Source organism: Rhodococcus sp. C3V (genome assembly GCF_029269915.1).
Lineage (GTDB): Bacteria > Actinomycetota > Actinomycetes > Mycobacteriales > Mycobacteriaceae > Rhodococcus_F > Rhodococcus_F qingshengii.
On the sequence record NZ_JARJBE010000009.1, the window covers coordinates 57040 to 170897 of the forward strand.

Annotated in this window: 108 protein-coding genes and 1 tRNA gene (2 of these 109 only partly in view); 62 read left to right on the top strand and 47 right to left on the bottom strand. The window is 61.7% G+C overall.

Annotated elements, in window-relative coordinates:
- Positions 1–1115 carry the 5' portion of a wax ester/triacylglycerol synthase domain-containing protein gene (locus P3G66_RS22300; RefSeq protein ID WP_054187574.1) on the bottom strand. It extends 139 nt beyond the left edge of the window, so only the first 1115 of its 1254 coding nucleotides appear in the window; the start codon lies at positions 1113–1115; its stop codon lies off the left edge, out of view.
- Between the two features lie 46 nt (positions 1116–1161).
- Positions 1162–2826 carry a hypothetical protein gene (locus P3G66_RS22305; RefSeq protein ID WP_230793318.1) on the bottom strand — a complete coding sequence of 555 codons (1665 nt, stop codon included), beginning with the start codon at positions 2824–2826 and terminating at the stop codon, positions 1162–1164.
- Positions 2827–3008: 182 nt separating this feature from the next.
- Here P3G66_RS22305 and P3G66_RS22310 point away from each other — a divergent pair, with 182 nt between their 5' ends.
- Together P3G66_RS22310 and P3G66_RS22315 are read left to right on the top strand one after the other, a co-directional pair.
- On the top strand, positions 3009–3626 hold the full coding sequence (locus P3G66_RS22310) for a hypothetical protein (RefSeq protein ID WP_007726510.1): 618 nt from the start codon (positions 3009–3011) through the stop codon (positions 3624–3626).
- A 200-nt stretch (positions 3627–3826) separates the two neighbouring features.
- Positions 3827–4318, top strand: a complete 492-nt coding sequence (locus tag P3G66_RS22315) for an FBP domain-containing protein (RefSeq protein WP_007726512.1) — start codon at positions 3827–3829, stop codon at positions 4316–4318.
- Between the two features lie 149 nt (positions 4319–4467).
- Here the strand turns inward: P3G66_RS22315 and P3G66_RS22320 are convergent, their stop codons facing one another.
- The 4 genes from P3G66_RS22320 to P3G66_RS22335 form a co-directional block, all read right to left on the bottom strand.
- On the bottom strand, positions 4468–5208 hold the full coding sequence (locus P3G66_RS22320) for a hypothetical protein (RefSeq protein ID WP_054187573.1): 741 nt from the start codon (positions 5206–5208) through the stop codon (positions 4468–4470).
- Positions 5205–6140, bottom strand: a complete 936-nt coding sequence (locus P3G66_RS22325; protein ID WP_054187572.1) for an ABC transporter ATP-binding protein — start codon at positions 6138–6140, stop codon at positions 5205–5207. Before P3G66_RS22325 ends, P3G66_RS22320 begins: the two co-directional genes overlap by 4 nt.
- The gene (locus tag P3G66_RS22330) at positions 6137–6499 is read right to left on the bottom strand and encodes a GntR family transcriptional regulator (RefSeq protein ID WP_276117116.1); all 363 of its coding nucleotides are present in this window, start codon (positions 6497–6499) and stop codon (positions 6137–6139) included. Before P3G66_RS22330 ends, P3G66_RS22325 begins: the two co-directional genes overlap by 4 nt.
- Positions 6500–9053: 2554 nt before the next feature.
- Positions 9054–9127 (bottom strand) — tRNA-Gly (locus P3G66_RS22335).
- 305 nt (positions 9128–9432) lie between these two features.
- On the opposite strand from P3G66_RS22335, the gene dcd reads away from it, so the two are divergent.
- The 4 genes from dcd to P3G66_RS22355 all read left to right on the top strand — a co-directional run bounded on the left by dcd (position 9433) and on the right by P3G66_RS22355 (position 12164).
- On the top strand, positions 9433–10002 hold the full coding sequence (dcd, locus tag P3G66_RS22340; protein ID WP_003943702.1) for a dCTP deaminase: 570 nt from the start codon (positions 9433–9435) through the stop codon (positions 10000–10002).
- A gap of 25 nt (positions 10003–10027) precedes the next feature.
- A complete protein-coding gene (locus tag P3G66_RS22345; RefSeq protein ID WP_003943682.1) occupies positions 10028–10312 on the top strand; it encodes a hypothetical protein in 285 nt (94 codons plus the stop codon).
- A gap of 91 nt (positions 10313–10403) precedes the next feature.
- The gene (locus P3G66_RS22350) at positions 10404–10610 is read left to right on the top strand and encodes a hypothetical protein (RefSeq protein ID WP_007726530.1); all 207 of its coding nucleotides are present in this window, start codon (positions 10404–10406) and stop codon (positions 10608–10610) included.
- 30 nt (positions 10611–10640) lie between these two features.
- Positions 10641–12164, top strand: coding sequence for a hypothetical protein (locus tag P3G66_RS22355; RefSeq protein WP_064114320.1), 1524 nt, complete (start codon positions 10641–10643; stop codon positions 12162–12164).
- A 3-nt stretch (positions 12165–12167) separates the two neighbouring features.
- On the opposite strand, the gene P3G66_RS22360 is transcribed toward P3G66_RS22355, so the two are convergent.
- Together P3G66_RS22360 and P3G66_RS22365 are read right to left on the bottom strand one after the other, a co-directional pair.
- Entirely contained in the window at positions 12168–12920 is a 753-nt protein-coding gene (locus P3G66_RS22360; RefSeq protein WP_003943724.1) for an IclR family transcriptional regulator C-terminal domain-containing protein, read from the bottom strand.
- The gene (locus P3G66_RS22365) at positions 12920–14431 is read right to left on the bottom strand and encodes an APC family permease (RefSeq protein WP_276117117.1); all 1512 of its coding nucleotides are present in this window, start codon (positions 14429–14431) and stop codon (positions 12920–12922) included. Before P3G66_RS22365 ends, P3G66_RS22360 begins: the two co-directional genes overlap by 1 nt.
- A 238-nt stretch (positions 14432–14669) precedes the next feature.
- Here P3G66_RS22365 and P3G66_RS22370 point away from each other — a divergent pair, with 238 nt between their 5' ends.
- Genes P3G66_RS22370 through tatA form a run of 3 tightly spaced genes read left to right on the top strand, consistent with a single transcriptional unit; the run spans position 14670 to position 17137 of the window.
- Positions 14670–16250, top strand: a complete 1581-nt coding sequence (locus P3G66_RS22370; protein WP_007726538.1) for an FAD-dependent oxidoreductase — start codon at positions 14670–14672, stop codon at positions 16248–16250.
- Between the two features lie 39 nt (positions 16251–16289).
- A complete protein-coding gene (locus P3G66_RS22375) occupies positions 16290–16961 on the top strand; it encodes a Rid family hydrolase (RefSeq protein WP_047269035.1) in 672 nt (223 codons plus the stop codon).
- Positions 16961–17137, top strand: a complete 177-nt coding sequence (gene tatA / locus P3G66_RS22380) for a Sec-independent protein translocase subunit TatA (RefSeq protein ID WP_003943732.1) — start codon at positions 16961–16963, stop codon at positions 17135–17137. The genes P3G66_RS22375 and tatA overlap by 1 nt, the downstream gene beginning before the upstream one ends.
- 52 nt (positions 17138–17189) lie before the next feature.
- Here the strand turns inward: tatA and P3G66_RS22385 are convergent, their stop codons facing one another.
- From P3G66_RS22385 to P3G66_RS22405, 5 genes are all read right to left on the bottom strand, one after another.
- Positions 17190–17804, bottom strand: a complete 615-nt coding sequence (locus P3G66_RS22385; protein ID WP_042926398.1) for an SAM-dependent methyltransferase — start codon at positions 17802–17804, stop codon at positions 17190–17192.
- Positions 17801–18559 carry a PIG-L deacetylase family protein gene (locus P3G66_RS22390; protein ID WP_003943643.1) on the bottom strand — a complete coding sequence of 253 codons (759 nt, stop codon included), beginning with the start codon at positions 18557–18559 and terminating at the stop codon, positions 17801–17803. Before P3G66_RS22390 ends, P3G66_RS22385 begins: the two co-directional genes overlap by 4 nt.
- Complete coding sequence (locus P3G66_RS22395) at positions 18553–19491, bottom strand: acyl-CoA dehydrogenase (RefSeq protein WP_047269036.1); 939 nt, start codon at positions 19489–19491, stop codon at positions 18553–18555. Before P3G66_RS22395 ends, P3G66_RS22390 begins: the two co-directional genes overlap by 7 nt.
- A complete protein-coding gene (locus P3G66_RS22400; protein ID WP_042452319.1) occupies positions 19488–20192 on the bottom strand; it encodes a glycosyltransferase in 705 nt (234 codons plus the stop codon). The genes P3G66_RS22395 and P3G66_RS22400 overlap by 4 nt, the downstream gene beginning before the upstream one ends.
- Before the next feature lie 233 nt (positions 20193–20425).
- Positions 20426–21193, bottom strand: coding sequence for a GAF and ANTAR domain-containing protein (locus P3G66_RS22405; RefSeq protein WP_003943624.1), 768 nt, complete (start codon positions 21191–21193; stop codon positions 20426–20428).
- A gap of 109 nt (positions 21194–21302) precedes the next feature.
- Here P3G66_RS22405 and P3G66_RS22410 point away from each other — a divergent pair, with 109 nt between their 5' ends.
- Positions 21303–22001, top strand: coding sequence for a HemK2/MTQ2 family protein methyltransferase (locus P3G66_RS22410; protein ID WP_042452318.1), 699 nt, complete (start codon positions 21303–21305; stop codon positions 21999–22001).
- On the opposite strand, the gene P3G66_RS22415 is transcribed toward P3G66_RS22410, so the two are convergent.
- Positions 21958–23007, bottom strand: a complete 1050-nt coding sequence (locus tag P3G66_RS22415) for an iron-containing redox enzyme family protein (RefSeq protein WP_042452317.1) — start codon at positions 23005–23007, stop codon at positions 21958–21960. The two genes, P3G66_RS22410 and P3G66_RS22415, sit on opposite strands and share 44 nt — an antisense overlap.
- Here P3G66_RS22415 and P3G66_RS22420 point away from each other — a divergent pair, their 5' ends adjacent.
- Positions 23008–23247, top strand: coding sequence for a CDGSH iron-sulfur domain-containing protein (locus tag P3G66_RS22420; RefSeq protein ID WP_003943717.1), 240 nt, complete (start codon positions 23008–23010; stop codon positions 23245–23247). It begins immediately after the preceding gene.
- A gap of 128 nt (positions 23248–23375) precedes the next feature.
- Here the strand turns inward: P3G66_RS22420 and P3G66_RS22425 are convergent, their stop codons facing one another.
- The 3 genes from P3G66_RS22425 to P3G66_RS22435 all read right to left on the bottom strand — a co-directional run bounded on the left by P3G66_RS22425 (position 23376) and on the right by P3G66_RS22435 (position 25397).
- Positions 23376–23579, bottom strand: a complete 204-nt coding sequence (locus P3G66_RS22425) for a cold-shock protein (protein WP_003943666.1) — start codon at positions 23577–23579, stop codon at positions 23376–23378.
- A 316-nt stretch (positions 23580–23895) separates the two neighbouring features.
- The gene (locus P3G66_RS22430) at positions 23896–24873 is read right to left on the bottom strand and encodes a YhjD/YihY/BrkB family envelope integrity protein (protein WP_003943713.1); all 978 of its coding nucleotides are present in this window, start codon (positions 24871–24873) and stop codon (positions 23896–23898) included.
- An 86-nt stretch (positions 24874–24959) separates the two neighbouring features.
- The gene (locus tag P3G66_RS22435; protein WP_042452313.1) at positions 24960–25397 is read right to left on the bottom strand and encodes an STAS domain-containing protein; all 438 of its coding nucleotides are present in this window, start codon (positions 25395–25397) and stop codon (positions 24960–24962) included.
- Between the two features lie 330 nt (positions 25398–25727).
- Here P3G66_RS22435 and P3G66_RS22440 point away from each other — a divergent pair, with 330 nt between their 5' ends.
- On the top strand, positions 25728–25976 hold the full coding sequence (locus tag P3G66_RS22440; protein ID WP_003943680.1) for a hypothetical protein: 249 nt from the start codon (positions 25728–25730) through the stop codon (positions 25974–25976).
- A 16-nt stretch (positions 25977–25992) separates the two neighbouring features.
- Here P3G66_RS22440 and P3G66_RS22445 read toward each other — a convergent pair whose 3' ends face one another.
- Together P3G66_RS22445 and P3G66_RS22450 are read right to left on the bottom strand one after the other, a co-directional pair.
- A complete protein-coding gene (locus tag P3G66_RS22445; protein WP_276117163.1) occupies positions 25993–26712 on the bottom strand; it encodes a SigB/SigF/SigG family RNA polymerase sigma factor in 720 nt (239 codons plus the stop codon).
- A gap of 59 nt (positions 26713–26771) precedes the next feature.
- Positions 26772–27206 (bottom strand): anti-sigma factor, encoded by a 435-nt coding sequence (locus P3G66_RS22450; protein ID WP_003943620.1) that lies wholly within the window; start codon positions 27204–27206, stop codon positions 26772–26774.
- A 237-nt stretch (positions 27207–27443) separates the two neighbouring features.
- On the opposite strand from P3G66_RS22450, the gene P3G66_RS22455 reads away from it, so the two are divergent.
- The gene (locus tag P3G66_RS22455) at positions 27444–27881 is read left to right on the top strand and encodes a hypothetical protein (protein ID WP_039972685.1); all 438 of its coding nucleotides are present in this window, start codon (positions 27444–27446) and stop codon (positions 27879–27881) included.
- A 9-nt stretch (positions 27882–27890) separates the two neighbouring features.
- Here the strand turns inward: P3G66_RS22455 and P3G66_RS22460 are convergent, their stop codons facing one another.
- The 5 genes from P3G66_RS22460 to P3G66_RS22480 all read right to left on the bottom strand — a co-directional run bounded on the left by P3G66_RS22460 (position 27891) and on the right by P3G66_RS22480 (position 30110).
- The gene (locus P3G66_RS22460; protein ID WP_003943622.1) at positions 27891–28208 is read right to left on the bottom strand and encodes a WhiB family transcriptional regulator; all 318 of its coding nucleotides are present in this window, start codon (positions 28206–28208) and stop codon (positions 27891–27893) included.
- A 185-nt stretch (positions 28209–28393) separates the two neighbouring features.
- Positions 28394–29065: an ANTAR domain-containing protein gene (locus P3G66_RS22465; protein WP_042925720.1), complete on the bottom strand. Its 672-nt coding sequence runs from the start codon at positions 29063–29065 to the stop codon at positions 28394–28396.
- A 48-nt stretch (positions 29066–29113) separates the two neighbouring features.
- Positions 29114–29248: a hypothetical protein gene (locus P3G66_RS22470; RefSeq protein ID WP_256082897.1), complete on the bottom strand. Its 135-nt coding sequence runs from the start codon at positions 29246–29248 to the stop codon at positions 29114–29116.
- A 73-nt stretch (positions 29249–29321) separates the two neighbouring features.
- Positions 29322–29867 (bottom strand): DNA starvation/stationary phase protection protein, encoded by a 546-nt coding sequence (locus P3G66_RS22475; RefSeq protein ID WP_003943731.1) that lies wholly within the window; start codon positions 29865–29867, stop codon positions 29322–29324.
- Between the two features lie 84 nt (positions 29868–29951).
- A complete protein-coding gene (locus P3G66_RS22480) occupies positions 29952–30110 on the bottom strand; it encodes a hypothetical protein (RefSeq protein ID WP_003943664.1) in 159 nt (52 codons plus the stop codon).
- 358 nt (positions 30111–30468) lie between these two features.
- On the opposite strand from P3G66_RS22480, the gene P3G66_RS22485 reads away from it, so the two are divergent.
- Positions 30469–30771, top strand: a complete 303-nt coding sequence (locus tag P3G66_RS22485) for a MerR family transcriptional regulator (RefSeq protein WP_003943719.1) — start codon at positions 30469–30471, stop codon at positions 30769–30771.
- A gap of 24 nt (positions 30772–30795) precedes the next feature.
- Here P3G66_RS22485 and P3G66_RS22490 read toward each other — a convergent pair whose 3' ends face one another.
- From P3G66_RS22490 to P3G66_RS22505, 4 genes are all read right to left on the bottom strand, one after another.
- Positions 30796–31173 (bottom strand): hypothetical protein, encoded by a 378-nt coding sequence (locus P3G66_RS22490; RefSeq protein WP_007726560.1) that lies wholly within the window; start codon positions 31171–31173, stop codon positions 30796–30798.
- 136 nt (positions 31174–31309) lie between these two features.
- The gene (locus tag P3G66_RS22495; protein ID WP_003943632.1) at positions 31310–32797 is read right to left on the bottom strand and encodes a trehalose-6-phosphate synthase; all 1488 of its coding nucleotides are present in this window, start codon (positions 32795–32797) and stop codon (positions 31310–31312) included.
- Positions 32794–33213 (bottom strand): STAS domain-containing protein, encoded by a 420-nt coding sequence (locus P3G66_RS22500; protein WP_007726563.1) that lies wholly within the window; start codon positions 33211–33213, stop codon positions 32794–32796. Before P3G66_RS22500 ends, P3G66_RS22495 begins: the two co-directional genes overlap by 4 nt.
- Before the next feature lie 259 nt (positions 33214–33472).
- Positions 33473–33661, bottom strand: coding sequence for a PI-type proteinase (locus tag P3G66_RS22505; RefSeq protein WP_136472457.1), 189 nt, complete (start codon positions 33659–33661; stop codon positions 33473–33475).
- A 167-nt stretch (positions 33662–33828) separates the two neighbouring features.
- Here P3G66_RS22505 and P3G66_RS22510 point away from each other — a divergent pair, with 167 nt between their 5' ends.
- Positions 33829–34077 (top strand): hypothetical protein, encoded by a 249-nt coding sequence (locus P3G66_RS22510; protein ID WP_007726566.1) that lies wholly within the window; start codon positions 33829–33831, stop codon positions 34075–34077.
- A gap of 220 nt (positions 34078–34297) precedes the next feature.
- On the opposite strand, the gene P3G66_RS22515 is transcribed toward P3G66_RS22510, so the two are convergent.
- Together P3G66_RS22515 and P3G66_RS22520 are read right to left on the bottom strand one after the other, a co-directional pair.
- The gene (locus P3G66_RS22515) at positions 34298–34789 is read right to left on the bottom strand and encodes a hypothetical protein (RefSeq protein ID WP_218960345.1); all 492 of its coding nucleotides are present in this window, start codon (positions 34787–34789) and stop codon (positions 34298–34300) included.
- Positions 34786–35364 (bottom strand): RNA polymerase sigma factor, encoded by a 579-nt coding sequence (locus P3G66_RS22520; RefSeq protein ID WP_003943626.1) that lies wholly within the window; start codon positions 35362–35364, stop codon positions 34786–34788. Before P3G66_RS22520 ends, P3G66_RS22515 begins: the two co-directional genes overlap by 4 nt.
- Before the next feature lie 186 nt (positions 35365–35550).
- On the opposite strand from P3G66_RS22520, the gene P3G66_RS22525 reads away from it, so the two are divergent.
- From P3G66_RS22525 to P3G66_RS22565, 9 genes are all read left to right on the top strand, one after another.
- A complete protein-coding gene (locus P3G66_RS22525; RefSeq protein ID WP_003943699.1) occupies positions 35551–36015 on the top strand; it encodes an Asp23/Gls24 family envelope stress response protein in 465 nt (154 codons plus the stop codon).
- On the top strand, positions 36012–36296 hold the full coding sequence (locus P3G66_RS22530; protein ID WP_037131005.1) for a hypothetical protein: 285 nt from the start codon (positions 36012–36014) through the stop codon (positions 36294–36296). The genes P3G66_RS22525 and P3G66_RS22530 overlap by 4 nt, the downstream gene beginning before the upstream one ends.
- 70 nt (positions 36297–36366) lie before the next feature.
- On the top strand, positions 36367–36555 hold the full coding sequence (locus P3G66_RS22535; RefSeq protein ID WP_007726577.1) for a hypothetical protein: 189 nt from the start codon (positions 36367–36369) through the stop codon (positions 36553–36555).
- A 38-nt stretch (positions 36556–36593) separates the two neighbouring features.
- Positions 36594–36773: a hypothetical protein gene (locus P3G66_RS22540; RefSeq protein WP_003943629.1), complete on the top strand. Its 180-nt coding sequence runs from the start codon at positions 36594–36596 to the stop codon at positions 36771–36773.
- Positions 36766–37158: an Asp23/Gls24 family envelope stress response protein gene (locus tag P3G66_RS22545; protein ID WP_019747452.1), complete on the top strand. Its 393-nt coding sequence runs from the start codon at positions 36766–36768 to the stop codon at positions 37156–37158. The genes P3G66_RS22540 and P3G66_RS22545 overlap by 8 nt, the downstream gene beginning before the upstream one ends.
- The gene (locus P3G66_RS22550; RefSeq protein ID WP_019747451.1) at positions 37155–37724 is read left to right on the top strand and encodes a DUF6286 domain-containing protein; all 570 of its coding nucleotides are present in this window, start codon (positions 37155–37157) and stop codon (positions 37722–37724) included. The genes P3G66_RS22545 and P3G66_RS22550 overlap by 4 nt, the downstream gene beginning before the upstream one ends.
- The gene (locus P3G66_RS22555) at positions 37721–38305 is read left to right on the top strand and encodes a hypothetical protein (RefSeq protein ID WP_046378100.1); all 585 of its coding nucleotides are present in this window, start codon (positions 37721–37723) and stop codon (positions 38303–38305) included. Before P3G66_RS22550 ends, P3G66_RS22555 begins: the two co-directional genes overlap by 4 nt.
- A gap of 409 nt (positions 38306–38714) precedes the next feature.
- Positions 38715–38978 (top strand): GlsB/YeaQ/YmgE family stress response membrane protein, encoded by a 264-nt coding sequence (locus tag P3G66_RS22560; protein WP_003943661.1) that lies wholly within the window; start codon positions 38715–38717, stop codon positions 38976–38978.
- A gap of 90 nt (positions 38979–39068) precedes the next feature.
- Positions 39069–39266 carry a CsbD family protein gene (locus P3G66_RS22565; RefSeq protein WP_276117118.1) on the top strand — a complete coding sequence of 66 codons (198 nt, stop codon included), beginning with the start codon at positions 39069–39071 and terminating at the stop codon, positions 39264–39266.
- A 33-nt stretch (positions 39267–39299) separates the two neighbouring features.
- Here P3G66_RS22565 and P3G66_RS22570 read toward each other — a convergent pair whose 3' ends face one another.
- A complete protein-coding gene (locus P3G66_RS22570) occupies positions 39300–40022 on the bottom strand; it encodes a hypothetical protein (protein WP_021333851.1) in 723 nt (240 codons plus the stop codon).
- A gap of 306 nt (positions 40023–40328) precedes the next feature.
- On the opposite strand from P3G66_RS22570, the gene P3G66_RS22575 reads away from it, so the two are divergent.
- The 4 genes from P3G66_RS22575 to P3G66_RS22590 all read left to right on the top strand — a co-directional run bounded on the left by P3G66_RS22575 (position 40329) and on the right by P3G66_RS22590 (position 46711).
- Positions 40329–42290: a hypothetical protein gene (locus tag P3G66_RS22575; protein WP_065352047.1), complete on the top strand. Its 1962-nt coding sequence runs from the start codon at positions 40329–40331 to the stop codon at positions 42288–42290.
- Entirely contained in the window at positions 42287–44020 is a 1734-nt protein-coding gene (locus tag P3G66_RS22580; RefSeq protein ID WP_276117119.1) for an ABC transporter, read from the top strand. The genes P3G66_RS22575 and P3G66_RS22580 overlap by 4 nt, the downstream gene beginning before the upstream one ends.
- 46 nt (positions 44021–44066) lie before the next feature.
- The gene (locus P3G66_RS22585) at positions 44067–45215 is read left to right on the top strand and encodes a cellulase family glycosylhydrolase (RefSeq protein WP_276117120.1); all 1149 of its coding nucleotides are present in this window, start codon (positions 44067–44069) and stop codon (positions 45213–45215) included.
- Positions 45216–45787: 572 nt separating this feature from the next.
- Positions 45788–46711: a UTP--glucose-1-phosphate uridylyltransferase gene (locus P3G66_RS22590; RefSeq protein ID WP_007726597.1), complete on the top strand. Its 924-nt coding sequence runs from the start codon at positions 45788–45790 to the stop codon at positions 46709–46711.
- A gap of 99 nt (positions 46712–46810) precedes the next feature.
- Here P3G66_RS22590 and P3G66_RS22595 read toward each other — a convergent pair whose 3' ends face one another.
- Positions 46811–47134 (bottom strand): helix-turn-helix transcriptional regulator, encoded by a 324-nt coding sequence (locus tag P3G66_RS22595; protein ID WP_223304618.1) that lies wholly within the window; start codon positions 47132–47134, stop codon positions 46811–46813.
- A 348-nt stretch (positions 47135–47482) separates the two neighbouring features.
- On the opposite strand from P3G66_RS22595, the gene P3G66_RS22600 reads away from it, so the two are divergent.
- Entirely contained in the window at positions 47483–48646 is a 1164-nt protein-coding gene (locus P3G66_RS22600; RefSeq protein ID WP_276117121.1) for an O-antigen ligase family protein, read from the top strand.
- A gap of 13 nt (positions 48647–48659) precedes the next feature.
- Here the strand turns inward: P3G66_RS22600 and P3G66_RS22605 are convergent, their stop codons facing one another.
- On the bottom strand, positions 48660–50111 hold the full coding sequence (locus P3G66_RS22605) for a glycosyltransferase (RefSeq protein ID WP_058038950.1): 1452 nt from the start codon (positions 50109–50111) through the stop codon (positions 48660–48662).
- The gene (locus tag P3G66_RS22610) at positions 50105–51571 is read right to left on the bottom strand and encodes a hypothetical protein (RefSeq protein WP_223304619.1); all 1467 of its coding nucleotides are present in this window, start codon (positions 51569–51571) and stop codon (positions 50105–50107) included. The genes P3G66_RS22605 and P3G66_RS22610 overlap by 7 nt, the downstream gene beginning before the upstream one ends.
- A gap of 890 nt (positions 51572–52461) precedes the next feature.
- Here P3G66_RS22610 and P3G66_RS22615 point away from each other — a divergent pair.
- The 12 genes from P3G66_RS22615 to P3G66_RS22670 all read left to right on the top strand — a co-directional run bounded on the left by P3G66_RS22615 (position 52462) and on the right by P3G66_RS22670 (position 67460).
- A complete protein-coding gene (locus tag P3G66_RS22615) occupies positions 52462–53958 on the top strand; it encodes a sugar transferase (protein WP_231917461.1) in 1497 nt (498 codons plus the stop codon).
- Between the two features lie 100 nt (positions 53959–54058).
- Positions 54059–55234 (top strand): glycosyltransferase, encoded by a 1176-nt coding sequence (locus P3G66_RS22620; RefSeq protein ID WP_276117122.1) that lies wholly within the window; start codon positions 54059–54061, stop codon positions 55232–55234.
- Between the two features lie 215 nt (positions 55235–55449).
- A complete protein-coding gene (locus P3G66_RS22625) occupies positions 55450–55788 on the top strand; it encodes a DapH/DapD/GlmU-related protein (protein WP_024487404.1) in 339 nt (112 codons plus the stop codon).
- A gap of 26 nt (positions 55789–55814) precedes the next feature.
- The gene (locus P3G66_RS22630; protein WP_276117164.1) at positions 55815–57095 is read left to right on the top strand and encodes a glycosyltransferase; all 1281 of its coding nucleotides are present in this window, start codon (positions 55815–55817) and stop codon (positions 57093–57095) included.
- Positions 57092–57631 carry a DapH/DapD/GlmU-related protein gene (locus tag P3G66_RS22635; RefSeq protein WP_064443236.1) on the top strand — a complete coding sequence of 180 codons (540 nt, stop codon included), beginning with the start codon at positions 57092–57094 and terminating at the stop codon, positions 57629–57631. The genes P3G66_RS22630 and P3G66_RS22635 overlap by 4 nt, the downstream gene beginning before the upstream one ends.
- A 70-nt stretch (positions 57632–57701) precedes the next feature.
- Positions 57702–58913, top strand: a complete 1212-nt coding sequence (locus tag P3G66_RS22640) for an oligosaccharide flippase family protein (protein WP_158170310.1) — start codon at positions 57702–57704, stop codon at positions 58911–58913.
- The gene (locus P3G66_RS22645; RefSeq protein ID WP_118602908.1) at positions 58906–59970 is read left to right on the top strand and encodes a polysaccharide pyruvyl transferase family protein; all 1065 of its coding nucleotides are present in this window, start codon (positions 58906–58908) and stop codon (positions 59968–59970) included. The genes P3G66_RS22640 and P3G66_RS22645 overlap by 8 nt, the downstream gene beginning before the upstream one ends.
- 100 nt (positions 59971–60070) lie before the next feature.
- Positions 60071–61102, top strand: coding sequence for a GDP-mannose 4,6-dehydratase (gene gmd / locus P3G66_RS22650; RefSeq protein ID WP_181991934.1), 1032 nt, complete (start codon positions 60071–60073; stop codon positions 61100–61102).
- The gene (locus P3G66_RS22655; RefSeq protein ID WP_070162072.1) at positions 61099–62067 is read left to right on the top strand and encodes a GDP-L-fucose synthase; all 969 of its coding nucleotides are present in this window, start codon (positions 61099–61101) and stop codon (positions 62065–62067) included. The genes gmd and P3G66_RS22655 overlap by 4 nt, the downstream gene beginning before the upstream one ends.
- Positions 62068–62119: 52 nt before the next feature.
- Entirely contained in the window at positions 62120–63445 is a 1326-nt protein-coding gene (locus P3G66_RS22660; RefSeq protein ID WP_007726621.1) for a UDP-glucose/GDP-mannose dehydrogenase family protein, read from the top strand.
- A gap of 639 nt (positions 63446–64084) precedes the next feature.
- Positions 64085–65530 carry a polysaccharide biosynthesis tyrosine autokinase gene (locus P3G66_RS22665; RefSeq protein ID WP_007726623.1) on the top strand — a complete coding sequence of 482 codons (1446 nt, stop codon included), beginning with the start codon at positions 64085–64087 and terminating at the stop codon, positions 65528–65530.
- Between the two features lie 538 nt (positions 65531–66068).
- The gene (locus P3G66_RS22670) at positions 66069–67460 is read left to right on the top strand and encodes a polysaccharide biosynthesis tyrosine autokinase (RefSeq protein WP_276117123.1); all 1392 of its coding nucleotides are present in this window, start codon (positions 66069–66071) and stop codon (positions 67458–67460) included.
- Here the strand turns inward: P3G66_RS22670 and P3G66_RS22675 are convergent.
- Entirely contained in the window at positions 67432–67956 is a 525-nt protein-coding gene (locus P3G66_RS22675; RefSeq protein WP_276117124.1) for a low molecular weight phosphatase family protein, read from the bottom strand. The genes P3G66_RS22670 and P3G66_RS22675 overlap by 29 nt on opposite strands.
- 108 nt (positions 67957–68064) lie before the next feature.
- On the opposite strand from P3G66_RS22675, the gene P3G66_RS22680 reads away from it, so the two are divergent.
- Both P3G66_RS22680 and P3G66_RS22685 read left to right on the top strand, forming a co-directional pair.
- Complete coding sequence (locus P3G66_RS22680; protein WP_276117125.1) at positions 68065–69384, top strand: UDP-glucose/GDP-mannose dehydrogenase family protein; 1320 nt, start codon at positions 68065–68067, stop codon at positions 69382–69384.
- A 149-nt stretch (positions 69385–69533) separates the two neighbouring features.
- A complete protein-coding gene (locus tag P3G66_RS22685) occupies positions 69534–71210 on the top strand; it encodes an Hsp70 family protein (protein ID WP_276117126.1) in 1677 nt (558 codons plus the stop codon).
- A 9-nt stretch (positions 71211–71219) separates the two neighbouring features.
- Here P3G66_RS22685 and P3G66_RS22690 read toward each other — a convergent pair whose 3' ends face one another.
- Both P3G66_RS22690 and P3G66_RS22695 read right to left on the bottom strand, forming a co-directional pair.
- Positions 71220–72482, bottom strand: a complete 1263-nt coding sequence (locus P3G66_RS22690; protein WP_064689383.1) for a YibE/F family protein — start codon at positions 72480–72482, stop codon at positions 71220–71222.
- Between the two features lie 508 nt (positions 72483–72990).
- Entirely contained in the window at positions 72991–74244 is a 1254-nt protein-coding gene (locus P3G66_RS22695) for a pyridoxal phosphate-dependent aminotransferase (RefSeq protein WP_003943683.1), read from the bottom strand.
- A 76-nt stretch (positions 74245–74320) separates the two neighbouring features.
- Between P3G66_RS22695 and P3G66_RS22700 the strand changes: the two genes are divergently transcribed.
- On the top strand, positions 74321–76261 hold the full coding sequence (locus P3G66_RS22700; RefSeq protein ID WP_276117127.1) for a prolyl oligopeptidase family serine peptidase: 1941 nt from the start codon (positions 74321–74323) through the stop codon (positions 76259–76261).
- Here the strand turns inward: P3G66_RS22700 and P3G66_RS22705 are convergent.
- Positions 76251–76619 (bottom strand): hypothetical protein, encoded by a 369-nt coding sequence (locus P3G66_RS22705; RefSeq protein ID WP_276117128.1) that lies wholly within the window; start codon positions 76617–76619, stop codon positions 76251–76253. The genes P3G66_RS22700 and P3G66_RS22705 overlap by 11 nt on opposite strands.
- Before the next feature lie 808 nt (positions 76620–77427).
- Here P3G66_RS22705 and P3G66_RS22710 point away from each other — a divergent pair.
- Both P3G66_RS22710 and P3G66_RS22715 read left to right on the top strand, forming a co-directional pair.
- Positions 77428–78606 (top strand): DUF6745 domain-containing protein, encoded by a 1179-nt coding sequence (locus P3G66_RS22710; RefSeq protein WP_125050428.1) that lies wholly within the window; start codon positions 77428–77430, stop codon positions 78604–78606.
- A gap of 45 nt (positions 78607–78651) precedes the next feature.
- The gene (locus P3G66_RS22715; RefSeq protein WP_003943690.1) at positions 78652–79107 is read left to right on the top strand and encodes a hypothetical protein; all 456 of its coding nucleotides are present in this window, start codon (positions 78652–78654) and stop codon (positions 79105–79107) included.
- Positions 79108–79280: 173 nt separating this feature from the next.
- Here the strand turns inward: P3G66_RS22715 and P3G66_RS22720 are convergent, their stop codons facing one another.
- Positions 79281–82436 (bottom strand): (Fe-S)-binding protein, encoded by a 3156-nt coding sequence (locus P3G66_RS22720; RefSeq protein WP_058227558.1) that lies wholly within the window; start codon positions 82434–82436, stop codon positions 79281–79283.
- Between the two features lie 359 nt (positions 82437–82795).
- On the opposite strand from P3G66_RS22720, the gene P3G66_RS22725 reads away from it, so the two are divergent.
- Positions 82796–83446, top strand: a complete 651-nt coding sequence (locus P3G66_RS22725) for a glycine zipper family protein (protein WP_003943407.1) — start codon at positions 82796–82798, stop codon at positions 83444–83446.
- 79 nt (positions 83447–83525) lie between these two features.
- Here P3G66_RS22725 and P3G66_RS22730 read toward each other — a convergent pair whose 3' ends face one another.
- The 5 genes from P3G66_RS22730 to P3G66_RS22750 all read right to left on the bottom strand — a co-directional run bounded on the left by P3G66_RS22730 (position 83526) and on the right by P3G66_RS22750 (position 92051).
- Complete coding sequence (locus tag P3G66_RS22730; protein ID WP_007726683.1) at positions 83526–84836, bottom strand: S1 family peptidase; 1311 nt, start codon at positions 84834–84836, stop codon at positions 83526–83528.
- Positions 84837–85061: 225 nt separating this feature from the next.
- On the bottom strand, positions 85062–86402 hold the full coding sequence (locus P3G66_RS22735) for a S1 family peptidase (RefSeq protein ID WP_042452237.1): 1341 nt from the start codon (positions 86400–86402) through the stop codon (positions 85062–85064).
- Between the two features lie 109 nt (positions 86403–86511).
- Positions 86512–87762: a hypothetical protein gene (locus P3G66_RS22740; protein WP_276117129.1), complete on the bottom strand. Its 1251-nt coding sequence runs from the start codon at positions 87760–87762 to the stop codon at positions 86512–86514.
- 111 nt (positions 87763–87873) lie between these two features.
- Positions 87874–90309: a LuxR C-terminal-related transcriptional regulator gene (locus P3G66_RS22745; RefSeq protein ID WP_276117130.1), complete on the bottom strand. Its 2436-nt coding sequence runs from the start codon at positions 90307–90309 to the stop codon at positions 87874–87876.
- A 14-nt stretch (positions 90310–90323) separates the two neighbouring features.
- Positions 90324–92051 carry an Hsp70 family protein gene (locus P3G66_RS22750; RefSeq protein WP_276117131.1) on the bottom strand — a complete coding sequence of 576 codons (1728 nt, stop codon included), beginning with the start codon at positions 92049–92051 and terminating at the stop codon, positions 90324–90326.
- Between the two features lie 335 nt (positions 92052–92386).
- Here P3G66_RS22750 and P3G66_RS22755 point away from each other — a divergent pair, with 335 nt between their 5' ends.
- The 5 genes from P3G66_RS22755 to P3G66_RS22775 all read left to right on the top strand — a co-directional run bounded on the left by P3G66_RS22755 (position 92387) and on the right by P3G66_RS22775 (position 100501).
- Positions 92387–94672, top strand: a complete 2286-nt coding sequence (locus P3G66_RS22755) for an IniB N-terminal domain-containing protein (RefSeq protein WP_276117132.1) — start codon at positions 92387–92389, stop codon at positions 94670–94672.
- 123 nt (positions 94673–94795) lie between these two features.
- A complete protein-coding gene (locus tag P3G66_RS22760; RefSeq protein ID WP_276117133.1) occupies positions 94796–96664 on the top strand; it encodes a dynamin family protein in 1869 nt (622 codons plus the stop codon).
- Positions 96661–98145, top strand: coding sequence for a dynamin family protein (locus P3G66_RS22765; RefSeq protein WP_042452229.1), 1485 nt, complete (start codon positions 96661–96663; stop codon positions 98143–98145). Before P3G66_RS22760 ends, P3G66_RS22765 begins: the two co-directional genes overlap by 4 nt.
- A gap of 104 nt (positions 98146–98249) precedes the next feature.
- On the top strand, positions 98250–99833 hold the full coding sequence (locus tag P3G66_RS22770) for an MFS transporter (RefSeq protein ID WP_276117134.1): 1584 nt from the start codon (positions 98250–98252) through the stop codon (positions 99831–99833).
- A 23-nt stretch (positions 99834–99856) separates the two neighbouring features.
- The gene (locus P3G66_RS22775; RefSeq protein ID WP_276117135.1) at positions 99857–100501 is read left to right on the top strand and encodes an NAD(P)H-dependent oxidoreductase; all 645 of its coding nucleotides are present in this window, start codon (positions 99857–99859) and stop codon (positions 100499–100501) included.
- 19 nt (positions 100502–100520) lie between these two features.
- On the opposite strand, the gene P3G66_RS22780 is transcribed toward P3G66_RS22775, so the two are convergent.
- Positions 100521–101525, bottom strand: coding sequence for a TIGR03617 family F420-dependent LLM class oxidoreductase (locus P3G66_RS22780; protein WP_042926298.1), 1005 nt, complete (start codon positions 101523–101525; stop codon positions 100521–100523).
- A complete protein-coding gene (locus P3G66_RS22785; protein ID WP_276117136.1) occupies positions 101522–102097 on the bottom strand; it encodes a hypothetical protein in 576 nt (191 codons plus the stop codon). The genes P3G66_RS22780 and P3G66_RS22785 overlap by 4 nt, the downstream gene beginning before the upstream one ends.
- A 262-nt stretch (positions 102098–102359) precedes the next feature.
- Here P3G66_RS22785 and dnaK point away from each other — a divergent pair, with 262 nt between their 5' ends.
- From dnaK to P3G66_RS22830, 9 genes are all read left to right on the top strand, one after another.
- A complete protein-coding gene (gene dnaK / locus P3G66_RS22790) occupies positions 102360–104213 on the top strand; it encodes a molecular chaperone DnaK (RefSeq protein ID WP_003944365.1) in 1854 nt (617 codons plus the stop codon).
- Positions 104210–104806 carry a nucleotide exchange factor GrpE gene (gene grpE, locus P3G66_RS22795; RefSeq protein WP_003944430.1) on the top strand — a complete coding sequence of 199 codons (597 nt, stop codon included), beginning with the start codon at positions 104210–104212 and terminating at the stop codon, positions 104804–104806. Before dnaK ends, grpE begins: the two co-directional genes overlap by 4 nt.
- A 22-nt stretch (positions 104807–104828) precedes the next feature.
- On the top strand, positions 104829–106001 hold the full coding sequence (dnaJ, locus tag P3G66_RS22800) for a molecular chaperone DnaJ (protein WP_054831743.1): 1173 nt from the start codon (positions 104829–104831) through the stop codon (positions 105999–106001).
- The gene (locus tag P3G66_RS22805; RefSeq protein ID WP_020906601.1) at positions 106001–106408 is read left to right on the top strand and encodes a helix-turn-helix domain-containing protein; all 408 of its coding nucleotides are present in this window, start codon (positions 106001–106003) and stop codon (positions 106406–106408) included. Before dnaJ ends, P3G66_RS22805 begins: the two co-directional genes overlap by 1 nt.
- 332 nt (positions 106409–106740) lie before the next feature.
- Entirely contained in the window at positions 106741–107955 is a 1215-nt protein-coding gene (locus tag P3G66_RS22810) for an ABC transporter substrate-binding protein (protein WP_276117137.1), read from the top strand.
- A complete protein-coding gene (locus P3G66_RS22815; RefSeq protein WP_007726703.1) occupies positions 107952–108809 on the top strand; it encodes a branched-chain amino acid ABC transporter permease in 858 nt (285 codons plus the stop codon). The genes P3G66_RS22810 and P3G66_RS22815 overlap by 4 nt, the downstream gene beginning before the upstream one ends.
- Position 108810: 1 nt before the next feature.
- Positions 108811–110661, top strand: a complete 1851-nt coding sequence (locus P3G66_RS22820) for a branched-chain amino acid ABC transporter ATP-binding protein/permease (RefSeq protein ID WP_003944379.1) — start codon at positions 108811–108813, stop codon at positions 110659–110661.
- Positions 110661–111380 (top strand): ABC transporter ATP-binding protein, encoded by a 720-nt coding sequence (locus tag P3G66_RS22825; protein WP_276117138.1) that lies wholly within the window; start codon positions 110661–110663, stop codon positions 111378–111380. Before P3G66_RS22820 ends, P3G66_RS22825 begins: the two co-directional genes overlap by 1 nt.
- A 132-nt stretch (positions 111381–111512) precedes the next feature.
- Positions 111513–112688, top strand: a complete 1176-nt coding sequence (locus P3G66_RS22830) for an NADH:flavin oxidoreductase (RefSeq protein WP_064074636.1) — start codon at positions 111513–111515, stop codon at positions 112686–112688.
- Positions 112689–112779: 91 nt separating this feature from the next.
- Here the strand turns inward: P3G66_RS22830 and P3G66_RS22835 are convergent, their stop codons facing one another.
- A complete protein-coding gene (locus P3G66_RS22835; protein WP_007726708.1) occupies positions 112780–113241 on the bottom strand; it encodes a hypothetical protein in 462 nt (153 codons plus the stop codon).
- Between the two features lie 176 nt (positions 113242–113417).
- On the opposite strand from P3G66_RS22835, the gene P3G66_RS22840 reads away from it, so the two are divergent.
- Positions 113418–113858 carry the 5' portion of a response regulator transcription factor gene (locus P3G66_RS22840; RefSeq protein ID WP_003944425.1) on the top strand. The gene runs 219 nt beyond the window's last position, so only the first 441 of its 660 coding nucleotides appear in the window; it begins with the start codon at positions 113418–113420; its stop codon lies off the right edge, out of view.

Consider the following 113858-nt stretch of genomic DNA (forward strand, 5'->3'; position numbering starts at 1 on the left):
CGGACATTGCCCGCCAACGGGCCCAGAGGCCAGAGTTCGACTAGCGCTGCCCCGTCGAGCGTGAGCGGGCCGCGCGGTCCATGGACGTTGGACACGACTGCACCGATCATGTGCTGCCGCTTTGCGAGCTTGTCGAAAATGCCGGCGATACGCGGTGACCGAAAGGTTGTTCCCGCAGCGCGTGCGGAAGGTTTGGCCGCAGCGGTTTGCTTCGCGACGATCGCGACTGTGCGTTGTGGGTCGGTTTCACGAAGTGGAAGGTCGATGATCATGAACCCGACGGCATTGCGTGCGCTACCGATCGCTGTGACTGCGACGGGTACCGATACCGCAATCGACTTGGGGATGGGCTCGCCGCATTCTTGGAGGATGAATCGTAGTCCGCCGCCCACCGCAACGAGATAGGCATCGTTCAAAGTGCCTCCCGCTTGCTGCGCGGCATGCTCGATCAGCGAGGTGCGGACGTTGACGGACGAGATCGATCTCGTGGGACCAATGGCGCCCAGTAACACCCGTGATCGGATTGGCCGGTGCAGGAAAGTACCGATTCGAAATCGGAGGAGGTCGAGGGAACCGGCGGCCTTCGGAGGGATGTTCGGCACGGGAGCGCCCGGGTCGGTACTTTTCGAATCAGGTGAGGCGAACAAGCGCTCGAAAAGGTCGCTGGCTCTGGCGCCGTCGAGAACCGCGTGATGCACTCGGATCACAATGCCGCACAGACCCGGTCGAGCTGCAGGAACGAAGGCGATGTGCCACAACGGTCGGGTGGTGTCGAGGGGTTGCATCACGAGTCGACCACAGACGGATTCGAAGTCGGGTTCTGTAGGCCCGCGTTCGTCAAGCGAGAGATGGAGGTCGAAGTCGATGTCGTTTTCCGTCCACCACCATGACCCGTTCCGCATGATCGGTCGCTGCCGCAGTAACGGCTCCTGCGCGATGTGAGCGGCGAGGGTGCGGTGAAGTCGCATTAGATCAGGTCGACCGTCTCGATCGACGAAGCCACCAGGAGCGAGCAGTCCGGCAATAGTGACCAGGTAGGGCTGGACGTGCACACCGAGCTGGAAGCTCGCAGCGTCGACGGGTGATATCGGCACGTCGGGTGTGGTGTCGACCATCTGCTGAGCCTAATCGAGGCGACACGGTGGACGGCGATGGTTTCGGCTAGCGGATCACCAAGTCGTGGTCGGTGGCGCTGAGCGTGATCGCGGCAATGGGGTTTCCGCGCATCCAGTCCTGCACGAACGCGTCCAGAGCGGGGTTCGATGCCCGATCCGCGTACGCGTCCGACGGGATCTCGATTGCCCCGACGAGGTGGCGCGGATCGGCATCGAGGCCGGATGCGCGGGGAGCCATCCGTAGTCCGTCGGCGGTGTGCAGGACGACCGGAAGAACCGTGCCATCCGGTGCAGTCACGGTCGCGGTCCGCGTGGTGGCGACCGGGTCGAAATGGTCCACGTCCAGTCGGTATCCGGACGGTTGTGCGTGCTGGCCGATCGCGTCGAGCAGACGCGGATCCACCACAGAGTACGGAAACCCGATGTCGATCAGAGCCTGACCGTCGATGGCACCGTCGCGGGCGGGCAGGGTCGTGGACAAGTGCCAGGGGGCAGCGGGGGACAGGGTATCCGTCGACCGGTCTGTCGGCGCGTTTTCGATCAGTGTGCCGAGGAGGGACGCGCCGGTCGGCGTGAACTCCCAGGCATCCCCGACGAGATCCTTGTGCCAGAAGCCGGATTCGGCGCCGCGGAGACCCTCGACGCGCAACTCCCGCCGGTTCGGGCCGGGACCGAGTGAGTGCACACTGATCGCGGATGTGACTTCACCGGGAATTTTGGGCTGGTGCACCCAGTCTGGGGCCGGAAGTCGGATCGCGGCGGTGCTGCGGTCGAGTGTTTCGGCCACGAGGTTGGGTGCCGACGGCTTGTCCGACTGATCTTCCCAGCTGTAGCGGAAGAAGATCGAGTCCGATCCCGAAGAATCGAAATCAAATGTGCGGGTGTATATGTCGCCGTACTTGTTCATCACGAAAGTGGTTGATCCGGCCGCCGACAGCGAGTCCGCCTGGAATCGCCCGCCGAGCGGGCCGCCGATCTCGTAGCTGTCGTCGTTGGGCAGCCACGGGTCCGCGTAGGTTATCCGGCTGCCGTCCCCGGTCAACGTGGGGATCATCGTCATCTTGGCGAGTCCGACGAAGTGAATCCGTCCTGCGACGTCGGTGAAAGTTTGGTTGTCCCAAGGCGACGAGACGCTCAGTGCCCACCCGTTCGGGTGGTCTCCGGGGAGTTGTCGGCCGGGACCGCTCCACAGCGGTGCGCCCCATGCCGAGGTCCAATTCCACACCAGCGGATCCTGGGATGCGTTGTCCATCGTGTAGATCCAGCCGTTGTCGTCGACCGCGACGAGTTCGTCGTCGTCCAGTGATATCCCGACCAGTCGTCCACGCAGGCACTCGGGCATCGGCACGAAACGCCACGGTTGAGCCGTTGATGCGCCTGTCTCTCGCGGCCGAGCGAGTAAGTCGTGGTCGACTAGCGCGAAGTCCCAGAAACGATTGAATTGCGTAGTTGGCGTGCGGATCTGGACCGAGCTGGGGGCGGTTGAACCGGTGAATGTCGGTAGGTTTGCCAACCCGACTCGACCTCCACCGGAGGGCGCACCTGGTGGCAGTTGGGCGGTTCCGAATGATATGCAACTGGCCGGCCCAGGTTCGGTGGGCGCGGCAGCGGCGAGGGGAGTGGACCACAGGAGGGCGGCGGAGAGTAGGACGCCGACGCTCAGCAGTCGCGGTCGGTGCGGGTGCGAAACTCCACTCGCGGTCTCGTTCACCGTCCGATTGTCGCATGATCGGCACGTTGAATCTGCGAATTGTGAGGTTTGTCCATCTGTGTCGGTTGCGGCGAGAGTGCCGATCGCTGCGTTGGTTGTTGTGAGTGGAACGAGAGTGCGTGTACTGCAAAGGTATTCGCCGTGTAGCTGAGTTTGCCATGACCTGCAGATACGGTGGGGTGATGAGAAGGCCGAAGTCGCTGGGTGAATGGTTGGTAGCTGACCCTCCGGAGTCGTCCAAGCCACCGGGGCCGATTCTTTTGGCATTCACCGTTGTTCCGCTCATTGCGTTGGTCTGCCGGCATTACGGTTGGTGGCCTTCGCCGTTCGGGGAGTACAGATGGTTGGATCCCTTCCTCGTCAGCGCCGCGGCTCTGCTCATCTTGATCGTGGTCGGTCTGGTGTGGGCGATCCGCACCCTCTATGCCCTTGGCCAGGACCGGCGGTGGTCGTGGTGGATTCTGTCCTCCCCGATCGCCGTCATCGCTGCAGTAGCTCTGGTGTTGTTGATGCCGCCGGCAACTTTCCTCGACAAGAGCGGAGAGTTCGAGACCATCGCGATTGGTCTTTTGGAGCAGCCTGAATCGACCGTGGAAGAGCTCGAGATCGGCCAGTTCGATATCAGTAGTGCCCATGTCGTGCGGCCGGATGAGGTCTACTTCATCGACAACGACAGCATGTTCATCACCTCGAGTGGGTGGGTGTACTCGCCCAGCGGCCCACCATCGGGGTTCGATGATTTCTCCGCAACTCACCTCGGCGGACCTTGGTACGAGTTCACGGCGGTATGGCGTGACTGATAAATCGAGTGGCCTGTAACGCAGGCCTGTAGCTACCATCGCGGTGTGGATACGTACACGGTGACGCCCCATGGGCGTGAGGGGGTTGTCGGCGTCGTCTTCGCCGGCGACAGATAGCGCATTTCGGACCCGACAGCACTTGGTGCTGATCGGGCCATGAGCTGTACCCACCTTCACCGAGCCACGATTGGTATACACCCATGATCATTTTGACCGATACATCTATTCGTTCCAGCCTCGTCAACGCGAGTCGTAAGGAGAAGTCCGATCTCACCCTGCCGGACGGCTTCGGCACCATCGACTTCGACGCTCTCGACTACCTGGGCTGGCGAGATCCGAAAATGGGCCGACGCGCCTACGCGATCGTCCCGACACTCGACGGGGAGACCATCGGAGTCTTGCTCGTTCAAGCCGAGGCCACTCCGCGATCGCGCGCCCAGTGCTCCTGGTGCCGCGACACGCGACTCCCCAACGAGGTCGTCTTCTACGGCGCCAAGTTGGCCGGGCCCGCCGGTCGACGTGGCAGCACGGTCGGAACACTGATCTGCCGAGACTTCCAGTGCTCGTCCAATGTTCGTAACGACCCCCCGCTCCCGTATGCCGGCTACGATGCCGCCGCTGCGCGCCAGAACCGGAAAGATGAACTGGTGCTGCGGGCTTCGAGTTTTGTCGAGCGGGTGGCTCGGCAGTAGAGCGGACCAAATCGGGGACGAGATAGCACCCTGTTGCGACGTTCGTCCCCCTTTCCTGACTCAGGGAGGGGGACGAGCTGTCTAGACGGGTTTGATCCGACGAGCACTTCGAGACGACGCGACATGTGGCGTCGCACATGATTGCGCGGTCACGGCGTTGCTCGACGCAACGTCGCCCAGGCTCCGGCGATGCACGCGATGGCAAGGGCCAGAGGGAGTAGTGCCATCGGTACCACTCGGGGAGTATCGACAAACCACGAACCGATCGCCGGCCACCACTCAGCCCAGGTGATCGCGATCGCTGACAAGCCGAGCAAGCCGAAAAGCCCGGTGAGGGAGGCGAGTAGACCGGTGATCCTCCACCGCTGGTAGATAGCACCTGCCAGCATTGCGATCGAACTGGTCAGCAGCAGCGTCGCGAACAGTGCGAGCAACTGTACGGCGGTGTTGTCGGTGAAATAGCGTGCGATGCCGAACATGCGCATGTGCACACCCCAGCCGTTGGTGGCGGACTCCAGCACGGACAGCAGTTGCAGCGCGATTGCGAAGACTGCGGACTGTGCCAGCGCCATAACCGTGGTGGCAGTGAAGAACTCGCGGCGAGTCACGCTCAGTCCGAGCGCGAATGGGAACGTCTGCGTCATCGACTGGAGGTAGAACGCCAGCACGAAACCGTAGACCGAGAACACACTGCCGGTGAATCCTTCACCCTCCTCGTTCCCGACGATCGCGTAGATAGTGAAGCTGATCAGGAACGAGATCAACAGGATGCCCACCGGCCAGGCGATCAGCAACGGCCACGCGACCGTGTGCAGTTGTAGGACGGCACCGATCCTGGACCGAGCGGGCGTCTTCGGGACCGTCCGTGGCTCTGTCGTTGCGATACTCATACGGTGATCTCCTTGCGCTGCGTCGAAGTCGCGATGACAAGTTCCTGCAAAGATGCCGGTTCCACTTGGACTCCTGCCTCCCGCAGTCGGTTTCGCTCGGTCTCTGTCACATCGGCCTGCAACATGATTCGGCTGTGGGCGCCCAGTGTCTCCCGGCGCAGGACCCCGCCGGACGCAGCAACGGCATCCACCGCATCAATGGGACCGGATACCAGCACGGCGCGACCTCGCAGTGCGTCCGCGTCCTCGTCGACGACAATCCGGCCGCTGTCTACGACAATCACGTGCTCGAGCAGATTGGCTACCTCGTCGATCAGGTGAGTCGAAAGCACCACAGTGCGAGGATGTTCGGCGTAGTCCGCAAGCAGGCGATCGTAGAACAGTTGGCGTGCAACGGCATCGAGACCGAGATACGGCTCGTCGAAAAGCGTCAGGGGCGCGCGGGAGGCGAGTCCGATGATCACCCCCAATGCCGACCGCATGCCGCGTGAAAGCTTCTTCACCTTGCGACAGAGGGGAAGTTGGAAGTCGTCGAGCAGTGTCTCGGCGAACGCGTGGTCCCAATTCGGGAGTAGATGGCCGGCGGCGACGAGTACGTGCTTGACCTTGAGGTCTTCGGGGTACGTCTGGCTTTCCTTGACGAAGCACACGTTTGCCAGGACGTCGGCATTCTCGAAAGGGGCGGCCCCGAAAACTTCGACGTCGCCGCTGGTGTGCAGGTCCTGCCCGGTCAGTATCTGCATGATCGTCGTCTTGCCTGCGCCGTTACGGCCGAGTAGGCCGTAGATCTTGTTGCGGCTGATCTCGAACGAGACGTCCGCGAGCGCGTCGACATCCCCGTACTTTCTGTCCACGGAGCGCATCGAGGCGACAAGTTCAGTTTCGTCGAAACGCCTGACTCGGGGCTCGGTCGTTGTCGTGCTTGCGTTCATCGGTCCGCCTTCCTGTCGTCCAGCATGGATTTGAGTTCGCCGAGGGAAATCTGGAGCCGGTCGGCCTCCGCGACCAGCGGCTCGATGTACTGGCGCGCGAACGCTTCTCGGCGTCTGAACCCGAGTGCGTCGCGGGCACCGACCGTGACGAACATTCCGATTCCCCGTTTCTTGTAGAGGATCCCCTCGCCTACGAGCTGATTGAGGCCCTTGGCTGCCGTCGCCGGATTGATTCGGTGGAACGCCGCCAGTTCGTTGGTTGAGGGCACCTGCCCGTCTTCCGGCAGGGAGCCGTCGATGATCGAGCCTTCGATCTGCTCGGCGATCTGCTGGAACAGTGGTCGTCCGTCGTCGATCACGATGATCGATGGCCGATGTTCACTGGTTCATTACTCATGTAATGAACCATAGAACGTCGTGGGGCATGTTGGCAATGAGATCGCGGAATCTGGCACCGATGACTTGGGTCTCCGAGCGCTGCCTATCGGGACATTCATCGCAGAGGCTGATGGAACAGCTTGGATGCAGACCAGCTACGACTTCCAGATCCCGGGGCGTTGCGCACAGGCATTGAGCTTCTGCGGAACCATGGAACCGCCGATCTAGGTGGTCGACCACGGGACGGGGCACCTTCGGGTGGCCGGTAGTTATTGCCTCAATGAATTCGGCCACCTCATCGAAGACGGCAACTATGTCGCGGGGGTCATTCTGCATGGACGTTGTAGATGGGAGTTCGCTATGCGTTGACGCAAACACCAGTCAGCATCGGCAGTTCGCCACCCAACGTGAAGCCGGCGAAACCAGAAGCCGCGGCTTCGGGGCGTAACCCGCAGTCGTAGAACAGAAGCCGGACCGCACGCCGCGGTCGGGCCCCTTTTCGTCAACCCAAAGACGGAGTCGTATCCACCGCAAGTAGGGACTTAGCGCCCCGTTTTGGTGTTTCTGTACTGATTTGCAATCCCGATACGTACGCTTCCGGCCAGGGAATCGGACACTCGACCAGCAGGGGTATCTATGCCGAATGTGACAGTGAAATTCGGGGGTTCAGACCCGGAAACAGCAGACCTCGCACGCCGGGCACTGCAACCAGTACTAGACAGCATCTACCGCACATACCGCAGGAAACCGCTCCCATTCGTCGAAGCCGCACTTAGACGCGCAGGCCGAGGAAGCTTCTCACAAGCAGGAATTGAGCGATTCGCCGACTACATTTCAAGAGGAGACCGACCGATTCTCACCACATAGCGGCCGCTCGTGATCGGGCCGAAGACCGAAGCGCTTCCACCGGCTACCTGTTCGACGACCTAAATTGGTCAGTGCCAACTAGGTACAGGTCCATCGTGGTCAACATCAACATCAAGAGACAGCGCCCGCCCGCGTCCGAGATCGGTAGCTTGCCTCACCGTGGCAAGGGCACTCGAGCCAGCAGACGTATTCGATCAAACGGAGCTGAGAAGGCTGATTCAGCAGATGCACATTAATCGACCTCTGTGTGAATTCTGCTCACGGTGCGCACTCGCGTGATCAAACCAGTCGGCGCTGTGACATTCGGTTGCTGATCCTATTCGGGGCGGCCTCGACCGACTATTTGGGACCTGTCAAACATACGCTCCCCTTCCTGGCCAGGTAGGGGAGCTTATGTTTGTGACCACCGCACGATCCACGCATCTTCTGATATGCAGGTTTCAGGCAGAGCTGAAAATGTCATCCACATGCGGTCGGCCGATCTTCTCTACAAGTCGGGAGCGGTTAGTGGCCCTGCGCCTTCTAATGAGAGGGGGATCGTGGAACCGTTCGCCATCGCCACGATCACGTTGACGATAGCAAAGAGGACGTTATCCATTTGAATTCACCTCCTCGCTCCGTCTAGGGCCCGGCAGTATTCGCTACTGCATACAGGGCAGATGTCCGGCTATCGAAATTGAGACCTGCAATGTAAGCGGCGAGCCTGGACCGAATGAGGTGACTGTCCTGATATATCCGAGGCCATTCGAGGAGTTGTAGTCCACCAACCAAGATCCACCAGAAGCACCTGCGCCAAAGTTGCCCGGTTTGGCAGTTGCGTGAGAAGCCGTAGTTCCGAACGTCATAACCAGGGAAGACGCTGCGATGCTTGCGGGGAATGAGGTTTCGACTCTGGACACTTACGGCCTTCTATCGAATTGGGGCCAGTCTGCCGGTTTCTAAAGATCTTCGGGAAGGTAGCGCGACGCTAATGTGACGGTCCTCGAAACTGGGGTATTTTTTCGAGCTTTATCCGGCTCTCCGGATTCGGAGTGTATGAGTTGATCCACGGATGATCCGAGCAGGCACAAGATGTAGGTTGGTGAGGGTTTAAATGTGCAGACCGATGGCGTGCGTTGGGACTTACGGTCAGCGCTGTCCGGTACTGAGGAAGAATACGTACTTGATGCTTTTCGAAGGTGATTTTTTGACGCACTTGGGTCCTTTCACAGCTGTGATTGTGAGAAGACCTGCATTCGTGCGTGAGTTGTGGTCCTCGGCGTATGGGTGCGCTACGGCAGATCGTTTTTGCAATATTCAACTGACAAGCTGCGCGGAGTCCGAGCGGAGACAGTTTCCAAACCCATTTGTTGGTAGTCGCGCTCGAATCACTGATGGACGGCAAACGAACCGAGGTACCGGCGACCATCGGCTTCGAGGTCGACAGCACTCTCCTGACAGTGCGCGCAATGGACACCGATTCAGGCCGGGGGACGACCAGTCGGACTGCATCGATGAACTGCAGAATTCCGAGACGCGGTCCTCTAGCACCCCCATTTTCGTTGGATTCACATTGACTGATCACTGAATGGAGGGGGTTGTGTACCTGCCGTGTACCTGTCACAGGATTGGGTCCCAAACAAGCGAAGTTCGACTGCCCCAAAAGGGCTCTGAACTGCGGAGAATCTGTGGAGCCGATGACGGGAATCGAACCCGCGTATTCAGCTTGGGAAGCTGATGTTCTACCATTGAACTACATCGGCGTCGCAGCCGACCGGACGTGTTTTCACCGCCGATCAACGTGCTTTCCGAACATTATCAGACGAGCTTTCAAGCGGCGGTGTCCCCGGGCGCCATTGATCAACACAGGCGTGTCGAAGTCGGCGCCTTCGGTAAATGATTTGCCCAAAATTTTTGCGCAGGAACACCTTTCGGGATGGAGAACTTGAGATAGGTGGGGCTGGGCTCTCCCGTGGGAGTCCAGAACCCGCGCATCGTGTTCGGTAACCACAGTGTGATCGCCCCGGCGATGGGCCGGCACTGCCCGCAGAACCGGTAACCTCTACCTGTGCTGCTCTCCGATCGTGACATCCGTGCCGAAATCTCCGTTGGACGTCTGGGTATCGACCCTTTTGACGACTCTATGGTGCAACCGTCGAGCGTCGACGTGCGCCTCGACGGTCTGTTTCGGGTTTTCAACAACACGCGGTACACGCACATCGACCCGGCACTTCGCCAGGACGAGTTGACCAGCCTGGTCGAACCGGCAGAGGGCGAGCCGTTTGTGCTTCATCCCGGCGAGTTCGTTCTCGGTTCGACTCTCGAAGTGTGCTCACTGCCGAACGACCTGGCCGGCCGCCTCGAAGGTAAGTCGAGCCTCGGGCGCCTGGGCCTTTTGACGCACTCCACCGCCGGTTTCATCGACCCGGGTTTCAGCGGCCACATCACACTGGAGCTGTCCAACGTCGCAAACCTGCCGATCACGCTCTGGCCGGGAATGAAGATCGGACAGCTCTGCCTGCTCAAGCTCTCGAGCGCTGCAGAGTTCCCCTACGGAAGCTCCGAAGCCGGATCCAAATACCAGGGCCAGCGCGGCCCGACACCGTCGAAGGCGTACCTGAACTTCAACCGCGGCTGAACGAACGAACTTCGGGGGGAGTCGGATGATCGGAATTTTCTACGGTCTGGTTTTCATGAACTTGTTGTTCGTGACCAGCACCGTGTGTTTGATGAAGCCGTCCAAAGCCAGTGTTGTTGCGACCGCCTGTGCAGGGGTGGCGTGGCTGTTCTTCAATGGACCGCTGGAAGGTCAGGTCTTGTGGTCGTTGAACAGAGAACACGGTCTGACGGTCTCGGATCTGATGTCGCTTGTTGCCTTCGGCATCGCCGCTCGTGGTTGGAATCAGGTTCGCAAAGCCCGTGAAACCGTCGACGCAGATCGTTTCTGACCTGCGCGCTCACCTGGATTGACCGCCACGATTCGGACAGATGTTTCGACCTGGAGCACAACAGTCGTCGAATCGGGCACAATTACTGGTTATGTGGTGGATTGTCGGAGGCGTACTACTCGTATGGGTCGTGTGTTCCATTCCGATTGCCATCCTGGTGGGGCGGGGTATCGCGCGTCGGGACCGCGCGGAATTCGACGGGCGAAATCAACAGTGGGCCGACGAGGTTGTCAGGTCGATCGAGAAGCAATCGGAGCAGGACAATGCCGATCGACGTAAGCCACCACTGATCAGCTGACCAGCTGGACTTTTCCGGAGGTGAGTGGGCATGGAACTTCCATCCGATACTCCCGACGACGTCGTGGCCGCGGCCGCCGGCGGACCAAGGGTTCCGCAGTTCGATCCCACAGTGGGGATTCCGGTAGTTCCGCCAGGGGGAGATGCTCCCCACCGGTTGGTGGTCATCGGCGATTCGCTGTCGCAGGGATTCCAGAGCGGGGCGATCTTCAATACCGATCTGTCGTATCCGGCGATCATTGCTCACCAGCTGGGCCGGCTCGACCAGTTCCGCTTTCCCCGTTACGGCGGCCCGGGCGGGCTTCCGCTCAACATCGAACTGTTGCTCCGCACCCTCGAGGAGCGCTTCGGCCCACGGCTCGACCTCTGGGAGGTTCCGCTCGCACTCTTTGCTGCACGTGCGTTCATGGATCAGGTGGAGGACTACTGGGAACGCGGACCGGGCAGTGAGGCGCCGACGTTCTCGGCAATCAACCACAACCTCTCGGTGTACGGGTGGGATCTTCGTGACGCTCTGACCAAGACGGCGCAGGGCTGCGAGGATGCTCTTCACCAACCGCACGACGATTTGATCAGCCAGATCGTCGAGAACAACGGTGAGCGCGCCGCACTGCGGGTTCTGCCGCGAGGCTCCGACGCCGAGAAGCGTATGACCGCGTTCGACGCAGCAGCGGAACTGGGCAAGGAAGGCATCGAAACTCTGATCGTCTTTCTCGGGGCCAACAATGCGCTCCGCACCGTCACCGAACTCCGAGTCGAGTGGAGCGGCAACAACTTCCGTGACCCGGACGGCAAGCGCGAATACACGGTGTGGCAGCCCGAGCACTTCGCGTCGGAGTACGCCGAGGTGCTGGCCGCGATCCGCAAGATCAACGCCCAGCACGTCATCCTCTGCACCGTCCCACACGTGACCATCGCACCGATCGCCCACGGGCTCGGCGGCAAGATCGAAATCGGATCCCGCTATTTCCCGTACTACGCGCGACCGTGGGTGCGCGACACAGACTTCGACCCACAACGCGATCAACACATCACCGGCGCGCAGGCATGGGCCGTCGACAGCGCAATCGACATGTACAACGACGGAATCGAGCAAGCCGTCGCGAATGCCCGTCGGGTGGGGAAGGACTGGTACCTCTGCGATATTGCCGGGTTGCTCGAGCGCGTGGCCTCACGGCGCTACGTCACCGACGTCAATGCGCGGCCGTCATGGTGGACGCCGTACCCCCTCCCCAAAGCACTGACCGACTTGCAACCCGTGCCGGACTCGCTGTTCCTCTCCGCCGACGGTCGCGGCGGCCGCGCATCGGGCGGCCTCTTCTCGCTCGACGGCGTTCATCCCACGACAGTCGCGTACGGGGTGATGGCGCAAGAACTGGCGAACATCATGGTCACGGCCGGGGTCCAGTTCGACCGCGCTCAGGTCGATTTCGACCGACTCGTCCGACGCGACACCTTGGTGCGCACTCCGCCGCAGAATCTCGATTCCACGCTCGGCGTCATCGGCTGGGCTGACGAGCATCTCGGCTTTGCCAAACGTGTGTTCGGCCTCTGATTTTCAGCTTGCCTTCGACATCGTCGGTGCAACGATGCGTTCCGCGTACTCCCGCAACAGCACGACCAGGTCTACGTCGTCGACGGAAAGTCTGCCGGTCGGACCTATCACAGCCAAGGCACCGACGACACACCTTTCCGCGTCGTGGATCGGGACGGCGACGGCGGAGCGTCCGACACGAATCTCGTCGACCTCACGGGCGGCCTCACCGCGCCGGATCCGCGAGAGTTCGAGTTCCAACTGGTCGCCGTCGGTGATGGTGTGTGCGGTGACCTTTCGCAGTGGGGCCTCGGCCAATTCGGGTCGGTTGGCGAGGAGCAGCTTCCCGATAGCCGACGCGTGAACGGCTGTGACCAGTGTCCGTTCACCACTGAGTTCGTGGTCGGGATCGCGATCGACGAGCCGAATTCTGTTTTCTGCAAACGACGCGAGGTAGACGCCGAACCGTAGCTGCTCGCGGAGTTCTTCGAGGAGCACCGAATTGTCGATGGGTGTGGGTTCGGCGGCAGCCCCGGCTAATTCACGGGTGCGTCGGCCTAGTGCGAAGCCGGAGAGGTCGGCGATCCGAACCAGGTAACCGTCGGCGACAAGGATGTTGAGTAACCGATACGCAGTGGCAGGTGGGATGTCGGCCAGGGCGGCAATGTCCTTGGCGGTGGCTCCCGATCCGAGCCTGGCCGCCGACTCGAGGAGGGCAAGGGCGCGCTGAACCGCTCGGGGTTCGTGCCCACCGAGGTCGCGTGGTCGGCCCACCATCAGCGGGCGCCGGCAGTCGGCTCGCCCACCAGCACGATGTTTCCGGCTGCGTCGGTGGCGAACACCCCAGCTCCTGGTAGTACGTCCTCGGTTTCGGGACTGTCGAAAGCGCCGACGTGCAGCAGACTTTTGGGGCTTCGGCGTCGCAGGTAGAACTGCCAGAGTGTGCCCGAAGTCAGGATCACGAGCACGGCGATCGGTGCAACGTACGCGTGGTCGATCGTGTTGGCATAAACCAGGTAACCGAGGACTATCGCTCCGGCACCACTGCCACACGACGCGGCCGCGAGAACGCCGGAAGTGTGCTCGCCGATCCGTGTCAGGAAGACAACGGATGCGATAGCCGCCAGTGCATAGGCCACGATGACGGCGCCGCGAACAGTCAGTCGAACGTCGTCGAAGATTTCTCCGCGCCCGAGAACGGCAAAGGTTCCGCCGCCCAGCAGGACGGTGCAGACCACGGTAGTCAATGCGAAGTAGGGCGTACGGAAGGCACTGTGAACCGAGGCGAACCGGCGGGGGAGTAGGCGCTCGACACCGAACGAATAGACCAGGCGTGACGCAGCATTGGATGACGCCATCGAGGACGCCAGCCACGAGCACCCCAGACCGACGTTGAGCGCGATCACGACACCGGGGCTCACGCCCGTCGCCGTTCCGTGGAGATAGGCGTTGACGAGGGTGTCACTGCGCCCGGACCAAGCGGCCCAGCCCGCGAAGATGAAGAGCGATCCACAGATGATCGGAGTGAGAAGGACTGTGCGGGTGACGGTTACCAGCGGGCGACGGGCCTCGGGGCCGAAGAAGGCCGCGCTCTCGAATCCGGCGAGAGCGAACACGGCAGCCAGGGCGGTGAGTAACAACCCGTGGCCGGAGGTGGGTGGAACGATCTGTGCTTGTTGACTTCCGGAACCGCCCAGGATCATGAGCCCGACGATGAACAGAAGTGAACAGCTTTCGACGACGAGGATCGCGAGCGCGGCAAATCTGACACTTCGCACGAGAGCGCCGAGAATCAGCAAGGCTATCCCCAGATAGAGCGCGATGACGTGAAAAGTCTTGTCCACGTGCACACCCGCGAAGCCGAGCAATGCGATTGCGGCCTGTCCGCCGTGATAGAGCGTCATCACCGCGCTGCCGACGTACTTGACCAGCATGGCGATGCCGGTGGTCAATGCTGCCCGGGTGCCCAGGCCACGAAAGACGAAGCTGTGCAATCCGCCCGACGCAGCCATTCGGCGAGTGAACTGCGAAACGCAGAAGGCTATGAGCGTCACCAGCACGGTGGCCGCGATGATGGTGATCATCCCGCTCAACAATCGGCCGTGTGTCAGCATGGTGACGGGCAGAACGACCATCGACACAGCAGGGGCAGTGGTTGCCACCGACTGGGCCAGCACTTCGGCGCCCGAGAGTTGCCGACGGCCCAACGCCCGCAGCGGTGATCGCGCCGGGGGCTGCTTCTCGCGCGTGGTGAAGGACCGCGCGATGGCTTCGGTTAGAGCGGACATGTCGCGTCACGCTAGTCCGGTTCTGTAACGCCGATATTGCGGGCATGCTTCCGCTGATCGCACTCGGGTGAGAGAGCAAGATGCGAACGCTCGCACGTTTCTCACTCGGTCCCCACCGACTGTTTCCTGCGCGTCAAGTTCCGGACCCAACGCTCCTGAAGTCTGTGTTCAACACCAACCACCCGGGTCACCGGGAGCACACTGGGGAGCTCGAATGCCATACACACGTAGATCTTTCATGCGCAGCCTGGGAATCACCGGCGGCGCCGGCCTGGCACTCGGTGCTATGTCGTCCATCGGCCTGGCGCCGGCAGTGGCGTCGACGCCGAGGCGATTTCAGGCACCTGCTGCGGGTGACCTGATCGGAAAGGTCAAGGGAAATCACTCCGTCGTGATCCTCGGCGGCGGACCGTCCGGGCTGTGCTCCGCCTACGAACTGCAGAAGGCCGGATACAAGGTCACCGTCCTCGAAGCACGCAACCGCCCGGGTGGTCGGGTGTGGTCGATCCGCAACGGCACCGAAGAAACCGACCTGAACGGTGAGACACAGACCTGTTCGTTCTCCGAGGGGCACTTCTACAACCTCGGTGCGACGCGTATTCCGCAAAATCACAACACCATCGACTACTGCCGTGAACTGGGCGTCGAACTGCAGATGTTCGGAAACCAGAACGCGAACACCTTCGTCAACTACACCGGCAACAAGCCGCTGGCGAATCAGTCGATAACCTACCGAGCAGCCAAAGCCGACACCTACGGATACATGTCCGAGCTGCTGCAGAAGGCCACCAATCAGGGCGCTCTCGACCAGGTCTTGAGCAAGGAAGACAAAGAAGCACTCTCGTCCTTCCTCACCGACTTCGGTGATCTCTCCAGTGACGGCCGCTACGTCGGATCCTCGCGTCGAGGGCACTCCGCGGAGCCGGGCGCCGGCCTCAACTTCGGAACCGAGATCGAACCATTCGGGATGAGCGATGTCATCCAGGGCGGCATCGGGCGTGCATTCTCCTTCGAGTTCGGTTACGACCAGGCCATGACGATGATGACCCCCGTCGGCGGCATGGACCGGATCTACTACAAGTTCCAGGACGCGATCGGGATGGACAACATCGAGTTCGGCGCCGAAGTCAGCGGCATGAAGAACGTGCCGGAAGGCGTCACCGTCGACTACGTCGTCGACGGCAAATCCAAGTCGATCACCGCCGACTACGCAATCTGCACGATCCCACCGCACCTGATCAAGCGGCTGAACAACAACCTGCCCTCCGACATCCTGCTCGCGTTGGATGCAGCCAAGCCGTCGTCGTCGGGCAAGCTCGGTATCGAATACTCGCGTCGGTGGTGGGAGACCGAGGACCGCATCTACGGCGGCGCGTCCAACACCGACCGCGACATCTCCCAGATCATGTTCCCCTACGACCACTACAACTCCGACCGCGGCGTCGTCGTCGCGTACTACAGCTCGGGTAAGCGTCAACAGGCTTTCGAATCGCTCACCCACCGTCAGCGGCTGGCCAAGGCCATCGCCGAAGGCGCAGAAATCCACGGCGACAAATACACTCGCGACATCTCGTCGTCCTTCTCCGGAAGCTGGCGTCGCACCAAGTATTCGGAATCCGCCTGGGCATCATGGGCCGGCGCGGGAGATTCCCACGGCGGCATGGCAACTCCCGAGTACACCAAGCTGCTCGAACCCGTCGACCGGATCTACTTCGCCGGCGATCACCTCTCCAATGCCATCGCCTGGCAGCACGGGGCCTTCACGTCCGCGCAGGACGTCGTGACCCACCTGCATCAGCGTGTTGCGCAAACTGCCTGACGTGCTTCGTTTTCCATCACTTTCTCTGGAGGTCACATCATGAAATCTCGCAGAACCAAGGTCCTTGCAGCGGCATTCGCCGCCACTACGCTACTGGGCTTCGCCACTGCCTGCTCGTCTGACGAGGCGGACGCCGAGACCACATCGAGTTCGTTCGTCTCGAAATCGATTCTCGAAGCGGGGCAGGCAAACCCGATGATCGCTCAGGGCGTCGCGATCGGCGGCGACACCGCAATCTACAAGACCAGCGGCATCGGTCCGTCGGCAGGAAACAAGGCGGCGCCGGAAGGTTCGCCGGAGTCGTACATCGACGGTCAGTTCTCCGGCGGTGTTCTGCCGACCGGTGTCACCGTCACCGAGGCGCAGGGCATCAATGTACTCAAGAAGATCCGCGACAACCTCGAAGCTCAGGGATTGAGTCTCGAAGACGTCGTGACGATGCGCGTCTTCCTCGACAACGCGCCGGGATCGGACAAGGCCGACTACACCGGATGGAATCGCGCGTACCGGCAGTTCTTCGCCAACACCAATCTCGACACGGGTGACACCGAGTTGGTGCCGATGGGCACGGCCGAGCCGATCGCTCCGATCGAGCGAAACAGCGCCCGGCCCACCCGCTTCGCCCTCGAGGTTGCCGGACTGCCCGTTGCCGGTTGGCTCGTCGAGGTAGAGGTCGATGCGGTGTACCCCGACGGCAAGGAACCCGCCTGATGGGCGCGCTCAGCCCGACTCACTGGGCGATCGTCGCAGTAGTGCTCGTGGTGCTGTTCGGTTCGAAGAAGCTGCCCGACGCGGCCCGGGGCCTCGGCAGGTCGATGCGGATCCTGAAGTCCGAAGTCGGTGAACTGCAGTCGGATACGGACCTCGCGTTGGAGCAGCGAGACTGACCCCCGTGCGCGGTCGAGGAGTCCCCACACTCCTCAACCGCGCACAGGTCTACTAGATCAGACCTTCGGAACGAGCTACCGACGGTGGTGACGGCGGACCCTTCACGAAGACATCGATCAGCACGTCCTCGTCCTGGTACGACGCGAACTGCGCCAACCCCGGCGTCTGGCGCACAGCCGAATGAACGGCGTCACCGTTTTGCGGGTACTCCGGTACGACGTGACGCCAATGGGCGCACAGCAGCGTTCCGCCAGGCTCGAGATGCTCGACGACCTGCAGCATTGCCTCGATGAGCTTTTCGAAGGTCAGGTAGTAGCCGACTTCGCTGATGACGACGAGGTCGAAGGTTTCGTCGGACCAGTCGTCACCCAACGCCCAGAGCCGAAATTCGGAGTCATGTCCGGTAAGCCTCGCTCGAGCGCTCTCGAGTGCGGTCGGGACGATGTCGGTGGCGAGAACGCTGTCGCAGCGCTCGGACAACTTCTCGGTGAGAACCCCGATCGAGCACCCCGGTTCGAATGCGCGACGGTATCGAGGTTTCGGGAGCATAGCGACACTGAGTGCGTACTTCCGCTGCTCGTACCAGCGGGATTCGAAATCCCATGGGTCGGACTGTGCGGCATACATCTTGGCGAAGTAATCCGCGGGGAGTTCACGATCGCTCATACGAACACCGTCTCGTACGGCCTCAGTAATCGTTCCATCGCGTGGCGGGGGAGGATGGGTGCATCCGCGGGATGATCGGAAAGCGGAGCGATCTGTGAAGTGAACTCATTGGTGGCAGCAGATTTCGCAGCCTGAACGTCGGAGGGCAAGGTCACCTTTCGTGCTCTTTCCCACGGGACTGCCGCATGATCCGGCGCGGCCCAATGCCACGCCCAGATGGGATACTCGATCAATCGCGATCCAGTGTCCGCGCACGCCCTCGCCGCCGCGTCTCCGGTGGCTTCGTGGTCCGGGTGGCCGTCCCCGCGCCACGTGGAGGCGCACCAGGTATCCGCCGAGGAATCACCGAGAATCGAGCTGAGGCGGTCGGTCAACTCCTGTCGGTTCTCGCCGATCTTTCCGTCCGGGATGCTCAATCGAACCGGTGTGGGAATTCCGAGGACACGCGCTGCCCGATCCGACTCGGACCGTCGACGGCGTTCCATCTCGGGCTGAGTCACGGTCGGTGAATCGGGATGCGAAGCTCCGCCGTCGGTGACAGATACGACCTGAACACTGATGCCGGAAAGTATTGCCAGAAGAGCGGTTCCGCCCAGACCGAGTATTTCGTCGTCGGGATGGGGAGCGACGATGATCAATCGTGAGCATCCGGTGAGATCCAGTTCCGGAAAACTTCTTCCCCACTCCCGCCATGTCGATTCGGGAGTACCGCCGTCGTCGACAGGTTTCTGCGCGAACAGTTTCGAGTTCACCACGGCCGTTTCCCCTTGGCTGCAATCCGGCCCAGCTCGGCGAGATCCTTCTCGGCGTGACTCTGCCGCAAGTAGACGGTGAGATCGGCTACCCGTGCGGCGTGCGCGGCGTCCATGCAGAGCGGTGCGGCGCCGAGAGCGCGTCCCACCCGATCCAGGGTCTCGGTAGCGGCGCGCTCGACAATTGCGCGCACACGGAGTGCCCGATGCATGGCCTCGGCATTTTCGTCGAAGGGATCCGCATCGATCTCGGCCGCCGCGACTGCGAGCGCGTTGCGCGCTGCGGCGAGCGCTGCATCGACCGCACCGAGGTGTGCGAGTACGTAGGGGTCTTCGCTGCTTGCAGCCTTGTCGTACAACGGATCAGCGACGCCGCAGGCGCCGCCGTACCAGCATGCAGCCACGCCGATCGCGCCGTGCCAGAACCCCGGGCGGCTCAGGTAGTCGCCTGCCGTCCCGACCGGTATGGCCGGAACCATGTCGAAGTCGACCGCGCTGGAGTCGCTTTCGGCCATACCGACGGCCTTCCACGAATCGGGAACGGGATGCACCCCAGGTAGTCCGAGCTCGACCGCGAAGAGGGAGGGGACACCGTCGACCAAGGCGGTGATCAGTGCATGCGTGCAGGTGTTGGCGCCGGAACACCACAACTTGCGACCGGTGAGCGTCCAGATCCCCACGTGCTCAGACGCATTCACCACAGGTTGGGGTGGCTCGGCCGCCCACACTCCCCACAGCTGCCCGGGTTCGGGATCCGGTCCGTCGAGTTCGGTGAGTATCGCGACGGCATCGGTGTGAGCCTCAGCCATCCGGCCGAGAACCACATTCTCCCGTGTGAGCTCTGCCAGGGAGGTCCACCGTGCGGCCGTCGCGCCGCCGCCGGGCAGCGGCAAGTACAGTCCACCTGCGTCCAGGAGTGTGTGTAGTCGTTTCATCGTGCCAGCTCCGCTTCTTCGTTATCGGCGGTCGTACCACCCAGGTTACGGATATGTCCGGCAAAGCCGCCCGGAGTTCGGCCGTCGAGACGCGCAGACGTGGTGACCGCAATGTCCTCTGCCCACGCGATACAGGCACCGGCCTCGCTCAACCGCCGGACGAGATCGACATCCTCGTCTTCTTCGAGATCGCAGAATCCTCCGACGTCCCAGTACATATCGGCGCGGACACCGAGGTTGGCACCGTGGACGTGACCGTGTCGACCATAGGGATGTGCGTGGTACATACGTTCGTACCGTTCGCGAACGGAGTGCGGATGGCCTTCCCAGTCTGCGATGCGAACGGTGCCCGCGACGACGTCCGCAGTACGCGCATACTCCAATTGGCGCGCAATCCAGGTGGGGCCGACCACCGAATCGGCATCGGTCGTGGCGAACCACGCTGAGGCCCCCAAATCCGAGCCGAACGCAGAGAAACCCGTCGCTCGCGAACGGCCGACGTTCTGATGCTCGACGCGGAGTACTTCCACCCCGTCGGGGATGACCCCCGCGGTTCCGTCCGAACAGTTGTCGAGGACGGCAACCACTCGGACGGGGACAACGCAAGCCGACGCCGCTGTTGCGAGTGCACGAAGGCAATTGGGGAGGTCTTCGGCTTCGTTGTGGGCGGGAACTACGACAAGAACCTGGTCGATTGGCACAGTGACGATCCTTTCCTCACCCTGGTACGGTCGGGTCTTCTTTCGTCCCGGTTCTCAACAGATAACCACATTTCGGACGGGTGCCGCCGCGCGACCGCCAGCAGCCGTGCAGGTCGAAAACTGTTTCGGTGAAACATCTCTGGATACGTTTGAGAGATGTGCCGGCGGGGTACAAGACGGGGTTTTGCGACTGTGCTTTCGGGTGCAAAACGGGGTTTTGCACCGAAGAATCTTCAGAACCGGCGGTGGCGCACCGAATCGACGAGCATCCGGGCCACCTCGTGCAGTTTCACGTTGGTGTGCTGCGATTGCTGAACGAGCCGGCTGAATGCTTCGTCGGCGTCGATGCCGTGGATGGCGATCAGCACGCCCTTGGCTTGTTCGATCTCGGCACGAGATTCCATGGCGCAGTGCAACTGTTCGATGTGCTCGTGTGCCTGACGCCAGCGTCGTGAATCTGCGATCGCCGCGCCCGCACCGGCGGTGAACAATTTCATCAACTCTTCGTCGAAGGGCTTGAACTCTGTCGAGGCGAATCCGTAGACGTTGAACGCGCCGAGAAGTTCGGTGCTTCCTTCGCCCATGGTGAGCGGCACGGACAAGTAGGACCGGACACCTTGTTTCCGGGCCTCGGCGGTGAATTCCGGCCATTTGTCGTCGTGATCACCCACCTTCGACCGAACCGACGACATGGTGCGCGCGGCGTCAACGCACGGACCACGATCGGCGGAATGCTGGGCATCGTCTATCGCGGAAAGGTAGTCCGCGGTAGATGCAGCAGTTCGTGGGCCATCGGCGGACAGCACCGTCACGCTGACAGCATCGGCATCCGGCAGCGCTTTGACCGCCGTCTCGGCCAGACGTTGGAGCATGGAGTCGAGATGCGCGTCCGTGTTCAGAGTGGACCGGAGTCCGGCAATCGCTTCGGCGAGGGTGTCGAGCGAATCTGCTGCGGAAGCAAACGCCGCGGCTCCCTGTGGGGTGTCCGCATTGCCTGTCATGATTCAGGTCTACTCCGCAAATTGCGGCGATGTAACCGTTCCAGGCGGTCTTTGCTTCGATGTTGCATGAAATCCGAGGTTCCTGGGTAGCCGCACGCAGCGATGTGCGATGTCGCCTGAAAAAGAGGAGCCGATGATGATCCTGCGTTTACCTGGTGTGTATCCACCGCAACACGACACGTCGTTACTGGCGGATGCGCTGCTGTTCGAGCGCCTCACCGCTCGCAGTCGGGTGCTGGATCTGTGCACGGGGACCGGCGCCCTCGCTGTCGCGGCATCCGCGGCAGGCGCAGGCCACGTCGTCGGGGTCGACATATCTCGCCGAGCGTGTGCCAATGCTCGTCTCAACGGGATCCTCAACGGAACCTCGATCGACTCCCGTCGTGGCGACCTCACCGAGGCGGTGCACGGCGAACTCTTCGATCTGGTGATCTCCAACCCGCCGTACGTCCCTGCTCTTGCAGATGATCTCCCTACCGCTGGAATCGAACGTGCTTGGGACGCAGGCAAGGACGGACGCGCCCTCATCGACAGGATCGCAGCCACCGTTCACGAGGTGCTCGTCCCGGGCGGCACACTGCTTCTCTTGCAATCGGTGCTGTGTGGGGTCGACAAGACCGAGGCGATACTCGAAGAACACGGTATGGCCGTAGAGATTTCAGCCCGGAAGTACGTTCCCTTCGGGCCCGTGATGCGCGAGAGGCGCACCATGCTCGAGGCACGAGGGTTGATCACCACCGGTCAGGAAATCGAACAACTCGTGATCATTCGCGCAACGAAGTCTTGCCCTTCTCCCAACTCGATGTGAGGTGATCGCCGAGAAGATCGTCGAACGCCAGGCACGCTGCGGCGCCGAACAAGATGTCATCAGTGCGGTGCGGCTGCGAAGAGGCGAGACCGCCGGCAAGTTCCCGAACGGCGATCTGTTCGTGAACGGAATCCGCTTCCACGTGCTCGTCGTAGAACAGTGTCGCGTCCGAACCGAATCCGAGTCGGCGCAGTCCTGCGCTGTATCGTTTGCTCGGCAGCGCAGACGTGGTCTCGACAGCGCACAGGTGCCCGACCAGCGTTCCGAGATGGCGGCGATGAAAACCGAAGAGCGAGAGAGCATTCAACGACGCCAACGTTACCGCGGGAACAGAATCGATGTAGTGGCCGTAGCGGTCCGAAAGACCTACAGCCCGCATGGTGTCGGCAAAAAGACGCGAATGCATTCGCTCTGCGCGGCCGCCTCCGTACTCGTCGCTCTGCACTTCGACGAGGGCGGCCTTGACGGCACCGGAGAGGCGCGAAATTCCGAGGGTGTGCACATCCGCCTCGCGGAGCTGATTGAGCGAACGGTGAATCAGCACCTCCGAGAACTGATCGATCGTTGCATCCTTCGCCATGAAGGACGCAAGACCGGGGCCTGCACTGGGGGCGGTCATCGACCAGAGGTCGGCCACGACGTCGCCAGACGACTCCACTGTCCCCACGAGTTGCGCGATGGCGGACTCGAAACGCTCTTCGAGCCGAGACCGCACCGCGAGCAGGTCCGGATTCCATTCCCATTTGTCCGAGACGTTCTCGATTCCCTGCAAATGAAGCTCGTAGAGGAGCGTCAGGGTCAGCTGAGCGTCGTCGTCACGAAGAATGTCGTAGGTGAGGTCGGTGGACTGTGCATCCTCGTACGCGTCAGCGGCAGCCGTAATCTCCCTCGGATCGGCCGAGGAGCGCAGAATGGAAACGAGAGTGGCGCTCAGTGGGCCGCGGGCCTGTGGAACAGGCATGGAAGTGGGCACGCCAGTGGCCGAATCGAGAACTGAAGAGGACATATGACCGCGTTTCCCGAATCGTCATCTGCCGAAACACCGAGTGTTCCCGGTAACAACACCACCATAACCGCCTGCACGGACGGCCCGCTGCTGGTGCGTGGTGACTTCGAGTTGCTCCGTGACGACGGAACCCCGATAGAGAACAAGCGCTCTACGGTTGCATTGTGTCGATGTGGGCGGACCGGCATCGCGCCGTTCTGCGACAGCTCCCACAAGAAGAAGCGGGCGAGAGCGACGTAACCGGTGCCAATTCGGAACAAGCCCGACCCGTGAACCAAGACGATCCGGAAACCAAGAAAAGGCTGGATGCCGGCACCATGCGGTGCAGCGTCCAGCCTTTTCAGTCTGAAGTCAGACTGGGATCGAACTCAGATGGCGCGAACGTTCTGAGCCTGGGGGCCCTTCTGGCCCTGTCCGATCTCGAACTCGACCTTCTGGCCCTCGTCGAGGGACTTGTAGCCGCTGCCCTGGATCTCCGAGTAGTGAACGAACACATCCGGTCCGCCACCTTCCTGCTCGATGAATCCGAAGCCCTTTTCACCGTTGAACCACTTGACACTGCCCTGAGCCATAACCAAATTCTCCTGGATCCATCGAGCCGAGCCCTCCCATCGAGAGTCCGGTCTCACACCTGATCCTGCCATGCTCTTCTTTTTCTGTCTCCAATTACATGCATGGCGAGTTGCAGTATTTGACGGCTTTGTCCCGTTCCGGGACCACGTCGCAAGCAGGTGATTGTTCAACTATGCGCGTTCACCTGCTGTGATGTATTCGTCCCTTCGATGCAGCGCGAAATGACAACACCTGTGTTAAATCTGGATTCGCGGCGCAGAATGCCACCCCGATACCGAGGAGGGGACCAAATACCCAACTCGATCGGGGTCGAGATCAGTCCGAATCGTCGGGTTTGGTGTGCCCGTCGAACGTCACATGGATGTTCTCGTGGGGAACCGCGCGTTGTGCTTTTGCTTGATCGGCGAAGGTGCGCCGATCGCCTTCGATGAGTTCGGTGTTGTCGGTGAACGGAGCCAACAACGCCCGCGGATGGAGTTTGTCGACTCGCACGACGTTGATTTCCGCACACATGACGATCGAGGCTGCAGCGAGGAACAAGAAGGCCAACAAACCCAGAACGATGGCAAAGACGCCATTGGTGGTAGAGGCACCCCGCACCACAGAGGTCACATAGAGGGCACCGAAGGACTGAAGTGCTTGCCAGAGAACAGCAGCGGCGATCGCTCCAGGTGCCACATCGGCTACCGAGAGCGGGCGGGCGCAGGTGAGCCGGAAAGCGACGATGAAGATGCCCGCATTCAAGACGACTACCGCAAGGGTCAGCAGGAAGCTGAACGAACCGCCCAGATGAAGCGCACCGCCGATGTTGGAGACAGCGGTGGTCCCCAAGATCGCGAGACCGATCGTGCCGAGGAGTAGTAGCCCTTGGAGACGCCCGCGGATGGGATCCGGTCGCATGTTTCGGGGCACCGACCACACCGTGTTCATCGCGTTCTGGCAAGCCAGAGCGACACCGAGGCCACCGTAGAGACCACCGACGATTCCGATCACCAGACCCGTGACACCGCCGCCGATCTGTTGCGCATTGCCCAGGTCGTCACCGATCACCGGAAACTGATGCAGCGCGGAGTCCAAGATCTGTTGCTGAAGCTCAGGGTTGCCCGACAGCACGAAGCCGAGAATGGTCGAGAGCAACAGAAGAAGAGGAAAGAGCGAGACGAAGCCGTAGTAAGCGATCAGCGCGGCTAGATAAACACCTTGATCGTCGAGGAACTTGTAGAGGACCGCTATCGGGAACCCCAGGGCCGGATGCTTCTGTTGCAAGGCATCGAGGCGCTTGGCGATTGTCATTCTCGGTCTCTCTCAGCTCGTCGGACAGCCCGACGAACCTTAGTCGCTGCGAGCGCCCGGCGCTCGACGCCGGGGCAGCCGTGGCGTCAGGAGGCTTCGAGTGACTTCTCTGCTTCGTCGAGCGCGCGCATTGCTCCCTCGACAGAGTTGGTGACCGGGAATTCCTCTTCCGCCCGCGCCGCGCGAAGCAAGCGTCGAAGCGGGTGTGACCCGATCGCGGCCCACTGGAAGTCGTTGGCTCGCGAACGGGAGTTCAGCTCGGCGAACAGTTCGAGGCAGACCGCACCGACGAACAGTGAGTTGGACAAGTCCAGAATGACGCGAGGCCACTCCGCAGCGTACGAGTTGAGAAGTTCTCGTAGTTCTGGGGCGGAGAGTTTGTCGAGGTCGACGTCGACCCGGATCAGGACTGTCGAGGGCGCTATCCGCCAGGCCGCGAAACCATGCGTTTCCACGATCGGCCCCAATTGTGTTGAGGGATCGATGGAATCGATCGGTGTGTGGTCGAGTTCATTCAGATTCATGGCAGATCCGGTCTGTGTGCTTTCATCGAAAGGCTGACGACCGATCTGGCGGCGCGGAAAGTGAATGCGTCCAGGCGTGGAAAGCTTTAGAGCTCAATGGAAATGAACAGTACAGATGTGCGCAGGAAATACTCACCTGATCCAGAGCCTTGATGCGAACCGAGCGCCAGTGGCTTCAACCCCGGCTGTATTCTCAACCTCGGTACGGTTCAGTGTAGCTCGAGGGCGTGAATCGGTCCAGGTGAGAGGTCGAATATTAAGCGGTGCAATGTTTTTGGCTCGACGCTTCGGTATGGTGGAAGATCAGCGTCACCGGACGAAGGGAATCAGATGAACGACCGCGATGCACTCACGGCCATCTCGACCAAGCTCGACACACTGATCGGCGCGGAGACCAACGGTTTGCGGGACGAGGTTCCGCCCGGTTCCAGTGTGCAGCGCACCGAGCAGGACGGCGAGCACGGCCGGTGGGGGCACGATTACCGCCTCGCCAACAAGTATCTCGAGGCCCTCGACATCGGCCAGCCCGGTCTCATCGATCGAGACGAGCTGGAACGTCTTGCACAGGAATACATCTGATCCTCGAGACGTACCTTCAGAAGATTTCACCCATCTCGGTGCGTAGCTGCTTCAGTGACTGAGTGAGGATTCTGGATACATGCATCTGAGAGATGCCGACCTTTTCGGCAATCTGGGATTGGGTGAGATGGCCGAAGAATCTGAGAACGACGATCGTGCGCTCGCGCTCCGGTAGTGCCAGGAGCGCGGGCCGCAGGGTTTCGTGATTGTCGATCCGACTGATCGCTTCGTCGTACTGTCCCAAAGTGTCTATCAGAGTCAGACCACTCCCGTCGCCGGCGGAAGCGGTGTCGAGCGGTGTGGTTCGGTACGAATTACCGGCGGTCAAACCTTGTTCGACCTCGTCCGGTTCGATGTCGAGTTCCTTGGCGAGTTCCGCGACTGTCGGTGCACGGCCGAGCGTCTGGGACAAAGTCGTGAGCGCCCGGTTGAGGGCAAGGTGCCGTTCCTGAAGGCTACGAGGCACTCGCACGGACCAGCCGTGATCGCGAAAATGCTTGCGAACCTCACCCATGACGGTCGGGACGGCGAACGAGAGGAAATCCGATCCTTTGTCGACGTCGAATCGCTGCACGGCCTGTATGAGCCCGATGCGAGCAACTTGCTCCAAGTCCTCGAAAGGCTGGCCACGCCCCTGGTATCGGCGAGCGACGTGTGTGGCCAGGGGTAGGCACAGTTCGATGATCGAGGTGGTTATTTTTTCTCGGCTGGGATCATTCGGCGGAAGCGAGGCCATCGAGACGAACAGTTCGACAGCTGTTTCGTACTGGTCCTTCTTGTCCGGTGGGACAGCGGTCACGCACGCTCCTGGGGCAAGCCCTTTTCAAGCGTCATCGTCAGGGTGATGTGACCGTCCGCGTCGATTTCCGACTGTTCCAAGCGGACGGAATCGACCAGCGCTTCGAGAACGAACCATCCGAAGCTGTGCGACTTGTCGGGTATCTCGGAGTGCGCGATCACGGACACGACAGTCCGAAGTGTGCGGCCGACGGTGTCGAATCGGCAGGTCAAGTCGCTGGACGGTATCGCGTGGCCGATGAGGATGCTCGCGACTTCGTCCATCGCCAGAGCAAGGTCGGCTGTTCCGTCGACATCGAGTCCGGTGTTGTTGGCAACCGTTCGGGTGATTCCGCGCAGAGTGGGAAGTTGAGAGTACGACGCGCGGACGCGGAGCGAGGCGATGGAGTCGTGAGTTAGTTCGGTTTCGGTCGGACTCGACAGAGGGATCAAGGGGCTTCCTGTAGGTAGATGTGGCGTAATTCCGGCGGACCGAGGCAAGGACCGGTACCGGCCGTGCGTGCCAGCCATCTCTACCCCGGAAGTATTCATGGCCTTGGATTACCCTTCGCCCGGCGAACTAACCCTCTTTACCCGAACTAGAGGATGAATTGTGAGACACATCACCTGTGGTGCGGACGTACCGAATCCTCATCTTTCATTTTCGCGTCGTTCGGGTACAGCCGCTTCATGGACACCCATTCGGACAGACAGATCCCCGTACACATACGACCGGAAGGTGTCACTGATGACGAGGTGAAGGCGGCAGGAGTGCTGTCGAACGCCCTTGAAACGGTGGAACGGGCACGCGGTGCTCTGTACGACTTCCATCAGCTGATAGGGCATGCCGATCTGATGCTCGACGAGGTCGTCGAGCTACTGCGATCCAGCGGCAACGACGACCTGGCCGATCAGGTCGAGGGCGAGTTGATGGGCCGGAACGTGGTCGAGGGGCGCTGGACTTTCCAGTTGGTCGAAGAGTTCGACGAGAACTACTGGTCGTTTTTTCGTGAATGCGAGAAAGTGGTGCGCGACAAGCTGGCAGGCGGAGTGCCGCACCTCTTCGAAGCCGAGATGAAGGAGCGACGCCGCACGCACGGTTTGCGGCACCACGAGGCCAGGCCCTGAGGTTCCTATCTACTCTCGTGAGCTCGTCGCGGCACTGATCAGTGGTTCAGTTCGAGCTTTGCGCAACGATTCTCGCTCGGTCGCCGTCATGCCGCCCCAGATTCCGTGGGGTTCCCCGGTCTGGATGGCGTGCACCAGGCATCTCTGCACGACAGGGCATCTGGCGCACACCAGCTTCGCCGAACTCTCGCGCTTCGCTCGCCTGGAGCCGCGCTCGTTCGTGTCGTCGTAGAACAGAGCGGGGTCGGTGTCGCGGCAGGTGCCGGACAGTTGCCAATCCCACTCGTCGGCAAGGGGCCTGGGAGATGTGTAGGAGCGCATGAACATGGACGTTCCCTTCGCTGCGTGACGAACTCGACTCGGATCGCGGATCCAGGTCGGGTGTTAAGGCAAAGCTCGGTCCCGCCGGCCTGAACCGGCGGGACCTTCGAGGCTCCTCCCTCGAGGGGGAAGATTTCGGGGGTACCTCTGGTCGGTCATTACCCAGCCGTACAACTTTTGAATCCCGGTCGTCAGGAATTCTTTCGATCCACGGCACGTCGTTCTGCTGCGGCGACAAGACCACCGGCGATGTCGCGCACCTTGACGTTCCATTCCTGCGACATCTGGACCAGAAAGTCGAAGGCTTGGTCGGCCGAGCACTCACGCTCGGCCATCAGTAATCCCTTGGCCTGCTCGATCAAGGGCCGAGAATCCAAAGCTCTTCTCAGTTCGTCATTTTCCGCGCGAAGGCGGGTGAGGACGTCTGACGCCGAACTGGACTGCTGAGCCAGCGGTCGTTGAACCTCGTATACACGATGAAGCACACCGATGACCCTGCCGTCATCATCGGTGACGGCGGAATTCACCGTATTCCAATAGCGGGTGACAAACATCCCGCTCCCGCGCTCGTCGCGCACGTCGTAACGCTGAGTCGGCAGTGCGTCCCGAGTTCGGGACCGCATCGTGCGCTCGAATGACGCTGTCAACGAGAAGATTCCATCGGCAAACGAGTCGTCGGGATTGTCGGGGAAGGCTTCGAACACTTCCACTCGGTGCAATTGATCGAGGCTGCGACCGGATACGGCAAGGTATTCGTCGTTTGCGCCCTGGATACGAAAATCGCTGTCCACGAGCAGAAGAGAAGAACTGCTTGCCGCAAATCGATCGCTACGAACGATCGAGCGGAGAGTGCTCGAACTCATGATTGTGTCGTTTCTGTCCTGTCTTCGACGGTTGCGGCCCCTGATATTTCAGAAGTAGGTGATCGCGAGAACTCCGAGGGCGGTGCCTGCCACGATCGATCCGAACAACAAACGCTGCTGCAACACGAACATCTGATACTCGCGACGTGTTTGTGTCGACGTGCCGCGCGAGTCCGCAGACATGCTCTTGCCCTTTCCTGTTGTGGGGAGTGCGGTTTCGGCCGACCCCCGATCGGCCGAAACCGCGGACGGTGTGTCAGTTCTGACGCGCCTCATTTGCGGCATCCTGCTCGGTGGACGCGCCTTCGTGTACGAGGCTGCCACCCGAGTTCTCGAGGTGAGCACGAACGAACCACTGGAACTTTTCCAACTGCGCCGTCTGGCCGATCAACATGTCCTCGGTGATCGGATCGATCTTGCCGACGCTGTCGATTGCGGTGCGACTGTCGGTGATGATCCCGGTGTAGACGAGGTCGAGCGCAGCGAGGTGCGCACGAGCGTCGTCTCGGCCGACGGAGTAGTCGTCCCACGTTCGATCGCGCTCGATTGCTCCCGCAGTGCCCTTGGGCGAGTTACCCAGTGCCGCGATACGTTCGGCCACATCGTCGGCGTAGCCGCGAACCAACTCCACCTGGGGGTCGATCATCTCGTGCACGCCGATGAAGTTGGGGCCCACGACGTTCCAGTGAACGTGCTTGAGCGTGAGGTGAAGATCGTTGTAGGCGCTGAGGCGTTCCTGCAGAATATCGGCGACGGACGAACCGTCTGCGCTGCTCAGTCCCGGTACGGTGAACTCGGACATATGTTTTCCTCTCGTCTTGATGGGGATCGCCCTCCAGTGGGGCGGTCTCGCGCCATCGTCAATCGGATCGCGTGTCGGTCAGGTTCAGTGCGCGAGTGCTACTGGCTCCTCTGTCACCGGGTCGCCGTACATCATCGCGATTCGGCGCTTGACCTCTTCGGTTGTCAAAGTCGCACTTGCGACAGTGATTCCGATGCCGGTGGTGCTCTCGCCCTGTGTGGGCGGGATGTCGATCGTCGTCATCTTGCTCCCGGTGAAGAGTGTGCCGTGAGGGAGTCGGCTGAACCACCGACTCCGACGTCTGGGTGTTCTGCGCCTTCGAGCTCCAGTTATGGCGCTTTCAGGTGCTACAAAATCTATATCAGCCGATGTAGATAATTGGCAAGGCTACTTCGATTCGCGGGCGAAGGAAAGCGCATTGTGCAATCTTGTCGAAATCGGCTTTGATCTGCCATTTCATGCCTTTTCTGCTCGACGATTCTTGTTGTCAGTGGTCCTGGACACGCTTGAATCTATGTCCTGGGCGTCAGATTCACTGCGTGATGGTGCTAAGGTCGGGTGACGCCGATTGAGACAGCCGACACCGAACTAGGAGGTTCCAGTGACGTCGGAATCCCAGACCCGGGCGCTGCGCGGCGTGTACGGGATCTCAGTGATGTCTGAACTGTCCGGGGTAGGACCTCAGACGCTGCGCCTTTACGAGCGAAGGGGCTTGCTCACACCAACCCGCACCGATGGCGGTACGCGCCGGTACAGCGAGGCCGACCTGGATACGCTCGGACGAATCACCGCGCTGATCGACGACGGAGTCAATCTCGTCGGTATTCGTCTGATTCTGTCCCTCGAGGCCGAGAATGCAGTCTTAGCTGCTCGAATCAGCCAGTTGACCGCCGAGGGGGACTAGTGGTGCTGCTCGAGACGATGCCGTTCAGGATGGAGTTTCGGTGCGGGTAGGGTCGCCGAAGTCCGCGTCGGCGGAGATTTTGTTCCCTGCCGCTGCGATCTGTTCGAGCGCGGCGTCCAAAGCATCGACCAACCATTGATGCGACGCCTCCGCGAGGAGGCGATCCGGAGTGTCGGTGTTCTCGGATTGGAAGAACCGCACCAGCCATGATTCTCCGTTGTCGGGTCGATCGGAGAGTCCAGCCGCGGTATTGGTCGCCAGAAGGAACCGGTTGTATTCGAGGTCAACACGAATGGCGTACTCGCCGAACAGGTTCACCACGTTGGCCGGCCGATGAGTAGCGGCAGCGAGCGCAATGAGAGCGTCGTTGTAGGTTTCGGAGTACTTCATCGTGAGGGGCATGGTCGGCCTGTCTTTCTGGGCCGATGCAGCATTGCACGGCTATGTCGAGGAGATCAGTTCGCAGCCGCTGCTTGACGATGAACTGAAACCAATCCTAGCTCGAGTCTCCGAGCGCACTGACGCAAGCCCGTGGGGGTCAGTTGTTGCGCGCAAAGTTCGACTCACGCTCCGTGAGGAACTGATCGTCCGGAAGCGGTCCAGGTGGGGCAAGCGCAGTCAGGAACGACTCGGCCCACTGATGCACATCGTGTGTCATGACCTGTCGATGCAGCGCAGCCATACGTCGACGGCCTTCCTTCGGATCCTGATGAACCGCGGTCAGGATCGTATTCTTCACGCCGTCCAAATCGTGCGGGTTGACCAGATATGACTGTCGTAATTCCATTGCGGCACCGGTGAACTCGCTGAGAACGAGAGCACCTCCGAGGTCGCCACGACAGGCCACGTACTCCTTGGCCACCAGATTCATCCCGTCGCGCATCGGCGTCACGAGCATGACGTCGGCAGCGACGAACAGTGCGATCAGTTCTTCACGGTCGACCGGCTGATACAGGTAGTGAACGACGGGGCGGCCGATCTGACTGTGGTCACCGTTGATGCGGCCCACCTGCTCTTCGATGACGCTACGCAGGTCGATATAGTGCTGCACGCGTTCACGACTGGGCGTCGCGAGCTGCACCATCGTGTACTTCTCCGGATCCAGACGGTCCTCGTCGAGGAGTTCCTTCAAGGCTTGAAGCCGCAGGTCGATACCCTTGGTGTAGTCCAGCCGGTCGACTCCCAGCAAGATTTTCTCGGGATTTCCCAGCTCTTCCTTCAATTCGCGCGCGCGACGCAGGACCGAATCGCTTTTCGACTGGCGCTCGAGTTCGGCAGAATCGACGGAGATGGGAAAGGCGCCCACCTTGACGACGCGAGAATCGAAATCCACATGCCCGAGCGCACTTCGAACACCGACGCCCGCGGTCGTCGTCTTGAGGCCGAGAAGTTTGCGGGCCAAGAACAGGAAATTGTTTGCGCCACCAGGTAAGTGGAAGCCGATCAGATCGGCGCCCAGCATTCCCCTGACGATCTCCTTGCGCCACGGAAGCTGCATGAAGAGCTCGACCGGAGGGAACGGGATATGAAGAAAGAACCCGATCGTCAGATCCGGCCGCAGCTCGCGCAGCATCGCCGGCACAAGTTGCAACTGATAGTCCTGCACCCAGACAGTCGCTCCGTCCGCGGCGCAACGCGCGGTTTCCTCGGCGAACCGCTGGTTGACCGCGACGTAGGTGTGCCACCACGACCGCTCGAACGTCGGAGCCACCAGAACGTCGTGGTAGAGCGGCCACAACGTGTCGTTGGAGAACCCCTCGTAGTACTCGGCGAGGTCCTGAGAGGTCAGCTCGACGGGAAACAGACGAAGGCCGTCAACCACTATCGGATCGACCTTCTCGTCCGCGACCCCCGGCCAGCCGACCCAGGCGCCATCCCGCTGTCGCAGGATGGGTTCGAGCGCAGTGACGAGCCCACCCGGACTTCGCTTCCAGTTCTTGCTTCCGTCTTCGTCGGTTTCGAGATCGACCGGCAGTCGGTTTGCGACGACGACGAATTCGGAGAGCTTTTCGAGATCGGTACTCACGCCGACATCGGCTCCGCCAGGGTCTCGTCCAGGACGGAGGTCGAGGACAGGTACGCGACTGCATCGGCTGTCGAGTCGGTGTACACGATGTCGGTGTCCATCTTCAGAAGAGACAGCGGACGCCTGACAGGGTGCGCTGCGACGAGCGTCCACGGCACTCCGAGCCTCCGTGCCTTGGCCGACAGAGTCTCGATGATGGAAAGACCTCCGACGGAGATGAACTGGACGTCCGAGCAGTCGAGTACGAACGGGTGTCGCTCACCGATCAGGTCGTCGACGCAGGCAGCGAAATCAGCTCGGGACCGGACGTCGATCTCGCCGCTGACCACGAGCGACTGAATGTTTTCGGCACAGGTCGTCGTGAAGGTGGGGGGACTGTCCGTACGCTCATCTGTAGTTCTCGAAAACTCGTTCATCGAAACTCCTGACGGATTGCTCGAAACGGTTCGTTCGAACGGTCTGGTTCGAAACGGTTTCGTTCGAAACCGGGAAACGGCACGGGAAGCAACGCACGAACCGTGCTCGTCTTCAACGGCTGGGTACTCAACCGTGCTGAGTGCCTACCTTACCGCATCGCGAAAACCCAGGTGAAAAGCGTTAGATCCGTACGGATTTCAAGGTCCCGTGAGCGTCGGCCCACGGGACCTTGGTCCCGATGGTTCAGACCTTCCGGGATCAGTCGGTGTCAGTCGCCGGGCCGGTGCTCGAGGCTCCGCCCTCGTCGGCCCACGTACGTTCGCCCGACGGATCGGTCTGAACGTCCTTGGGCGCGGTGTCGGAGCCGGTTCCCGGGCCGTGGTCGGTGCCGGTGGTCTGCGGCTCGTCCGTCTGATCCGTGCGGTCGGTGGAATTCTGTTCACTCATGGTGTGCGTTTCCTTCGGGAAGTCGTTGTTCATGTACTTGTCGTTTCCTGCTCACCCGCGAGGGGTACTCAGTAGGGGGTAGTGCGTCACGTCGAGCCAGTACGTCACGTCGAGTCCATACCGGCAAAGTCAGCTGTCACCGAAGCAGGAGATTTCACGTGAACCATATGACCGTGACGACCGAACACCTGCGTGCACTGCTGGGCAGTGGCCCCCATTCGGAACTGGTAGCGGTCGGGGGCGAGATCGAGATCTACGTCCCCGATGAAGAAGGGTTCGGTCTCGAGGGTATCTCGCTTGTCACTCGCGAGCAGTTGGCCGAACGTCTACCGTCCTCACCCGACAACCCCGACGAAGGTGAACTACGTATCGCCGCAGAATCGTTGAGCGAGATGATCGCCGAACTCGGCGGTTGAACTCCGAAGTTCGGGGCAGCCGACGTCAGATCTGCGGGATCGGATCCGGAGGGTACGGGTTCGGTGGCGTCGGAGTCGGTGGCACGGGCGGCGGATTCATCGGATCGGGTGGTGTCGGCGCCGGTGGTGTCGGCGGCCCCGGGTCGGGGGCGGGGCCCGGATCCGGTGGTGGGGGAGTGGTCATGAGTGCCGGGTTCCCAAACACTTGCCGAACAAACACCTAGTGTTCGGAGTGGCTTTTGGTGTTCCCTTCGGCAGGTAGATCATCGACGATGTCGACTACGGCGACGTGGATGCTCTCTGCAGAGACCGGTGGGTCCGTGTCGCCGAGGATCAGGTGAACGACATCGACGACGGTGAATCGAACCCGGTCCGACAGTTCGGCCAGATCCACTCCGTATGGCGCTGCCAGTTCGATACGTAGTGAACGTATTTCGTGGCCGTCGACGAAGAACTCGATGCTGCTCGGCGAGCAGTGGTGCCGAGAACGTATCTCGGCGGCCAAGTGGGTGCGGAGTACGTGATCGCTCACCGACACCGTGCCTAGACGTGGACCTTCCGACGCGTGTGCGTCGAGCGGCCAACCGGACGCCGAGGTCGACCGTAGCGCCCGGATCACCTTGTCGCTGATTCGATCCCAGCCCGGCTCGGGAGCGTTCCGCAGGACGTCGGATGCGTGCGCCATCAATGCGTCGGTTCGTGATTCAGTCATCGCCACCTCGTCATTCGTTCACTCAGGTTAGCCCGTGCACGATGGTGATGCCCGCGCACCGCATCCGGGGTGAGTCTTAGAATCTTGCCGATTTGAACGAACGTGAGCATCTCCACCTCTCGCAGCGTCCATGCCGCACGCTGGCGATAAGGCAGTTCACCCAACGCTTCTTCCAATGCCTCGAGGAACGCGGAGTTCGAGGTCGTGTCGAACGGGCCGGCCTCGGGAGACGGCACGAGAGGATCGAGCAATCTGTCGTCGATCGGTTGAGCTCTCTTGATTCGATAGCTGTCCACGATCTTTCGGGAACAGATCGCGAAAAGCCATGTTCGCATCGACGATTCGCCACGAAATGAATCGAGTCGGCGCCACGCGGCCACGAAGGTGTCCTGGACTACCTCGAGAATGTCGCCTTCATCTGCGAGCATTCGACGCGCATAGCGGTGAAGTGCAGGTCCGTAGTAGTGCACCAGTGACTCGAATGCTTCTCGGTCGCCGAGTATCGCAGCGTCCACCGTTGCGGTGTCCAAGCCGTCAGGTGCTTCGGTGAGCCCCTGTGTGTGCGGTAACGCCACAGTCGCTCCTCTCGCGGAAATGCGGAAAACTCGGCTGCGTTCGAAGATTGTTCGCCCGGCCGGGGCGTTGAATGTTACGGACAGTAACTAACAAGTGTCAGTGATGCACGTCACCCGACTCGGGCATTCGGTTTTGCCTTCGAGTGACGACTACACAGGTAGATCGATCAACAGGAGGAGATGACAGTGGTCAGCACACAGGTTGCGACAGCATCTACGAAGGATGTTGCATCATCGAACGACTCGGCTCTCGTGAGCTCTCAAGGAAAGACGTCGATCGCCGACACCGTTGTCTCGAAGATTGCCGGCATCGCTACGCGAGAGGTGAGCGGTGTGTACGACGTCGGCGGCGGAGCGTCCCGGGTTGTCGGGGCACTGCGCGAGCGGATCCCCGGCGCGAGTGTCAACCACTCCCAGGGAGTATCGGTCGAGGTCGGCGAAAAGCAGGCAGCGGTCGACATCGACATCGTGGCCGAGTACGGCGTATCGCTCGCCGATCTGGCCACCGGCATTCGCCGCAACGTCATTGCGGCGCTCGAACGGATGACGGGTCTCGAAGTGACCGAGGTGAACATCACAGTTCACGACGTCCACCTCGACGAGGGCAGCGACGACGAAACCGGCGAGCCCAAGACTGCACGCGTGCAGTGAGTTCCGAAATCGCTGACACCATCGCGGCGGCTGTGACGGGGGTACCTGGGGTCGCCTCGCTTCATGCCGGAATGTTCGGCGAGGTTGGCACGTACCTCCCCGGCCGCCGCGTCGTCGGCGTGCGGGTGACGGAGTCGTCGACAGACATCCATGTGTGCATCTTCGCCGACGCCGCCGTTCGAGACACGGCTTTACGTATCCGCCAAGCGGTTTCAGGACTCGTTACAGGCCCCGTGAACGTGACAGTGGAAGACGTAGTCGGTCGTGCGCACGATGCCTGAGCACTCTCGTGGTCCAGTTCCTGATCGCCGATCCGCACGCCGAGAGGCGATCAGGAGCTACCACCCCGACGTGGGCGGATCTGCCGACGCGCTCAATCGAGCGCTCGAACGCGTCGACCGGGACTTCGCGTCCCCGATCGGTGTGGGTGTGCGCAGGACACTGCGCGGCACGATGCGGCAGATAGCGAAACCCGCTCGGACCCAGTACACGCGTTTGCGCGCTCGGTTTCCGGGTGCAAAGACCTACACCGAGATCTGACAGGCACCATCGAACATCATCCACAACGGAGGATTCACATGACCACCTCGACTGTCGGCCTACTGGCAGGACTACTTCTCGGAGTCGCAGCTGCTGCAGGCGGTTTCACCGGATTCCTCATCGCTCTGGTTCTCGGTGTGATCGGATATCTCGTCGGTGGTCAGCGTGACGGCGAGTTCGATCTCGGTGTGATGCTGAAGGGTCGCGGACGTGGCTGAGACAGCTCGACCGGAGTCGTCTGTGCTTGGTGAGCCGGGCGATCGCGGAACGCTGACGATTCGAGACAGAGTCGCGCAGAAGTTGGTTCTCGAGGCGACGCGCGGAACCCCGGGGGTGCGCCATCACGCCGCCGGCATGGACAAACTGACCGGGCGCGAATTGCCGAGGGCGCGAGTGCTGGTATCCGGCAAGCGGGTACGGGCCAAGGTGGACATCGCGATCGAGTGGCCCGGATCCTTGTCGGTCATCGGTACCGCGGTGCGAGAGAACGTGACAACCCAGTTGCAGTCTGTATCGGGCCTGGACGTAGACGGCGTGGACGTGGCGATCGTGAGCGTTCTCCCGGCATCGACCAAGCGTGACGCGGGAAGGAAAGTGCGATGACCGCCGACAAGGTCGCACCACCCACTGCCTCGAGGGCTGCTGCTCCTGTTCCCCTTGCGGCGCCCGGATCGGCCGTCACGGGATTCCTCATCGCCGCGGCGCTACTTGCGCTCGGCGTGGTCGGCGTCCGCGACGCGCTGGTGGATACCGGCGTGATCACCGGGTCGCAGTGGATACCAAGTGCTGCCGCATATGTGGACGGGCTCGCGTACCAGGGTTGGATGTTGCCGGCGGGGATCGCAGCCGTCGTTCTCGGCCTGTGGTTCGTCATCCTCGGACTCAAACCGCGACGAAAGACTGCCAATGCCTTGGTCGGAGTCGCGAATACGTGGATCGATCCCGCCGATGTAGCGGCGATAGCGTCTGTTCGCGTCGAGTCACTGGCCCAGGTTCGATCCGCTTCGTCACACGCAACCCGGCGCAAGCTGGAAGTGAAGGCCTCGGTCACGCCCGATGGAGCCGCCACCGCTGAATCGGAAATCCGTGCGGTGCTGGGGGACTTGGCCGGGTCGCTGTCACCATCGCCGCGAATCAAGGTTCGTATCCAGACGGGATCGCTGTCATGACTCGGACGGCGACGGCGATGGATCGCGTGGCGACATGCGTCGTGGGGATGCTCGCGATAGCGCTGGGAGTTGCAGCGATCCTGTGGAATCGCGACGTGATCAAGGATTTCCCGGCGCGTATCGAGATCCCGTGGGCTGAAGATCTTGTCGATCACTCGTGGTGGCCATGGGCTGTCGGAGCTGGGGGAGTATTGCTAGTCCTCCTCGCGTTGCGGTGGTTGATCGCGCATGTGCCGCTGCGTCGGGTGAAGGAGATCACGGTCCCTGGGTCGAACTCGCACAATTCCATCACCGCGGATCTGGGTGCGGTGGCGGAAGGGGCGAGCGCATCACTGGAGGACTTCGACGAAGTGTCGCGTGTCCGAGGAAAAGCGTTGCTCGATCGTGGAGTTCGCACGATCGATTTGCGAGTGACATTGAGACGTAGCGTCGTATCCGGATCGGAAACGTTGTCCGAGTTGATTTCTCGCGTCACTGACACGGGGGATCAAGTCGAGTCGATGGTCGGTGATCCATCCGTCGCGACCAGAACTCACATCGCCGTGGAAAGCGCGAAACGCGATGAGCCGAGAACTCTCTGATCAATCGAGGTTTGAGCCTCCCGGTGACCGGGTATTGGTAGACCTCCCGATCGTGCACAGAGTCATGGATGTTGCTGTGGCACTGTGTGTCACGGTGCTCCTTGCGACCGTCACTTCGATGGCGATCGCGATCGTAGTGACGCTGATCATGTGCGCGTCGGTGAGTGTCGTTTCTCGTATGTGGTGAATCGCCAGTCATTTTGGTTCTGTCGTGAACACCTGATAGAAAGGTAAGCAGACAATGTGGCTGCTACTGAGTGCACGATCCCCCGCGTCGTGCGGTGGAGAGTCCGGTTGTGTGCAAACACTACCCGCGATCACGGTCTAGTTGCGCGGGCCGATCGCTCGGAACTCTCCCTTTACCGGCAGTCTCTCATTGCGCCGCCCCTCTTTACTCTAAGGAGTTCAAATGCTTCCTCTCGGTATCATCGCCTGGATCATCATCGGTGGACTGGCGGGTTGGATCGGCAGTAAGATCATGAAAACCGATGCGCAGCAGGGGATCTTCCTCAACATCGTTGTCGGTGTCATCGGCGGTCTGATCGGTGGTTTCCTGCTTCGAGTCTTCGGCGTCGATGTCGAGGGCGCGGGCTGGATCTTCAGCTTCCTCACTTGCCTCCTCGGCGCCGTCATCTTGCTGTTCCTGGTCAAGGCAGTCACCGGAAAACGCTGACACGCATTTGTCCACGCAGTTCGAGTTCGACTGAATCCACGACCGAATTCCACGGCCGAACGCACGACCGAATCCAAGAAGGAGAAATACATGTCTGACTTCATCGACAAGGCAAAGCACCGCGCTGAGGATCTCATCGGCGAAGCGAAGGAAAAGTTCGGAAACGCCACGGGCAACGATGATCTGGCTGCCGAGGGTGTTGCCGAACAGGGCGAGGCGAAGGTCAAGAAGGCCGGCGACACTGTCAGTGACAAGGTCTCGGATATCAAGGACAAGTTCACAAGCTGAGTGAGCTTCGGCGCGGTTGATCGGCACGTCCGGTCAACCGCGCTTTTGTGTGTCTCCTCGGCCGTTGCGGCTACCGCGATACGCGAACTTGCGCGTTTCTGCGAGCCACTCCGGAAGCATGCGCATGTGGGCCGGTGTGTTCAGAATCGGATCGAAGGACGGCTGGAGGCAATCCGGGTGGTCCTCGACCTCGTCGAGACAGAGATGCCCGATCGGTATCAACTGAAGTTGAATTCTCGCGAGGTACACGGAGAAGTGCAGCGGGGAATGATCGACCGCAGCTTTCAATGCAGACAAAGAAGTGCCGGCCGGATGGACACCGCGCGGTGTCACGATCAGCCACGCCGCGGCACCGCCCGCGCGTGAGTAAGGAACCAGTGTGCTGTATCTCGCGCCGTTCCACGAGAAAGCCGGAGCTGGAAACATTTTCGAGAAGGTAGAAAGTCCTGATGTTGCGAGAAGAATGTCCCACGGGTTTTCATCTGCGCCGACATCGTGCAACCGAAGCGCCAGGCCGAGTACGTCGGGTAGGTCTCCGGGTGTTCCGAGGGCTTTCGACATTCGAGCGGTGACGGTAATCGTCGACGACTCCGATACCGGCCACCATGGGGTGGCCGGCTTCAATGTTCCCTTCAGTTCGATCCCGTGAGGGTGAAAAACCCTGGCCATGCGCAGCGATGATGCGAAGTGGAACGGCGCACCGACCAGCTTCCCGATCGCACTCTTGCCGGCGGGGATGATCGAATTGATCGTCACAGCTTCCTTTATCTGAGAATTCTCCGCCCGTGAAGCGCCCGGACTGGACGGACGTTCAGGCGTATTGACGGGCTTTTCAGTGGCGTCTTTCGACTTCCCAGTGGTGGTGATTGCTAATCATGTGACATGCCGTAACAAAAGTCTCGCCCGCCGGGATAATTAGCCAAACGCATAAATTGGTCGTTATGGTTTGTTTGTCCGTAACGGTGCGATCGGACCTGCGACCGTCGCGAACTGGCGAGATTGCTACTCGTGATTTGTGTTTGGTGATTGCGCGGAAACAAGAAATGTCGAGGAGACACGCTGATGGGCCACTCTCGAACCTGGCTGACGCGCGCGCTGGCAATGCCGGTGGCTGTCGCGGTCACTTTGTTGCTTCCGCTCGGCAGTGTCGCCTCCGCCCAGGATTTCGAGGACGACGCAGATACTTCGGTGGCCGCCGCAGCCACAACTCCGATCTCCTTCACCGAACTCGGACGAGGAACAGACATCGTGTTCTCCTCCGATGACGCACCCGTCTTGGTGACCGTGCCGGTGCCGGACGGACTCACCGCAACAGCCGTGACCGGAATCCTGACCGCCCCGACCGACTTCAGTAGGGGTTGGCTCGAAGTGACTGCGGACGGCAGATTGGTGAGCCGCGTCGACTTCGACGCCGGGCAGGCCGGAACCGGCCTACCGATTTCGGTTCCGTTGCAAGGTCTCGAAGTGGTCGACCGGAGCGTGACCGTGTCGATGATCGCTCACCTCGTTCCCGTCGACGACCGCTGCTACGACCGAACGAGATACCAGCCCCTTGCGCTCCGGGATGCCTTTGTCGCCTACGACGGTGCCGAGCAGCAGCCCACGACTGTTGCAACCTTCTTTCCGCCGATTTTGAGGAAGGCAACCATCTACGTCACGGATGGTTCGTCACGGTCACAGCAGAGTGCGGCTCTGCAGCTGAGTGCAGCGATTGTCAACAAGTACGGAAGTCAGCCTGACGCCGTGGTGGTGGAACAACTGCCGAACGGCCAGAGTCTGCCGTCCGCTGAGCCGGGACTGTTCGAGAGAGCTGTAGTACTCGGCAACAGTGGGGACGCCGGCATCGATCTCGCGGCTGCTCCGAATGGTGCACCAGTGCTGCGAATTTCAGGGGACGACAAGACCCTCGTTCCTCAGGTCAGTCTGTTGGCGGCGAACTTCGACGGCTACTGGGCGGCGAGCAGGGCGCTCGCGTCACCGGACAACACAGTTGCCCAGATTTCCCAGGACGCCATCACCGTCGGTGAGCTGAAGCTCGGAACGTTGACGGCTTCCGGTCTCAATCACATCGAGGTCGACGTCCCGTTCAGCCAGTCGCAACTGGGGCGTCCGATGAAGGACGTGTCGATCCGAATGATCGGTTCCTATGTACCGCTGCCGAATTCACGCAACGGAGAACTGTCGATTTCGCTGGGGGACTCACGGCTTGCTTCGCAGACGGTGAACGAGACAGGGCGCTTCGACATCGGCGTCGATGTTCCGAACGAACTCCTGCGTCGCGACCTGACCTTCGAAGTCTCGATGGATGTGACCGGCGACTTCCAATGCGGCACCAGTAGCCCGTCTTCGCTCACTGTCGATCCGGCAAGCACCATCACGTCCACTACCGGATTCCCGCCGACGCCTGGAGGATTCCAGGCATTACCGCAGTCGATGCTGCCCACACTCGATGTCGGTTTGAGTCACGGTGATTTCGCAGATCTCGTTCGCGCGCAGCGCCTCGTTGTCGCGATGCAGCGGTTGAGCTATCTGCCGCTGCAACCGCGTGTGCTCCCCTTCGGCGACGCGGCGACCAGTTCGCTGCCGGCGTTGTTGATCGCGGCGGACGGGAAGCTTCCCACTCCGGTGGCTCTACCCATGGACACAGCAGATCAAGGGCTCCTGCGCTTGCAGGGTCTTGAATTCGGTGGACAATACGGTGCCTTGCAGGTGGTTTCGGGTTCGCACAACGAAGTGGTGGCGCTGACCTCTGAGGGTGATGCGGCCGATGCCGACGGTCTGCTCAACTGGTTGGAAAGTGGGAAGGACCGGTTCGCAGAACTGACCGGCGATCTCCTGGTCGCGCCTCGGGGAAGTGAGCCCTTCGATGTCGGAGTCAACGTCGCCCCGTTGGGCACCGCGGCCTCGGCCGAAGAGGAGACCGGACTGAGCGCGGTCACGATCGGCTGGATCGGATTCGGGACCGTGGTTCTGATCGCTGTTGCCGTCGGTGGTGTGCTCGTAGCTCGGCGTCGCGGACAGTGACCGTCACCGATCGCCCGGCCCTGTCCGTCGCGGTCCACGATCTACCGGGCCGCAAGCCATGGCGGATGTTCGTCGCGCTCTTCGCGATCTACACCGCGTTGGGCGTGTGGATGAACGCGGGTATCGGGTTCATCTTCACCGATTCGCTCAGCCGCGTCGCCGCGGTGTCGGCGATGCTGCTCAGCCGTGATCCGCACTTCGCGGCGATCGGGTTCGTGTTCACCCCGTTGACGGCGGCAGTCCAGATTCCGATGGGCCTGATGGGTCATTGGTGGCCGGATCTGCTGCGGTGGAACATCACTGCGGTCGTGATGTCCGCGGCCTTCATGGCTGGTGCTGTGATTCAGGTACGCGGGATCAGCCGCGACCGTGGGTGTGCGCGATGGGTCACCGTCGTCCTGACCGTGCTGTTCGCTGTCAACCCGATGATCGTCATGTACGCGGCGAGCGGAATGAGCGAAGCTCCGTTCCTCTTCTTCGTTCTGTGGGCGACACGTCGGTTGATTCGGTGGATGCGAAGCGACGACGTACACGACCTCATCGGTGCCGGCCTCGCTTTCGCTCTGGCGTACCTCACCAGATACGACGCATTGGCCCCGCTGTTCGTCGCGGTGGTGCTGGTGACCGTGGTGAGTTGGCTTCGTTTCCGCCCGACTGCTGACGAGCTCGGCGAGGGCGCGGGGCCTGGCTTGCGGCTCTGGGCAGCAGCCCTCGACGGTGCCGTAGTGCTGATGCCGGGATTCCTTGCCTTCGCCTTGTGGTCGTTTGCCAGTTGGCTCATCACAGGTCAAGCGTTCCAACAGTTCTCGTCGGTCTACGGGAACAGTTCCATCCTGGAGCAGGCTGGTGCCGGAACCGACTCACCGATCGCCCGTCTTGCGTTCTCGATTACCGAAATGGCCGTACTCGGCCCGGCGCTCCCGGTGCTCGCGGTCCTTGCAATCATCTACGCACTTCGGCGGCGCGACACCGAAGTGGTCGTGCCTCTTGTGTTGTTCGGCGCCATCCTCGGTGCCCAAACCTTGCTCTACGTGATGGGATCGACGTTTCCCCTTCTGCGCTTCTACATTTCGATCATTCCGCTGTCTTTCGTGTTGGTCGTCCTGATCGCACCTCGCGGTGCGCCGGTCGTCACGCGTCGACCGGGGGCTGCTGCGTCACGCTCGGTATCGACGTACCCCGAGCAGTCGGGGCCCTCTCTGCCCCTTGTGATCTCTCTGTGCTTGCTGGTCGGGTCGACGCTGGTCACGTTTGTCGCGATGGGTAATGCGCGGATCGCAGTGCTCGAGCATTCCATTGCCAGTGCGATCATTCCGGGCCGGCAGAACCTGGAGGAGCAGACGAATCTGCGCACGTTTGCGGCCGAGCGTCGCATCGCCAGCTACCTGGACGACTTGGCTCTGCCGGAGGGGTCGGTTCTGCTCGACACCGTGCAGAGCTATGCCGTCGTGGCGTCGTCGAACAACCCTCGGCAATTCGTCGTGCCTTCCGATGCGGACTTCGTGCGCGTACTGAACAACCCCGCCGAACATCACGTCGAATACATCCTGTCGGTGCCGAACACCGGTCGCGGTGTGTCGGACGCGGTCAATCGGCGCTATCCGACGATGTACGACACCGGGGCCGGCGGTGTGGGAGCGCTGGTACTCGAGGTTCCCAACGACGGCGGCATGGACCCTTCGGCCTGGCGTTTGTATCGCGTCACCGGTGAACGGCAAACGGGTCGATGAGGCAATTCGTGTGGGAGGATTGTCCGTATGACGTGGATGGTTGTAGATGTCTTCTGAAGAAGTGCGTCCGCGTGTGCCTGGCACAGTGCGTCGCCGTATCGCTGCCGCTGTAGTCAGCTTTGCAACCGTCGCGGTGGTGACAGGAATGTTCACGACGCCGGTGGTTGCCGATTCGCCCAAGACGGTTCGGGTGGGAGTGTCGTCGAGCGGACTGACGCTCGACGGACAGCCATGGTGGCCTACCGGGCTGAATGCTTATCAACTGGCCACTGATTGGTCGGTGAACTTCGGCTGTGGCGCCATGGTCGATCTCGATGCCTACTTCGGTTCTCTGCCACCGAACTCCGTCACGCGTTTCAACGCGTTCCAGGCGCTCGCGGTGAACAAGGTGTCCGGGGAGATGGATTTCGGCCCGATGGACGCGGTGTTCGACGCTGCGGCGCGACACAATCAGTTCACGATTCCGGTGCTCTCACCCCAGGACAGCGGGTGTGATGACGGGCTGTTCAAATCCAGGGACTGGTACACCGACGAGTGGAAGGTCGCGAACCTGATCCCAGGTCGAGCCACCATGAGCTTCCAGGACTGGATGCACACCGCCGTCGACCGTTGGAAGAACGAGCCTTCCGTCGCGGCGTGGGAATTGGTGGGGGAGCCGGAACCGAGCCTGTGTACCGATGCCGCCTGCAATTGGTGGACAAGAACGTGCCCGTCTGATTCCGCGCAGGTGTTGCGGGAGTTCTTCGACACGGCAGGCGCCGAACTTCGGGCGATCGATCCGAACACCCTGATCACGGCCGGATACGTCGGGGGCGGTCAGTGCGGCACTGCGGGTGACGACTACCAGTACGTGAGCGAGTCCGACTTCGTCGACGTTCTGCAGTATCACGACTACGGAGCAGACGGGGTTCCGCTTCCGGGCGACCAGTGGAACGGACTGGCGCGTCGCATCGAACAGGCCGCGAACGTCGGGAAGCCGTTGTTGGTCGCCGAGACAGGCGAATTGGCAGGCAGTTGTGAATCACTGGCGACCAGAGCCACGAATATCGAGACGAAGCTGACGGGGCAGAAGGTGGCCGGTACGGCCGGAGCTCTCCTGTGGGCATTCGTGCCGGATCCACGGCCGAACGAATGCACAATGGATATCGGGCCTGACGATCCACTCTTCGACGTGATTGCTTCACTGGCAAGTTAGGACACTGCTAGTAGTCCACTGGGAGTTCCATCCAGTGGGAGTATGGTCACGATTTGATAACAACCTGAATCTGGTGTTGTGGCGTGATGACCGTATTTCGTTCGTATTCAATGGTATTCAGTGGCATTCACCTGTGGATAACCGAACTTGAAGACGGGTGAAGTCGCACGGGACCATCGATGCGGCGCTTCCAGGACCTTCGTCCGGGTCGGTTGGGGACGGTCCGGTTGAGGTGCTGAGTTCGGAAGTTGTGTCGTACCTGTCTCTTTGGCCAGTTGCTACGTCCCGCCGTGGTCAACGTCGAAATACGATCACAACCGTTCGCCGCGGTAACGGGTAGTGCGCGGAGTGCGGCGTGCCCCTCGTGGAAGTGACATCGAGGGGTGGTGTGTAGCTCTCGCGCGCAACGAATTCCGAGTTCGAGTCAACTTGCGGCGGCATCGGCCGCCCGGTAGACCTTGTGCGCAGGCTGTACATGCGATGTGAGCTTTCGGTCGTCGAAATGAGGGGACGACCGCTGCATGCGCGTAACGGTAAGTGTGTGGAGCATCGTGTGAGCGGAGAGGTGAACGATGACTGGGTGCGCTGAACGGCCTTTCAAGACTGCTGTGGTTCCGGCTGCCGGAATGGGGACTCGTTTCCTCCCGGCCACCAAGACGGTTCCGAAAGAGTTGCTCCCCGTGGTCGATACACCCGGGATCGAGCTGGTCGCCAGCGAAGCGGCGCAAGCAGGCGCGGAACGTCTGGTGATCGTCACTGCGCCGGGCAAGGCATCGGTCGTCGGGCATTTCGTCGAGGACCTGGTGCTCGAGGGCAAGCTCGCCGCCAGCGGGAAGCACCATCTACTCGAACGTGTGCGTCGGGCTCCGGGCCTGATCTCGGTGGAGCCGGTTGTGCAAGAGTCTCCGCTGGGATTGGGACACGCTGTCGGTCTGGTCGAATCGGTGCTGGATGCGGACGAGGACTCGTTCGCGGTGCTGCTTCCCGACGATCTGGTCCACCCCTGCGGCATTCTCGACGCGATGGCGAAGGTACGTGCCGAGCGTGGTGGTTCTGTGCTGTGCGCGTTCGACGTCGCGCCCGATCGTGTTGGGGCCTACGGAGTATTCGACGTCCAAACACCTGTGGAGGGCAGCGATCCCGATGTACTTGCCGTCATCGGCATGGTTGAGAAGCCGGCTCCTGAGGATGCTCCGTCCACTCTCGCCGCGGCCGGACGATACCTTCTCGATCGCGCCGTGTTCGACGCGCTCAGACGAATCTCACCCGGGCAGGGTGGCGAACTACAACTGACGGATGCGATAGCGCTGTTGATCGCGGAGGGGCATCCGGTTCACGTCGTCGTCCATCACGGAACCCGCCACGATCTTGGTAACCCGGGAGGCTTTCTGCGAGCATCTCTCGACCATGCGCTCAGTCGCACCGAGTACGGACCGGAGTTGCGAGTCTGGCTCAAGGAACGATTGGATCAGCCGGATCCGCAGTTGACGTACTGAATAATGCCGTCCATGACAGCTGAGGTCGAAATATGTTTTGGTGCACGAGAATCTGCACCATGTTCGGCTAGCGCGTATGTGAATGTCGGTAGCCCGGATTCATTCACTTTGTCGGTCGATACCGCGTCGGGTGAGTTCGTCCACCAGGGACTGTGTCGAAATCGTCGCGACGATCGACGGTGGAGTCATCCCCGGCTCCGCTTCCTCAGAGGTCAGATAACCGGCGGCTACGAGGACCTCCATGATCGGAGCGTCGAAGACCTGACATGCCGTCCGCATCGTGTCCTGCGTGGGAGGGCGTTTAGCCGACAGCCATCGACTCAGCTCGGAAGGTCGAATCTTCAGCGCACGCGCAGCTTCCTGGATGTCGCCGAACGAGCGAAGTTCCAGTTGATTCTCGACCCATGCGGAGAAACCACTCATAGCGGTCATATTGCCTGAGCCGAGACGTATATGCCACTTCCTTTCGGCCACGAGTCGAGGACAATTGGATATCTGCCATGTCGTGGCAAAGTTTTGCGTCGACGATTCGCTTATTTGCAGTTACGCGACGTTGCCGACAGAGGATGACTTCTGCGCTGAGCGGGGATTATTCAGCCCGGCGTCGGCGAAGGGTGAAATCGAGGGTGAAATGCAAAAAATTCGATTGTCGGAAGCAGGAACTCAATGACAACGCCGAGTCAAGTCAGACCTCAAGGTCTTCGGAATGATGCCGCTTCGACGGCAGGGCGAACAGGCAGAATTCCTTTGTCGCCGACTACCGCTGTGTGGATGGCGATCGCGATCGCAGTTCCGATATACCGCTCGTTGCCCGGCGCCGTCACGCAGTTGTGGGCGATGGCAGTGCTTGCGGTCATCGTGGCGTCAGTAGCGCTGGGACGAGTTGCTCGGCCGCAGTTTGTCGGCGTCTGGTTGACCGCCGGCTACGCCGCTCTCGTCGCCACAGTAACAGCGACGCGTGGCAATGATATCGGCGGAAATCTTTATGTTGGAATCCAACTTTTCATAGTTCTCGGGCTCGGAATATTTGTGATGGTCGCCAATGTCCGGCGTGATCCGGGTTTTGTCAGGCGTGTATGCATTGCGTTCATAGCAAGCCAATCGGTTTCTGCTCTGGCCGCCGCTATCCAATTGGCCGGTTCATCCGTCTTCGGTTTCGGTGTTGTGAACGGTCGTGCTCCAGGTCTGGCAGGTCACCCGAACGTTCTGGGCATCATGTCCTCACTTGCGCTGATTCTGTGCCTGGGGACTGCAGTGCGAAAGGTAGGAAATCGGGTCGTTCTGGTGCTGATATCGATTGTGAACGCGGTGGGACTGCTGGCAACCGGTAGTTTGAGTTCGTTGTCGGCATGCGCGATCGGATTGATCGTCGTGGCGATTTCTTCGCGAGTGAAGATCACCACCATCGTCAAGAGTTTTGTCGGCACCTCTGTTCTCTTCTGGGTCGCAATCACCTACACCGAGTTCGGAAAGCACCTGGAGACGCCGGCCGATCGATACCTTCAGGTCACAGGGCAGACCAAAGCCGTCAGCACACTCGAGATCCGTAACGACACTTACGGATTCGCTTGGGATGCTATTCGCGCGCATCCGCTGTCCGGGGTGGGTCTGAACGCTGCCAATGCGGCCTCGTTCGACAACGTCACAGTCGTCCACAATGTGTTTCTACGGTCTTGGTACCAAGGCGGGGTGGTGCTTGCCCTGGCTGTGGGACTCATCATCTGCGCGACGGCATTGGTTGCGTTCAGATCGATGAAGTCCGGCAAGAACGCCGCCGCGGCCGGCGTGCTGGTCGCGATGATGACATTCGCACTGACCTCGGCATTTTTCGAGCAGGCGTACTACTGGCTACCGGTCGTACTCGCGTTTGCATGTCTTTCGGCCGGCAGTGATCGGACCGCAAGCTTCAAAGCTCACCCGCGCAACAAGAGTTGATCGGGAATTGAGCTTACGTGTTCAAGCCATGGAAGGTCTTCTCCCAGTAAGACGGGTTGCGTATCAACTGATATGTGCCTTTGATGGCTGCGATGCTCATCAAGACCCAGTAAAGCGGAGCGGTCAGGCAAGCTATCAGCAGCATAGGATTTCGCGTCTCTCGGCATGCCACCAGGTTCATGTAAAGGACTGCGGCGTTACCGAATACGAGTGACACGAGGGCGGGAAAATAGACGTAGTTGGGAAACACGTCGTGGATGACCTCGGGCTGGCCGAGAATCCAACCCAGACTGATCAGCCAGAACGCCATGTTCAGTGTCGCCACAATGGGTGTCCCCGCCATCAAGATGGTGAAGCGTAGAAATCCGACCGTGCCGAGTCCGCGCCACAGTTTCACAGGTTGACGCATGTGAACCAACCAAGTCTGCAGGTAACCCTTGTACCAGCGTGAGCGTTGTCGGATCCAGTTGATCGTGTCGCTGTTGGCCTCCTCCAGCGTCGTCGAGTTCAGAACAGCGGTCCGGTAGCCGCTCTCCGCGATGCGAACTCCGAGATCTGCGTCCTCCGTGACGTTGAAGGGGTCCCAGGCGCCGATCTCGTCGAGCACACTTCGTCGAAGGTGATTGGACGTGCCTCCCAAGGGAATCGGTGACTGACTGCGCATCAGTCCTGGGAGGATGAAATTGAACCAGAGGGCGTAGTCGGCCGTGAACCACGCGGTCAACAAATTCTGAGTCCCGTTGTGAAATGCGAGTTTCGCCTGAACGCACGCGGTATTCGATGGAAGCTTCGCGAAGGTTGCCACCACACGGCGTAACTGGAGCGGATCCGGTGAGTCCTCGGCGTCGTAGATGGTGATTATCTCGCCCGTAGAGAAGTGCAATCCGTAGTTGCAGGCTTTGGGTTTGGTGCGCGGATCTGCAGCAGGGACCTTCAAGATACTCACCACGGCATCGACTCCGGCGGCAGTCGCCGCGTCGATGGTGACGGTGTCATCCTCTTCGAGGAGCAACAGCACCTGCAATTTGTTCGAGGGGTAGTCGATCGCACGCATAGCGGAAATCAGGTCTCCGACTACTTCCGGCTCGTTGTACGCCGGCACAAGGATTGTGTAGTGCGGTAGTTCTTCATCGGAAAGCGAGCTTGCCTCCTGATCGCTGATCGTCACGATCGAGGAGGCATCCAGACCTCGTGTGAACAGCACTAGGCGATCCACCATCGCCCATACGTACCCGAGCGTGCATGCCAATGTGAGAACGATGAGCGTGGGAGTAAGGAAGAAGACCAGACACACAACGGTGATCACGAGAATCAGGAACAGGATGTTGCGCTGCCACGGATAGAACGCAACTGATGCCGACGAAATCGGTTTACGTTCACGCAGTCCGTTCACAGCATCGTGAAGTGCAACTCGTTTGAATTCTTCCGAGCTTTCGTCCTCAACCGAGAGATCGGGATCTACCACTTCTGTGCCTCCACGACAAGCCTTCCGAGGGACTGGAGCATACCTAGATCCTTGTACTGAGATTCGCTGTCGACAGTAGATATCCTGCCTCTGAGTAGAACTGCCAAGGTGTTGCTTCCATTCGAAGCCATCGATGGTTTCGGTTCGGGGAACAAGGCATTCGGTTCATGATTGTCCACTGTCAAGAGTGTGACGCGTTGTGCGGCACCGTCGCCGCGTGTCCACACGAAATTGAGGTTGCTCCAGGTGAGTAGGAGGGAGTCGTCGACAACTGTGTACATTTCCGCGACAACTCCACGAGTCAACTCAACTCGTACGGTGGGGCTGACACGTGCGTTCTGGAGATCATAGGTTGTATTGCTCGGATAGACAGACAGAGTAGACGGGCGACGCACTTGAACAACGTCCATTTGGACGGTGCGTGGTCGCATCTGGGTGTCCCAGGCAGGGTTGGGTGTGTCAGCACGAATTGTCTGGCGAGTGAGTGCCGAGGTGGAACCGAAGTATTTTCTCGGCCAATCGTATTCGTCGGTTGAGATCTCACGCCAACCGGCGGGGACGATGAGGCGTGGATCAGCAGTCGCCGGCGGACCTACTGAGACCGGAACGCTCTGAGTGGTGGGCACTGGCGTAAAAAACATCACGATTGCCGCGGCGAACACCACCAGGATCGTCCAGTTGCTGGTTGACGTCGAGGGATTCCGGAGCGGACGCTCGAACGGCTTCCATGACCTTCCACGTCGCTCGTACAGGTAGAAGAACCCGCCTACCAGTAACGCACTACCTATTGCTGGTAGCAGCTGGACGCTGAACAAGGGTGCAGTCGGGTACTGCCGCGAGAGGTAGTAGACCAAGGCAGCACCCAGGACGGACGAAGCGACGAACCCGGCGAATCCCCGTCTCCAGGTCCTACTGACGGCGATCGTCGTTGCGGCCGAGGCGACCAGCACCATGATGATGCTGTAGTCGAATCGTGTGCCGCCGAGTTCGGTCGCCAGCGTGCGGTAGATGAGCGGCGCCAGGACGATCGGAACAACCCAGATTGCCCAGTAGCGGTTCACCGGACGCAGCCCGAACATGAGAACCGCTGCGCTCCAGACAAATACCCATGCCGCGATTACATCGATATGCATCAATTCATAGTTCTCGGCAAAACGTGGCATGAGGAGTGCCTGTAAACCCAGAGAAACAAGTAAGCCGATACCACCGACAATCTTGTCCGTCTCACGGTCGTGGATCGGAAGGTCCGGGCCGCGTCGCAAATCTGTTCCGACGGCGGCTATCAGGCAGAGCAAAGGGAGGACAAAAACGTATCCGATGGCGGTACCGCTCGCGGTGCTCCTCCACAAATTGGTCCAGGTGGGCCAGAAAGCAAAGATTGTCGCGGCTGCAATCATCAGCCAACGTACTGTGAGGCGGGGGATAATTCCCGACTGCGTGCGTAGGTCGCGAATCTTCAAGATATGTAGTCCTATTCGAACTGGTCGTCCACTCCGGCTGTGTCGGCTGCAGCGAGGTTGTGTCAGCGAACCCGACTTTGGTCGACCTTACGTGATCGATCACAAGGTGCGAATCCGAGCACCGGTCGCTGCGGAACGGCCGAAGCGGGGCAGAAATCCCACATATTGAGACGAAGGAAAATTTTCTTTTCGGAGCTTGCTTGTTGCGAACTGGACGAGTGACCTGATCTTGTTTCGATGTTGAAGCCTGTATCAGCAAGGGCTGTAGGGCTATTCGCCTTCGAATTGCACATCGAATCGGCAATAGGGACCAAGATCCCTGCCGGGGACGTAGGTCCCCAACGGCGCAGGCACCTTATGTCGGCGAAAGTCATTGCGTTGGTTACCAATGGAAATGATCCTCTATTCAGGCCGTATCGGTAATGCGTTGCCCTGTGGCAACCGCCTACTGACGAGTAAGGTCCTTCGCTTTGCCGCACTTTCGTCGAAGTAACGCGATAGTTGCCTCTGAATCGATCTTTCGTTCTGTTGTTCCAGGCGCTCCGCCTCCGAACGGTGAGAGGCAAAGCGCTTGCGTTGCGGCCACATTGGAATAGGTAGGGGTGCGGGCGACTACAGGCCTGAACTGGGGCGACTTTGCGTTTGATCCTGCGCGCGGACAGTGCTGAAATGTAATCCACTCGGAGCGTGAGAGCGTTCCGATTCTCGAACAATTGCACTCTTCGGATCGAAGCGAGCAATTTGCTGTTCCAGTGGATTGCTCAAATCTGGTGAATCACGCTCAACACCTGTCAACGACACACGGATTCAACGACACACGGATTCAACGACACACGGATTCCACGAATGAGGAAGGGACTGATCACGTGACGGCGCTCGACGTGTCCACACTGGGCAAGACCAAGCACACGCTTCCCCGCGCAGTGCCCGACCTCCGCCGCGGATCGACTTCTCGGAGGGAATGGGAAACGGCGTACCGCAGAAGGCTGTTCCTGGGCGATTCGGTGATCATCGTGGCGACGGTTTTCCTGGCTCAATGGCTGCGATTCGGTGGAGACAGCCGCGCAGTGAGCCCCGGAATCCTCGGGCAACTCAGCTACACCGGTGTGTCAATTGCATTGGCGGCGATGTGGTTATCGTCGTTGGGGATCTTTCGCACTCGCTCGATTCGTGTGATCGGCAGCGGACCCGAAGAGTACAGACGAATCTTCGTCGCGACAGTTCGCCTCTTCGGACTCATTGCGATTGTCAGCTTGCTGTTGCAGTTGGACATCGCGCGGCTCTATCTGGCCTTCGCATTTCCTGTCGGTCTGACCGCGCTGATGGCGAGCCGCTGGATCTGGCGAAAGGTGATTGCGAGGAAGCGCTCGCGCGGCGATTTCCAGACGTCCGTCTTAGTCGTTGGAAGCCCGGTTGCAGTCAAGAAAATGGCCCAAACCTTCGAACGAGCTCCCGGTGACGGGTACCGGGTCGTGGGCGTCTGCCAACCCAGTCAACTAGGTCGTCGCGACAGAGTCATCGTGGTCGACGGCAACGAAATACCGGTCCTCGGGGACGAGCACGATGTGACCGACGCACTCGACTTGGTCGGAGCCGATGCGGTGGCGGTTACGGCGACGGAACACCTCGGCTACGACGGTATGCGGAAACTGGCCTGGGATCTGGAGTGTAAGGACGTCGATCTTGTTGTGGCACCGGGAATCCTGGATGTTTCCGGTCCGCGACTGTCGATGCGGCCGGTGGCGGGCCTTCCACTGATTCACGTCGAACGTCCGCGATACCACGGTGCTCAACGGTTCGCCAAGACAGCCTTCGACGTCGTTTTCGCATCTGTAATTCTCATTTTGATCAGTCCCGTTTTGATCGTGACGGCGTTGGCAGTCAAGTTCACCAGTCGGGGTCCTGTGCTCTATCGGTCGGAGCGAATGGGATTGGACGGGGTTCCCTTTCCGATGCTGAAGTTCCGATCGATGGTTCAGAACGCAGATACGCAGGTCGACAGCCTGCTGTCGGATAACGAGGGCGCCGGTGTCCTGTTCAAGATGCGTGACGATCCTCGGGTTACCAAGGTGGGGCGCGTCATTCGAAAGTTTTCGATTGACGAGTTGCCTCAGTTCGTCAATGTGCTCCGGCGCGAGATGAGCGTAGTTGGTCCGAGACCGCCGTTGAGGCGTGAGGTAGAGGCATACGACGGGGCCGTGAAAAGGCGACTGCTGGTCAAACCGGGTATCACCGGTTTGTGGCAGGTGAGCGGGCGCTCGGATCTTTCGTGGGAAGAAACCGTTCGGCTGGATCTGTCCTATGTCGACAACTGGTCGATGGTCGGGGACGTGATGATCGTCGTGAAGACGCTCAAAGCCGTAATGGCGAGTGACGGCGCATACTGATCCGTTCAGTCAGTCAGTCAGTCTTTCGTATTCGTATCGCGAATCCGATTCGCCATTCCCGGCGAACCCTGCCTGGGATCCGAAGTAAGGGAACTGCGCAATGCACACTGGCCAATCGGTGGTGCTCGATGAGAACTTTGGGGGAGCAGGCTCGATGTCATCAAAAAAATACTCGATGTATCTGGCGGTGATTCCAACGTATCGGAATCCGTGCATCGAGGTGTTGCGTGAGATGGAGGAAGGAAATCTCGATATTCTGGCTTCGGACTACGGGTTGGATTCCACGGTACGAACTGGCATCGACACGGATTTCTACGACCGCGTTCGACGGATCGGAATCTTCGGTGACAAGGTTCTTCTTCAGGTGGGTTCTTGGAAAAATCCGCTTTCAGCGTCCGTGACCATCCTGGATTTGAACCCCCGTAGTCTCACATCGTGGAGTATTTTGGTCCTTCGACGAATAGCGCGTCGCCGTACTCTTCTTTGGGGCCATTTGCATCCCAGGCAAGGTTCTTCGTCGAAGACGGCTTTCCTTCGGAGAACGATGCGCCGCTTGTCTCAGGGGACCATTCTTTACGGGTACGCCAGTGTGGTCCCAGCCAAGCTCGAGGTTCCAGGCCAACCAGTTTGGGTTGCACCCAATTCTTTGTACAAACGCGCTGACATTAACGCTGGTAACACCGGTGAATCGCGTAAATCAATTGTCTATGTCGGCCGATTGGTTGCCGAGAAGAACGTCGATCAATTGGTTCCGGCTTTCCACCAATCAGGCCTCGTCGACGAGGGTGCCGTGTTGGAAATCGTGGGTTTCGGCAATGCGGTGGAAACGATAGAACGGCAAATTCTCGATTTAGGTCTGGAAGAGTCCGTTGTGGTACACGGACGCATTGAAAGCCCGATCGAACTTGCTGAAATCTACGCACGCTCAATCATGTCGATCTCTCCCGGATACGTCGGGTTGAGTGTCACTCAGAGTTTGGGATTCGGAGTCCCGATGCTGTACCCCGAGGACGCCCCGCACGCCCCCGAGATCGAGCTTGCTGCTGTCGGTCCTATGCATAGTTACTCACCGACGACCGAGGAGTCGCTGGCTGCGGCGCTGCGAGACTACTTCTTGCATCTTGTCTCCAATCCCGTTCCAGCGGAGAAAGTTTCAGCGAAGGTAGGGGATCTCTATTCCGCCGAAACCATGGCATCGGGGATCTCTGCTGCGTTGCGCGGTCAGGTCGTCGAATTCGACAATGAGGGATGGCCCAAGGAGATGGTCGTACGATGAGCAACCGATCACGCCTACCGTCAGGTGTCAGGCGAGCCCTTCGCGGAATAATGAATGGACTCGCAATATCGAACGGGAATGTTTCAGTAGGGCGCGACTTCAACGCCGGCCGTGGAGCCATCATCAGTGCGCCTCACCGGCTGAATATCGGCGATAATGTCAGCGTCGGACCCCGAACCGTTATTCAGGTAGACGGCTCCATCGGATCCCACGTCATGATCGGAATGAACGTCTACATCGTGGGGCGCGAAGACCACGCGATCGACGAGGTGGGTATTCCGATGCTCGCGTCGACGTGGGTGGGGGACCGTCAGCCTGGTGCACGCGATTCTGTCGAAATTGGAACAGACGTATGGATAGGCGCCTGTTCGGTGATATTGAGCGGTGTGAAGATCGGTGACGGTGCGGTTATCGGAGCCGGTTCGGTCGTGACGAACGACGTCGAGAGTTTCTCGGTGAATGTCGGAGTTCCGGCACGGAAAGTCGCCGAACGATTCGAGAGTGACACGCAGAGAAGTGCACACCTGCAAGCTGTGCACGGACTGCCGTCCTGAGTTAGCTGAAAAGGGAAATGAGCACGATGGATAATCAGGGAAATAAAATCCTGATCGTGGGAATCAACTATTCTCCTGAGCCAACCGGTATCGCTCCGTACACGGAGGGTTTGGCAAATGCGATAGCGGATGCCGGTGCTGACGTCAGGGTAGTGACAGGGTATCCGCACTATCCATTCTGGCGAAAGATGGATGGCTTCTCAGGTCTGTCTTCCGTAGAGCAGTCAGAAAATCTGACGGTTCAAAGACTTCGTCATTACATCCCCCGGAATCCCAGCTTCCTGCGAAGAATTCTGATGGAGGCAAGTTTCGCTTTGAGGGCGACCTGGGCGACTCTCTTCCATCGAGCAGACCTCATACTGTGTTTAAGTCCTACAATTTTGTCCTCGGCGGCATTTGTCATCAGGACCAGGCTCCTTCGATCGCGCACACCCGTGGTGCTGTGGGTGCAGGACTTCTACGGACTGGGCGCGTCCGAGACCGGTCAGCTGAGCGGAGGCCTGTCGTCTCTCGTCGATCGAGCCGAATCCTGGATCTTGCGAAAGTCCGATCACGTCGTCGTGATCCACCCGCGGTTCGCGAAGCATGCGCAGGACAACCTCGGAGTCGACTCGAGCAGCGTCACAGTCATCAGGAACTGGACCCACCTGGATCTCTCCCAGTCTGCCTGCACCCGTGAAGATTCGCGAAAGCGATTGGGTTGGGGTCCGGAACAGAAGATAGTTCTGCATGCCGGCAATATGGGTGCAAAGCAAGGGCTCGAGAACGTGGTGAACGCCGCGCATTTACTTGGGCCGCGCCAGTCCGACATCAAATTCGTGCTGATGGGGGATGGGAATCAGCGGGCCCATCTCGAAGAGCTGTCCGAGGGATGCACCGGGATCGAATTCATGGATCCTGTTGGCGGCGAGGACTTCACCGATGTGCTGCGAGCAGCGGACGCATTACTTCTCAACGAGTTGGCTGATCTTCGCAGTATGGCCGTTCCGAGCAAACTTACATCGTATTTCGCTTCAGGGGTACCTGTCGTCGCGGCTACATCTTCGGACAGTGCCTCCGGCGAGGAGATCGCCCTGTCCGGGGCGGGAGTACGTGTTGACGCCGGAAATCCGGAAGCATTGGTACGTGAAATAGAGATGCTGGTTTCCGACCCCGTCCGTGCCGCTCAACTCGCGCGAAACGGGGGGGAGTACGTGCACGAAACCTTGTCTCCCGGCTCTGCCACCACCGCGTTCGGTGACCTCTTCGACGGACTCATCAATCGAGACAGTTTGCCGACTCGACCGACGCAAGCCCGAGCGCGATGACACACCCGCAGCTCTCCCTCGGCGAATTCACCGGGGCAGGATACGACAAGGGACGTCCGGCATCAGTGCAGGTCGCCTGGCTCGCGGTGGCACCACTGTTCCGGGCCTGGTTCGTGCCGGCACGCATACGAGTTGCCATTCTCAGACTGTTCGGCGCTGAGATCGGTGATGGAGTCCTGATTCGGCACGGCGTGAAGATCCATTGGCCGTGGAAACTGTCGATCGGTGATAACACTTGGGTGGGTGAGGGAGCATGGATCCTCAATCTCGAACCGGTGAGTATCGGGTCGAACAGTTGTGTCTCGCAGGACGTCTTTTTGTGCGCGGGCAGTCACAGCAGACAGTCACGGACTTTCGAGTTCGACAACGGACCGATCGTCATCGGCAACGGAGTGTGGATTGCGGCCAGGTCCACAATTCTCCGCGGCACGTCGGTCGGTGACCACTCGGTTATCGGCGCAAATTGCCTTGTTACATCCGATGTTCCGGCGAGTTCGATCGTCCGCGCCCCGGTTTCGTCGATCGGACGACCATGAAGGGCGCACGACCGCGCTGCGCCGGGGTTCCGCACTCGTTCGAGTGCCCGGGTGGTGGAACATGAAGGTGATGACGAACCCCTTGGTGGTTCAGTTCACGGGAATCGCCGGCGGACGTCTTGTCGGTGCGTTGATTCAGGCACTGAGTATGGTCCTACTCGCGCGTATCTCCGGTCCGTCCGGCTTTGGAATCTTCGCTGCGGCTTATGGTGTCGGACTGGTGCTTCAGACCATTCTGAACTTCGGGTTCACCCCATTTCTGGTTCGGATCCGTGCGTTGGGTGACCAGGAACCCCTCATCGCGTCGACCTTGGAGTTCTCGCGCCGCGCCAACCTGGCCGTCGGCGCATTGCTGGCATTTACCGCGGCGGTAGCCGCGGTCTTCGAGCCGAAGCTTTGGTTCGTAGTGCCGTTGACAGCTTGGGTTGTTCTGGACAATTACGTCGAGACGCTGCTCTCGCTACCACTCGCTGACGGGAATACCTGGCAGAACGCGGTGTCGTTGCTCCTCCGGCGAGCACTTGCTCTCGTTTTTGTTGCGGCCGCTTGGCTCGCAGGAGTCGACGCAGTGTTCTGGTATTCCGTGGGCCTCGCGTTCTCTTCGATGATCGCTGTCTTCGTGGCCATTCGGCTCGGACCGGCGATCACTCGTGTCAGATCGAGACGCTCGTACAAGTCGATCATCGGCAAGTCCTCGCACTTCTGGTTGAATTCCGTTGCTACTCAGACGCGCAACTTCGACGTACTGCTGGTTGGACTTGTCACGTCACCGGCCGTCTCCGGAATCTACGGCGTGACGAGTCGTATCACCACTCCGTTGCGGCTGATTCCCACATCGTTTGCGGCAGTTCTCATGCCTGCGGCGGCGCGCTCGACGACCGGGCGAATCACCCAGGGCATTCTGCGACCCGCGATGTACGTATGCATCGCAAGTGCGGTGATCTTCGGTGTGATCGCAGCTGTCATCCCTGTACTCGTTCCACCGATTTTGGGCGATGCGTACGTAGACGCGGTACCGGTAATGCAGGTCGTCTGCTTCAGTTTGATCTTCGCAGCGATCTCGTCCCAATTGAATGCGATCCTGCAAGGTACGGGCAGAGTTGAAATCGTCTCCTACATAACGGTTGTGAGCACCTTGATCTGCCTCGTCGGAATCGTGCTGGCTGCCCCCCGTTACGGGGCGCTCGGAGCGGGGTGGTCGCTCTCGCTCAGCTATGTACTTCAAACCGCATTGCTGACCTGTGTCGTTGTCGTTGCAATGAGGAGGGATCCCCATGCGTAGGTTCTTCATGAGTATCGCAGCAGCTCAGGGCAATCTGGGTGACATCGAGATACGCCGAACAGCAGTCGACTACATGCGTGAACTGGGGTTCAGACCCGTTGTATTTTCGGGCAGTATGAGCGCGGAGTACGTCGATGCCTTCGATTGGGAACCAACCGACGAGGTGATGGATTCGGGTATCAGCTTCTGGCGAGCGATTTTGTCCGATACAGTGCGCCGAAAGCGGGCAGTGATCGTGATGGCACCTGGGCCGGCGGTTCTGGGGGCATCAGCAGCAAGCGTCGTCAAGCACTCGTTGTTGGTGACAGTCTTTGCGGTGCTTCGCATGTTCGGTACACGAGTCCTCGTTTTGGGACGGTCGATCGAGGTACGAAGCCCAATGGCGGCAGTACCCGAGAAGATCCTCGTCGGCGTAGCCGACGTCTACGCGGCACGTGACAAAAGGACGTGTGAGTACCTGCGAGGTAAGAGTCGGTTCTATCCCGATCTCGCGTTCGGGGCCGGTGTATCCGACGGAGCGAAGTCTGCTGGCCGAGAATCTGCGCGCCGAGAAATAGCCTTGCTTTCACTTCGGCATGACCGACCGGTGAACTACGCGTCCCTTCGGTCGATCCAAAGTCAGTTCTCGGCAAATGGTTTGGATTTGATGGCCTGTTGCCAGGTTGTCGAGGACGACAGCCACAACCGCGAAGTTGCTGCGACGCTGGGTATTCCCTACGTGGGATGGGACGATGACACGACCCATCGGCAACAGGAGTCGGCTGTCCGCGCCCTGTACGAGCGCGCCGCCGTAACCGTCAGTGACCGCCTCCATGTTTTGATCCTGAGCGCTCGAGGCGGATCGATACCGGTGATGTCGGGTAGTAGTTCGGTACCGAAGCTGAGGGATTCGCTGGAACCGGTACTCGCACCGCAGGCCTCCTGGATGGACGATGCGACGGGTGGCAGCTTGAATCTAGGGCACGACGAATCTACCCGAATCTCTCGCGGAATGGACTCCGCTGCCGCGGAACTGGAGGATCTGAGATCGCGGATCAAGGAGGCAGTAATGCCGTGAGGGTTTCTCAGTTCTGGTTGTGGGTTCGCTGCTCCCACACAACACAATTCGGCCGATGACTACTCGCAGACAAGTATCTGCTTCGAGGACGGAGTTTCAAGTGAAACGTGCACTGATTACCGGAATTACAGGCCAAGACGGTTCATACCTGGCCGAGCTGTTGTTGAGCAAGGGATACGAGGTCCACGGACTTATTCGTAGATCGTCCACGTTCAATACGGCTCGAATCGATCACATGTATGTGGATCCCCACACGCCGGATGCAAAACTGTTCCTTCATTACGGAGATCTCAGCGACGGGGCGCGTTTGGTCACTCTTCTCGCACAGATACGCCCGGACGAGGTCTACAACCTCGCAGCGCAGTCACATGTACGGGTAAGTTTCGACGAGCCCGAACATACCGGAGACACGACGGGAATCGGGTCGATCAGGTTGCTCGAAGCAGTCCGGATGGCTGGTCTCGAATGCAGGTTCTACCAGGCGTCCAGTTCCGAGATGTTCGGTGCGACACCGCCTCCGCAGGACGAGCAGACTCCCTTCTATCCGCGATCGCCGTACGGTGCGGCGAAGGTGTACTCGTACTGGATCACCAAGAACTACCGCGAGGCGTACGGGATCTTTGCCGTGAACGGAATTCTGTTCAACCACGAATCTCCGCGGCGAGGCGAAACATTCGTAACTCGCAAGATCACGCGAGCGGTGGCGCGGATCAAGGCCGGCCTGGAAAACGATTTGTACATGGGTAATCTCGATGCAATCCGCGACTGGGGTTACGCGCCGGAGTACGTGGAGGGAATGTGGAGGATGCTTCAGGCCGACGAGCCGGACGATTACGTGCTCGCGACAGGCGGTAACTACTCGGTCAAGGATTTCCTGACGGTGGCCTTCGAGCACGCCGGTTTGAACTGGGAAGATCATGTGCGCTTCGACGAGCGCTATCTGCGGCCGACGGAAGTAGATGCGTTGATCGGAGATGCAGGTAAGGCGGAGCAGAAGCTCGGCTGGAAGGCGACTGTACATACTCCCGAGCTGGCTCGAATCATGGTCGATGCGGACATCGAGGCTCTGAAGTGTGAGGGCAAGCCCTGGATCGACCGCCCGAACCTGGTGGATTGGGAGCACGCTCGATGACGGGGGAGTACGCGCAGAAGTCCCTCGATCGGAACGATGCGGTGTACGTCGCGGGCCATCGTGGACTCGTGGGTTCAGCGATCTGGCGTCGTTTGGAGGCCGACGGTTTCAATCGCCTTGTCGGTCGCACGTCCGCCGAACTCGATCTTCGCGACCGCGGTGCCGTGTTCGAGTTCTTCGCCGCCGAGAGGCCGAAGAACGTGGTCCTCGCGGCAGCCAAGGTGGGCGGGATACTGGCGAACAGCACACTGCCGGTGGACTTCATCTCCGACAACCTTCGCATCCAGGTGAACGTGATGGACGCGGCGGCCGAGTTCGACGTAGATCGCCTGCTGTTCCTCGGATCATCCTGCATCTACCCGAAATTCGCTCCTCAACCGATTCGCGAAGAATATTTGCTGACCGGTCATTTGGAACCGACGAACGATGCATATGCCATCGCCAAGATCGCGGGAATCCTGCAGGTACAGGCTGTTCGAAAGCAGTTCGGGCGTCCGTGGATCGCCGCGATGCCGACCAATCTCTACGGCCCGGGTGACAACTTCTCTGCCAAGGGCTCTCATGTGCTGCCAGCCCTCATCAGACGCTTCGACGACGCGCGCCGTGATGGAGCTGCTTCAGTCGTGAACTGGGGCAGCGGGACGCCGAGGCGCGAGTTTCTCCACGTCGACGACATGGCGGATGCCTGCCTTCATTTGCTCGACCACTATGACGGAGCAGAACACGTCAATGTTGGTACAGGCGAGGACCAGAGCATCGCGGAGATCTCTGCGATCGTGGCGGACGAGATCGGGTTCGACGGCGAGATCGAATGGGATCATTCGAAACCTGACGGGACGCCGCGGAAGTTGCTTGACATCGGGAAGCTTCGAGATTTGGGGTGGCAGCCCAGGATTGATCTTCGTGCGGGGATCGCATCGACCGTGGAGTGGTATCGACAGAACGTCGATTCGATCAGGACATGAAGTACTACAGCATTATTCGACGTAAACTCGACTTCGACAGGCAGACATCGTTATGACTTCTCGTATTGCGGTATTCGGCACAGGCTACCTCGGGGCGACACACGCAGCTTGCATGGCCGAGTTGGGTCACGAGGTTCTCGGGGTGGATGTTGATCCGAACAAGCTCGCTATGCTCGAAGCTGGGGAGGTTCCTTTCTACGAACCGGGACTCGAGGAAGTACTGCGCCGCAACATAGCCGCGGGACGTCTTCGATTCACGGCTTCCTACGAGGAGGCCGCAGAGTTCGCCGACATCCACTTCCTCGGCGTCGGTACGCCGCAGAAGAAGGGGGAGTTCGCGGCCGACATGCGTTTTGTCGATTCGGTGATCGAGACACTCGCACCCCTCTTGACCAGGCCGACCGTAATCTTCGGGAAATCAACTGTGCCAGTCGGTACAGCAGAGCGATTGGGTGCGCGGGCACGGGAACTGGCGCCTGCCGGACAAGACGTGGAGGTGGCGTGGAACCCGGAATTTCTCCGGGAAGGCTACGCGGTGAAAGACACGCTTCACCCGGACCGGCTTGTGCTCGGGGTCGACCGCAATCGACCCGGACGTGCGGAATCGATTGCGCGTGAAGTGTACGAGCAACTCTTGAACGAAGGTATTCCCTTTGTTGTGACCGACCTTGCGACTTCGGAGTTGGTCAAAGCATCAGCCAATGCATTTCTGGCAACGAAGATCTCGTTCATCAATGCGATCTCGGAGGTGTGCGAGGCTTCAGGTGCGGATGTGACCGTTCTTGCCGATGCCATCGGCCATGACGAGAGAATTGGTAGGCGATTCCTCAACGCCGGAATCGGTTTCGGTGGGGGCTGCTTACCGAAGGACATCCGTGCTTTCATGGCACGTGCTGGTGAGCTGGGAGCAGATCAAGCACTCACATTCCTACGCGAAGTCGACAATATCAACATGCGTCGTCGTACTCGGATGGTCGAACTGGCTCGAGAAGCGTGTGGTTCTCTACTCGGAGCCAATGTGGCGGTTCTCGGTGCAGCCTTCAAGCCTGACTCCGACGACGTGCGCGACTCACCTGCGCTGAACGTTGCCGGGCAGATTCAGCTGCAAGGCGCTGCCGTCAATGTCTATGACCCGAAGGCGATGGGAAACTCGAAGGCGTTGTTCCCCACCCTCACTTACACTTCGAGCGCACTTGAAGCGTGTGCAGGCGCTGATGTCGTCTTGGTTCTGACCGAGTGGGCCGAGTTTCGAAAGTTGTTGCCGTCGGACCTCGAACCTGTCGTCCGCAAGAAGGTCATCATCGACGGACGTAACTGTCTGGAACCGACCACCTGGCGCGACGCAGGGTGGACCTACCGAGGTCTCGGAAGGCCGTAAACCGGTGAAACCTTCACGGAGGGTGGGTGTTGTAGGCATCGAGGGGAAGTGGCCGTGTGCCCGGGACCAAAGTCCGTCAGCGAGCGAGCTGTGGCCGGGGGAGATGCTGGGATAGCCGCTCGTGCATCACAGGGTGAGGGGCATGTTGCCTTGTTCGGTTGGTATGCATCAACTTCCGGCGGCAAGTTGCGTAGTTGGTCGTCGACGGACGTTGGTCCTACGGCCCGCGGTGGTATGTGACCCTTTCATGGTCGGCACAGTCGACTGACGATGTCTAGGAAGTTTCGAGGCTCCGTTGCGGTGGTGAAAAGACCAATGACGCAGTAGAGTTCAGCCTGGCTGCACGTTGTGTCTGCTCTGCGCGATGTGTGAGTGGGCCCGATGTCAGTGTCGCGGGTTTGTCAGTGTCGCGTGTTCGCCACTTCCCGATCATGCATCGGCCAGGAAGTGAGATGTGTGAGATGCCGTGAAGGCCTCTCCCCCCTGGCTGTTTCGGCAAATACCTCGCGCTGTGACGCAGGGACACGCGATAGAAGATTGGCTGCCTCGTTCAGCCTGCATTGAGTGCAGCGGCTCGACAGCGGCTGTCGATTACTACTCGAAGACGTGATACGTGTTCGAGCCGAAGGAGATTCGACGATGGATGTACGGGACTACCTGAAGATTTTGCAGGCACGGTGGAAGATAGTCGCTGTCGTCACTGTGGTCGTGATCTTGGGCGCATTGGGCGCCTCGTTGATTGCCACGCCGATCTACCAGGCTTCCACGCGCCTGTTCGTGTCGACTTCTACCGGAACAACCGTGAACGAGGCTTACCAAGGTAACCAGCTCTCACAGCAGTTGGTCACTTCCTACGCCAAGCTCCTTACCGGCGAGACACTGGCACAGAGAACGATCGATTCAGTCGGGCCCGATCGACTCGGCGGGCTTTCCGCTGCGGAGATTTCGTCCAAGGTGACCGCCACATCGGCGCCGGATACAGTACTGCTCGATTTGAGCGTGCAAGATGCGTCGCCTGAACTGGCACGTGAAATCGCAAATGCGCTCTCGGACGAGTTTGTCGTGATGGTCAAAGATCTGGGTACGCCCGCAAATGGTGGCACAGCACCTGCGCGCGTCGTTGTCGAACAGCGAGCACAAACTCCCGCGGAACCGGTGTCGCCGAAGACTTCGCGGAACGTGGCGCTCGGTGCCGCGATCGGGCTTCTGCTGGGGATCGGGTTGGCTGTGGTGCGTGATCGCCTGGACAACACCGTCAAAGAGCGCAAGGTGGTCGAAGACATCGCCGGCGCGGCGATGGTGGGAACAATTCCGTTCGACAAGGAACGCGAAGTTCATCAAGCGATCAACTTCCACGAGGGCAACTCCGCAAGTGCCGAGGCGTACCGCGAGCTGCGAACCAATCTGCAGTTCCTGGCCGTGGATCGCCCACCGAGTGTCATCGTCGTTACGAGTTCTCTTCCCTCCGAGGGAAAGACCACGACTGCGGTGAACATCGCACTCGTGTTGGCCGAGGCAGGCAAGAAGGTGTGTCTCGTCGAAGGTGACCTCCGTAAGCCTCGCGTTTCGAAGTATCTGGGACTTATCGGAAGCGTTGGTCTGAGCTCGGTCCTGGCCGGGCAAGCAGATCTCGACGACGTACTTCAAGTCACGAGCAATGCTGACCTGACGGTTCTTGCCTCAGGTCCGATTCCCCCGAACCCGAGCGAACTTCTGGGCACTGACACTGCCCATGCGGTCTTTACCGATCTCCGCAGAAGGTTCGACTACGTCATCATCGACGCCTCGCCGTTGCTTCCGGTTACGGATGCTGCAGTTCTTTCAGCGCTGGCGGACGGTGCGCTAGTGATTGCTCGTCACGGCACGACGAAGAGGGAACAGCTGAGCAGGGCGGTCGGCAATCTCCACAGTGTGGGCGCGACGATTCTCGGTACTGTCATCACGATGACCCCGCTGAACGGTCGTGGTGTCTACGAGTACAAGTACTACTACGATTCCGATCCGGTTGTCGCTGACGTGGCCGTGGAAGGGTCCGTGGACAGCAATCCAGTCGGCGAACGAAAGGTCACGTCGACAGTCATCTGACCTGGTCGTACGTTAAATCCCGACGCCTCACAGGGCCCTCGAGCAATGCTCGAGGGCCCTTCTGTATGTGGTGAATCGGACGCAATTCTCTAGTCGGGTCCTCTGAGTCTGCGACGCGCAGTGCGGAATACGGGTTCATCGGCCGTCGCAGTAATTGGGTAGGCACGGGCATGCGGGATGTGACGCTGCGGTCTGAGCTGTCCCTGCTTGACCAGTGCCGCTATGACATCGAACATCGCTGCTATAGCCGTCGAATTGGTTGCGTACGAGTCCTTGTGGGCGTCCTGGCTGAGTCGTGCGACGAGTGGGGCGGGCCCATAGGTGGATCAGCCCGGTTCGGCGTTGTGGGTTGCGCACGGTCTCAGGCTCGACCTTGCATCCCGCGATGGGTTCGGGCAGTTGGTGTGAGAGTTGCTGGCGCAGTCTAGTGCAGTACCGGGACGCGATATTGACCCTGCCGCCGACTGATGGATCGTTCGAGACGGCAGATACCTTGGTGCTATCCAGTTGCGACACAGCTTGAACGAGTTCTGGGCCGATGTCCGTGCCCACACCGGCTGCTGTAACCGTCCTCGGAATCCTCGGAGCCCTTGGCGCTTCTCTTCTTTCGACACCGATCTACCAGGCCTCGAGCCGGTTGTTCGTTTCGACGTCGGCGGGTACCTCGGTCAACGAGGCACTGCAGGGCAGTCAACTTTCACAGCAGCGAGTTCTGTCCTATACAAAACTCCTGACCGGCCGAACACTCGCACAGCGGACGATCGACGAACTGGGACCGAGGGTGGTCGGCGGGATGTCGGCTGACGAGTTGGCCTCCAAGGTCACTGCCACGTCGGCGCCCGACACTGTGTTGATCGACCTCGCAGTCAAGGACGCGTCACCGGAACTCGCACGCGAGATCACGAACACTCTCTCATCCGAATTCGTGGCATTGGCAAAGGAACTGGAGACACCCGAGAACGGCGGAACACCGCCTGCACGTGTGGTCGTCGAACAGCAGGCTCAACAGCCGACTGTTCCGGTGTCACCCAAGACTTCGCGCAACCTCGCGCTCGGCGCAGTGGCGGGACTGGTTATGGGGATCGCGCTTGCGTTGATTCGTGATCGACTCGACAACACGGTGAAAGATCGTCGAACTGTAGAAGAGATCGCGGGTTCGGCGATGGTGGGCACGATCCCGTTCGACAAGGACGTCGAAGTCAATCACGCGATCGCTTTCAGTGACGGAAGTTCCGTGAGTGCCGAAGCCTTCCGTGAATTGCGCACCAACCTTCAGTTCCTCGAGGTGGACCATCCACCGCGTGTCATCGTCGTCACGAGTTCGCTTCCCTCCGAAGGTAAGACGACCACGGCCGTGAACATCGCTCTCGTCTTGGCGGAGGCCGGCAAATCAGTGTGCCTGATGGAAGGCGACCTCCGGAACCCGCGAGTATCGAAGTATTTGGGATTGCTTGGAAGTGTCGGCGTCAGTTCGGTGCTCTCCGATCAAGCGACGCTGGACGATGTGCTTCAGCCGACTGAGTTCGACGGGCTGACAGTGCTCGCCTCCGGACCGATCCCGCCGAACCCGAGCGAACTACTCGGCACGGACACGGCCAAACATGTTCTCGAGGAACTGCGGGCGCGATACGACTACGTCATCATCGACGCCTCGCCGTTGCTACCCGTCACGGATGCCGCGGTCCTGGCCGCGATGTCGGACGGTGCACTGGTGATCGCCCGACACGGCTCCACGAAGTGCGATCAACTGGCGCGCGCGGTCGGAAACCTACAGAGTGTGGGTGCGCACGTCCTGGGCACGGTCATCACGATGACGCCGTCTCGCGGACGCAATGCGTACGAGTACAGCTACTACTACGAGTCGGACAAGTCGCTACCGCAGTTGACCGCGGTGCCCGCGCTCAACGCTCACCGAAGTGAAGTCGGCTGAGCAGCGGGCCGAGGAGATCGGCGATCTCAAGTCCGATCTCGTGAAACACGTTCTCTTCCTTACCCATCGGATCCATGACGTCCTCGGGTTCGGTGGCACGAAATCGGGGTCTGGCGGCGGCGAGGTCCTCGACAGTTCCTGCATCTGCGAGCGAGCCCAACCGTGCGGCTTCTCGAAGTGTGAACGTGCGCTTGAGCCGCGCCGGAGCCATCGCCAGGACTTTGTCTCGCTGACTTTCGGTCATCGTGAGAATGAGGTCGGCGTCCGACGCCAGCGCTGCTGTCATGCGTCGGGCTTGAAACTCCGTGGGGTCGCCGCCGAGCCCCGCGAGAACCCTCGCAGCAGTTGGCTCGATCGGGTGTCCGACCATCGCCCGGGTTCCGGCACTCGAGGCGGTGAATCCGGTGACCCCGGCTTCGGCGGCATAAGCACGTGCAAGGCGTTCGCCCGTGGGTGATCGGCAGATGTTTCCCGTACAAACGAAGAGAACGTGCATGGCAGAAGCATAGGTTGCACACGCGACGCACTCGTCGTACGCCCGATGTTGGTTTCGCGCCCACCTGGCGTACGCGTTTCGGAAAGTTCGGACGCATACCAACAACACATGAAGATGACCGTGTTCGGAACGGGATACCTGGGGGCGACCCACGCAGTGTGTATGGCCGAACTTGGCCACGACGTGCTGGGAGTCGACATCGACCAGTCCAAGGTCGACAAGTTGTCTCGTGGGGAGGTCCCGTTCTTCGAGCCGGGTCTGACCGACATGCTGGAGAAGAATCTGGCGTCGGGTCGGCTGCAGTTCACGACTTCCTACTCCGATGCCGCGGATTTTGCGGACATCCATTTCGTCGGTGTGGGGACGCCCCAGAAGAAGGGGGAGTACGCCGCAGATCTGAGTCATGTTCATTCGGTGATCGACATGTTGGCGCCGTTGTTGCGAAAGCCTTCGCTGATAGTCGGGAAGTCGACGGTGCCGGTAGGCACGGCAGCGGCTCTCGGCGAGCGACTCCGAGCGACTGCGCCGGCGGGTGGCTCGGTAGAGGTGGCCTGGAATCCGGAGTTCCTGCGTGAAGGACACGCGATCGCGGACACCTTGAGCCCTGACCGGTTGGTTCTGGGGATCGATCGTGACCGGCCGGGAAACGCCGAAGGCGTTCTTCGCGAGGTGTATGCCGAGATACTGGGCGCGGGGGTGCCGTTCCTCGTGACCGATCTGGCGACGTCCGAGTTGGTCAAGGGATCTGCGAACGCGTTTCTCGCGACCAAGGTGTCCTTCATCAATGCGATTGCGGAGGTGTGCGAGGCGACCGGCGCCGACGTCACGATGTTGGCCGACGCTCTCGGGTACGACGCTCGGATCGGTAGACGATTCCTCAATGCGGGCTTGGGGTTCGGCGGTGGTTGCCTGCCGAAGGACATTCGGGCGTTCATGGCACGCGCCGGGGAGTTGGGTGTCGACCAGGCGCTGTACTTCCTCCGCGAGGTCGACAGCATCAACATGCGACGACGGACAAAAGCTGTGGAACTGGTGACGGCAGCCTGCGATGGCAGTTTGCTGGGAGCTAACGTGTCGGTGCTGGGAGCCGCGTTCAAGCCCGAATCCGACGATGTACGCGATTCGCCTGCGCTCAACGTTGCGGGAATGATGCAGTTGCACGGGGCGGCGGTCACCGTTTTCGATCCGAAGGCAATGGATAATTCTCGCCGACTGTTTCCCACCCTTCACTACGCAACCTCCACGTCAGAAGCTTGCAGGAATGCTGATGTGGTCTTGATCGCCACTGAATGGGACGAGTTCGCCTCACTGATGCCCGCCGATTTGGAACCACTCGTTCGGCGGCGGGTGATCGTTGACGCCAGAAATTGCCTCGATCCGGACCTGTGGCGCGCCGCCGGTTGGAACTATCGCGGATTGGGGCGGTAGGTCGAACGTCCAGGTAGCGAAAAAATAGCTGCGAGAAGGCCTTAGGTGAGATGCGCGAACCTCGCAGACCATGCCCAGTGGGTAGACTTCCGGCCGGGGAATGACGGGGTCTGGTGACGGAACCCGTCGACGGTCGACGAAGGTGGATCATGAACTTGGTTTTGGGTGTGACGGTGGGAGCCAGCGCTGTGCGTTTGGCGCGCCCGGGGACGCCCGACCACAGTGGTCCGGTGTTCCGATCCAGAGCGGTCGATCGAGGCCGCGAGATTCCCGAGGAAGTCGCAGCGGAGGCAACCGGCGTGGCCTTGACCGAGAATGCCGACCTCGGCAGCAATACGGTCGTCGCTTACCGGGATCAAGCGCAGGCCGGAGCACTCCAAACAGCGTTCGAACAGAAAGGCATCGACAACTTCGAGCTGGTTCCCGAAGTAGTCGCGACGCTTCGAATGCTCGAGGAGTTCGGTGCGTTGACCGATCAGAGCACACTCGTCGTCGTCGACATCGGTAGTTCTGGATCGACGATCAGCATTGTGGACAGGCAGATGCGGTCTACCGTCGTCACCGCCCGGTCGACGCGGGTCAGTGGAGATCACTTCGACGAGCTCGTCTACTCGGATCAGACCGTGCGTCGCCGTATAACTACGCCGGCCGACCCGGGCGGCGATGCCGAACTGCAGGCGCGATGCCGACTCGCGAAGGAACAGCTGTCCTCACGAAGTGCGGTGTGCCTGCCCGGCCCCGGCGGGCTTCTCCTGCTGTCGCGGGAAGTTTTCGATTCGTTGGTCGTCACGTCGGTGGAGGCCTTCGCACGCGAGATACGAGAGGTCATCGCAACGTCCGGCCGTAACCCCGACGCGATTCTCCTGATCGGTGGCGGTGCACGCATTCCGATCGTGCGGGCGACCCTCGCCGCGTGGCTGGAGTGCCCCCTCATCGCGCCCGAGCAGCCGGAACTCGTGACCGCTCAAGGCGCTGCGCTGATCGCGGAGTCGTCGATGACGCCATCGGCGCGCGCGGTATCTGCCCCGGTTCAGGTTCCGGCTGTAGCGCCGATCTTTGCGCCGTATCCGATCCACACCCCGGCGGAGGTACCCGTTCCGGTTCAGGCGTTCAGCCACGGAGGGGTCGCAACGCTCGCGGAATCGGAGCGGCCGAATGCCTTGTCCGAAGTCACTTCCGGCACGAAGTCCGTTCCGCAAGAACAGGTGCCGAGCCCTTACGCGGCGGAACTGCCTCAGCCGCGACCGAACCGACACGAGCAACGATTCGATCCGGCCGCAGATCTCGTGGTCGCCGACAGCGACCAGGCCACGGACGGATTCGGCACAGAACGTGACGCAGACACCGAGGCCGTGATGGTTGACGCCCAGGCGTACTCGGCGATGTACGAAGGCGAGGGACCCGGGGCAGGAACCGCACACCCGTCCTGGCTCGCCGGGACACAACCCGTTGAATCGACATCCAAAGAGCCGAGAAACCCGCTACGGTTCGCGGGCCTCGGCGCCGGTGTGATCGCGGCGATCGTGATCGTGGGGCTGGGATTGGGCTACGGAGGAAAGGTCTTCGATTCCGAGGACGCCGGACCCGTGGCAACCGAGGTGACCACGACGGCACCGACGACCACGACTACCCCGCCGCCTACGACCACAACGACCCCGCCCCCGACGACGACGGAGGAAGCCCCTCCGGTCGTCGAGGCTCCGCCAGTCGTGCAGGACACTTACGTGCCGCCCGCGCCCGCGCCCGCGCCGCCACCGCCGGCGATCTACATCCCGGGGCTTCCGCCGATTCTGTTGCCGGTTCTCCCACCGATTCCCGGACTCTGAGGCTCGCTTTCAGCGTTTGGAGTGTCGGCCACCTGACGTGGGGCCGACCTTGACCGCGCTACCGGGCGGACGGGCGAGAATCACGGCGATGGCAGTGGTGAGTGGAACCGAAAGCGCCAGGGCTATTCCGCCGACAGCGGACCTTACGATCTCGATTGCGACGGCGTCACCGACCAGGACGTCCTGAAGTGGGCGCCCGCTGACGCTGAAGAGCAGTAGCAGTGGCAGCGCCCCACCCGCGTACGCGAGAACCAAGGTGTAGACCGTGCTGGCGATGTGATCACGTCCGACCCGCATCGCACCGCCGAAGACTTTTCGACGGGACGCATGCTTGTCGAGTTCGGCCAACTCGAATGCCGAGGATGCCTGGGTGATGGTGACGTCGTTGAGAACGCCGAGCGAGCCGATGATGAAGCCCGCCAGCAGCAGGCCGGTGATGTCTATGTGCTCGATATAGGTCTGAACATTGGTGTTCTGCTCTTCAGACAAACCGGTGAGGTGTGTCAGTTCAATGCAGAGGTAGGAGAGAACCGCGGCGAGCACCATGGCGGCAAGGGTGCCGAGCAAAGCAGAACTGGTCTTGAGTGAGACCCCGTGCGCCAGATAGAGAACCGCGTACAAGATCACCGCCCCGGCGACCAGCGCAACCGGTATCGCAGGCTTGCCGTCGAGCAGAGCGGGTAGGAGAAACCCGACGACTACGCCGAAGGCGATCACCAGGCCGACGAGTGCGCGCAGCCCTCTCCACCGTGCGACTGCGATGATGACGACGGCGAACGCGATGACGATCAACGCCAGCGGGAGCCCACGCGAATAGTCTTCGAAGGAGTACTGCGTGTTTCCGTTCGGGTCGGTCTGACGCACCAGCCGAATGTGGTCACCCACGCGAAGGTCCGGCTGACCGGCGCCCGGAATGACCTCGAGCAATGTCTTCGTTCCGGCATTCGGCCCGGATTCGATATCGACGATACTTCGCTGGCACTGGTAGGCGGAGGTAGGCGGCGGTTGCGGGGCACCGACGAATACCCTTCCGGCAGAGGAACTTCCGCAGTCACCGAGATCCTGCATCGTGACGGTGCCCGCCTCGGTTTCCACCGAGCTGCCGTCGGCATTCTGGAAGGGGAGTGGGACGGGAATGGTGTTCTTGTCCGGCCACAGTGCGACAGCTGCCGCGACGACGACCATGCCGATGACGACGAGCAACCCGATGACGACGCGTGATGCGGTGGGGCCGATCTGAATGGGGCCACCGTGGCCATGGCCGTGACTCATCGGAAACTGAGTGTCGGACTGGGGATTTGCACCGGTGCAATGTTATCGGCTCCGAAGCGAATGGTCAGCTTCTGACGGCAGTGTCGGTGAAAGGCAGTGTCGCCGCAAGGCAGAGTCGGCGAAAACCGGTGCTACCGATGAGGGGTTGTGAAACTGGGATTGGTCGAGCTGGGTGGCGGGGAACAGGGGGGGTTGTCCCCGCCACCAACCTGGTATCCACAGGGGGGGAGGGATACCAGGTGCTCGCGGCACCGAAGTGCTGCTAACTAATGTACCCAATTTCAAACCGATTTGGCGCGTTGTCCAACTACCAATTTCACAACGAATCACGTACCGGTTGGACCGTTTTCACATCGGGGCAGGTCACTAAATAGTTAAAGAGTCAATCAAACCGCCTGGTTTGCGAAAAATGTGACCAAGGTCGCACAAATGCCCCGCAGTTTTACGTTTACGGGGCATTTGTACAACGAATTGTTTACTCGATTTCAGCCGGATTCAGCGTGAGAATCTACTGTTTGTAACTGGTGAGGAAGTTGCCGAATCGCTCGATGGCCACGGCGAGATCTCGGGCCCACGGAAGGGTGACGATCCGAAGGTGATCGTGATTCGGCCAATTGAACCCGGTGCCTTGAACCATCAGGATCTTCTCCTGGAGAAGCAGGTCCTGAACCAATTTCTCGTCGTCGTGGATCTCGTAGACGTTCGGATCCAGACGAGGGAACGCGTAGAGCGCGCCGCGAGGCTTCACACACGAAACGCCCGGAATCATGTTCAATCGCTCCCAAGCGACGTCGCGCTGCTCGAGCAGGCGGCCGCCGGGCAGGATCAGGTCTTCGATGCTCTGGTGACCGCCGAGGGCGACCTGAATGGCGTGCTGTCCGGGGACGTTGGGGCACAGACGGGTCGACGCCAAGAGATCGAGTCCCTCGAGGAAGCCGGCCGCGTGATCCTTCGGGCCCGTGATCGCCACCCAGCCGGAGCGGTAGCCGGCGACGCGGTAGGCCTTCGAGAGGCCGTTGAACGTCAGGCACAGCAGATCAGGGGCAAGTGTTGCCAGCGAGATGTGCTTGGCGTCGTCGTAGAGGATCTTGTCGTAGATCTCGTCGGCGAGCAGCAGAAGCTGATGCTTGCGTGCCAGATCGACCAACTGCTGCAGAACCTCCATCGAGTACACCGCACCCGTGGGGTTGTTCGGGTTGATGACGAGGAGAGCCTTGGTCTTGTCGGTGATCTTGGATTCGATATCGGCGATATCGGGATTCCAGTCGTTGGCCTCGTCGCAGAGATAGTGGACGGGCGTCCCTCCGGACAAGCTCGTCATCGCAGTCCACAGGGGGTAGTCCGGTGCTGGGATCAGAACCTCGTCGCCGTTGTTGAGGAGGGCCTGCATGGTCATCGTGATCAGCTCGGAAACACCGTTGCCGAGGTAGATGTCGTCGACGTCGAGCTCGGGGAAGCCGGGAACCAGCTCGTAACGCGTCACGATTGCGCGCCGCGCCGACAGAATGCCCTTCGACTCCGAATAGCCCTGTGCATAGGGCAGGGCGGCGATCATGTCCCGCATGATCACATCGGGGGCGTCGAATCCGAACGGTGCCGGGTTGCCGATGTTGAGCTTGAGGATCCGGTGTCCTTCCGCCTCCAACCGGGCGGCATGCGCGTGCACCGGTCCACGGATTTCGTACAGGACGTTCTGGAGCTTCGACGACTGCTCCAGCTCGCGCTGCGGCTGACGGTGGCGGACGGGTTCTGGTGTGCTCACGAGTTACATGATTCCACCACTGTGCAAGTGCATTGTCGGGGACCGTGTCGCACGCCCCGTTGGCTATTGTCGAGCGATGACCCCCAGCGAGCAGATTGCAGCCCCGTACGGATCGTGGACTTCTCCGATCGGAGCAGCTGATCTGGCTGCAGGTGGGCACCCTGTCGAGGGTGGACGATACGTCGGTGACGAGATCTGGTGGGCTGAACTTCGTCCGACCGAGGGTGGTCGGACCTCGATCCGTCGATCTGGTCTCGACAACCAACCCGTCGACATCCTCCCCGCGCCGTGGAACGCGCGTACCAGGGTTCACGAGTACGGCGGTGGCGCCTGGACGGTCACCGAGTCCGGAAAACTGGTCTTCAGTGAATTCTCCGATCAGCGGGTGTACATCCTCGAAGGAGTCACTCCACGGGCTCTGACGCCCGAACCGGCGTCGCCGGCCGCATTGCGATACGCAGACCTGCAGATCGTGAACGGCGAGGTGTGGGCGGTTCGGGAAGCGCACGCGGAGGACGGGGCGATCACTCGCGATATCTGCGCGATTCCGCTGGACGATTCCGGCAACATCCGCTCGATCGTCGGCGGCTCGGACTTCCTCTCGTCACCGAGGCTTTCGCCGAGTGGAACCAAGATCGCCTGGATCGCATGGAACCATCCGCAAATGCCCTGGGACGGTACCGAACTGAGGGTAGCTCCACTCGTCGACGGCGTCGCTCAGGCGTATTCCGTGCTGATCGGCGGACTTGAAGAGTCCGTCCTGCAGCCGGAGTGGATCACCGACGACGAACTCTACGCAATCAGCGATCGCAGCGGCTGGTGGAACATCTATCGCGTCGGCGGCAAGATCAGCCCGATTTGCCCGGTGAACGCGGATTTCGGTGGCCCGCAGTGGCGCTTCGGTGGGCGCTGGTTCGTCGAACTCGGCAACGGGCACCTTCTCACCGCACGCACCGTCGGAACCGACACGCTGGCGGTACTCGACCCGGCGTCGGGGGAACTGCGCGACATCGCGACCCCGGGTGTCACCAGCATCGGCCTCATGCAGGTTCGCGGCGATCGGTTACTGCTCATCTCGGGAGGCGCGAAACTGGCGGGCGCGCTACGTGAACTGGACCTCGGTACCGGCGAACTCACCGAAATCCGTTCGTCGGTCGAAGAATTGCCCGAGTCTGCCTACCTTCCGGAAGCGCGAGCCGTCGTGGCTCACGGACACGGGCGAGAAGTTCACGCCGTTGCGTATCCGCCGCGCAGTCCGCGATACAAAGGGCTCGACGATGAACGACCGCCGTATGTCGCGTTTGTTCACGGCGGGCCGACGGCGCACGTCGCACCGGCCCTCAACCTCGTCTACGCCTTCTTCACCAGCCGCGGAATCGGCGTCGTCGACGTGAACTACGGCGGGTCGACCGGTTACGGACGTGAGTACCGTAATCGATTGCGTGGTCAGTGGGGTGTCGTCGACGTGCAGGACGTCGTCACCGCCGTCAACGGGTTGGCCGAGCAGGGGCTTGCCGATCCGGCCCGCCTTGCCATCGAAGGCGGATCCGCCGGTGGTTGGACCGTTCTGGCCGCACTGACGACGTCCGACGTGTTCGCTTGTGGTGCTTCCTATTTCGGCGTGGCCGAACTGGACCTGTTCGTGCAGGAAACTCACGATTTCGAATCGCGTTACGTCGACGGTTTGATCGGCCCGCTGCCGGAATCTGCCGACCTGTACGCGGAACGTGCTCCACTCAACAACGTCGACGGGTTGAACTGCCCGGTGTTGCTTCTCCAGGGTCTCGACGATCCGATCGTGCCACCCTCGCAGGCGGAGCGATTCCGGGATGCTCTGGTGGCCAAGGGCATTCCGCACGCGTACCTGGCCTACGAGGGTGAATCTCACGGATTCCGCAAGCAGTCGACCATCATCAGCTCACGCAACGCCGAGCTGTCCTTCTACGGGCAGGTGCTCGGATTCACTCCACCCGGCATTCCGACGATCGAGCTGTGGAAGCCTGCGATCAGTAGCTGACGGCCCCGTGGCTGCGCGCGAAGGCCGCCAGGATCCTACTTGCCACCAGTGGCGGGGTCGACAGGTCGGCCCACGTCCACCTCGCGACCTCCCACCCTGCGTCACGGAGTCGGTCTTCGCGGAGCTTCTCGTTCCAGAGCGCGTCCTCGGGGCTGCGACCGGCGGGCACCAGTCGGCCGTACTTGATGCGGCCGTCGAACTCTCCGATGGTGCGCTGCTCACGCCACAGGAAGTCGACGCGGCCGGCGAACCCTCGAGCGTCGTGGATGTCGACCTGGGGTTCGGGGAGCGGTAAGTGTTCGTGCAGGAACAATGCGAGGCTCCGTGATTCACCGACGCTTTCGATACGGGAGTCCATCGCGGTGAGCGCGTGGAGCGCATGTCGATGGCGCGGATGGTTCGGGCTGAGTGCCAGCGATGCTGCAACCGCGTCCTTGGGAAACTTGAACGGTGCAACGCTGAATTGCCCACGACGAGAGCCTGTTCGAAAGTGAGTATCCTCGCGAGATCCGCAACAGTTCGTGCCGGAGTCGTGACGCGCAGCCCATCGACTTCGGTGATCTCGTTGTCCGCCAGCCATGTCGAGTGCACGTGACGTCGAGCGGACTTTCGGCCACCACCTCGCCGGTTCCGGGACAGGTGAACGACCTCGAGCGGAGTGTTCCAGAGTTCGAAACCGTGCAGAACCGCAGCCGAGACGTGGCTGACAGTGGCACCGGGTGAAGCGGCGCAGGCCACGGCCTCTGCCCGCAATCGATGTCGTCCGTATGCGTCGAGGCGGGACAGGTGGCCGCTGTCCACGTACGCACCACGATGGATTCTGGCCCAGGTTCCACTAGCGCAGGCCTGTCGGATCTCGGCATCGGTGCGACCGATCGACAGTTGGTCCGGCCTGCGGATGATATGTGTCTGTTCCCCCATGTCGATCGATCTTGCTGCGCCCGGCGATGGAAAGGAAGCCGTGACCCCGGGGGTGTGGATAGCCGTGAGTGAACACCACTTGTCCACAGTTCGAACCGGTTTCGCGTCGCTGGAGAGGGTGTTCGGTATGGGGAAACGGTGGCAGGTTCCCGGTGTCGCGCTCTAGGAAACCCTTGCGTCCGGAGCGTTCGCGTGCCAGGCTGTTCAACTATGACTACAGGAAAGGCGGACACCGCCACCGTCGCGTGAGCGCCGCACCGATTCGCTCGTCGGCATCACATCGAGCGACATTGCCCGAGAACTTCAATCTCTTCGATGAAGACAGTCTGGCCCTGGAAAAGATCCGCGACGTGTGGCTCGAACGCGGATTGTGTACTCGTCCTGCTGATAGAGACACCGCAGAAGCCTCTGTCGCGCAACTGTATCGGCGCTCCGGGCTCCCGAAACCGGAGTTCGTCTGGGTCCCGTCGCCGTCTGCTGGTTCGGACCTGATCGTCACCGAAGGACTGTCGACCAAGATGTCATTGGACGGCACCGGCCTCGACTGCGCTTCCGGGTATATCGCGAGCATGTTTGCGGCATCGCGCCGACGCATGGACGCGCGGATCGAACGTCGGAGAACTGGCTGGCAGATGGAACGCCGGCAGGGGGAGCGCCTGGTCAGGGCGTCCATTTGGGAATCGTTGCACACCACGCTGTTCGACGGCGTCGCAGCTGCGATACGAACGATGTCGACTCGGGTGGCCGGGGAAGTGACCTGGTACGGGCAGCAGGACGCACATCGAATCGCGTACTACGACACATGTCATCGATTCGGTCTTGCGACTTTCCGCTCGGAAGACCGTGAACTCCTCGACGTGCAGACCGCACTGGCCGACTCGACCGGGTGGTGGTGGGCGTTCGACGACGTGTGCATCATGGCGGAACGACCCACCGCCTTACATGCCGAACCGATTCCGGGCAGCGCGCAGGGAGCACGGCGCTTGCATCATTCTGATTCCCCCGCAATCGAATTCGTAGACGGTACAACGGCGTTCGTTCTACACGGAGCGATCGTTCCAGAGTGGGTAGTGCTCGACCCCACCGCCGAACGCATCGCGCACGAGCGCAACGTCGAGATCCGTCGATGTGCAATCGAGCGGATCGGCTGGGATTCCTACATCGAGCTGGCGGGCCTGACACTGGTCGACCAAACCGACGATCCCGGTAACGCCGGTTGCCTGCTGCAGCTCTACGCGTCGCCGGAGGGCTGGGGTCGAAGTGGACGGATTCTCCTCGCGGTCAACGGTTCTCTCGAACGCGACGGGCATCGGCGTCGATACGGCCTTCACGTACCCGGATGGTTTACCTCCGCGTTGGATGCCGCCGGATGGACTTACGGCATCACCGGTACCGACTATTCCCGTCTCGTTCGTCGAACCTGAATCCCGAACCCTCTACCCTCAATCCTCAAACCTTGGGTGATACTTATGAACTCGAACATGACCTTGTCCGCTCTCACCAGCCTCACCGGCCTCGATGTCTTCGACTACCTGGACCAGGAAGTGTCCATTCCTGTGATCGACGGACTTCAGGCGCAAGGCGATCTCATCGTGATCCCGTTTTCGCTGCTCGCAAATATCGTGGCGCCTCTGCCATGGACACGCTCTGTGAGAGTGCCGCTCTCCGGCGTGGAACTGCTGCGAAGTGCGGCGGGAGGGAACCCCCACAGTCTGGTTGCAGACGAAGGGGAGTGCACGTGGTCGACGCCGGTGAAAGATGCTCGGGGCCTTGCACTCGGCATGCTCGACACCCGAGTGACCGCGTACCTCATCCACCCGGAGCACGGCGCGACCGGCATCGCTCCGGGACGATACGTCATCGGCCGGCAGCAGGAAAGGGGCGTCGGGCGTGCGCGCGGTGCGGTGATGCTTGTCGCCGATTGACACGCCGGCCTCGAGTTGGCGGGGGAGTGAGCACCACTTGCACAGGGCGAGCACCGGTTTCCGTGTGCTGGACGGTGTGTTGGGTCGAGGGAAAGGGTGCTCGGTCGGCAAAGGCTCCCGCACAAACACGAATGCCCTCACCGTGACGGTGAGGGCATTCGTGTGTGGTGCGCTTACTTCTTGCGGCCAGGAGCCTTCGCGCCGGCCTTGAATCCGAGTCCGCCTGCCTTGGGGGCGGGCGGCGCGGCAGCAGGCGCCGGAGCTTCCGCGGGTGCGGACGCCTCAGCAGGCGCTTCAGCGGGTTCTGCCTTCACAGGTTCGGCCTCGGGAGCCGGGGCCTCAGCAGCCGGCGCCGGGGCCGCAGCGGGAGCTGCCTTCCGAGCGCCGGGAGCCTTTGCGCCCGACTTGAATCCGAGTCCGCCGGCCTTGGCGGCAGGCGGAGCCTTCGGGGCTTCCGCCTCGGCGGCCGGAGCCTCTGCCGGTGCGGCCGGAGCCTCTGCCGGAGCAGCAGCAGGTGCTTCAGAAGCAGGAGCAGCCTTTGCTCCAGGAGCCTTGGCCCCGCCCTTCATCTGCAGTCCCTTGCCGCCGGGTGCCTTGGCGCCGGACGCCAGGCCCAGACCCTTCGGCTTGGCGACGGGTGCAGCAGCTTCGGGTGCAGCAGCCTCAGCAGCCGGAGCTTCCGCTGCCGGCGCGGCAGCGGCCTTTGCTCCGGGTGCCTTGGCGGCGCCCTTCATCTGCAGTCCCTTGCCGCCGGGTGCCTTGGCCCCGCCTGCCAAGCCGAGACCCTTGGGCTTTGCGACAGGTGCTGCCGGTGCAGCAGCTTCGTCAGCGGGAGCTTCCGCGCTTGCGGCGGGAGCCGCCTTCTTGGCGCCGGGAGCCTTGGCCCCGCCGGCCATTCCGAGCCCCTTGCCTGGTGCCTTGGCACCGGGAGCTTTTGCGCCTGGTGCTTTGGCGAGGCCCTTCATGGCCAGACCCTTGCCTGCCGGTGCAGCCTTGGCTTCCGGAGTCGCGGCGGCTTCCTCGACTTCGGCGACCCGATCCTGCTCGACGGTCTCAGCCTTTGCCTCAGCAGCGACCGGTGCCTTCTCGCGCGGGATCACCTTGATGTTCTCGCCGAGCTGGGCGGGATCGAGACGAGTGACGGAGTTCAGCATCAGCTGCGCGACGTCGACGACCTCGACGCCTTCGCCCTGGCCTTGCTCCTGGCGGGCAGTGACGCCGTCGGTGAGCATGACGCGGCAGAACGGGCAACCCGTGGCGATCTTCTTGGGGTTGGTGGAGAGCGCTTCGTCGACGCGGTCGACGTTGATGCGCTTGCCGATGTTCTCTTCCATCCACATGCGAGCACCACCGGCACCACAGCACATGGAACGTTCGCCGTGACGCGGCATTTCGACGAGCTTGGAGCCTGAGGCTTCCATGAGTTCACGGGGAGCGTCGTAAACCTTGTTGTGGCGTCCGAGGAAGCACGGGTCGTGGTAGGTGACGTCTTCGCTCACGGACGCAACCGGGATCAGCTTCTTCTGGCGCACCAGACGGTTGAGCAGCTGAGTGTGGTGCACGACCTCGTAATCGCCGCCCACCTCCGGGTACTCGTTGCCGAGGGCGTTGAAGCAGTGCGCACAGGTGACGACGATCTTGCGCTTCTTCTGCTCGATACCGTCGAAGACCGAATTGAGCATCTCGATATTCTGCATCGCGAGCTGCTGGAACAAGAACTCGTTGCCGGCACGACGTGCGGAGTCGCCGGTGCAGGTTTCGTCGGCGCCGAGGACCATGAACTTCACTCCCGCGGTGGCGAGGAGTTCGGCAACGGCCTTGGTGGTCTTCTTGGCACGGTCTTCGTAGGCGCCGGCGCAGCCGACCCAGAAGAGGTACTCGTAGTCCTCGAAGCTGTCGGCGTCCTTGCCGAAGACGGGGATCTCGAAGTCCATCTCGTTGATCCAGTTGAGGCGATCCTTGGAGTTCTGACCCCAGGGATTGCCCTTGTTCTCGAGGTTCTTGAACAGGCCGGCGAGCTCGGAGGGGAACTCCGATTCGATCAGGACCTGGTAGCGACGCATGTCGATGATGTGGTCGACGTGTTCGATGTCGACGGGGCACTGTTCGACGCAGGCGCCGCAGTTGGTGCAGCTCCACAAGGTTTCGGCGTCGATGACCGGGGCCATCTCGCCTTCGACGGTTTCACCGACGAGCTTGCGGTCGGCCTCGAGGCGTGCCGCCTCGGGGATGGCTGCGAGGGCGCCTTCCTTGACATTGCCTTCGCTGTCGACGAGACCGATCTCGTCGCCGCCCATGTCCTTGCGTCCACCAGCGAGCAGGTACGGGGCCTTGGCGTAGCCGTGGTCACGCAGCGACATGATGAGCAGCTTGGGCGAGAGCGGCTTTCCGGTGTTCCACGCGGGGCACTGGGACTGGCAACGACCGCACTCGGTGCAGGTGGTGAAGTCGAGCCAGCCCTTCCAGGAGAAGTCTTCGATGTTTCCGGCGCCGAGAGTGTCGGTGTCGGGGTCGACGTTCTCCATCGTCAGGACTTTGCCCTTGGACATCATGGGCTTTGCCGCGCCGAGGGCGACGGTGCCGTCGTCTTCACGCTTGAAGTAGATGTTGAAGAACGCCGAGAAGCGGTGCCACGCGACGCCCCAGGTTATGTTGCGGCCCACGATCGCGAGCCAGATCATGCCGGTCATCAGCTTCACGAATGCGAACACCGAGATCATGACGGGGCTGGCGGGAAGCAGTTTCGCGACCTGCATGGTGAAGAAGTCGGTCCACGGGTTGGCGTGACCGTAGGTCGCGATCTTGCCTGCCTTGACCATGATCATGCCCAGGCCCTCGAGCAGGACGATGCCTTCGATGACGTAGGCAGCCTTGAAGTTGGAGCCGCCGAAACGGGACAGGCGCGCGGGCAGACGCGGGTGGTTGAGCTGACGGATCACGATCAGCGTGGTGATACCGATGACGGTGCCCAGGCCGAGGATCTCGTCCCACAGGTGCCACGCCCACGTGTTACCGAAGATGGGCCAGTGGAACTCGGGGTTGAACGTCTGGCCGTAGGCCTCGAACCACAGCAGGAACCCACCGAGGAAGCCGACCATGACGAGCCAGTGGGCCCAGCCGACGCTGCGGAACTTGTTCATGCGCGTGTGCGCGATGAACTCGATGATCATTTGCTTGAAGCGAGGGAAGAACGGGCGCCATCGATCGGGTGCCGACTGGCCGATGCGCACGGTGTTGAACATCCTCAGCGCGCCTGAGAGGAAGATGTACCAACACACCAAGCTCAGCAGAGCACCAATCGTGCCCAACGTAATCGTCAGGGCATTCATGTCGCGGCCTTTCGTTTCAGGGCGACGCGTCGGCCACCTCGGGACAGCCCACTGATACTAACCTGCGTTATGTTACCCGCCAGTAACTAGCATTACCAGCCTGTAGGTACCGGCTGGTAACCGCTCGTGGCCTGGAGAGATCGATCTTCTGCGTCGGACGGGCTGGGCCAGACGCAGACATGTCTGGTCGTCACGTTAGGCGGTGCCCGTCAGGTGTCCATCTGTCAGGCAGCCCTAAGTCGGGTTCCGAGCAGGTGAGAACAACCGACCGGCTGTTATCGTTACGCCCGTCACGCACAGGGGAAACGGGTGGTGTGAGTCATCGACTGACGCCCGCCCGATCCCGGGGAGGATCAAAAATGTTCATTCGAAAAGCTGCGGCCGTCGCAGCGATGACCATTGCCGCTACGGGCATCGCTGCAGGTACTTCTTACGCAGCTCCGGAGACGTCACCCGACGTTTCGTACACCGCCGAGGTCGTCGACCAGGCCGTTGTCACCACCATCGACGCCGGAGCATTCCGGGTCTCGGGCGACGGAACTCACGTCGACTTGCAGAACAGCCAGGGCGCAACTCTCGTGAGCCTTCCGCTCGCGTTCAACCTCGGCGACGTTCAGTTCCCGTTCGACGAGACCGTCAGTGAGGACGGCAAGACCCTCACCCTCAAGCCGAACCTGGACCCGGCCAGCTCCAAGCCGAAGCCGGTCGCTGCCGAGTTCACCCCGGTTGCTTCGCCTGACGAGGATCAGAAGGCAATCGAGAAGTTCCAGTCACAGCTCGGGCTTGCCACGCAGATCGGTAGCCTCACCGGCACGATCGTCGGGGCGGTCATCGGTTGCATCGTGGGTCTGCCCGGCCTGGTCGTCGGCTGCCTGCCCGGCATGGTCACAGGGGCCGGTATCGGTGGAGTCGCCGGTACCATCCTCGCCGGCGGCGGAACTGCCGTCGTCGCGGGCTTGGACCTGATCAAGGTTCTGAACGCTCCGGCTGGAACAACTCTCTTCCAGTAGAACGTCACGAACGCCGAAACGGGCGCCACACCTTCAGAAGGTGTGGCGCCCGTTTTGCTGTCTCGAGGAATGCGTGTGATCAGTAGTCGCGAACCTTCAGGCCTGGGTTGGCGGCGAGGATGTCGTTGATCGGCGTCGCGTACTGGGTCGGGGCTTCTTGCCCGAACAGTGTCTCTGCCTGAGCGATCTCGCACAGGGGAGAGGTGGCGACGTTGGACGCACTCGTGATGCCCACTGCCAACGTTCCGGAGACGATCGGGCCGCCGCTGTCACCCTGCAGGACGCAGATGTTGGTGGTGAAGCCGTTGTCGAGGGTGTGATCCAAAACCTTTGCGACGCGGTTGACGCCGGTGACGACGCCGCAGCTGAAGCCCGTGGTCGATCCTGCCTTGCAGACCGGGGCGCCCACGACAGGATCGGCGGTACCGGTGATGTTGACCGAGCGGTTGAACGGGACCCGCACGCTGTTGTTCTCGAAGCGGTACTTCGCGTTGTCGTCGATGTTGATGATCGAGTAGTCGCGCCCGTCGAAGCTGCTCTTGGCGAAGTACCCGACGCGGGGCCCGGTCTGGTTGTTCACCATCGGGAAGACCTGGCTGGAGTTCGAGGTGCCGGCAGCGGCGCGATTGGGATCACAGTGACCGGCGCTGATGTTGACCGTGCGCCCTGAACCGTCGGTGCCGTTGAAGCCGAACGAACAACGCAGTCCAGTGTTACCGGAGGTTGCGCCGAAGGCGTCTCCGCCCAGTGCGGCGTCGCCGGTTGCGGATCCGGTTGCGGGGATGAGGTCCGCGACGATCGGGGGAACCAGTAGCGGAGCAGCGGTATGGACGACGGTCCGCTTCAGGAACTCAGGCAATTCGATGCCGGCGGCAGGATCGGCGGTGAGGGCGACTCCGTTGCCGACGACGTCGACGGCAATGCCACGCACGAGGTCTGCGACCTCGGCAGGCTGCGAATCGAGCCAGGTGTTGAGTGCCGAGAGTTGACTTTGCAGAGCCTGCTCGCTCTGCGCGACGTCCTTGACCTCGAAACCGGCCTTCTCGGCGGCCTCGCGGGCAGCATCCTTGTCTCGACCGTCAGCGAGAGCGACTACGCCCTTACCGAGGTCGTCGAGCCACACTCCGGCAAAAGAGTCGGGAAACTGGACGCGCGCGATGGCGGCGAACTCCGCGAGCTTCTGCGCGAGTTCGGAACGCGAGACGAACTGGTCGGGCGTCAGCGCCAAGTCGTGCTGTAGGGCTTCGGCGAGTTCGACGGGCAGATGGGCTGCCTGATCGGATACCCCGGATTCGTTCGGTTCTGCGTTCGCGACCGCGGTGATCGGTCCGAGGAGCAGCAGCGCGGCCGAACCGAACACTGCGGCGCGACGTGCGATGGAGCTTCGCATGTGGGCCTTTCCACTTCGTTGACCGCGTACCACCCCCCTGGGAGCACACGGATACGGCTCACGGACTTGTGGTGAGCCGATCACAGTCGACCATGACTATATGGGTTCGAACGCGCTATTCCCACCCGTTACATGAGCAGACAGCGCTGACCCCGACCGACAACAGCACTGTGCCCGCCGATCGCGAAACGGATCGGCGGGCACAGTGCGTGAATCAGTGGTTGGTCAACCTGCAGTGCGGACGCGGATTCCGGCACCGACACCGCCACCGGAAGCGCGATCCGCCGCGTCGAGGATGTCTCCGACCGGAATACCCAGATTCGAGGTTCCACCGGAGGTCGCCAGTACCAGGTTCGCTTCGTTGCAACTGGGTGCTCCGCTGCTGTTGGAGCCGCTGGTGATGCCCAGAGCCAAGGTTCCGGAGACGATGGCGCCGCCGCTGTCCCCGGCGAGGGTGCACGCGGTACCGGCGAATCCGCGAACGGTTCGTGAATCACCGTCCGCCATGACCAGTTGAGTTTCGACGCGATCGGCTGCCACGACACCACAGGTGAAGGACGACGTCTGGCCGGACTTGCAGATGGGAGCGCCGATCACGGGACGTGCTGTTCCCGTGATCGCGAGGGTGGTCCCGTTGGCACCGCGGACGGCAGCACGGTCGAGGCCCGCGTCGATGCCGGACTGGTCGAACTTGATGACCGAGTAATCGAGATCGCCGGCGTTGTTGCCGACGGAAGACTGTGAGAATGCTCCGATCAACTGACTGTCGTCGACGTTCGCGTGATTCGGCAGGTAGACGGGCGACTTCGAACCCTCGGCCGGATTGCAGTGTCCGGCACTGATATTGAGAGCATTGTTCTGATCGTCGACGGCGTTGAACCCGAACGAGCAGACCGAGATGTTCTCGGTCGGTGTCTCGCGAATGGGGCCTGTCGACGTGATGTAGGTGTCGCCGCCGAGTGCTCCGGGATCAACCGATCCGCCACCGTCCGGGCTGAGAACGATCTTGGTGTTCTCGAGCAGGGTCGGAAGATTGAGCGCCTGCCCGACGGGGCTGTTCGCGACGTCGATGACGACCTGGTTGTTCAGGACGTCGATAGTCGCCGAATTGACTGCGCGTGAGATTTCCTTGGGCAGCCCGGCAATCCATCCGTTGACGTCGGCCAGCGTCTTCTCGAGAGTGTCGGCGGAGACGGGGGCGACGTGCGTGCGGTAACCGTCGTCGGCCGCGATGCGTGCAGCTTCGGTGGTGGTGACGGCTACGACGGGTTGACCGTCGAGTCCCATCCACGAGCCGGCGTAGTCGCCAGGGCGCTCGGACTTGAATTCCTGGGCGTATGCACCGAGTTCCTGAGCTTTGGCAGCGCGGTCCAGATACTCCTGTGGGGAGATCTTCAGATCGCGTGTGATCGCCTCGACCAGCTCAGCCGGAAGCTGATCTGCCCCGAGCTGTTCGACATGCGTGTCGGAGGCGGGCTCTGCCGATGCCGTCGTGGTGAATGGAGCTGCGAGCAGTAGTGCCGAGGCGCCGACCACAGCGGTGCGGATCGCCAACGAGTTACGCATGAAATCCCTTCAAGTCCCCGGCACCGAGCCGGTAGGTACCGCACCCACCATAGGGGAAAAGTTTCGACGAGGAATATGTGCCTGTTGTCGGCAAGTCGAATTATTCTGTCTAACTTGGCATTCCGGGTCTCGGGGCCAATGGCATGACGGGCATGTCGGGATTCGGAACCACCGGATCGGTTGTGTCGGTCGGGTTGGACGGCTGCGTCGGCGTTGTCTGTGTATCAGTGGGGTCGGTCACGGCGGGAGTGTCCGGGGTATCCGGATCGACCGGATCCAGCGGTCCGACGACCGGCGGCAGGTTCTCGATCCGAAGGGGATCGATCTGGATGGTGATCGGCGATCCCTGTTGCGCGGGGACGTTCGCCGTAGTGGATTTCTCTGTACCGGTGCCCGGACTCACCGGGATGGGCTGGGATTCGGATGAGGTCGATTCCGCTTCGGATGCCCACGACTGCGCCGTCGGCTGCGCGCCGAGAGCGGGTACTTCCGGTGGAGGTGAGGTCGCTGATTGCGTGCCTGTCCCGGATGAACTCGTCGGGGTGGCAGCTGTGTCCGTCCCGGGGGACAGGGAAGACTGTGCGTCGAGAATCCTGGGTGCTGAAATGGTCGGAGTGTGTCCGATGATGACCGCGGCCGCGCAACCCGACACCGTCAGAAAGACTGCGGCGGCTGCTGCGGCGATGATCGGTCGGCGCTCCGACCGCCACTGGCGATTCAGCCAACCGTCGATGCTCGGTTCTTTCGTGACCGGTGCCTCCACGCCGGATTCCGGCTCCGGTTCGATCAGAACGAACGGCGGAAACTCTTCGGGGGTGTCCTCTGGCTCGGCAAAATCGGTTGGCTGGGGTTCGGGACAGGTAGAGGTGATCGAGAAGGGTGCGGCCAACGCTGCGGCTCCGCGAGCAGCACGGTCGTCGGCGTCAGGATCCGCGAGCCAAGCCGCAGAGGCTTCATCTTCTGAAATCAGTTCGACGCCGTCGAGATTCATGCTGTCGAGTGCGCCGCGCAGTACGTCGACGGAATCGCTCGACCAACCCGCGGGGATCACCGCAGAGATGTTCAGGTCCTGATCGGTGAGTGTCCGGACTTCCTTGACCAGGCAATACATCGCTGTCGCTACCAGTTCCTCCCCTCGCGTCATGTGCTCGGAGAAGTTGTCGGTATCGTCGGTGCCGACCCTGTCGAGGAACCCGCGCAACCCGGTGGACCCCGCCGCGGTTCCGCCTAGCTGCACGGTGCCGTCGGGGGCGTGGTGCAGAACCGATTCGCGTTCGAGGGTCACCAGCTCCGAGTCAGGTCTCGCGATCGCAGCAATGCTTCGTTTGTTGCCGACGGCGAGTCCGACTCCCCACTTCATAGCGATCCCCGTTTCACAGTTACCGAACTTTGCTCGGCAGGCATGTCCTGATTCCTGTGAAAACTATCACTTAAACGGATATACGCAACCCTCTGGACAATATGCAGCTAACTACTTGTTCGGCGGTGTCATGCTGCGAAGGATGGTGAGCAGTTCCGAACGAGACTGCGCCCCGACGCGCCGCTTGATCCGTGCGACATGGTGCTCGACGGTTTTAGCGGAGATGTAGAGGCGTTCGCCGATTTCCCGATACGTCAGTCCGACGACGACGAGTTCGGCAACTTCTTGTTCGCGCTCGGTCAACACCGACGGTGGCGCCGCACTTGTGGCGGTATCGGTTGCACTCGTCTCGGCCGTCGACGTTGTGCGTAGCGAGCGCGCAACGTGGAGCAGTGCCGTGGCCGATTTGGTGTCCGGGGTGCGCAGCGCTGCTTCGCCGGCGAGGCGAGCGGCGTCCCACGGGAGTCCGATCCGACCGAGCGTTCGTGCGGCGGCTTCGACATCGTCTGCGTCGACGTTGCCTTGCATGAGTAGGAGCCACTGGCGTCCGGCGGTCGCCAAACCGGCTGCGTAAGTGTGAGTTTTGGCTGATTCGGCGAGTGTATGGGCGTGTGGGAGGAGATCGGCCGGCGACTGCGAGAGGATCGACGCCTGGACGCCGTACCAATGCAGCGGCGACGACCACAGCGGCGGCTCGCCGAGCGCGCGGAGGAGGGAGCGCGCGTCGTCGACGAGATGCTCGACCTGCTCGGTCTCCTCGAGCCGTACTGCCGCAAGCCACAGTTCGCCGATGGGAAGCAGATCGAACAGATCAACGCTGCAGGACGAGAGGGTGCCTGCCGCGCCCGACCAAGCTCGACGCAGCTGGGCGAGATCGCCGGAACGCCGAGCAAGACCCACGATCAGAGCATGCAGAAACAGTGCGTCACGCTCACGGAGGGGGCCGCGGACTACCTCCTGCGGTAGGTCTTCGAGAATCGCGTCCTGCCCGCGGACCATCGCGATCCAGGCGCCGAGAAGGTGAAGTCGCGCCCACGTGTGGCTGCATGCGTCGTCGGCGGCGATCGCGGCCGTGACGACAGCGGCGGCCCGTTCATGGGCGCCGTTGTGCAGGAGTGCAAGAGCTACCAGCGCCGGGGCGGAATCAGGCTGGAATTCAGATGTGTCGGCTCCGCCGGGGAGCGAGAGTGCGCGCGACATCGTGTTGAGCGCACTCGGCGCGCTCCCGGTGACCGATTGCATCAGTCCGTTGGCCAGTGTGGTAGCGCCGACCGTCGAGCTCGACGGTGATCCGGTGTGCCCGGTGAGCGCCGCGTTCGCGTCATCGACCTTGCCGATGCCGAGGAAAGTGATTGCGGCGAAGGGGGATTCGTTTCCGGTGCGCCCTGGCCCCAGCCAGGTGTAGAGATCTGCAGCGGCGCCGAGTTGGCCGCATGCTGCGGACGAAGCTGCGCGGATTCGCACCGCCGCAGCCAATCTCGCGTCGTCGAGATCGGGTGCGGCGATGACGGAATCGGCCAGACGGCAGGCAGTGTCGAGGTCACCACTGCGAGCCGAGACCTGGGCGTACAGCAGCGTGTCGGCCACGCCGAGAGGCTCGATCGAATTCACGCGGCGAAAGAGATCTGCCGCGACCGCCGGCGTGCTCGCCTCGACGGCGTCTCGTAGTACACCCGTGAGATCGCGGTGGCGGATGCCGGAGTCGAAAAGTCTTCGTGCTGTGTCGATATCGAGGGTTCTCGTGTGTGCGCGTGATTCGACGATTCTGATCAGCTCGCTGCGGATACGCCCGGTGCTCGTCGACTCGGCGAGCACGCTCGCGACGAGTGGTGATCGCGAACCGAACAGTCCGGTCGCCAGTGCCCGGTCGAATGCAGCTGTGAGGCTGAACTTCTCCTGTCCCAGATCGAGCTCGAAGGCGTCGATGTCCGGGACGGCGAGTGAAACTTCGAGGATCTCGCGCTCGATCGGATGCAGAGCGGTGACCTGGTGGAGGATGTGTGTGCGTATGGCGTTCGGCATTTCCAGGCGGCCTGCCGAGGCGGCGGCGAAGTACGCTTCGATCGCCCCGAAGGAACCACCGGACAGATGCTCGAGCGCCACCACGGCGCGGTCGTCGAGCGTGACTCTTCGCTCGGCCGCGATCTCCCGAATATCGTTTCGGTTCAACGGGTTCAGATGCAACACGGTGCCGAAACTCGAGATGTTCGAGTAGATCGGTGCGAGTGGTGGATCGATCCGATCGGAGGCTACGACAACTCCGAGGTCGTCACGTTGGACAAGCTCTTTCAGGGCACGGATTTCATCGGAGGTCAGAGCCTGCGCGTCCGCGATCACCACAATCGCGTCGGCGGGGACGTCATGCGTGACTGCGGTGACCACGGGTCTGTCACGCGATTCGATTCGCTTCCGTACAACCCTCGTCACTTGGGGCCGAGCGCTGGCATCGGTCCCGGTGACGAACAGGCGCAGTGGCGATGCAGTCAGGTCGACGTCGCGCAAAAGTCCTGCGATGAACGACGATTCGGTGCCGTTGTCACGGTTCATCGAAAGACCGCCGGTCAGCGGATCGGTGCGGTGACGCCGCCGACGACACCACCGACCACGTTTCCGACACCACCGACGACGTTACCGAGACCTCCGACCACGCCGCCGACTCCGTTGCCGACACCGTCGACCAGACCGCCGACTCCGTTTCCGATGCCGGTCGCAGCGTCACCGATACCGGTCCCGACGCCGGCTCCAGGCGCGGGTGCGGGCGCTGGTGCCGGGGCGGGAGCAGGTGCGGGCGCCGGGGCGCCGGGTGCGGCAGGTGCAGGCGCCGACAGAGCGGTCTCGCCCGGTGCGGGCGAGGATCCCGCCGGCGCGCCGGCAACCGGAACTGCCCCCGGCGCCGTCGTCGAGCCGCCTGCGGCAGCAGGAGAACCGGGCTGATTGCTTCGAGTGCCGTTGTTCGCAGTCGTGGATCCGGTGCCTGCCGCTTCCGCTGCCGTGGTGCTGCCGGGAGTAGAGCCCGCGGTGGTCGAAGCGGTCGAGGAGGTGGACTCGCTGGTGGTGTTCGCCGAACTGGACGGAACGTTGATCTTGTCCATGGCAGTTCCGATTCCGAGCCCGCCTGCGGCGAGCACGATGAATGCTCCCACCACTGCAGCAACGACGCCGACCCTCGACGAGCGTCGAGTCGCCGTGTTCTCTTCTTCGGTCGGCTCGGCAAGCAACGGAGTGGAGAAGGCGGGAACCGGTGCGGGCTTGCGAGACGGCTCGGCGGGAATCACTGCAGTGGCGGCGGCCGGTACTTGCGAGTCTCTGGCGTCGAGTGCGAAGGCCGCGGCGCCGGACGCCGCGCACGACGCTGGATCGGCGTCGGCGATCACCGGGACACGAAGCTCCGCCGACAGTAGTTCGGCGACAAGGGGAATGGACGAGCTTCCGCCGGCCAGGACAACCTGATTGACGTCACTGGACTCGACGCCGGCAGATCGCAGGCTTTCGCGAACCAATGCCACCGATTCGGTGAGGGCGGGCCGGATCAGATCTTCGAGTTCGGAACGAACGAGTCGAACGTCGCTGACGGCACCGGGAAGCGCCACGCGGGCAACGGTTTCCGTCTCGGTGGAAAGTTCCTCCTTGGCTGCGCGGGCATGCTCGCGCAGAGTTTCCAGCGCTGCAATCGTCTCGGGTGCAAAGGGATCAAGGGTTGCGAACTGGTCGGAAACCGCATCGAGCAGGTGAACGGTGACGAGGTGATCGAATTCGTCGCCGCCGATGTCCTCGCTGCGCAGCGGCTTACCGAAGATCTCGCTTCGTCCGTCGGTCGTGGACATCATCGTGACGTCGAGCGAGCGAGCGCCGAGGTCGTAGACGACGGTCAGACCGTCGTTGGCAGCGTTTCCGGAAGCGGCGAGCCACGCCATGACGGCCGCGGGTTCGGCGACGAGAGTAGCCCCGTGAACCCCGGCGTCGTCCAGCGCGGACTCCATGGTGCGTGCTGTGTGGCGGTTCCACCCCACCGGATGAGCCAGGACAACAGTTGGCCCTTCTTCGCCGCCAGCCTGGCCGACGAGCGCGCCTACCGCTGTCGCTGCGAGAGACTCGCCGCGGTACTCGGTACCGTCGGCGGCAAGTATCGGGATCGGGTCTCCGACGCGCTCGACAAATCCGGTGATGACGGATCCGTCGTCCAATTGCAGCGCACTGGGTAAGCGGACCTGTTGCGTTTCACCGGTCGAGCCGTCGGTGACAGCTACGAGAGTGGCCGAACCGATGCTGATGCCGAGCCCTGCCGCCATGAACGAACTCCCCTGGTCGTGGGCGACAGAAGGACTGTCGCGGTTGTCTGCGATGTCGGTTTCAGGACCTAGATCGTTACCGGATCGGAGGCGTCGCGGCGAAGTAGGGGACCGATCCCCTAATCGGAGCAAATCCCCCTATTCCGAGCGGGCGTACCCCGTAGGGGGCTTCCCCGTCTGTCCACGCAGAAGAGGGGGGTGCTCCCCGTTGGCCCCAGTCGCAAAAGTTCTTAGCGTTGATTCCACTCGCTACCTCTGGCAGCGCACCAGTTTCCGGATCACCGGCAACAACCCACCGGCAACAACCCGGTCAACGAACTTCAGGAGAACCCGCCATGGCAACGAACGCCGTACTCGAATTCATCCTCGGGCTACTTCGTGACGACGAGGCAGCTGCCAACTACTGCGCCAACCCGACCGCGGCACTCAACGCTGCCGGTCTGTGCGACGTCAGCCCCGCCGACATCGTCGCCGTCGCTCCGCTGGTTGCCGAGTCCGGACTGTTTGCCGGTGGCGGCGCCGACCTGTCCGCGATCGTCAACGCCGGCGTGTCCGCTGCGGGTGCCATCGGCGGCGGTCTCGGAATCGGTGGTGGTCTCACCGGTGGACTGGGTGGCGGCCTCGGCGGCAGCCTGGGTCTCGGTGCCGGTGCAGGCCTCGGAGTCGGAGGCGCCCTCGGCGGCCAGTTCGACCTGGTCGGCGACTTCGCAGCAGCCCTCAGCGCTGCGCTTGCCATCGGCGGCGAGATCAGTGCCGACCTCGGCGCAGCCTTCGGCGCCGTCATCGAAGCCGGCCTCGGCCTCGGCGGTGCACTCGATCTCGAAGGAGCTCTCGATCTGGGCGCACAGCTCAGCGCGGCTCTGGGCGGCGCCCTCGGTGTGACCGGCGGCCTGACTGCGGAGCTGGGAGCAGCCCTCGACGCCGCGATCGGCGCAGTCGGCGGACTCGACCTGACGGCAGGGCTCAGCGGAGCTCTCGCACCCGTCTTCGCCATCGGTGGTGACCTCGGAGCCGATCTCGGCCTGGCTCTCGGTGGACTCCTCGGCGGCGCAGCAGACCTCAGCGGTCTCCTTGACATAGGCGGCGAACTGGGCGCGAGCCTGACCGGCGCACTGGAATCCGCTCTTGCACTCGGCGGCGGCCTGGATCTTGCCGGCGCTCTGACAGGCGACCTCAGCACGGCATTGTCCGGCGCACTCTCGGGCGTCCTGGGAGCCGGCGGCACGATCGGCGCCGATCTGGGTGCATCGCTCGGTGGCGTCCTCGGCGCGATCACGGATGTCAGCGTTCTCACCGATATCGCGGGCGGCCTCGATCTCGGTGCTGCCCTGAGTGGCGCCCTCGGCGGAGCACTCGGCGTCGGCGGCGGTCTGGAAACTGCATTGGGCGGCGCACTCGACGCAGCACTGGGTCTCGGCGGCGGACTCGACCTCGACGCCGTACTCGGCGGCGGCGCAGACCTCGGCGCGCAGCTCAGCGCGGCACTCTCCGGCGCCCTCGGTGCCGGGGGAACGGTCGGAGCCGACCTGGGTGGCGCACTCGGTGGACTGCTCGGGGGAGCACTCGACCTCGAAGGTGGTCTCGGCGCAGACCTCGCGGCAGCTCTGGGCGGAGGCGCGAATCTGTCGACGGCCCTCGAGGGTGTTCTCGGTTCGGCACTCGGCGTCGATGCCGGGCTCGCGGGCGGTCTCGGCGGCGCTCTCGACGCAGCGCTGGGCGCAGGCGGACTTACCGGAATCGACCTCGGTGGTGCACTCGGTCTGGGCGGTGAAGCAGGCTTGGCAGCCGGTGTCGCTGCGGCTCTCGACACCGCTCTCGCAGGTGCAGGCGGCTTGGGTGCTGTCGGTTCCGTGGGCACGGACCTGACCGGCGCGCTGGACGGTGCGCTGGGCGCGGGCCTCGGGCTGGGGGGCTCTCTCGACAGCGTTCTCGGTGCCGAAGGTGCACTCGGTGGAGCGCTGGACACGGCACTGAACCTCGGCGGAATCGAGACCGGTTCGATCGGTGCCGACCTGCCCTCCGTCGACCTCGGCGCAGTGAACCTCGGCCCGATCTCCGCTGAACTGCCTTCCGTCGACCTCGGAAGCATCGCGGCGGACGGCCTGAACCTCGGCGCTGTGACCGGTGATCTCGGAGCAACTGTGGGCGGTGCTCTGGACGCAACAGCAGGTCTCGACGCAACAGCAGGTCTCGAAGCAGCCACGAACGCTGCGGCCGGCTTGAGCGGATCGCTCGGCGGCGCACTGAACGGCGTCACCGATCTCGGCGGATCGCTCGGCGGGGCTGTCGGAGCAGTCACCGACGTGACCGGTTCGATCGGTGCCGACGCAGCCGCAGCTGCCGGTGGCACAGTCGACGGTGGCGGTACCGTTGGCGGCGGTGGAGTCGCTGACCTGGGCGGATCTCTCGGTGGAGCAGTGAGCGGAGTGTCGGACCTGACGAGTTCGTTGACCGGTGCGCTGAACCCGTGGTCGTCGATCGATGCGACCGATGCTTTCGGTTCGGGTTCCACTTCGGGTCTGAGCGCCGATACCGAACACTCGCTCTTCGCCGAGGATTCGGTTGCAGCGCCGGTCGATCACATCGACCCGGTTGCGGTTGTCGATCACCTGCATCCCTGATCTGCTGACGCAGGAACTGAAATCGGTCAAAATGACCTGATGTAACAAATCCGGCCCTGCGCGCGCTATGCGTTCGCAGGGCCGGATATTCGAGTCGGGAAGAATTGCGGGTCAACGTAGCTCATGAGTGATTCAGCGAGTCAGGTAAGCAGCCGGAAGGCGCGCGTCGCGTCGTCGACGGCGTCGTTGCTCGAACGAACAGCCGTCGTGGCGAAGGATTTCGGGCGCACGGATCTGGTGCGTCGACTCGAGAACGCTCAGGTGAGAGTCAACGACCCGCGTATTCGCATCGTGGTGGTCGGACCCCTCAAGCAGGGCAAGAGCCAGTTCGTCAATTCTCTGCTCGGCATCGACGTGTGCTCGGTCGGTGACGACGAGACCACGGCCGTGGCGACGGTAGTTCAGTACGCGGAGACTGCGGTCGCCGAACTGATTCTCGCCGATCCGGGTGCGGCGCCCATTCGGGTGCCCCTCCCGCTCGAGGAACTGATGGGGATCACCCCGGCCACGCCTCGCGCCGAAGGGCGTGAGGTTCTGCGTGTGGAAGTGGGTGTTCCCAGTCCGCTGTTGGCCGACGGTTTGGTTCTGATCGACACCCCTGGTGTCGGCGGTCATGGAAATCCTCATGCTGCAGGAACATTGGGATTGATCACTGCGGCCGATGCAGTGTTGGTTCTGTCGGACTCCAGCCAGGAGTTCACCGAACCGGAGCTGGGATTCATCCGCCAGGTCGTCAATCTGTGTCCTGCGGTGGCCGGTCTGATCAGCAAGACCGATCTGTACCCGCACTGGCGACAGATCCTCGACGCCGATCGTGGACATCTCCAGCGCGCCGGGTTGGACCTGCCGCTCATTCCGATCTCTTCGGTACTGCGGTCGCACGCACTGAGGCTGGGGGACAAGGAACTCGAGGCGGAATCCGGATTTCTGGACCTCTATCAGTTCTTGCGGGACAACGTGGTTGCGCGTGCCGAGTCGAACACGCGACGCGCAGTTGCGATGGACGTGCGTTCCTCGGCAGCACATCTGACGTTGGAGATGGGCAGTGAGCTTGCGGCGCTGAAGGATCCGTCGACCGCTCAGGCAGCGGTCGCGGGACTGCAGCGTGCCCGGGTAGCGGCCGAGGAACTGCACAAGAAGACCTCACTGTGGCAGCAGAGCCTCGGTGACGGCATCGCAGACCTCGCCGCCGACATCGATCACGACCTCCGGGACCGGTTGCGCCGGGTGACCCGCCAGGCCGAGGAGACGGTCGACGAAGGCGATCCCGGTAAGGACTGGGACGTCGTGGGGGAGTGGCTCGAACAGGAGATCGCCACCGCGATCGGTGACAACTTCGTGTGGGCGCATGATCGCGCACAGTGGCTGGCAGAAGTTGTGGCGCAGCACTTTGCGGAGACCGGTGACGTCGCGCTCCCGCATCTCGACGTCGCCGATACCGACGGTTTCCTGGAACCGGTCGGTGCATTGGCGGACCTCGAATCCGGCCGAATCGGCATCACTCAGAAAGTCCTGGTCGGCATGCGCGGCTCGTACGGCGGCGTGCTCATGTTCGGCTTGATCACCACGATGATGGGCATGGCTCTGGTCAACCCGATCTCCATCGGCGCCGGGGTTCTGCTGGGCACCAAGGCTTATCGTGAAGACAAGCAGGCTCAGGTACTCAAGCGTCGCGCTGAGGCGAAAGCGGCCATCCGACGGTTTGCCGACGACGTCAGCTTCCAGGTGGGCAAGGAGTCGAAGGATCGCCTACGCCTGGTGCAGCGGCTGTTGCGTGATCACTTCACCGACATCGCCGAGCAGGCGTTGCGCTCGATCAACGAATCCCTCCGCGCCACTCAGGAAGCCGCGCAGTTGGAGTCGAGTGAACATGCCGCTCGGATCAAGCGTCTGGAGACCGACATGCGCGTCGTCGCGGAGCTCGACGCCGTTGCCGGAACGCTGATCGGCGAAACTCCCGCTCCTGCTTCGGCAAAGGTGACCAACGCATGAATGCCACGACCACCGTGACCGCAGTGGAGTCGGCACACGCCCTGATCGACCACGCCAGACGTGCCTACGCCGATCAGCCGCAGACGCGCGCCCAGTTGGAAGAATGTGCGGCCAGGCTCGACGAGCCACTCCGGGTGGCGCTCGCCGGCTCCCTCAAAGCGGGTAAGTCGACGCTGCTCAATTCGCTTGTCGGACAGGATATAGCGCCTACCGACGCGACGGAATGCACACGCGTCGTCACCTGGTATCGGAACGGGACGACGCCGCAGGTGACCGCGACGGCCGAGAACGGTGCCGAGTTCAACGTGCCGGTGACGCGCCGCGACGGCAGGCTCACGTTCGATCTGGGCGAGTACACCGCAGACTCGGTGGACCGCATCGACGTCGACTGGCCGTCTTCGGCATTGGCTCGTACGACGATCATCGACACACCGGGCACCTCGTCGCTCTCGACCGAGGTCTCGGCCCGCACCTGGGACATGCTCGTTCCCGACGGTGAGGCACCGGGCGCGGATGCAGTGGTCTACCTCCTGCGGGCTCTCAACGCCAGTGACATGCAGTTCCTCGGGAAGATCGCGGATCACGTGGGCGGAGAATCCGGGCCACTCGGAGTGATCGGAGTTCTCTCGCGTGCCGATGAGGTCGGCGCAGGCAGGCTCGACGCGTTGTCTTCGGCGAAGGACGTCGCGGCGCGATTCGCCGAGGAGTTGGAGCGAACCGGCCTGTGCCAGTCGGTGGTTCCGGTGGCAGGTCTACTCGCGCTCGCTGCTCGGACGATGAGGCAGAGCGAGTTCGCGGCCTTCTCGGCGCTCGCGCAGGTTCCGGCCGAGGATCTGAGCCTTGCACTGCTCTCCGCGGATCGCTTTGCCAGGCAGGACAGTCCGCTGCCGGTCGATGCGGCGATGCGGGCGCAATTGGCCGATCGGTTCGGGCTCTTCGGAATTCGCCTCGCCGTGACGTCGATCAAGTTGGGGGCGACCGATTCACCGTCCCTGGCGGCCGAATTGTTGGAGCGCAGCGGCCTGGACGAACTGCGTCAGGTGATCGACGTTCAATTCGGGCAGCGGGCAGATCAGCTCAAATCGCACACGGCGCTGGTGACGCTGGGAAGAATCCTCGAAGCCGATCCGAGCGAGGAAGGCGATCAGATCGCGGCGGAGGCGCAACGGTTGCTTGCCGATGTTCACGGCTTTCACGAACTTCGCCTGCTCGGGCGTCTTCGTTCGGTACACACGGATCTGCCACCCGACGACCTGGCACAACTGCAAAGACTGATCGGCGGCTACGGAATCCGGGCAAGTGACCGGTTGGGCTGCGAACCGGAAGAATCGCCGGAGGTGCAGCGTGCGCGGGCCACGGCGGCTGTCCGCAGATGGCGCGAGTTGTCCAGACATCCGCTCTTCGACAGGTTCACCTCGCGCGCCTGCCTGGTCGCCGCCCGCAGCGCCGAGGGCGTCCTGGCTGAAATTGTGCCCGAATAGGGACCCGTTCACTATGCGAGCGCCGGACGAGGGTTCTATCTTGAGTTCGGGATGATCCGGACATAACTCCCAGGTTCGGGTCCCACCTCGATGGGAGCGCGCGCATGGCGAGTGACATCAAGTCCGCTTCACCGGATCGAGCCACCCTCGTCCTGGGGACGCTCATCCTGGTCGCTGCGGTCGCGAACCTCAATCTCTCGGTCGCGAATGTCGCTTTGCCCGATATCGGGCGGGCTTTCGACGCCAGTCAGACGCAACTGAACCTGATCGCGGTCGGCTACTCGCTGGGCCTGGCCGGAACGGTGCTCTACCTGGGGGCCTTGGGAGACCGATACGGCCGCAAGATGTTGCTGGTCACCGGCATGGCGCTGTCCATTCCGGCGTCGATCGTGGCGGGATTCGCCGGGAACTTCGAAGTGCTGTTCCTCGCTCGGATAGTCGGAGGCGTCTCGGCAGGTCTGGCGTTCCCGACCACGCTGGCAATCATCACGGCGTTGTGGGCCGGACCGGCACGAACCAAGGCGATTGCCATGTGGTCGGCAATAGGTGGCGCGATTTCAGCACTCGGTCCGATCGTCTCGGGGGCGCTACTCGAGCAGTTTCACTGGGGTTCGGTCTTCTTCGTCACCCTTCCCTTGGCCCTTGTGGCACTGATCTGTTCCCTGGTGTTGGTTCCCGCTCACGTCAACGAGACGACCGAGCGAGTCGATCACCTCGGCGGCATAGTGTCGATCGTCTTCATCGGGGCGCTGGTATTGTCCATCAACTTTGCGCCGGTGAAGGGTTCGGGCACGTTGGCTCTGGTGCTCGGGGCGATAGCAGTTGTCGCGGGTATCGGGTTCTTCCTGCAACAGCGACGCGCGGTCAATCCGCTGTTCGATCTTCACGTAGCTGCGCGCCCGACCTTCTGGGTCGCGGCGGTGGGTGGGTTGGTCGTGTTCGGTTCGCTCATGGGCGCGATGTTCATCGGCCAGCAGTTCCTGCAGAACGTCCTCGGGTACTCGACGCTGGCAGCCGGTGCGGCGATCATTCCGGCTGCGCTGGCGATGGTGATCGTTGCGCCGCGCTCGGCGACCATGATCGAAAGGTACGGCGCCCGCGTCACGCTGCTCGCCGGCTACCTGTTCGTGGTTCTCGGGTTGTTCGTCGCGCTGTTCCTGTGGAACGAAAGCACACAGTATTGGCAGGTCGCGCTGGCCTATGCGCTTGTCGGCATCGGCGTCGGTCTGGCCGGCACACCGGCATCGCGTTCGCTGACCGGATCCGTTCCCGTGCACCGCGCTGGTATGGCGTCGGGAACCTCGGACCTGCAACGCGACCTGGGCGGCGCCATCATGCAGTCGATTCTCGGCGGAATACTCACGGCCGGGTACGCAAAATCGTTGGGAGATGCGATCTCGTCCTCGCCGAACGCATCCGAAGTGACTCCCGAAACTCAGGCCGCGCTCACCAAATCCTTCTCCAGCGCCGAAGTTCTGGCGGAACGCTACCCGCAATACGCGGAGCAAATCATGACCGCCGCCAAAAACGCCTTCCTGGACGGGGATACACACGCCTACATCGCGGCGATCATCATCGTGTGTGCCGGTGCCGCGGTGGTGACGTTCTTCTATCCGCGTCGCGAGCGCGAACGAGTCCTGCTGGCGCAGTACGCGGCGGAATCCGATCTAGCCGCGGAGAAGAGTTGAGCGCGCTCTGGTAGTGATGAGGGATGCCACAGCTACTTCACATCGATTCGTCCGCCGAACTCCACCACTCGACCTCACGTGATCTGACCGCACTGTTCGCTCAGCAGTGGTCGAAGAACAGTCCGGATCACACGACGGTGACGTTGGACCTGCACCGGGATCCCTTGCCGCACCTCGCGGACGCGGCCCTGCACTATGCACCACGCTTGCGAGTCGAGGGCGAGATTCCGGATCCCGCCGCGGAAGCACTCCAGGCTCGGGTCATCGAGCAACTCACCGCTGCAGACGTCGTCGTGATCGGTGCGCCGATGTACAACTGGTCGATCCCGTCCACGTTGAAGGCGTGGATCGACTACGTACACGTCCTGGGGACTACGGTGCCTTTCGACACGCGTACTCAGCCTCTGGCAGCTAAGCCGGTGGTGATCGTCTCCAGCCGCGGAAACACCTATGCGCCGGGCTCGGGAAACGAGACCAACGATCACACCGTCCCGCCACTCGTTCAGGTGCTCGGGGTGTCGATGGGAATGGATGTCTCCGTCATCACCGCGGAACTGACTTTGGCGCAACGTATTCCGGCGATGGCACCTCTGATCGAGCAGGGTGACGCGAGCCTGCGTGCTGCCCGGGAGTCGTTGACCGAGCTGGCCCGTACCTTGGGGGCCTGATCAAGAAGTTCGACCGGGTTCAGGTGAGAGACGAGATCATCGACGCCACGTCTGACGGTTCTACGTCGTAACCGGGGAAATAGCAGCACACTTCGTCGGCATGTTCGCCGAACCGCCGCCGAATCTCGGTGGCGCACTCTTCGGGAGTGCCGACGACGGCGAGTGTGGTCAGCATCGGATCGGTGATCAGCGACGCCATCTCAGTGTAGCCACCTCGCTTCGACAGGGCATTGAGTTCCGGTTGGACCTCGCCCCACCCTTCGACGTCGAGCACCGGACGGTATGCGGGCGTCGAACCGTAGAACGAGAGCAGGGCTCGGACGCCTCTGGCGGCCGCGGCAAGTTGATCGTCGCCGCGGCCGACGCCGACGATGACCTGCGGGATGATCGTGAATTCGTCTCGGGTGCGGCCGGATTCGCGAAGACCGGCACCGACGGCCGGAAGCGTTCGTTCGAGGAAATGGCGTTGCGTGTGGAACGGCATGACCAGTAGTCCGTCGGCCACCTCGGCAGCCGTCCTGGTCATCACCGGTCCGAGCGCACCCATCAGGATGGGCGGTGGCCCATAGGGGTTGGGGCCTGGATCGAACGTCGGAGGCATCAACGTGTGGGTGAAGAACTCGCCGCGGAAGTTCAGCGTCGAGGTGTTCTCCCACGCAGTGAAGATCGCCTTGACCGCTGCGACCGTCTCCTTCATGCGGGCCGCCGGACGCGACCACGTTGCGCTGTAGCGTTTTTCGATGTGCGGTTTGATCTGCGATCCGAGACCCAGTCGAAAGTGGCCGCGACTGAGCAACTGCAGGTCGTTGGCCGAATGCGCCAGATGCATGGGACTGCGGGGGAATGCGATGGCGACGTTGGTCATCAGGTCGAGGTCGACGGCCGATGCTGCTTCGACGAGCGGGAAGAACACGTCGTGTGGTCCCTCGAACGTGAACAGGCCACCGGCGCCGGTCTCCGCGAGTTCACGGCTACGAGCAGCGCCCGCGCCCGGCGCGGAGTCCAGTTGTACGTGAACCTTCATCGGCGTCCCCGCAGCCAGGTGCTGACACCGGGAGCGAACGGAGCGATCGCCGCCACCGCGACCAGGGCGCAGTAGAGAATCGGACCCCATCTCAGAACTCCGGCGCCGATGTCTGCTGCGCCGTCGACCAGAGACATGAAGCCGAGTCCGGCCGCGATGCTCACGACTCCCACGATCGCCGTCATCACCCGCCCGGCGTTCTTGCGTGCACGGAGGAGTTGAAGGCTCATGACTGCGAGCAGGACCAGGACGAGAGCGCCGCCGCCGCTGCCCGCGAGTACGACGGTCACGGCATCGGAGATGTCGGTGGACGAGTATCCGGGATTGTCGCGCGCAGTCGATTCTTCGAGAGCCGACCGGACGTCGTCGAGGCTGGTGACTGCCACTCCGGCGATTCCGGCCAGGACGACGAACGAGCCGATCCAGGCAGAGGAAGACAATGTCACGGCTTTGGGTGTCTCGTCGCTCGCTGCAGGTCGGAGCGGCCGAACCGAGACGTCGGGTCGCTCGGGTGCCGGGCGTGGAGGTGACGGGCGAGGAGGTCGCGCGGGAGAATTGTCGGGATCGGTCACCGGCCGATCGTAGCCATTCGGAGAGATACGGAAGTGATGTGGCGCACTTTTCCGGCTTTTCGGGGAAGGCGGGAACAAATCTACGTGGGCTGTAGTTGACCATTTCGACAAGCTTGAGCGCCCTCGGCTCAACTTCAAGTTGACTCTCGGCCACGGTCGGAGGCAAACTTGAGCGGAGGACGCTCACCAAGCGAAAAACTCGCGGTCATGTTCGAGATCAACCACTCGGGCAGAGAACCGCAGAACGAAAGGTAGGAACACTATGGCTCGTGCAGTCGGTATCGATCTCGGTACGACCAACTCGGTAGTTGCAGTGCTGGAGGGCGGCGAGCCCGTAGTGGTCGCCAACGCCGAAGGCTCACGTACCACCCCCTCGGTGGTTGCATTTGCCAAGAACGGCGAGGTTCTCGTCGGTCAGCCCGCGAAGAACCAGGCAGTCACGAACGTCGACCGCACCCTCCGCTCCGTCAAGCGCCACATCGGCACTGACTGGAACGTGGAAATCGACGGCAAGAAGTACACGCCGCAGGAAATCAGCGCCCGCACGCTCATGAAGCTCAAGCGTGACGCGGAGGCTTACCTCGGCGAAGACATCACCGACGCCGTCATCACCGTCCCCGCGTACTTCGAGGACGCACAGCGTCAGGCAACCAAGGAAGCCGGCCAGATCGCCGGCCTCAACGTCCTTCGTATCGTCAACGAGCCCACCGCGGCTGCACTGGCATACGGACTCGACAAGGGTGACACCGAGCAGACCATTCTGGTCTTCGACCTCGGTGGCGGCACCTTCGACGTCTCCCTGCTCGAAATCGGCGACGGTGTCGTCGAGGTTCGCGCAACCTCCGGTGACAACCACCTCGGTGGCGACGACTGGGACGAGCGCGTCGTCGCTTGGCTGGTCGACAAGTTCAAGGCTCAGAACGGCATCGATCTGACCAAGGACAAGATGGCCCTGCAGCGTCTGCGTGAGGCTGCGGAGAAGGCGAAGATCGAGCTCTCCAGCTCGCAGAGCACCTCCATCAACCTCCCGTACATCACGGTCGACGCGGACAAGAACCCGCTCTTCCTGGACGAGCAGCTCACCCGCAGCGAGTTCCAGAAGATCACCTCGGACCTGCTCGATCGCACTCGTGCGCCGTTCCAGGCAGTGATCAAGGACAGCGGAATCGCCGTCAAGGACATCGACCATGTCGTGCTCGTCGGTGGCTCCACCCGTATGCCGGCCGTCTCCGATCTGGTTCGTGAACTGACCGGTGGCCGTGAGCCCAACAAGGGCGTCAACCCGGACGAGGTCGTCGCCGTCGGCGCCGCACTCCAGGCCGGTGTGCTCAAGGGTGAGGTCAAGGACGTTCTGCTCCTCGACGTCACGCCGCTTTCCCTCGGCATCGAAACCAAGGGTGGCGTGATGACCAAGCTCATCGAGCGCAACACCACGATCCCCACGAAGCGTTCCGAGACCTTCACCACCGCTGACGACAACCAGCCTTCGGTGCAGATCCAGGTCTTCCAGGGTGAGCGCGAAATCGCTTCGCACAACAAGCTGCTCGGCTCCTTCGAGCTCACCGATCTGCCGCCCGCCCCGCGTGGCGTTCCGCAGATCGAGGTCACCTTCGACATCGACGCCAACGGCATCGTGCACGTGACGGCGAAGGACAAGGGCACCGGCAAGGAAAACACGATCAAGATCCAGGACGGCTCCGGTCTGTCCAAGGAAGAGATCGAGCGCATGGTCAAGGACGCCGAGGCTCACGCCGAGGAAGACAAGGCCCGTCGCGAAGAGGCAGAGGTTCGCAACCAGGCCGAGTCGCTGGTCCACCAGACGGAGAAGTTCGTCAAGGAGCAGCGTGAAGGTGAGAACGCGGGCAAGGTCTCCGAGGAGATCCTGACCAAGGTCGAGGCAGCGGTCAAGGACGTCAACGACGCCCTGGCAGGCACCGACATCGCTGCAGTGAAGACCGCAGTGGAGAAGCTGGGCACCGAGTCGCAGGCTCTGGGCCAGGCCATCTACGAGGCTTCCGCTGCAAACGAGGCCGGAAACACCGACGGCGCAGGCAATGACGACGACGTCGTCGACGCCGAGGTTGTCGACGAGCCCACCGACTCGGACAAGAAGTGACCTCGGACAACCCCGAGAACAACCCGGTCGACCCCGAGACCGGTGCACAGGGAGAGGCGGCGGGGGAATCCCTGCCGCCGCTCGACTCGGAAGACACAGGGGTAGTTCAGGAAGCAGAGTCGATCGTGGAGGAAGCATCCGCCACCGATCAGCTCGCCGAACGGACTGCGGATCTGCAGCGACTTCAGGCGGAGTTCACCAACTACCGTCGTCGCGTCGAGCGTGACAAGCAGGTCATCAAGGAAACCGCGCGGGCTTCGGTCATCACCGAGCTCATCGGAATTCTCGACGACCTGGATCGCGCTCGGGCACACGGTGACCTCGAATCGGGTCCACTGCGTGCACTCGCAGACAAACTCAACACGACCCTGACGGGTCTGGGTTTGACCGACTTCGGTAGCGAGGGTGACGATTTCGATCCCGCACTCCACGAAGCGGTGCAACACGAAGGCGAAGGCCACGACCCGGTACTCGGGACGGTCATGCGCAAGGGATACAAGCTCGGCGACCGGGTCCTTCGGACCGCAATGGTGGCCGTGACGGACCGGGTAGGCGACAAGCCTGCAGACGGTTCAGAACAAGAAGCGAAGTAAGAGTGAGAGGAGGAGACGCCCAGTGAGTCAACGGGAGTGGATCGAGAAGGACTTCTACAAGGAGCTGGGCGTCTCGTCCACCGCGACGGCCGACGAAATCAAGAAGGCGTATCGCAAGCTGGCTCGGGATCTTCATCCCGACGCCAACCCTGACGATGCGAAGGCCGAAGAGCGTTTCAAGTCCGTCAGTGAAGCTCATGCCGTTCTGTCTGATCCGGACAAGCGCAAGGAGTACGACGAGGCTCGGCGCCTCTTTGCCAGCGGCGGCTTCGGCCCCCGCGCGCAGGGCGGTGGCGGATTCAACCCCGGCGCTGGTGGTTTCGACATCAACGACCTGTTCGGCGGCGGGGCCGGTGGGCAGGACTCGGGTCTCGGAGACATCTTCGGCGGATTGTTCAACCGCGGGGGAGCGGGCCAGCGAACAGCTGCGCCCAACCGCCCGCGTCGAGGCAAGGATCTCGAGACCGAGACGACGCTCGCCTTCCGCGAAGCAGCGCTCGGTGTCACCGTCCCTCTTCGTCTGACCAGCCCTACGTCGTGCACCACGTGTCACGGCAGCGGCGCAAAGCCGGGCACCAGCCCGCGAGTGTGCCCACATTGCAACGGAACCGGCGTGGTCAGCCGCAACCAGGGCGCCTTCGGATTCAGTGAGCCGTGTGACGATTGCCGGGGAACCGGCTCGATCATCGACTCGCCGTGTGAAGACTGCCACGGTAGCGGCGTCACCAATCGCACACGGACCATCACGGTTCGCGTGCCTGCCGGTGTGAGCGACGGTCAGAAGATCAGACTCAAGGGCAAGGGCGAAGCGGGACTTCGCGGCGCTCCGGCCGGCGACCTGTTCGTCAACATCCGCGTCAAGCCGGACAATGTCTTCGGACGCAACGGCGACGACCTGACACTGACGGTTCCGGTGAGCTACGGCGAGCTGGTGCTGGGAACGACACTGTCCGTGCCGACTTTGGAAGGCCGTGTCGGAGTGAAGGTTCCGGCCGGAACGGTGGACGGACGCATTCTGCGAGTTCGCGGACGCGGTATCCCCAAGCGGCCGGACGGTGCCGGTGACCTTCTGGTCACGGTCAAGGTATCCGTTCCGCAGAAGTTGGACGACCCGGCGATCGAAGCGCTGAAAACCTATCTCGAAGCCGAGAAGGCGAGCGGGTTCGATCCACGGGCCGGGTGGGCCGGTGCATGATGACAGAGCGACCGCAGAATCAATGGGATGCGACGGTCGATCCTGACGCTCAGATCTTCGTGATCTCGGTGGCAGCCGAGTTGGCCGGAATGCACGCGCAGACTTTGCGTAACTACGACCGACTCGGGTTGGTCACCCCGCATCGAACCACCGGTGGCGGACGACGCTACTCCCCGCGCGATGTTGCGCTTCTTCGTGAAGTACAACGGCTTTCGCAGGACGAGGGAGTCAACCTTGCCGGAATCAAACGAATCATCGAACTGACCAACCAGGTCGAGGCTCTGCAGCATCGCGTCCGCGAATTGGCCGAGGAGATCGCGAAAGTCCATGCGGGCTATCGCCGGGATCTCGTGCCGATTCCGCGCAACAACGCGTTGGTGGTCTGGAAGCCCCGCAACCAGCGATAGTCGGACCTATACACAAACGGCTCCACGCCCTGTCGGATTCATTTCGTCGAATCCGCCAGGGCGTGGAGCCGTTTCGGCATTTCCACCCAGCGGGAAGAGATCTGTCGACGCCGCCTCAATGTGCATAGCGTCCGCTTCCATGACTCCACTTTTCAGCGTTTGACGTTATCCAGATCACATTCTATGCTCCATCCCAAGCAACTGCTTGCTAGATCATCAAGCGGGTGCTTGGTTGGCTGGTGCTCGAAATCAGGCACGTCCACCGGCCGATCATTCTTTCGTCAGGTATTCGCCTGACGTTCGGTGCATACATGTGTTCTAGGAGTGCAGACATGAATCGTCGGCCCATTCTTGTTGCGGCAGTTGCCGTGACGGCTCTGGCTCTTGCAGGGTGCAGTGGTTCTTCGGAGTCCGACGGAGGTGCGGACTCGCCCTACCGTGTGCTGCTGACCGGCGGGATCAGTGCACAGGGAGTTCTCGCGGCTAACTCGCAGACTTCCCTGCTGGCCACGAAGGCCGGCGTTCAGGTCCAGAACGAGGCCGGGGGCATCGGCGGCCGTCAGATCGAGCTCACCACTGTGGACGACGCGGGTGATGCAACCATCGCCGTCACCAAGCTGCGCGAAGCCATCAACTCGGGGAACAAGCCTGACCTCTACCTCAACTCGGGTCCTTCGTCGATCGCGGCTGCGGTTCTCCCGATCCTCAAGCAGAACAACATTCTCTCGATGAGCATGGCTCCCTCGCCCGATTCGACGGACCCCTCGAAGTTCCCGCTCAACTTCGATCTGGCTCCAGGTGCGACCGATACCGCTCGCGGAATTTCCGAGTACGCGAAGTCCAAGGGGTACAGCAGCGTCGGAGTCCTGCACGGCAGCACCGCTTACGGTGAGCTGTTCGGCGAAGAAATGACCAGTGCTTTGCAATCCGCAGGTCTGAAGGCCGCCGGTAACGAGGAGTACGACGCCGCCGCTTTGGACATGACGGCGCAGTTGCAGTCGCTCAAGAATTCGGGTGCCGCGGCAATCGCCTTGGATGCGTACGGCGCTCCTCTCGGATACGTGTTGCAAAGCCTCGAGCGACTCGGCTGGGACGTGCCGCTGGTCGGAAACACCTCGGTGTCTGCCACCAACCTGATCGCGAATGATCCGCCCGCCGGCGTGCTCGGCACCCCGCAGGTGAAGAACCTGGTGACGCAGGTGTTCACCAGCACGGTGTTCGATCCGAACAACGCACTCGTCAGCACGATGGTGGACACGATGGCGTCGCTGGGCTCCATCCCGTCGACGCTGATCCTCGCGGACAACTACGACGCTTTCCCCCTCGTCGCGGCAGCAGCGGAGAAGGTCGGCAGTTCGACCGATCCGAAGAAGCTCGCCGAAGCACTGGAAACCGCAGAGGTTCAGGAGAATGCCAAGACCGCATTCCTCTCGCGCTACAACTTCAGCTCTGACAACCACGGCCCGAACCCGGATACCAGTGAGCTGAAGTTCATCAGCCCGACGAAGATCCTCAACGGTCAGTTCGGAAACCCGGCTGCGTCATGACCATTCTGTGGTCCGGGTTGGCGCTCGGCGCGGTCTACGTGCTGGTTGCCATCGGGTACAACATCGTTTTCGTTTCCTCCAACACTTTCAACTTCGCTCAAGCTCAGCTGATGATGGTGGGCACCTTTGTCGCCTACACGGGTCTCGTGACCCTGAAACTTCCCGTTCTCGTGGTGGCCGTCATGGCTACCGTGACCGTGATGCTCCTCGCCTCGGTCGAGGAGATCGTCGCGATCAGACCGGTGGCCGATCACCAGAACCAGCTGGTCACCACGCTTGGCGTTGCCACGCTGCTCAATGGTGCAACTCAATTGATCTGGGGTAGTGAACCTCTCACGGTTCCGTTCTTCGGATCGAACGAACCGATCACCCTACTCGGCGGCCGTACCTACCCGGTCGAGATCGCTCTGCTGGTTGCGGCGATCGCACTGGTCGTCGGGTTGAGTTACGTCTCGAAGAAAACGATGACGGGTCTGGCTCTGATCGGCATCTCCGAGGATCGTGAAGCGGCGATGCTGCGAGGAGTCAACGTACGACGGTTGGCACTGGGAGCGTTTGCCTTCTCGGGTGCCTTGGCCGGTGTCCTCGGACTCTTCGTCGGCCCCAAGACGTTTGCAGTTGCGACGTTGGGTGCAGCGTTGGCCCTCAAGGGATTCGTGGCGTTGGCGATCGGCGGGTTCGGCTCTCTGCCTGGCGCTTTGATCGGCGGCCTGACCGTCGGCCTGGTGGAATCGTTCACCGCCCTGTGGGCGGGAAGTCAGTACAGCAATATCGCCGTCTTCACGGTGCTGATCGTCATCTTGATGGTCAAACCGGCTGGACTGTTCGGCAATGTCCGAGAACGGGTGGTGTGAGATGGTAAGTGCGTGGCGGACTTTCCGTTCCCTACCGAGCTGGATCATCCCACTCGTCCTGGCCGTGGTGATCCTGCTGCTGCCCGTGATGGGACTCGACCTGTCGACATCACGTCAGATTCAATTGGCCTGCATCCTGGCACTTGTGGTCAGTGGCCTGAACTTGAGCCTCGGCTTTGCCGGTGAACTGGCACTCGGCCAGGCAGCGATGTACGCGGCCGGTGCCTACACCGCGGGTCTGATGTCCCAGGCAGGTCACACCGACATTCTGCTCCAGCTCGCTGCCTCCGGAGCAGTGGCACTGGCGGTCGGAATCCTGACCGGTGTTCCCGGTCTGCGCCTGGGCAACTGGTCCCTGGCGATGACGTCGTTCTTCCTGGTTCTGCTGGTACCTGACGTACTGGCGATCTTCGGTGGCAAGACCGGCGGCCGAAACGGCCTCACCGGTATGGAGCCGCCGACGTTCTTCGGTTCCGAACTCGACACCCAGCAGTACTACATGGTGGTCGTCGTCGTGACCGTGCTCTGGTTCGCGGTGATGCGTAACCTGGTGGTCTCGCGGCACGGCATCGCGTTCCGCACGCTCAAGCAGTCGCCGGTTCTGGCGTCGTCGCAGGGTGTATCGGTGTTCCGGATGAAGCTGCTCGGTTATGCCATCGGTGCGTTCCCCGCCGGTCTGGCGGGTGCGCTGTTCGCCAACACCGACCTGTTCATCTCGCCGGAAGCCTTCGGGTTCACCTTTGCCACAGCAGTTCTGGCGGCGTCGATCCTCGGCGGTGCGGCAAGTGTGTACGGCGCCGTGGTCGGTGCCGCGATCATGCAGCTCGGTCCCAACCAGTCGACGGCGTTCCAGGAGTATTCGCTGATCTTCTACGGCGGCTTCCTGATCATCGGCGGTGTGCTTCTCTCCGGGGGTTTGACCAAGGTCGGGCGAGCGATCGTCTCGAAACTCGATCGCAAGGCCGGCCTGGGCGTAGTCACTGCAAAGGAAAACAGCGGTGGGACACCGGAACTGGCGCCGATCAACGGAGCACGGTTGGTGGTCGACGGAGTGTCCAAAGCGTTCGGTGGCAACCAGGCGCTCAATGCGGCAACCCTGACCGCAGAGGCCGGTAAGGTCACCGCGTTGATCGGGCCCAACGGTTCGGGTAAGACGACCATGCTCAACATGATCTGCGGCTTCTACACCGCAGATGCGGGCGTGATCACGATCGGTGACACGGTGGTCTCGCAGTCGTCGCCGCACAAGGTGGCGCGCGTGGGTGTGGCGCGCACGTTCCAAACTCCGACGATTCCGGAAAACATCACGGTTCTGGAAGCTGTTGCATCCGGACGTTATTCGGTGCACCGAGCGTCGATGGCGTCGGCTGTGCTTCGCCTGCCCAGCTTCCGCAGGATCGCGAAGGCCGACATCGTCGAGGCCGAGCGTGTCCTCGAACTCGTGGGGATGTCGCACTTGCGCAACGAGATCGCGACGTCGCTGCCCCTGGGGATGCGTCGCATGCTCGAGGTTGCTCGCGCCGTCATCGCCGAACCGAGGGTCGTCCTCTTCGACGAGGTGGCATCCGGACTCGACGAGGACGAACTCGAACGCCTGGCAGATCTGATCCGGGTACTGCGAGATGCCGGGGCGACAGTGGTGTTGGTGGAGCACAACTTCCGCCTCGTCCTCTCGCTGGCCGACGAGATAGTCGTGCTGGCGCAAGGGCAGGTGATCGCCACCGGCGATGCGGCAACCATCGAACATCACCCACGCGTCTTGAGCGAGTACCTCGGAGTCAAGTCCGGTGACGAAGAAGCACTTCTCGAAGAAATCGGCGCGGTAGACCATCAGACCAGTGAGGTGAAGTGATGGAACCGATTCTGAAGGTCCGAAACTTGCAGACCGGGTACGGCGATCTGCGCGTCGTCTGGGATGTCTCGTTCGACGTCTATCCCGGTCAGGTGACCGCCCTGCTCGGACGCAACGGCGCAGGCAAGACGAGCACGCTCCGTGCCCTGTCCGGCCTCAACAAGGTGGCCTCCGGAACCGTCGAGATGGACGGCGCCGACATCACCGGAGTCCCCGCGCACAAACGGGTACGACAGGGGATGGCGTACGTGCAGGAGGGCAAGCGGGTCTTCCACAAGCAGACCGTCGAGCAGAACCTCCTGCTGGGCGGGTACACCCGCAAGGCAAAGCGCGGCGAGCTTATGGAATCCGTCGAATCGATGTACGAGATGTTCCCGATCCTGGGGGAGAAGCGTTCGCTTCCCGCCGGTTCCATGTCGGGCGGTCAGCAGCAGATGCTCGCGATCGGCGCAGCGCTGATGGCGCAGCCTAGGTTGCTCCTTCTCGACGAACCTTCGGGCGGTCTCGCTCCCATGATCGTCGGTGAGGTGATGGACCGCGTCCAACAACTCAAGGAAACCGGCCTGGCTGTTCTACTGGTCGAGCAGGCAGTCGAGGCCGCGATGAGCGTCGCCGATCATGTGACGGTCCTCGACATCGGCAAGGTGGTTCTCGACGCCGACGCCAAGGACATCGACGACCTGGCAGTGCTCAAGGATGCGTATTTCGGACGCGTCTGAACGGCAATGACGGCTTCAGCCCGGCCACCTCGGCCGGGCTGAAGCCGTTTCCCGCTCCGTGGCACGGGCCCTAGCCGGCTCGGGGCCATCGATCTACCGTCCTGCAAACAACTCCCGCGAGAGGCAAACTCGATGACCACTGCTCCCGACGTGCTCGCCCCGGCGAAGCTCGGCCCGGTGACCCTTCGAAATCGAATCATCAAGTCCGCGACATTCGAAGGCAAAACTCCCGACGCCCTGGTCACCGACGAGCTGATCGAGTTCCATCGTCGCCCAGCCGCCGGCGGAGTCGGGATGTCCACCGTCGCGTATTGCGCCGTCGCACCGGAAGGGCGCACCGAATACGGCCAGCTCTGGATGCGGCCCGATGCCCTCCCCGGGCTTCGGCGGCTCACCGATGCCATTCACGCCGAAGGTGCTGCTGCGTCGGCGCAGCTCGGCCATGCCGGTCCCGTGGCGAATCAGAAGTCGACCGGACTGCCCGCGCTGGCACCGTCGAGTTCGTTCAATCCGTTGAGCATGAGGATGATTCGCACTGCCACGACAGCGGACATCATCAGAATTGCGGCCGCGCACGGGAGCGCTGCGCGACTTGCCGTCGAGGCAGGATTCGACGCCGTCGAGATCCACTTCGGTCACAACTATTTCGCGAGCTCGTTCCTGAGCCCGAAACTCAACCGTCGTAAGGACTCCTACGGCGGATCGCTGGAGAACCGGGCTCGCGTCGTACTCGAAACTGCACGCAGTGTGCGCGATGCCGTCGGTGACAAGATCGCGATCTTGGCCAAGCTGAACATGGACGACGGTGTGCCAGGCGGATTCTGGGTGGACGAAGCAATCCAGGTGGCGCAGTGGCTCGAAGCATCCGGAAGCGTCGACGCGCTCGAGTTGACGATGGGCAGTTCACTGCTCAACCCGATGTACCTGTTCAAGGGCGATGCGCCGATCCGCGAGTTCGCCGCCGCGATGCCGCAACCTGTTCGACTCGGTGTGCAATTGGTGGGTAAGAGCATGTTGCATACCTATCCGTACAAGCCGTTGTTCATGCTGGAAGAGGCTCGGCAGATTCGTGCTGCGGTGAAGTTGCCGCTCGTGCTGCTCGGGGGTGTCACGGACAAAGCGGGCATGGATACCGCAATGGCGGAAGGGTTCGAGTTCGTCGCCATGGCACGGGCGCTGCTCAGAGAACCGGATCTGATCAATCGGATCGCGGCCGAATCCGATACCCAATCACTGTGCATCCACTGCAACAAGTGCATGCCCACGATCTTCAGTGGCGCCCGCTGCGTGTTGGTCGAACGCGTCTGAGCTGGTCAGCGCACACCACGTCCCGACATCCATGCGGATACCGGGTCGTGGGCCGTAGCGGATCAAGTTCGTGGTTGCATCAACGCTTGGTTCAGTTCTGCGTGAAGACGTCGTAGGAGGCGTTCATCGTGGGGTAGCCGGTGGCCATGTAGTCGGTGAGGATGACGTGCGTCGGGTCGCCGATGATGCGAGTCCCGTCGAGGGTGGGGTTGCCGACGTAGTTGTTGGCAGCCATGACCGTCTGGACGCCGTCGGCGACGTTGTAGGTGACGTCGACACCGATACCGCGGGGATCGCTGCTGTAGGCGGTGACGATCTCGGTGGTGTGCGGGGCCAGGTAGGAGCGCGGGCCGTTGATCCACTGTCCGTAGGGGTTGGACGCGCTGTCCAGCAGCATCGGGTTGTCGGTGTTGTTGGTGATGGTCATGGCAACCGTCGGGCCGTCGGTGGGCATGGTGCCGGCGTTGGCGATCGCTGCGGTTCCCAGTGCGGTTCCGCCGACAGCGAGGGCGATTGCGGTGACTGCTACGAAGCGAGTGGTGTTGGTACGCATGATGTCTGCTCCTGGGATGGTGTGTGGTTGCCGTTCTCGGCGATGAATCAATCTTGTCGCGAATGAGTGCTGCAGTATGTCCGCCGACGGGGCCGTGGCGGGGTTGAATCTCTTGTCCCCCGATCGGGGGAGGCGTAAGTGCTCGCATTGCTGGTACGGGCGTGAGAAAGTGAGCAATGCGCGAAGGCACGAAGCCGCTGGCCGGCAAGGTTTCCGTGGTGGTCGGCGACGATCACCCACTGTTCCGTGAGGGCGTGGTTCGGGCTCTGACCGGCAGTGACAGCATCGACGTCCTGGGCGAGGCCGACGACGGCGCAGCAGCGCTCGCAATGATCCGCGAACTACGCCCGCAGGTCGCGCTGCTCGACTTCCGGATGCCGCACCTGGATGGAACTCAGGTCGCCGCCGCAGTCGTTCGAGACGAGCTTCCGACGCGTGTGCTTCTGCTCAGCGCTCACGACGAATCGTCTGTCGTGTACCAGGCCCTGCAAGCCGGTGCTGCCGGATTCCTGCCGAAGGAATCGACTCGCGCCGAGATCGTGAGTGCCGTGCTCGACTGTGCTGCGGGACGAGATGTGTTGCCGCCCAGTATCGCCGCCGGATTGGTAGGAGAGGTT

What these genes read in the sequence shown, in the direction of transcription:
- P3G66_RS22665 (WP_007726623.1), top strand. Translation starts at nt 64,085, where the DNA reads ATGGATGTACGGGACTACCTGAAGATTTTGCAGGCACGGTGGAAGATA.
- P3G66_RS22575 (WP_065352047.1), top strand. Translation starts at nt 40,329, where the DNA reads ATGGGCCACTCTCGAACCTGGCTGACGCGCGCGCTGGCAATGCCGGTG.
- P3G66_RS22540 (WP_003943629.1), top strand. Translation starts at nt 36,594, where the DNA reads ATGACCACCTCGACTGTCGGCCTACTGGCAGGACTACTTCTCGGAGTC.
- P3G66_RS22590 (WP_007726597.1), top strand. Translation starts at nt 45,788, where the DNA reads ATGACTGGGTGCGCTGAACGGCCTTTCAAGACTGCTGTGGTTCCGGCT.
- P3G66_RS22740 (WP_276117129.1), bottom strand. Translation starts at nt 87,762, where the DNA reads ATGAAGTGGGGAGTCGGACTCGCCGTCGGCAACAAACGAAGCATTGCT.
- P3G66_RS22770 (WP_276117134.1), top strand. Translation starts at nt 98,250, where the DNA reads ATGGCGAGTGACATCAAGTCCGCTTCACCGGATCGAGCCACCCTCGTC.
- P3G66_RS22805 (WP_020906601.1), top strand. Translation starts at nt 106,001, where the DNA reads ATGACAGAGCGACCGCAGAATCAATGGGATGCGACGGTCGATCCTGAC.
- P3G66_RS22720 (WP_058227558.1), bottom strand. Translation starts at nt 82,436, where the DNA reads ATGAATGCCCTGACGATTACGTTGGGCACGATTGGTGCTCTGCTGAGC.
- P3G66_RS22815 (WP_007726703.1), top strand. Translation starts at nt 107,952, where the DNA reads ATGACCATTCTGTGGTCCGGGTTGGCGCTCGGCGCGGTCTACGTGCTG.
- P3G66_RS22825 (WP_276117138.1), top strand. Translation starts at nt 110,661, where the DNA reads ATGGAACCGATTCTGAAGGTCCGAAACTTGCAGACCGGGTACGGCGAT.
- P3G66_RS22465 (WP_042925720.1), bottom strand. Translation starts at nt 29,065, where the DNA reads ATGAGTTCGAGCACTCTCCGCTCGATCGTTCGTAGCGATCGATTTGCG.
- P3G66_RS22745 (WP_276117130.1), bottom strand. Translation starts at nt 90,309, where the DNA reads ATGAACCGTGACAACGGCACCGAATCGTCGTTCATCGCAGGACTTTTG.
- P3G66_RS22620 (WP_276117122.1), top strand. Translation starts at nt 54,059, where the DNA reads ATGCACACTGGCCAATCGGTGGTGCTCGATGAGAACTTTGGGGGAGCA.
- P3G66_RS22500 (WP_007726563.1), bottom strand. Translation starts at nt 33,213, where the DNA reads ATGAACGAGTTTTCGAGAACTACAGATGAGCGTACGGACAGTCCCCCC.
- P3G66_RS22810 (WP_276117137.1), top strand. Translation starts at nt 106,741, where the DNA reads ATGAATCGTCGGCCCATTCTTGTTGCGGCAGTTGCCGTGACGGCTCTG.
- P3G66_RS22645 (WP_118602908.1), top strand. Translation starts at nt 58,906, where the DNA reads ATGCGTAGGTTCTTCATGAGTATCGCAGCAGCTCAGGGCAATCTGGGT.
- P3G66_RS22405 (WP_003943624.1), bottom strand. Translation starts at nt 21,193, where the DNA reads ATGACAGGCAATGCGGACACCCCACAGGGAGCCGCGGCGTTTGCTTCC.
- P3G66_RS22560 (WP_003943661.1), top strand. Translation starts at nt 38,715, where the DNA reads ATGCTTCCTCTCGGTATCATCGCCTGGATCATCATCGGTGGACTGGCG.
- P3G66_RS22430 (WP_003943713.1), bottom strand. Translation starts at nt 24,873, where the DNA reads ATGACAATCGCCAAGCGCCTCGATGCCTTGCAACAGAAGCATCCGGCC.
- P3G66_RS22670 (WP_276117123.1), top strand. Translation starts at nt 66,069, where the DNA reads ATGTCCGTGCCCACACCGGCTGCTGTAACCGTCCTCGGAATCCTCGGA.
- P3G66_RS22685 (WP_276117126.1), top strand. Translation starts at nt 69,534, where the DNA reads ATGAACTTGGTTTTGGGTGTGACGGTGGGAGCCAGCGCTGTGCGTTTG.
- P3G66_RS22555 (WP_046378100.1), top strand. Translation starts at nt 37,721, where the DNA reads ATGACTCGGACGGCGACGGCGATGGATCGCGTGGCGACATGCGTCGTG.
- P3G66_RS22355 (WP_064114320.1), top strand. Translation starts at nt 10,641, where the DNA reads ATGGAACTTCCATCCGATACTCCCGACGACGTCGTGGCCGCGGCCGCC.
- P3G66_RS22480 (WP_003943664.1), bottom strand. Translation starts at nt 30,110, where the DNA reads ATGACGACGATCGACATCCCGCCCACACAGGGCGAGAGCACCACCGGC.
- P3G66_RS22760 (WP_276117133.1), top strand. Translation starts at nt 94,796, where the DNA reads ATGAGTGATTCAGCGAGTCAGGTAAGCAGCCGGAAGGCGCGCGTCGCG.
- P3G66_RS22700 (WP_276117127.1), top strand. Translation starts at nt 74,321, where the DNA reads ATGACCCCCAGCGAGCAGATTGCAGCCCCGTACGGATCGTGGACTTCT.
- P3G66_RS22660 (WP_007726621.1), top strand. Translation starts at nt 62,120, where the DNA reads ATGACTTCTCGTATTGCGGTATTCGGCACAGGCTACCTCGGGGCGACA.
- P3G66_RS22630 (WP_276117164.1), top strand. Translation starts at nt 55,815, where the DNA reads ATGGATAATCAGGGAAATAAAATCCTGATCGTGGGAATCAACTATTCT.
- P3G66_RS22435 (WP_042452313.1), bottom strand. Translation starts at nt 25,397, where the DNA reads ATGAATCTGAATGAACTCGACCACACACCGATCGATTCCATCGATCCC.
- P3G66_RS22780 (WP_042926298.1), bottom strand. Translation starts at nt 101,525, where the DNA reads ATGAAGGTTCACGTACAACTGGACTCCGCGCCGGGCGCGGGCGCTGCT.
- P3G66_RS22360 (WP_003943724.1), bottom strand. Translation starts at nt 12,920, where the DNA reads ATGGTGGGCCGACCACGCGACCTCGGTGGGCACGAACCCCGAGCGGTT.
- P3G66_RS22320 (WP_054187573.1), bottom strand. Translation starts at nt 5,208, where the DNA reads ATGAGTATCGCAACGACAGAGCCACGGACGGTCCCGAAGACGCCCGCT.
- P3G66_RS22765 (WP_042452229.1), top strand. Translation starts at nt 96,661, where the DNA reads ATGAATGCCACGACCACCGTGACCGCAGTGGAGTCGGCACACGCCCTG.
- P3G66_RS22505 (WP_136472457.1), bottom strand. Translation starts at nt 33,661, where the DNA reads ATGAGTGAACAGAATTCCACCGACCGCACGGATCAGACGGACGAGCCG.
- P3G66_RS22420 (WP_003943717.1), top strand. Translation starts at nt 23,008, where the DNA reads ATGACCGCGTTTCCCGAATCGTCATCTGCCGAAACACCGAGTGTTCCC.
- P3G66_RS22395 (WP_047269036.1), bottom strand. Translation starts at nt 19,491, where the DNA reads ATGAAACGACTACACACACTCCTGGACGCAGGTGGACTGTACTTGCCG.
- P3G66_RS22675 (WP_276117124.1), bottom strand. Translation starts at nt 67,956, where the DNA reads ATGCACGTTCTCTTCGTTTGTACGGGAAACATCTGCCGATCACCCACG.
- P3G66_RS22425 (WP_003943666.1), bottom strand. Translation starts at nt 23,579, where the DNA reads ATGGCTCAGGGCAGTGTCAAGTGGTTCAACGGTGAAAAGGGCTTCGGA.
- P3G66_RS22755 (WP_276117132.1), top strand. Translation starts at nt 92,387, where the DNA reads ATGGCAACGAACGCCGTACTCGAATTCATCCTCGGGCTACTTCGTGAC.
- P3G66_RS22415 (WP_042452317.1), bottom strand. Translation starts at nt 23,007, where the DNA reads ATGTCCTCTTCAGTTCTCGATTCGGCCACTGGCGTGCCCACTTCCATG.
- P3G66_RS22365 (WP_276117117.1), bottom strand. Translation starts at nt 14,431, where the DNA reads ATGTCCGCTCTAACCGAAGCCATCGCGCGGTCCTTCACCACGCGCGAG.
- P3G66_RS22595 (WP_223304618.1), bottom strand. Translation starts at nt 47,134, where the DNA reads ATGAGTGGTTTCTCCGCATGGGTCGAGAATCAACTGGAACTTCGCTCG.
- P3G66_RS22635 (WP_064443236.1), top strand. Translation starts at nt 57,092, where the DNA reads ATGACACACCCGCAGCTCTCCCTCGGCGAATTCACCGGGGCAGGATAC.
- P3G66_RS22600 (WP_276117121.1), top strand. Translation starts at nt 47,483, where the DNA reads ATGGCGATCGCGATCGCAGTTCCGATATACCGCTCGTTGCCCGGCGCC.
- P3G66_RS22775 (WP_276117135.1), top strand. Translation starts at nt 99,857, where the DNA reads ATGCCACAGCTACTTCACATCGATTCGTCCGCCGAACTCCACCACTCG.
- P3G66_RS22640 (WP_158170310.1), top strand. Translation starts at nt 57,702, where the DNA reads ATGACGAACCCCTTGGTGGTTCAGTTCACGGGAATCGCCGGCGGACGT.
- P3G66_RS22310 (WP_007726510.1), top strand. Translation starts at nt 3,009, where the DNA reads ATGAGAAGGCCGAAGTCGCTGGGTGAATGGTTGGTAGCTGACCCTCCG.
- P3G66_RS22490 (WP_007726560.1), bottom strand. Translation starts at nt 31,173, where the DNA reads ATGCCCCTCACGATGAAGTACTCCGAAACCTACAACGACGCTCTCATT.
- P3G66_RS22725 (WP_003943407.1), top strand. Translation starts at nt 82,796, where the DNA reads ATGTTCATTCGAAAAGCTGCGGCCGTCGCAGCGATGACCATTGCCGCT.
- P3G66_RS22750 (WP_276117131.1), bottom strand. Translation starts at nt 92,051, where the DNA reads ATGGCGGCAGGGCTCGGCATCAGCATCGGTTCGGCCACTCTCGTAGCT.
- P3G66_RS22410 (WP_042452318.1), top strand. Translation starts at nt 21,303, where the DNA reads ATGTCGCCTGAAAAAGAGGAGCCGATGATGATCCTGCGTTTACCTGGT.
- P3G66_RS22440 (WP_003943680.1), top strand. Translation starts at nt 25,728, where the DNA reads ATGAACGACCGCGATGCACTCACGGCCATCTCGACCAAGCTCGACACA.
- P3G66_RS22385 (WP_042926398.1), bottom strand. Translation starts at nt 17,804, where the DNA reads ATGAGCGATCGTGAACTCCCCGCGGATTACTTCGCCAAGATGTATGCC.
- P3G66_RS22820 (WP_003944379.1), top strand. Translation starts at nt 108,811, where the DNA reads ATGGTAAGTGCGTGGCGGACTTTCCGTTCCCTACCGAGCTGGATCATC.
- P3G66_RS22625 (WP_024487404.1), top strand. Translation starts at nt 55,450, where the DNA reads ATGATCGGAATGAACGTCTACATCGTGGGGCGCGAAGACCACGCGATC.
- P3G66_RS22680 (WP_276117125.1), top strand. Translation starts at nt 68,065, where the DNA reads ATGAAGATGACCGTGTTCGGAACGGGATACCTGGGGGCGACCCACGCA.
- P3G66_RS22460 (WP_003943622.1), bottom strand. Translation starts at nt 28,208, where the DNA reads ATGTTCATGCGCTCCTACACATCTCCCAGGCCCCTTGCCGACGAGTGG.
- P3G66_RS22705 (WP_276117128.1), bottom strand. Translation starts at nt 76,619, where the DNA reads ATGGACTCCCGTATCGAAAGCGTCGGTGAATCACGGAGCCTCGCATTG.
- P3G66_RS22585 (WP_276117120.1), top strand. Translation starts at nt 44,067, where the DNA reads ATGTCTTCTGAAGAAGTGCGTCCGCGTGTGCCTGGCACAGTGCGTCGC.
- P3G66_RS22565 (WP_276117118.1), top strand. Translation starts at nt 39,069, where the DNA reads ATGTCTGACTTCATCGACAAGGCAAAGCACCGCGCTGAGGATCTCATC.
- P3G66_RS22655 (WP_070162072.1), top strand. Translation starts at nt 61,099, where the DNA reads ATGACGGGGGAGTACGCGCAGAAGTCCCTCGATCGGAACGATGCGGTG.
- P3G66_RS22315 (WP_007726512.1), top strand. Translation starts at nt 3,827, where the DNA reads ATGATCATTTTGACCGATACATCTATTCGTTCCAGCCTCGTCAACGCG.
- P3G66_RS22345 (WP_003943682.1), top strand. Translation starts at nt 10,028, where the DNA reads ATGATCGGAATTTTCTACGGTCTGGTTTTCATGAACTTGTTGTTCGTG.
- P3G66_RS22455 (WP_039972685.1), top strand. Translation starts at nt 27,444, where the DNA reads ATGGACACCCATTCGGACAGACAGATCCCCGTACACATACGACCGGAA.
- P3G66_RS22690 (WP_064689383.1), bottom strand. Translation starts at nt 72,482, where the DNA reads ATGAGTCACGGCCATGGCCACGGTGGCCCCATTCAGATCGGCCCCACC.
- P3G66_RS22735 (WP_042452237.1), bottom strand. Translation starts at nt 86,402, where the DNA reads ATGCGTAACTCGTTGGCGATCCGCACCGCTGTGGTCGGCGCCTCGGCA.
- P3G66_RS22510 (WP_007726566.1), top strand. Translation starts at nt 33,829, where the DNA reads ATGACCGTGACGACCGAACACCTGCGTGCACTGCTGGGCAGTGGCCCC.
- tatA (WP_003943732.1), top strand. Translation starts at nt 16,961, where the DNA reads ATGGGCGCGCTCAGCCCGACTCACTGGGCGATCGTCGCAGTAGTGCTC.
- P3G66_RS22830 (WP_064074636.1), top strand. Translation starts at nt 111,513, where the DNA reads ATGACCACTGCTCCCGACGTGCTCGCCCCGGCGAAGCTCGGCCCGGTG.
- P3G66_RS22470 (WP_256082897.1), bottom strand. Translation starts at nt 29,248, where the DNA reads ATGTCTGCGGACTCGCGCGGCACGTCGACACAAACACGTCGCGAGTAT.
- P3G66_RS22515 (WP_218960345.1), bottom strand. Translation starts at nt 34,789, where the DNA reads ATGACTGAATCACGAACCGACGCATTGATGGCGCACGCATCCGACGTC.
- P3G66_RS22715 (WP_003943690.1), top strand. Translation starts at nt 78,652, where the DNA reads ATGAACTCGAACATGACCTTGTCCGCTCTCACCAGCCTCACCGGCCTC.
- P3G66_RS22835 (WP_007726708.1), bottom strand. Translation starts at nt 113,241, where the DNA reads ATGCGTACCAACACCACTCGCTTCGTAGCAGTCACCGCAATCGCCCTC.
- P3G66_RS22370 (WP_007726538.1), top strand. Translation starts at nt 14,670, where the DNA reads ATGCGCAGCCTGGGAATCACCGGCGGCGCCGGCCTGGCACTCGGTGCT.
- P3G66_RS22375 (WP_047269035.1), top strand. Translation starts at nt 16,290, where the DNA reads ATGAAATCTCGCAGAACCAAGGTCCTTGCAGCGGCATTCGCCGCCACT.
- P3G66_RS22550 (WP_019747451.1), top strand. Translation starts at nt 37,155, where the DNA reads ATGACCGCCGACAAGGTCGCACCACCCACTGCCTCGAGGGCTGCTGCT.
- P3G66_RS22475 (WP_003943731.1), bottom strand. Translation starts at nt 29,867, where the DNA reads ATGTCCGAGTTCACCGTACCGGGACTGAGCAGCGCAGACGGTTCGTCC.
- dnaK (WP_003944365.1), top strand. Translation starts at nt 102,360, where the DNA reads ATGGCTCGTGCAGTCGGTATCGATCTCGGTACGACCAACTCGGTAGTT.
- P3G66_RS22445 (WP_276117163.1), bottom strand. Translation starts at nt 26,712, where the DNA reads ATGGCCTCGCTTCCGCCGAATGATCCCAGCCGAGAAAAAATAACCACC.
- P3G66_RS22325 (WP_054187572.1), bottom strand. Translation starts at nt 6,140, where the DNA reads ATGAACGCAAGCACGACAACGACCGAGCCCCGAGTCAGGCGTTTCGAC.
- P3G66_RS22350 (WP_007726530.1), top strand. Translation starts at nt 10,404, where the DNA reads ATGTGGTGGATTGTCGGAGGCGTACTACTCGTATGGGTCGTGTGTTCC.
- P3G66_RS22730 (WP_007726683.1), bottom strand. Translation starts at nt 84,836, where the DNA reads ATGCGAAGCTCCATCGCACGTCGCGCCGCAGTGTTCGGTTCGGCCGCG.